This window comes from Peribacillus saganii, from assembly GCF_003429095.1.
Taxonomy (GTDB): Bacteria; Bacillota; Bacilli; order Bacillales; family DSM-1321; genus Peribacillus; species Peribacillus saganii.
Genome location: NZ_QVTE01000017.1, coordinates 57,672 through 139,607, shown reverse-complemented (window position 1 = coordinate 139,607; position 81,936 = coordinate 57,672). Strand labels below are relative to the sequence as shown.

General features: G+C 41.9%; 84 protein-coding genes (1 of these 84 cut by a window edge). 25 read left to right on the top strand and 59 right to left on the bottom strand.

The features are described from left to right. Positions 1-59: 59 nt before the first annotated feature. Positions 60-1,409 carry a glucose-6-phosphate isomerase gene (locus D0469_RS08325; protein WP_117326267.1) on the bottom strand — a complete coding sequence of 450 codons (1,350 nt, stop codon included), beginning with the start codon at positions 1,407-1,409 and terminating at the stop codon, positions 60-62. Between the two features lie 277 nt (positions 1,410-1,686). Continuing rightward, positions 1,687-2,850, bottom strand: coding sequence for an iron-containing alcohol dehydrogenase (locus D0469_RS08320; protein WP_117326265.1), 1,164 nt, complete (start codon positions 2,848-2,850; stop codon positions 1,687-1,689). 137 nt (positions 2,851-2,987) lie between these two features. On the opposite strand from D0469_RS08320, the gene D0469_RS08315 reads away from it, so the two are divergent. Then, a complete protein-coding gene (locus D0469_RS08315; protein WP_117326263.1) occupies positions 2,988-3,221 on the top strand; it encodes a DUF378 domain-containing protein in 234 nt (77 codons plus the stop codon). A gap of 65 nt (positions 3,222-3,286) precedes the next feature. Here D0469_RS08315 and D0469_RS08310 read toward each other — a convergent pair whose 3' ends face one another. Further along, entirely contained in the window at positions 3,287-4,489 is a 1,203-nt protein-coding gene (locus tag D0469_RS08310; RefSeq protein ID WP_117326261.1) for an ornithine--oxo-acid transaminase, read from the bottom strand. 311 nt (positions 4,490-4,800) lie between these two features. On the opposite strand from D0469_RS08310, the gene D0469_RS08305 reads away from it, so the two are divergent. After that, positions 4,801-6,201, top strand: a complete 1,401-nt coding sequence (locus D0469_RS08305; protein ID WP_117326259.1) for a sigma-54 interaction domain-containing protein — start codon at positions 4,801-4,803, stop codon at positions 6,199-6,201. 331 nt (positions 6,202-6,532) lie between these two features. Here the strand turns inward: D0469_RS08305 and yugI are convergent, their stop codons facing one another. The 3 genes from yugI to D0469_RS08290 form a co-directional block, all read right to left on the bottom strand. Then, on the bottom strand, positions 6,533-6,934 hold the full coding sequence (yugI, locus tag D0469_RS08300) for a S1 domain-containing post-transcriptional regulator GSP13 (protein ID WP_117326257.1): 402 nt from the start codon (positions 6,932-6,934) through the stop codon (positions 6,533-6,535). 188 nt (positions 6,935-7,122) lie between these two features. Then, positions 7,123-8,373, bottom strand: a complete 1,251-nt coding sequence (locus tag D0469_RS08295) for a hypothetical protein (protein ID WP_117326255.1) — start codon at positions 8,371-8,373, stop codon at positions 7,123-7,125. Then, a complete protein-coding gene (locus D0469_RS08290; protein ID WP_117326253.1) occupies positions 8,355-8,924 on the bottom strand; it encodes an RNA polymerase sigma factor in 570 nt (189 codons plus the stop codon). Before D0469_RS08290 ends, D0469_RS08295 begins: the two co-directional genes overlap by 19 nt. 501 nt (positions 8,925-9,425) lie before the next feature. Here D0469_RS08290 and D0469_RS08285 point away from each other — a divergent pair. Next, entirely contained in the window at positions 9,426-9,926 is a 501-nt protein-coding gene (locus tag D0469_RS08285) for a cupin domain-containing protein (protein ID WP_117326251.1), read from the top strand. A gap of 184 nt (positions 9,927-10,110) precedes the next feature. On the opposite strand, the gene D0469_RS08280 is transcribed toward D0469_RS08285, so the two are convergent. The 3 genes from D0469_RS08280 to D0469_RS08270 all read right to left on the bottom strand — a co-directional run bounded on the left by D0469_RS08280 (position 10,111) and on the right by D0469_RS08270 (position 13,576). Continuing rightward, positions 10,111-10,863: a L,D-transpeptidase family protein gene (locus D0469_RS08280; protein ID WP_117326249.1), complete on the bottom strand. Its 753-nt coding sequence runs from the start codon at positions 10,861-10,863 to the stop codon at positions 10,111-10,113. Positions 10,864-11,906: 1,043 nt separating this feature from the next. Continuing rightward, entirely contained in the window at positions 11,907-13,079 is a 1,173-nt protein-coding gene (locus tag D0469_RS08275; RefSeq protein ID WP_117326247.1) for an aminotransferase, read from the bottom strand. Continuing rightward, positions 13,076-13,576, bottom strand: coding sequence for an Lrp/AsnC family transcriptional regulator (locus tag D0469_RS08270; RefSeq protein WP_117326245.1), 501 nt, complete (start codon positions 13,574-13,576; stop codon positions 13,076-13,078). The genes D0469_RS08275 and D0469_RS08270 overlap by 4 nt, the downstream gene beginning before the upstream one ends. Before the next feature lie 486 nt (positions 13,577-14,062). Between D0469_RS08270 and D0469_RS08265 the strand changes: the two genes are divergently transcribed. Next, on the top strand, positions 14,063-14,899 hold the full coding sequence (locus D0469_RS08265; protein ID WP_117326243.1) for an alpha/beta fold hydrolase: 837 nt from the start codon (positions 14,063-14,065) through the stop codon (positions 14,897-14,899). A gap of 48 nt (positions 14,900-14,947) precedes the next feature. On the opposite strand, the gene D0469_RS08260 is transcribed toward D0469_RS08265, so the two are convergent. Further along, positions 14,948-15,208: a DUF1871 family protein gene (locus D0469_RS08260; protein ID WP_117326241.1), complete on the bottom strand. Its 261-nt coding sequence runs from the start codon at positions 15,206-15,208 to the stop codon at positions 14,948-14,950. Between the two features lie 88 nt (positions 15,209-15,296). On the opposite strand from D0469_RS08260, the gene D0469_RS08255 reads away from it, so the two are divergent. After that, positions 15,297-16,466, top strand: a complete 1,170-nt coding sequence (locus D0469_RS08255) for a MalY/PatB family protein (RefSeq protein ID WP_117326239.1) — start codon at positions 15,297-15,299, stop codon at positions 16,464-16,466. Between the two features lie 263 nt (positions 16,467-16,729). On the opposite strand, the gene D0469_RS08250 is transcribed toward D0469_RS08255, so the two are convergent. After that, positions 16,730-16,951 (bottom strand): hypothetical protein, encoded by a 222-nt coding sequence (locus D0469_RS08250; protein ID WP_117326237.1) that lies wholly within the window; start codon positions 16,949-16,951, stop codon positions 16,730-16,732. A gap of 152 nt (positions 16,952-17,103) precedes the next feature. Between D0469_RS08250 and D0469_RS08245 the strand changes: the two genes are divergently transcribed. After that, positions 17,104-17,490 (top strand): kinase-associated lipoprotein B, encoded by a 387-nt coding sequence (locus D0469_RS08245; protein WP_117326235.1) that lies wholly within the window; start codon positions 17,104-17,106, stop codon positions 17,488-17,490. A 268-nt stretch (positions 17,491-17,758) separates the two neighbouring features. Here the strand turns inward: D0469_RS08245 and kapD are convergent, their stop codons facing one another. Beyond that, positions 17,759-18,382, bottom strand: coding sequence for a 3'-5' exonuclease KapD (gene kapD, locus D0469_RS08240; RefSeq protein WP_117326233.1), 624 nt, complete (start codon positions 18,380-18,382; stop codon positions 17,759-17,761). A 218-nt stretch (positions 18,383-18,600) separates the two neighbouring features. On the opposite strand from kapD, the gene D0469_RS08235 reads away from it, so the two are divergent. Both D0469_RS08235 and D0469_RS08230 read left to right on the top strand, forming a co-directional pair. Next, positions 18,601-19,767 (top strand): MFS transporter, encoded by a 1,167-nt coding sequence (locus D0469_RS08235; protein ID WP_117326231.1) that lies wholly within the window; start codon positions 18,601-18,603, stop codon positions 19,765-19,767. An 84-nt stretch (positions 19,768-19,851) separates the two neighbouring features. Beyond that, on the top strand, positions 19,852-21,711 hold the full coding sequence (locus tag D0469_RS08230; RefSeq protein WP_117326229.1) for a transglycosylase domain-containing protein: 1,860 nt from the start codon (positions 19,852-19,854) through the stop codon (positions 21,709-21,711). Between the two features lie 405 nt (positions 21,712-22,116). On the opposite strand, the gene D0469_RS08225 is transcribed toward D0469_RS08230, so the two are convergent. The 5 genes from D0469_RS08225 to D0469_RS08205 form a co-directional block, all read right to left on the bottom strand. Then, complete coding sequence (locus D0469_RS08225) at positions 22,117-22,674, bottom strand: DUF5366 family protein (RefSeq protein WP_117326228.1); 558 nt, start codon at positions 22,672-22,674, stop codon at positions 22,117-22,119. Positions 22,675-23,115: 441 nt separating this feature from the next. Beyond that, on the bottom strand, positions 23,116-23,445 hold the full coding sequence (locus D0469_RS08220; protein ID WP_142919176.1) for a hypothetical protein: 330 nt from the start codon (positions 23,443-23,445) through the stop codon (positions 23,116-23,118). 65 nt (positions 23,446-23,510) lie between these two features. Further along, positions 23,511-23,816: a hypothetical protein gene (locus D0469_RS08215; protein WP_142919175.1), complete on the bottom strand. Its 306-nt coding sequence runs from the start codon at positions 23,814-23,816 to the stop codon at positions 23,511-23,513. A 417-nt stretch (positions 23,817-24,233) separates the two neighbouring features. Continuing rightward, a complete protein-coding gene (locus D0469_RS08210; RefSeq protein WP_117326224.1) occupies positions 24,234-24,575 on the bottom strand; it encodes a hypothetical protein in 342 nt (113 codons plus the stop codon). 116 nt (positions 24,576-24,691) lie between these two features. Continuing rightward, on the bottom strand, positions 24,692-24,940 hold the full coding sequence (locus D0469_RS08205) for a hypothetical protein (RefSeq protein ID WP_117326222.1): 249 nt from the start codon (positions 24,938-24,940) through the stop codon (positions 24,692-24,694). Positions 24,941-25,255: 315 nt separating this feature from the next. Here D0469_RS08205 and D0469_RS08200 point away from each other — a divergent pair, with 315 nt between their 5' ends. Genes D0469_RS08200 through mnhG form a run of 7 tightly spaced genes read left to right on the top strand, consistent with a single transcriptional unit; the run spans position 25,256 to position 31,000 of the window. After that, complete coding sequence (locus D0469_RS08200; protein WP_117326220.1) at positions 25,256-27,667, top strand: Na+/H+ antiporter subunit A; 2,412 nt, start codon at positions 25,256-25,258, stop codon at positions 27,665-27,667. Continuing rightward, positions 27,654-28,076 (top strand): Na(+)/H(+) antiporter subunit B, encoded by a 423-nt coding sequence (locus D0469_RS08195; protein WP_117326219.1) that lies wholly within the window; start codon positions 27,654-27,656, stop codon positions 28,074-28,076. Before D0469_RS08200 ends, D0469_RS08195 begins: the two co-directional genes overlap by 14 nt. Continuing rightward, a complete protein-coding gene (locus D0469_RS08190) occupies positions 28,076-28,417 on the top strand; it encodes a Na(+)/H(+) antiporter subunit C (RefSeq protein WP_117326217.1) in 342 nt (113 codons plus the stop codon). The genes D0469_RS08195 and D0469_RS08190 overlap by 1 nt, the downstream gene beginning before the upstream one ends. Further along, positions 28,410-29,897, top strand: coding sequence for a Na+/H+ antiporter subunit D (locus tag D0469_RS08185; protein ID WP_117326215.1), 1,488 nt, complete (start codon positions 28,410-28,412; stop codon positions 29,895-29,897). The genes D0469_RS08190 and D0469_RS08185 overlap by 8 nt, the downstream gene beginning before the upstream one ends. Further along, a complete protein-coding gene (locus tag D0469_RS08180) occupies positions 29,897-30,373 on the top strand; it encodes a Na+/H+ antiporter subunit E (protein ID WP_117326214.1) in 477 nt (158 codons plus the stop codon). Before D0469_RS08185 ends, D0469_RS08180 begins: the two co-directional genes overlap by 1 nt. After that, on the top strand, positions 30,373-30,657 hold the full coding sequence (locus D0469_RS08175) for a Na(+)/H(+) antiporter subunit F1 (RefSeq protein ID WP_117326212.1): 285 nt from the start codon (positions 30,373-30,375) through the stop codon (positions 30,655-30,657). The genes D0469_RS08180 and D0469_RS08175 overlap by 1 nt, the downstream gene beginning before the upstream one ends. Then, entirely contained in the window at positions 30,641-31,000 is a 360-nt protein-coding gene (gene mnhG / locus D0469_RS08170; protein WP_117326211.1) for a monovalent cation/H(+) antiporter subunit G, read from the top strand. Before D0469_RS08175 ends, mnhG begins: the two co-directional genes overlap by 17 nt. Positions 31,001-31,247: 247 nt before the next feature. On the opposite strand, the gene D0469_RS08165 is transcribed toward mnhG, so the two are convergent. From D0469_RS08165 to D0469_RS08145, 5 genes are all read right to left on the bottom strand, one after another. Next, complete coding sequence (locus D0469_RS08165) at positions 31,248-31,631, bottom strand: hotdog fold thioesterase (protein WP_117326209.1); 384 nt, start codon at positions 31,629-31,631, stop codon at positions 31,248-31,250. Positions 31,632-31,649: 18 nt separating this feature from the next. Beyond that, on the bottom strand, positions 31,650-32,294 hold the full coding sequence (locus D0469_RS08160; protein WP_117326207.1) for a DedA family protein: 645 nt from the start codon (positions 32,292-32,294) through the stop codon (positions 31,650-31,652). 668 nt (positions 32,295-32,962) lie between these two features. Then, positions 32,963-33,160 carry a hypothetical protein gene (locus tag D0469_RS08155; RefSeq protein ID WP_117326206.1) on the bottom strand — a complete coding sequence of 66 codons (198 nt, stop codon included), beginning with the start codon at positions 33,158-33,160 and terminating at the stop codon, positions 32,963-32,965. A 104-nt stretch (positions 33,161-33,264) separates the two neighbouring features. After that, positions 33,265-34,764 (bottom strand): leucyl aminopeptidase, encoded by a 1,500-nt coding sequence (locus tag D0469_RS08150; protein WP_117326204.1) that lies wholly within the window; start codon positions 34,762-34,764, stop codon positions 33,265-33,267. 55 nt (positions 34,765-34,819) lie between these two features. Continuing rightward, entirely contained in the window at positions 34,820-35,194 is a 375-nt protein-coding gene (locus D0469_RS08145) for a DUF309 domain-containing protein (protein ID WP_117326202.1), read from the bottom strand. Positions 35,195-35,517: 323 nt separating this feature from the next. Here D0469_RS08145 and D0469_RS08140 point away from each other — a divergent pair, with 323 nt between their 5' ends. Continuing rightward, complete coding sequence (locus D0469_RS08140; protein ID WP_117326200.1) at positions 35,518-36,003, top strand: divergent PAP2 family protein; 486 nt, start codon at positions 35,518-35,520, stop codon at positions 36,001-36,003. Between the two features lie 354 nt (positions 36,004-36,357). On the opposite strand, the gene D0469_RS08135 is transcribed toward D0469_RS08140, so the two are convergent. The 4 genes from D0469_RS08135 to D0469_RS08125 all read right to left on the bottom strand — a co-directional run bounded on the left by D0469_RS08135 (position 36,358) and on the right by D0469_RS08125 (position 39,594). Continuing rightward, complete coding sequence (locus D0469_RS08135) at positions 36,358-37,047, bottom strand: 3D domain-containing protein (protein ID WP_117326198.1); 690 nt, start codon at positions 37,045-37,047, stop codon at positions 36,358-36,360. Positions 37,048-37,528: 481 nt separating this feature from the next. Further along, the gene (locus D0469_RS08130) at positions 37,529-37,852 is read right to left on the bottom strand and encodes a YuiB family protein (RefSeq protein ID WP_117326196.1); all 324 of its coding nucleotides are present in this window, start codon (positions 37,850-37,852) and stop codon (positions 37,529-37,531) included. 131 nt (positions 37,853-37,983) lie between these two features. Then, the gene (locus D0469_RS21025) at positions 37,984-38,112 is read right to left on the bottom strand and encodes a YuiA family protein (protein ID WP_158553388.1); all 129 of its coding nucleotides are present in this window, start codon (positions 38,110-38,112) and stop codon (positions 37,984-37,986) included. Positions 38,113-38,376: 264 nt separating this feature from the next. Then, positions 38,377-39,594 carry an NAD(P)/FAD-dependent oxidoreductase gene (locus D0469_RS08125; RefSeq protein ID WP_117326194.1) on the bottom strand — a complete coding sequence of 406 codons (1,218 nt, stop codon included), beginning with the start codon at positions 39,592-39,594 and terminating at the stop codon, positions 38,377-38,379. Between the two features lie 489 nt (positions 39,595-40,083). Between D0469_RS08125 and D0469_RS08120 the strand changes: the two genes are divergently transcribed. Then, on the top strand, positions 40,084-41,082 hold the full coding sequence (locus D0469_RS08120) for an NAD(P)/FAD-dependent oxidoreductase (protein WP_117326192.1): 999 nt from the start codon (positions 40,084-40,086) through the stop codon (positions 41,080-41,082). 436 nt (positions 41,083-41,518) lie between these two features. Here D0469_RS08120 and D0469_RS08115 read toward each other — a convergent pair whose 3' ends face one another. After that, complete coding sequence (locus D0469_RS08115; protein ID WP_117326190.1) at positions 41,519-43,135, bottom strand: M20/M25/M40 family metallo-hydrolase; 1,617 nt, start codon at positions 43,133-43,135, stop codon at positions 41,519-41,521. Positions 43,136-43,440: 305 nt separating this feature from the next. After that, complete coding sequence (locus tag D0469_RS08110) at positions 43,441-43,803, bottom strand: HesB/IscA family protein (protein WP_117326188.1); 363 nt, start codon at positions 43,801-43,803, stop codon at positions 43,441-43,443. A 240-nt stretch (positions 43,804-44,043) separates the two neighbouring features. On the opposite strand from D0469_RS08110, the gene D0469_RS08105 reads away from it, so the two are divergent. After that, entirely contained in the window at positions 44,044-44,748 is a 705-nt protein-coding gene (locus D0469_RS08105; protein ID WP_117326186.1) for a DUF2225 domain-containing protein, read from the top strand. 538 nt (positions 44,749-45,286) lie between these two features. Here D0469_RS08105 and D0469_RS08100 read toward each other — a convergent pair. After that, a complete protein-coding gene (locus D0469_RS08100; RefSeq protein WP_117326184.1) occupies positions 45,287-45,523 on the bottom strand; it encodes a YuzB family protein in 237 nt (78 codons plus the stop codon). A gap of 286 nt (positions 45,524-45,809) precedes the next feature. Here D0469_RS08100 and D0469_RS08095 point away from each other — a divergent pair, with 286 nt between their 5' ends. Next, a complete protein-coding gene (locus D0469_RS08095) occupies positions 45,810-46,877 on the top strand; it encodes an NAD(P)/FAD-dependent oxidoreductase (RefSeq protein WP_117326182.1) in 1,068 nt (355 codons plus the stop codon). 249 nt (positions 46,878-47,126) lie between these two features. Here D0469_RS08095 and larC2 read toward each other — a convergent pair whose 3' ends face one another. From larC2 to D0469_RS08005, 18 genes are all read right to left on the bottom strand, one after another. After that, positions 47,127-48,320: a nickel pincer cofactor biosynthesis protein LarC2 gene (larC2, locus tag D0469_RS08090; protein WP_117326180.1), complete on the bottom strand. Its 1,194-nt coding sequence runs from the start codon at positions 48,318-48,320 to the stop codon at positions 47,127-47,129. 14 nt (positions 48,321-48,334) lie between these two features. Continuing rightward, entirely contained in the window at positions 48,335-49,135 is an 801-nt protein-coding gene (gene larC / locus D0469_RS08085) for a nickel pincer cofactor biosynthesis protein LarC (RefSeq protein WP_117326178.1), read from the bottom strand. A 1-nt stretch (position 49,136) separates the two neighbouring features. Then, positions 49,137-49,940: a nickel pincer cofactor biosynthesis protein LarB gene (gene larB, locus D0469_RS08080; RefSeq protein WP_117326176.1), complete on the bottom strand. Its 804-nt coding sequence runs from the start codon at positions 49,938-49,940 to the stop codon at positions 49,137-49,139. Further along, positions 49,937-50,761, bottom strand: coding sequence for an ATP-dependent sacrificial sulfur transferase LarE (larE, locus tag D0469_RS08075; protein WP_117326174.1), 825 nt, complete (start codon positions 50,759-50,761; stop codon positions 49,937-49,939). Before larE ends, larB begins: the two co-directional genes overlap by 4 nt. 100 nt (positions 50,762-50,861) lie before the next feature. Further along, positions 50,862-51,506 (bottom strand): YitT family protein, encoded by a 645-nt coding sequence (locus D0469_RS08070; protein ID WP_117326172.1) that lies wholly within the window; start codon positions 51,504-51,506, stop codon positions 50,862-50,864. A 76-nt stretch (positions 51,507-51,582) separates the two neighbouring features. After that, positions 51,583-52,554: a 2-hydroxyacid dehydrogenase gene (locus D0469_RS08065; RefSeq protein WP_117326171.1), complete on the bottom strand. Its 972-nt coding sequence runs from the start codon at positions 52,552-52,554 to the stop codon at positions 51,583-51,585. Positions 52,555-52,631: 77 nt separating this feature from the next. After that, positions 52,632-53,636, bottom strand: coding sequence for a 4-hydroxythreonine-4-phosphate dehydrogenase PdxA (pdxA, locus tag D0469_RS08060; RefSeq protein WP_117326169.1), 1,005 nt, complete (start codon positions 53,634-53,636; stop codon positions 52,632-52,634). Positions 53,637-53,660: 24 nt separating this feature from the next. Next, positions 53,661-54,866 carry a hydroxyacid-oxoacid transhydrogenase gene (locus tag D0469_RS08055; protein ID WP_117326167.1) on the bottom strand — a complete coding sequence of 402 codons (1,206 nt, stop codon included), beginning with the start codon at positions 54,864-54,866 and terminating at the stop codon, positions 53,661-53,663. Positions 54,867-54,887: 21 nt separating this feature from the next. Beyond that, a complete protein-coding gene (locus tag D0469_RS08050) occupies positions 54,888-56,330 on the bottom strand; it encodes an aldehyde dehydrogenase family protein (RefSeq protein ID WP_117326281.1) in 1,443 nt (480 codons plus the stop codon). A gap of 26 nt (positions 56,331-56,356) precedes the next feature. After that, positions 56,357-57,619, bottom strand: coding sequence for a nickel pincer cofactor-dependent isomerase, group 22 (locus D0469_RS08045; RefSeq protein ID WP_117326165.1), 1,263 nt, complete (start codon positions 57,617-57,619; stop codon positions 56,357-56,359). A 33-nt stretch (positions 57,620-57,652) separates the two neighbouring features. Next, positions 57,653-58,927, bottom strand: a complete 1,275-nt coding sequence (locus tag D0469_RS08040) for a TRAP transporter large permease (protein WP_117326163.1) — start codon at positions 58,925-58,927, stop codon at positions 57,653-57,655. A gap of 2 nt (positions 58,928-58,929) precedes the next feature. Then, positions 58,930-59,445, bottom strand: coding sequence for a TRAP transporter small permease (locus D0469_RS08035; protein WP_117326161.1), 516 nt, complete (start codon positions 59,443-59,445; stop codon positions 58,930-58,932). Between the two features lie 64 nt (positions 59,446-59,509). Continuing rightward, complete coding sequence (locus tag D0469_RS08030; protein ID WP_117326159.1) at positions 59,510-60,538, bottom strand: TRAP transporter substrate-binding protein; 1,029 nt, start codon at positions 60,536-60,538, stop codon at positions 59,510-59,512. Continuing rightward, entirely contained in the window at positions 60,538-61,854 is a 1,317-nt protein-coding gene (locus D0469_RS08025; protein ID WP_117326157.1) for a four-carbon acid sugar kinase family protein, read from the bottom strand. The genes D0469_RS08030 and D0469_RS08025 overlap by 1 nt, the downstream gene beginning before the upstream one ends. 178 nt (positions 61,855-62,032) lie before the next feature. Beyond that, on the bottom strand, positions 62,033-63,922 hold the full coding sequence (locus D0469_RS08020; RefSeq protein WP_233522985.1) for a PrpR N-terminal domain-containing protein: 1,890 nt from the start codon (positions 63,920-63,922) through the stop codon (positions 62,033-62,035). Between the two features lie 100 nt (positions 63,923-64,022). After that, complete coding sequence (locus D0469_RS08015; RefSeq protein ID WP_117326153.1) at positions 64,023-64,742, bottom strand: DUF6612 family protein; 720 nt, start codon at positions 64,740-64,742, stop codon at positions 64,023-64,025. After that, on the bottom strand, positions 64,726-65,865 hold the full coding sequence (locus D0469_RS08010; RefSeq protein WP_117326151.1) for a molybdopterin-dependent oxidoreductase: 1,140 nt from the start codon (positions 65,863-65,865) through the stop codon (positions 64,726-64,728). The genes D0469_RS08015 and D0469_RS08010 overlap by 17 nt, the downstream gene beginning before the upstream one ends. A gap of 275 nt (positions 65,866-66,140) precedes the next feature. Next, on the bottom strand, positions 66,141-66,467 hold the full coding sequence (locus D0469_RS08005; protein WP_117326149.1) for a YuzD family protein: 327 nt from the start codon (positions 66,465-66,467) through the stop codon (positions 66,141-66,143). A gap of 233 nt (positions 66,468-66,700) precedes the next feature. On the opposite strand from D0469_RS08005, the gene D0469_RS08000 reads away from it, so the two are divergent. Then, positions 66,701-66,937 carry a NifU family protein gene (locus D0469_RS08000; RefSeq protein WP_117326147.1) on the top strand — a complete coding sequence of 79 codons (237 nt, stop codon included), beginning with the start codon at positions 66,701-66,703 and terminating at the stop codon, positions 66,935-66,937. A gap of 90 nt (positions 66,938-67,027) precedes the next feature. On the opposite strand, the gene thrB is transcribed toward D0469_RS08000, so the two are convergent. The 5 genes from thrB to yutH form a co-directional block, all read right to left on the bottom strand. Further along, the gene (thrB, locus tag D0469_RS07995) at positions 67,028-67,984 is read right to left on the bottom strand and encodes a homoserine kinase (protein ID WP_117326146.1); all 957 of its coding nucleotides are present in this window, start codon (positions 67,982-67,984) and stop codon (positions 67,028-67,030) included. Next, positions 67,981-69,042 (bottom strand): threonine synthase, encoded by a 1,062-nt coding sequence (gene thrC, locus D0469_RS07990; protein ID WP_117326144.1) that lies wholly within the window; start codon positions 69,040-69,042, stop codon positions 67,981-67,983. The genes thrB and thrC overlap by 4 nt, the downstream gene beginning before the upstream one ends. Beyond that, positions 69,039-70,337: a homoserine dehydrogenase gene (locus tag D0469_RS07985; RefSeq protein WP_117326142.1), complete on the bottom strand. Its 1,299-nt coding sequence runs from the start codon at positions 70,335-70,337 to the stop codon at positions 69,039-69,041. Before D0469_RS07985 ends, thrC begins: the two co-directional genes overlap by 4 nt. 241 nt (positions 70,338-70,578) lie before the next feature. Then, positions 70,579-71,499, bottom strand: a complete 921-nt coding sequence (locus tag D0469_RS21560; RefSeq protein ID WP_233522984.1) for a L,D-transpeptidase family protein — start codon at positions 71,497-71,499, stop codon at positions 70,579-70,581. 77 nt (positions 71,500-71,576) lie between these two features. Further along, entirely contained in the window at positions 71,577-72,581 is a 1,005-nt protein-coding gene (gene yutH / locus D0469_RS07975) for a spore coat putative kinase YutH (protein WP_117326141.1), read from the bottom strand. Positions 72,582-72,766: 185 nt separating this feature from the next. Here yutH and D0469_RS07970 point away from each other — a divergent pair, with 185 nt between their 5' ends. After that, positions 72,767-73,267, top strand: coding sequence for a phosphatidylglycerophosphatase A family protein (locus D0469_RS07970; RefSeq protein ID WP_117326140.1), 501 nt, complete (start codon positions 72,767-72,769; stop codon positions 73,265-73,267). A gap of 70 nt (positions 73,268-73,337) precedes the next feature. On the opposite strand, the gene D0469_RS07965 is transcribed toward D0469_RS07970, so the two are convergent. From D0469_RS07965 to D0469_RS07945, 4 genes are all read right to left on the bottom strand, one after another. Further along, positions 73,338-74,135 (bottom strand): HAD family hydrolase, encoded by a 798-nt coding sequence (locus D0469_RS07965; RefSeq protein WP_117326139.1) that lies wholly within the window; start codon positions 74,133-74,135, stop codon positions 73,338-73,340. A 554-nt stretch (positions 74,136-74,689) separates the two neighbouring features. Next, positions 74,690-75,457 (bottom strand): TIGR01457 family HAD-type hydrolase, encoded by a 768-nt coding sequence (locus D0469_RS07955; RefSeq protein ID WP_117326136.1) that lies wholly within the window; start codon positions 75,455-75,457, stop codon positions 74,690-74,692. A gap of 89 nt (positions 75,458-75,546) precedes the next feature. After that, on the bottom strand, positions 75,547-75,984 hold the full coding sequence (locus D0469_RS07950; RefSeq protein WP_117326135.1) for a DUF86 domain-containing protein: 438 nt from the start codon (positions 75,982-75,984) through the stop codon (positions 75,547-75,549). 1 nt (position 75,985) lies between these two features. Continuing rightward, positions 75,986-77,311 carry an EAL domain-containing protein gene (locus tag D0469_RS07945; protein ID WP_117326133.1) on the bottom strand — a complete coding sequence of 442 codons (1,326 nt, stop codon included), beginning with the start codon at positions 77,309-77,311 and terminating at the stop codon, positions 75,986-75,988. A gap of 229 nt (positions 77,312-77,540) precedes the next feature. Here D0469_RS07945 and D0469_RS07940 point away from each other — a divergent pair, with 229 nt between their 5' ends. Both D0469_RS07940 and D0469_RS07935 read left to right on the top strand, forming a co-directional pair. Next, positions 77,541-77,807, top strand: coding sequence for a DUF3055 domain-containing protein (locus D0469_RS07940; protein WP_117326131.1), 267 nt, complete (start codon positions 77,541-77,543; stop codon positions 77,805-77,807). Between the two features lie 132 nt (positions 77,808-77,939). After that, the gene (locus D0469_RS07935) at positions 77,940-78,158 is read left to right on the top strand and encodes a hypothetical protein (protein ID WP_117326129.1); all 219 of its coding nucleotides are present in this window, start codon (positions 77,940-77,942) and stop codon (positions 78,156-78,158) included. Between the two features lie 44 nt (positions 78,159-78,202). On the opposite strand, the gene D0469_RS07930 is transcribed toward D0469_RS07935, so the two are convergent. Then, positions 78,203-78,478 (bottom strand): YutD family protein, encoded by a 276-nt coding sequence (locus D0469_RS07930; protein WP_117326277.1) that lies wholly within the window; start codon positions 78,476-78,478, stop codon positions 78,203-78,205. A gap of 143 nt (positions 78,479-78,621) precedes the next feature. Between D0469_RS07930 and D0469_RS07925 the strand changes: the two genes are divergently transcribed. Next, positions 78,622-79,302 (top strand): YhcN/YlaJ family sporulation lipoprotein, encoded by a 681-nt coding sequence (locus D0469_RS07925; protein WP_117326127.1) that lies wholly within the window; start codon positions 78,622-78,624, stop codon positions 79,300-79,302. 122 nt (positions 79,303-79,424) lie between these two features. Here the strand turns inward: D0469_RS07925 and lipA are convergent, their stop codons facing one another. Continuing rightward, positions 79,425-80,339 (bottom strand): lipoyl synthase, encoded by a 915-nt coding sequence (lipA, locus tag D0469_RS07920; RefSeq protein WP_117326125.1) that lies wholly within the window; start codon positions 80,337-80,339, stop codon positions 79,425-79,427. Positions 80,340-80,633: 294 nt separating this feature from the next. Here lipA and D0469_RS07915 point away from each other — a divergent pair, with 294 nt between their 5' ends. Next, complete coding sequence (locus tag D0469_RS07915; RefSeq protein WP_117326275.1) at positions 80,634-81,638, top strand: M23 family metallopeptidase; 1,005 nt, start codon at positions 80,634-80,636, stop codon at positions 81,636-81,638. A 167-nt stretch (positions 81,639-81,805) separates the two neighbouring features. Here D0469_RS07915 and D0469_RS07910 read toward each other — a convergent pair whose 3' ends face one another. Next, positions 81,806-81,936 carry the final stretch of an HD-GYP domain-containing protein gene (locus D0469_RS07910; protein ID WP_117326123.1) on the bottom strand. It continues 973 nt past the right edge of the window, so 131 of the gene's 1,104 nt are visible here — the last part of the coding sequence; its start codon lies off the right edge, out of view; it ends in the stop codon at positions 81,806-81,808.

Below are 81,936 nucleotides of genomic sequence, written 5' to 3'. Positions count from 1 at the left end.
AGGGTGACGACATATCGTCATCACCCCAACATTTGACGGAGAACCAAAAAATAACAATTTTATTTTAAACGTTTCTCTAGCTCGGCTTTCTTTTCCTCGAATCCGGGCTTGCCAAGCAATGCGAACATATTAACCTTATATGCTTCCACTCCTGGCTGATCGAATGGATTTACACCAAGGAGATAGCCGCTCATTGCACATGCTTTTTCAAAGAAATATACCAAGTAGCCGAAAGTGTAGGCATCCATAGCCGGTATGCTGACAATCAGGTTTGGAACTCCTCCGTCAGTATGGGCGAGCAGTGTTCCTTCAAATGCTTTGTTATTAACAAAACTGACGGTCTGGCCTGCCAAGTAGTTCAAGCCATCGAGGTCATTTGCTTCCTCTTCAATAATTAGATCATGGCGGGAATTTTCTACCTTGATAACTGTCTCAAACAGATCCCGGCGGCCTTCCTGAACGTACTGTCCAAGAGAGTGAAGGTCAGTTGAGAAGTTTGCGGATGAAGGATAAATTCCTTTCTGGTCCTTTCCTTCACTTTCGCCAAATAGCTGCTTCCACCATTCAGCAAAATACTGGAGGCCCGGCTCATAGTTGATCAGCATTTCAATCGTTTTGCCTTTATTGTATAGGACATTTCTTACAGCAGCGTATTGATAAGCCGCGTTTTCTTCAAGCTCTGAAGTTCCGAAATCTTCACGGGCTTGTGCTGCTCCCTGCATCATTTTTTCGATATCTGCCCCGCTAGCGGCAATTGGAAGTAATCCAACTGCAGTCAGAACGGAGTACCGGCCGCCGATATCATCAGGTATAACAAATGTTTCGAAACCTTCTTCGGCAGCAACGGTCTTTAGGGCACCTCTTGCTTTATCAGTAGTAGCATAGATCCTGCTCTTCGCTTCATCCCGTCCATATTTTTCTTCAAGAAGCTTTCTGAAGATACGGAATGCCAACGCTGGTTCGGTTGTGGTGCCAGACTTTGAAATAACATTAATCGAAAAGTCCTTGCCATCTAAAAGATCCATAAGATCTTTCATATAAGTCGGGCTAATATTGTTTCCGGCAAAAAGGATTTGCGGCGTGTTGCGCTTTTCTTTTGGCAGGGCATTATAAAAGCTGTGCTGCAGCATTTCAATCGCTGCGCGTGCGCCAAGATAGGAGCCTCCGATACCGATTACCAGAAGGACATCCGAATCACTTTTAATTTTTTCAGCCGCTTTCTGAATACGTGAAAACTCTTCCTTGTCATAATCTACAGGAAGATCAATCCAGCCCAGATAATCACTTCCGGCTCCTGTTTTTTCATGTAGTGAATGATGCGCAACCTTAACCGCATCCCTTAAGTATGTAATTTCATGTTCACCAAAAAAAGTTAATGCTTTTGAATAATCGAAACTTACATGTGTCATGTCTGTTCCTCCATCTATTAAAGATTACCCTTACACTTTAGCGAATGATCCAATGTTAATCAAGGCGGGACCCTTTATGTAAGCGTACCCAGCGATAAAAAAATTATTTAAACCAGGAACTGTTTACATTTTCCCGGTAAATAGTTGAAATAAACCGCGCAGAACTCGTTTCAGAGTATAGCTCCAAGAATGGGTGATACCCTCTATTATCGGTTAAAAAGCATTTATCTAGGTGAAACCGAGGTGCACACAGCACCCCTTTGAATCTTTTTATACATTACAGGGATGCACGCAGAATTGCCAAAACATCCTCGCGATTTAGCTTTTTGAAGTTACCGAATTCTCCATAAACCATAGCCTTGTCAGCCATTGTTTCAATTTTGGAATCATCAATGTCATACTCTGCGAGACGGCTCGGAGCTCCAAGGCTTCTCCAGAATTCACGAAGCCTGTCAATTCCTTCAAGAGCAGCCTCCTCATTGGTCTTGCCGGCAGGATTTACGTCAAAGACCCTTATAGCCATCTGTTTAAAGCGATCTACGTTTACAGGAAGCACATGCTTCATCCAGTTAGGAAAAAGAATTGCGAGTCCGCCGGCATGTGGAATGTCGTAAACGGCTGAAACAGAATGTTCAATATTATGGGTAGCCCAGTCACCGCGATAACCCATTTGCAGATAGCCATTAAGAGCAATTGTTCCTGAATAAAGAATCGTTTCGCGATGTTCATAGCTTTCAAGGTTCTCCAGCAGCTTAGGCGCTGTTTCAATCACTGTACGCAGCAGCGATTCACAAAACCTGTCCTGAAGCGGTGCATTAGTCGGCTGATGGAAATATTGTTCAAATACATGGGACATCATGTCGACAATTCCATAGATTGTTTGGTCCCTTGGTACCGTAAAGGTATTTTCCGGGTCAAGGATTGAGAACTGAGGGAAAGTCAGCGGGCTTCCCCAGCCGTATTTTTCTTGTGTTTCCCAGTTGGTTATAACTGAACCTGAGTTCATTTCAGACCCTGTTGCCGCCAGTGTAAGCACAGTCCCGAAAGGCAATGCGTTTTGAACTGATGCTTTTTTGATGACAATGTCCCATGGGTCTCCGTCATATTTAGAACCTGCAGCAATTGCTTTTGTACAGTCAATTACACTTCCGCCGCCCACCGCTAGAATAAAATCGATTCCTTGCTCCTTGCAGATTTCTACCCCTTTGCGTACAGTGGAAATTCGCGGATTCGGTTCAACGCCTGACAGCTCGAATACTTCGGCGTTTATTTCAGAAAGCTGGGAAAGGACACGGTCATACAGACCGTTCTTTTTGATGCTGCCTCCCCCGTATACAAGAAGAACCTTTTTGCCATAAGCGGGAATTTCCGTCTTCAGGTGTTCTAGCTGTCCTTTTCCAAAAATCAATTTAGTCGGGTTTTTATATGTAAAATTTTCCATATTGTATTACCTCCTTTTTTTCTATTATGCCTAATCAGGATTTCAAATACAAAACATCCGATTGAAAAGGGGAGTTTGAATATTTTCTTTAAATTAATCCATCTTAAGAAGTGAAACATAATAAAGGAGGATATATTATGAGTGGAATTCAGCGAATCGCACTTGTCCTCACCATTATTGGGGCAATTAACTGGGGATTAGTCGGCTTTTTTCAATTTGACCTGGTAGCTGCAATCTTTGGCGGCGCAGATACCGCAATGGCTCGTATCATTTATGCTTTAGTTGGAATTGCAGGCTTGATAAATCTGGGACTTCTTTTCGCACCGAGCGAAGAGAGATCCAGAGAGCCTGAAGCTTCTACAACACGCTAATAAAAAAAACTAGCTCTGCCGTTTTTTACAGGCAGAGCGTTTCTTTGCAGTTCATTTTACTAAAATCAGCTAAAAACCTTTTTAATTCTTTCAATTGCCCAATTAAGTTCTTCATTGTTAATCACAAGGGGAGGGGCAAAACGGATGACAGTTTCATGTGTCTCCTTGCACAGCAGTCCTTCTTCTTTTAATTTCTCACAATAATGACGGGCTGGTACATTCAGTTCAACACCAATAAACAAGCCGCGTCCGCGAACTTCCTTGATTGCAGGATTGTTAATTTTTTTTAGCCCATCCACAAAAAATTTCCCAAGCTCCAACGAACGATCTGCCAGCTTTTCATCTATCAACACATCAAGAGCAGCAACTGAAACGGCACACGCCATTGGGTTTCCGCCAAATGTTGATCCATGGGAGCCTGGATTGAAGACTCCTAGAATTTCCTCATCCGCAACAACGCAGGAAATCGGGAAAACACCCCCGCCCAATGCCTTACCGAGGATATACATGTCAGGTACTACTTCCTCCCACTCACACGCGAACATCTTGCCTGAGCGGGCTAATCCAGTCTGAATTTCATCTGCAATGAAAAGAACTTTGTTTTCTTTACATAAATCACTGGCCGCTTTCAGGAAACCTTCCTTAGGGATGACAATCCCGGCTTCACCTTGAATCGGTTCAATCAGGAACGCAGCTGTGTTAGGAGTGATAGCACTCTTCAGTGCTTCTAAATCACCATATGGTATTAACTTAACTCCTGGAAGCATTGGACCGAATCCGCGTTTATATTCCTCTTCGGAAGAGAGGGAAACAGCTGTCATTGTACGTCCATGGAAATTGCCGGTGCAGGCAATGATTTCTGCATGGTTTTCTGCTACACCCTTCACATCATATGCCCAGCGGCGTGCTGCTTTAACTGCAGTTTCGACTGCTTCTGCACCTGTATTCATTGGAAGTGCCATTTTCTTATTCGTTAACGTACAGATTTTTTCGTACCACGGACCGAGCTGGTCATTATGGAAGGCCCTTGAAGTCAAGGTTACGCGGTCAGCCTGGTCTTTTAAAGCCTGAATAATTTTCGGGTGGCGGTGCCCCTGATTTACCGCAGAGTAGGCACTCAGCATATCCATATATTTATTGCCTTCGGGATCCTTTACCCATACTCCCTCTGCTTCTGTAATTACAATTGGCAGTGGGTGATAATTATGGGCTCCAAATTTCTCCGTTTGTTCGATTAATTCAGTCGATTTAGTCTTAGAAATATTCATTGTTAGTGTCCTCCTTCAAACGTACTTATCTTATCTTAGGACTGTTTCTACGTTTGTTTTATAATATAACATGCAATATCTGTGCCAATTGAAAGGGCAATCGTTAAGTATTTTCTCATATATCTTAAAAAGCTCTAGTTTTAGCATAAACCGAGCATTTGTTACTAATGTAAAAACCTTTCCCCTTGATTGAGCGTGTTAAAGTGCAAAATTACTTTGCTTACAATACGCAAAAAAGCAAAATTTCCTTGCATAACTTTACTTTTCTTCTTTAACATGAATATTAACAAAGACGTTAAAGGGAGCCGAAAATGAAAAGCGATCAAAACAAAACGCGCATGCTGCAGATTTATCAAAGAATACTTAATGAAATTGATGTTGGGATACATGCAATTGACTCTGAAGGCAACACAATTATTTACAATAAGAAGATGATGGACATTGAAGGTATGGACATGGAGGATGTCCTTGATAAAAACATTCTTGAGGTTTTCTCCTTCTATAAAAAAGGTGAAAGTACACTTATTCAAGCTTTGCAAAAAGGCAAGGCAACAGAAAATGTGAAGCAATCTTATTTTAACAACAAAGGGCAGAAGATAACCGCGATCAATAAAACCATTCCCATAACCGATGGCCCGAACAGGATTGGCGCCATGGAAATTGCACGGGATGTGACGAGGCTGGAAAAAATCATCTCTGAAAACATTCTTCAGAAAGGCAATACCCGATATACCTTTAACAGTATCATCGGGGTAAGTCCGCATATCCAGGAAGTTATGGAAGCAGGAAAAAGGGCTACCCGCACCAATTCAACAGTTCTGATTACAGGTGAGACCGGAACCGGGAAAGAGTTGTTTGCGCAAAGCATTCACAATGGCAGCAGCCGCTCTGGCGCCCCCTTTATTTCGCAGAACTGCGCTGCACTTCCCGTTACGCTGATTGAAGGAATCCTGTTTGGGACAAAGAAAGGCGCTTTTACTGGATCTGTTGATCGGCCGGGCCTCTTTGAACAGGCCCAGGGCGGGACACTGCTATTGGACGAGATCAACGCCCTAAATCCATCCCTTCAGGCAAAGCTGCTCCGGGTTATACAGGAAAAGTCTGTTCGCCGCGTTGGCGGTACAAAGGACCTGGCTGTCGATGTAAGAATCATGGCGACCATTAACGAAGACCCGATAGATGCGATTGCAGGGGGGCGGCTGAGGAAGGACTTATATTACCGGCTGAGCGTTGTCTCACTATTCATTCCGCCGCTTCGGGACCGTCTGGAAGACCTGGCGGCGCTTTCACAGTTTTTTATCGAAAAATACAGCCAGCTATTTGGAATGGAAGTTAAATCCTTTGATGATGATGTGCTTGAATGTTTTCATTCTTATGATTGGCCAGGAAATGTTCGTGAGCTGGAACATCTCATCGAGGGTTCCATGAATCTGATTGAATATGAATCAAGGATTTCCTTCGAACATCTCCCATTGCACTTTCGAAAAAAAACTCAATTTAAGAGTTATTCAATGGAAACAGATGACATGCCTAAGAACAATTGCCCAGCAATCAAATCTCTGGTGGAGTACATGGCAAAGGCGGAAAGAGACTACATTGCAAAGGTCCTTAATCAGCATAACTATAACATTACCAGAACAGCAGAATCACTCGGCATGAGCAGGCAAAATCTGCAGTATCGAATAAAGAAATGGCAAATACACCGTCCTTAATTTGGGAAATCAAAGTCCAAAAAGTAAGAGTACATTGGGTCCGTTATAACGTGAACGGACGCAAAGTTTGTCGGCAAATCGATATATTTCTGAAGTTGAAGCAAAGTCGACGAAATAATTTGGAAATATGGCTGAGATATATCTCAAAACTCGATGATAAATGGCAGACTCTAGTTTAGAAGCAAACACCTTGATAATAAAGTACCGCTTAATTCATTAACTATTGACTTAAATTATCTTTAACCCTGAAGGTTACCCCAACGAAACAGGGGTAAAACCTAAAAAAGGGCAATAAAAAACCAGATACTTTTAGCATCTGGTTTTTGCATTTTTATTTTTTAATTAAATCGTCACGCTGTGATTGGTCGATCCATTCCTGAAGCTTATCTTTTAATGTGTTGAATCCTTCAGTTGATTCTGTTGTAGTTTTTACAGCAGCTTGGCGCTTCTTTGGAGCTTTTTTCGCTTGGCTTGCTGGGCGCTCAGGAGCTTCCTCTGTTGCACGGATTGATAATCCGATCTTGCCTTTTTCTTCATCAACAGATAGAACTTTAACGTTCACTTCATCGCCGACCTTTAAGTGCTCGTTAATATCCTTTACATATCCGTGGGTAATTTCAGAAATATGCACTAATCCTTGTGTAGATTCATCTAGAGCAACGAACGCTCCGTATGGCTGAATTCCTGTAATTTTACCGGTGGTTACTGTTCCAACTTCGTATTTTCCTGACATGGTAACACTCCTAATTTAAATAAATTTTTTCGTCTTTTTCACACAATAAAATATTATAGCATATTTTTGGTTTTTAATCAAAAACCCTTATACCTGTCCTCAATTTCTATAGAAGCCGTATACGAAAAAGAGGAGCCATCCATTTAAGATGTTTCCTCTTCATAATAAATTTAAACCTGTTGAACAGCTTATTTCTCGATGACAAAAGAAGGATATGGCAAGTTAGTGTAATCAAAATCATCCTCTGCTCTAAATCCTTTCTCCTCAAGTGCCTGATAATACTGCTCTAAAGCTGTCGCAGTTTCAGTTTCAGGATATTCCATTATGACAGCTTGCCAGGCATCTCTTACATCACTTTTAACTATTCCATCATCACCGAGTACTCTCGTATTGTCGATACCCTTTAAGAAAAATCCAAAGTATCTTCTGTAGTCCTGCTTTAATGCGTCTGTTAGCTTCCCCTCTCGCATGTCAATAATAATTTCTTCTGTTTGTGCCAAGTGTCTTCCAAGGTCTTGCCACGACGACAGCAGTGCGCCATCTTTTATTTCAGGCTGCGACTTCTTTATGTCCAGGTAATCCTTAATATAAGCACTCGCTCCCGTTGAAGCTTCCTTATAGATGCTTTCATAATCGATTTTTATATTTAACATACCTTCCCCGCTGTCCACAAAGTAATACCCGTTCTTCTTAAGACCTTCCAGATACATATTCAGCTCCTGATTTGAAGTTATCCCGCTGCCTTCATTTAACTTTTCAAGCATCTGAAAAAAATCCTGAGAAATATTTTCCCGATACACCAATTCAGATATCGGTACAAGCTTTTCCTGATACACTGGCAGGAATCGCTGCTGTTGCTCATTATATCGCTCAAACTTGCTTTCTTGTTCTTTTTCGGAACCAACTGAAGTTAATTCAGGCTTGAATTGTACCGGTGCGGTTAGGAGCAGGTCAATTTCTTCTTTTAGCGAGGCAAATTTCTGAAGTAATGGCTCTCCTGACAGATTTTCCTGCTTCGCTGTTCCAATCTCAGCCTGTACCCCAATGGCCAGCTCCGTTTCAGAAAAATTTGCAATTCCAGTTAGATTCTCTGTTTCTTGTTCCTTTTTCAAATAATATTCTTCTAATTCTTCAAAGCTTTGTATTTCATAGGCGGGTGCCGTTTTGGGCTGTTCTTCTTCCTGTTTCGGAGGGGTACCGCTTGGCTGCCTACTATTTTTTTCTTTGCTGCTCTCCATTAAAAACAGAGCAAGAATAACAGAAATAATCGCCACACCAATTAAACTTGCAGCGTATGCAACCAATGGGACGGGCCTATATCGCTTCTTTGAGCTTTTTCTGACTGCCGAAGTGATCGCTTCAGTATCTGATAATAAAGGCAGCTCATTATACGATTTTTTTAGACTTTCTAATTTCTGCTCTAGTATTTTGTCATCCATTTTTGCTCCCCCTCCTTTTCTCCATATTGCTGCAGACGTTTTTTCAATGCTTCCTTTGCCCGCAATATCCGCACTTTTACAGTGGACAGGTTAAGCCCCAAAATTTCAGCAATCTCTTCGTACTTTTTGTCATGGAAGTAGAATAGAATGATTGGAATCTTATATTTATCATCCAGCTGCTGGATGCATTCATGCAGACATTTTTCTTCCTCCCCTTTTAATGTGAACTGCTCTGAGTTAAGCACTTCTGAAGGACGTTCCTTTTGCAGGCGCAGGAGTTTTTTCAAATAGCTAGATTTTTTTCGAGAATAATCCTTTGAGGTGTTTAAGGTTATCTTATAAAGCCATGTCGAAAACTTCGCATGGGAAAATTGATGAATAAACCTGAAAACTTTAATAAATACTTCCTGGGTAATATCCTGTACCTCGTCCGCTGTATTTCCCATCTGATAGGCAAACCTTTCAACAGCAGGATAATACATTGCTATCAGATCACTTAAGGCCTGCTTATCCCCAGCCTGAGCTCTGCGGATCAGCTCTTCCTCATTCACTAGGCACCCCTCCATTTCAAACAGTTCCTAATTAACTTGCGTTTGCTTATTAAACGAAGCTCTCTTCATAATAGTTTCATATTATTCTTATTTCAGATCAAAAATAAGTGAGATGATATGAGTATAACGGTTCAGGAGGGCAGAAAACTTGGCCAATTTGGCAAAAAAACTGCCCTGAAAAAAGAAACATGAGACAGCAGGACCTTGCTATTAAAGTGCGCTGCGGAACAAAGTGTTGTCTTGTTAAATGGTTGGTTAAAACAACTTATAATGGGTGATAAGCCTTTTTTGAGCATTTAATAATTTCGATAACCTGTTGTATTTGGCTTTTTCTTTGTGGTGGACAGAAATGTGATCCTATCACTACAGGGTAATTAGATGGATTTTTAAATAAAACAAGCAGGAACAATAGACTACTATATCGAATTTATTCCTTTGTTGCTTAAAATTTCTTATTTCATCGGATTTTAAAGAATTCAAAGTTTAAAGGGAGATAGAATTATGACAGTCACTAGCGGCAAAATTAGCAAGGCGTTTCATCGTACTCCAAATGATACGAACACGTATCACTTCCTATCTGAAAAAGTAACGGTCTTAGTATCAGGAGAGGACACAAATGGAGAATATTCTGTAGCACATATCATTGAACCTCCAAAATTAGGACCACCACTTCACATTCATGAAAACGATGATGAAACTTTTTATATTCTAAAGGGTCAGTTTACCTTTTTTGTTGGTGATGATATTATCGAGGCAAAACCCGGAGATTATGTGTTTGCTCCTCGCGGCATTCCCCATAGATTCTTGTCGGGTTCAGAGCAATCAGAATTTATCGTTACTGCATCACCAGCAGGATTTGACCAATTTGTGAAACAACTTGGTACCTCAGTTCCAAAAGATGCACCTCTTCCTGAAGTGAAACCGCCTTCTTTAGAAGAACTTCAACATCTTGTAAAAGTTTCCGGGTATTTTAACATTACATATCCAGATTTAAAATTTTAAGCTATCTACATCAAATTTGCTAAAAAGCCTGTTATATAATGAGTGACAGGCTTTCCTTAGCCCTGTCAAACAATTCAATAAACAGCCTTTACCACTAACGAAGCCTTTTAAAGTTAAAAAAGCCGGCTGTATCAACTGCCGGTATACAAACCCAGCGCTTAACAGGCCAGCCTTTTTAATTATTTTACACCTGGTTGATCCAAACCATTTCCAGTGCTTTTTTCGTTGCAGCACCTACAATGCCATCCGCCTTGAGTTTATGAGCAGACTGGAATTTCTTAACAGCTAGGTCTGTTTTAGCTCCAAATACCCCGTCCACCGTTCCGACTGAGTATCCTAGAGCATTTAGCTTCCTCTGAAGTACTTTAACTTCTTCGCCTCTGCTGCCAATTTTCAACGCATAGGAGTTTACAAATTTGGCTTCAGGACCTATTGGTTTATAGCCATTTGCTGATGCAAGCGAATGGAAGGATTTCTTTGCAGAAGTAATAACTACCGGAGTGTTTATCTTTATTTTTGAAAACAGCCATTTTACTTCTTCATTATGCATTCGGATACAGCCTGAACTTACATATTTTCCAATCGAAGCAGGATTGCTGTTGCCATGAATCGCATAGGTTGTACCCCAGGTTCCTCGTGCATTCAAGCCCAGCCAGCGGGTACCAAGAGGGTTACGCGGATCTCCGCCTGGAATTTTTTCTTTATAATAAGGCCTGTTGACAATCTTGTTAACGACTTTAAACTTTCCTTCCGGCGTGTATGCAGCTTTTCTCCCTGTAGCCACCCTAAAAACCTTTACCATCCTGCTGTTTTCATAAAATGCTAATTGGTTGGTGGACTTGTTTATGATAATAAGTTGGTTTGCGGAGGCCATGACGGGTTGTGTACCGAACCAGAGAAAAGACAGCAGCACCAGACAAACGAGTATTTTCTTCATTGTTTTCCTTCCCTCTTGCTTACGCTTTTTTTGAATCCTTACATCGTATGCAAGAGGACTGGAAAAACATACCTATTTGCTGATGGAGAAAAATACTCAATTTTCCCCCTGCGGAAATTATCCTCTTCCAGAAATGAAAGCGGAAGTGCCTAAGAAAAGATAAACACCTGAGCGTGCTACGTCCTTTGGCAACGCTTCTGCCCCGCAACCCGACAAAAAGAACGTCGACTAGTACAGTTTGTAATTTACGGCTATTACAATTACAGCCTCTGTCATGTGCCAAAAGCGATGCCAGTTTACAACCACACAAAGCTACCGCTTTGTTCATGCAATGTATCCGCTGCCGAAGTGTTCCTACACCTGTGCATAGGGGCTTTAAGTCCTCCATAAAAAGTTGCTGGGTGCCGATGAATATAGACAAATCTTGTTCTAAGCAACAAATCCAAATTTATCGCTCTGCCATGTATAAAATGGCAGTATACCGTCCATCCTGTAGTTATAAGCTTTCTAGGCAAGCCATGATGGTTGCCTTCTTAAAACGGTAATTTGCCAATACATGGCTCATATCCGTTTTTGAGTATTCCCCCCTTTTTGGTGGACAAAAACAGTCGTTTTTGTCCATTTTTTTATTAGAACAGCAGGAGGGCCGCGGTCAGAGAAAGAACGGCTATGTTTGTGACTTCCTTTGGCAACACTGTTCTCACCTAACATCATAGGGCCTCTGTAAAGTATAAGAAGCAGTCCGACAGAGAGCACTGGCTGTCTCGGAAGCCATTGGTTTTACCTCAAGGCCGACTATAATTGCCAACTCCAGTGGTGACATCTGCACTATCGTGTCCTCACAAAGCTGCAGCTTTATTCGTTCGATGTATTGTCGCAGCAGCGTTCTTTGTCCTGAGCGTCGAGGCTTTATTTTTCTGCGGAATAAAGCAGCTAGATGCTGGAATTAGACATCTGTATTAGTGACAAATATTGTTATACATAATATTTTAAAAAAATCCTGGACCGTTTTGGATCCAGGATTTTAAGTAAGGGCTATTCGGTTACTCCACCTTATATTTCTCTATAAATCGGCCGATTCGCTTAACCGCTTCTTGAAGCTGATCCATTGAAGTGGCATATGAACAGCGGATATGGCCTTCCCCGCTATCGCCAAATACATTGCCGGGAACGACCGCAACTTTCTCTTCCATTAGCAATTTTTCGGCAAATTCCTCTGAGGACAGTCCCGTTAAGCGAATGGATGGAAACGCGTAAAAAGCTCCACCTGGGGTGTGGCAGTCGAGTCCAATTTCATTAAAGGATTTAACAATATAATTGCGCCTCCGCCTGTAGCTGCTCCTCATTTCTTCAACATCCGAACCTCCGTTTTTAAGTGCCTCCAACGCAGCATATTGGGCCATTGTGGAAGCACACATCATGGTATATTGATGAATTTTCAGCATAGCTGAAGCGATATCCGCAGGTGCACAAACGAAGCCAAGCCGCCAGCCAGTCATTGCAAACCCCTTGGAAAATCCATTTATGACAATCGTCCGTTCTCTCATCTCTTCGATCGCAGCCATGGAGGTATAGGATTCATCATATGCCAGCTCAGAATATATTTCATCTGAAATAACGAGCAAGTCGTGTTTTTTCACAATTTGGCTCAGCTTAATTAAATCCTCCTTGCCAAGCTGCGTTCCGGTCGGATTGTTCGGTGAACATAGCATTATTGCTTTGGTATTTGGTGTAATTGCTTCCTCAAGCTGCTGAGGCATAAGCTTGAACTCGTTTTCATTAGCAGTCTGGATTGTTTTAGCAATTCCGCCAGCCAGCATTACAAGCGGTGCATATGAAACGAAGCTGGGCTCAACAATCAGGACTTCCTCACCGGGACTCACAGTTGCCCTCAGTGCAATATCGATCGCCTGGCTTGCACCAACAGTAACGATGATTTCATCCGCAGGATTGTATGTAACCTCAAAGGATTTATGCATGTAATCGGCAATCTCCCTCCGGAGTTCAAGCAGTCCGGCGTTGGCGGTGTAAGAGGTATGCCCCTGTTCCAGCGAAAGGATTGCGGCTTCCCTCACAGACCAGGATGTTACAAAATCCGGCTCGCCAACCCCTAAAGAAATAACCCCTTCCATATTCGCGGCCAGATCAAAGAACCGGCGGATTCCCGAAGGTTTTAGTTCCGAAACCGTTTTTGAAATAAAACTTGTTTTGATCATGGTGACACCACAATTCGCTTATCTTCTTCCGTCTGGTCAAAAATTGTTCCGTCATGCTTATATTTTTTCAAAATAAAGTGGGTTGTGGTAGAAATAACAGAATCAAGGGTTGATAATTTTTCAGAAACAAATCGCGCCAGCTCATTCATGGAGCTTCCTTCAACAATAACGGACAAATCGTAGGCACCGGACATCAAATAAACGGATTTGACCTCTTTGAATTTATAAATTCTTTGGGCCACTTCATCAAAGCCCACTCCCCGTTTTGGTGTAACCTTAACATCAATCATTGCTGTTACTCCCTGATGCTCGTCAACCTTGGACCAATCAATAATAGTCGCATAACGGACAATGACCTTCATTTCCTGAAGCTTTTGCAGCGTTAATTCAATTTCCGATTCTGGCACATCAGCCATCTTTCCAAGATCACTAATATCTATCCTGCTATTGGTTTCAATAATACTTAGAATTTCTAGTTCTTTTTCATTCAAATGCATACCTAATGTATCCTCCTTGTTTGTATATAGATAAATGAAACCATTATTTTCCTTATTTTTGGACGAACCACAGTATAGGCCGCTGTCCCTTTCAAGTCTACCATAGCTTTTACGAGAATCGTGTACCAAGTTCTGTTCGCTTAATTGGCTATTAGCCACTATTGTTGAGGCAAATAGCGAGACGAGCTTCGTTTAAACAGCGGGTTAATTCCTGATATTCACGATTAATTCCGGCGGCTCAATTTGCCTAATTCCTGATTTTCGCGATTAAATCCCGCAGCTTTTCATTCAATTCCGGACAAATCGTATGTAACATTCATTACATTCTGTGCTTTATCAGACATCGGTTGCCCCAATTCACGGGATAAACTTTATCCATTATATCAAAATACTCTCTATTAAAAAAAGAATTTTCAGTGAATTAATTTTTCCATAATATCTCATGGGCATTTGGGGTAAAGTATCTTAAAAAAGGTGTGAAGGAATTTGACTGCTGTTATAACAGGCCAAAGGATAAAATTGGAAGGCAATGAGTTTTATTACGAAGCCTTTCACCACTCCAAGACGGCCCCTACGCTGATCTTGCTGCACGGGTTTCTATCGTCCACATTCAGCTACAGAAGATTAATCCCACATTTAAATGCCAGCTATAATATCGTTTCCATAGACCTTCCGCCATTTGGACAAAGCGGCAAAGAACAGCGGTTTATGTATTCGTACCAGAACCTTGCCAAAACAGTGATTTCATTGCTGGAGCGACTTGAAATAGGTCATTCTGTATTGGTCGGCCACTCGATGGGTGGACAAATCGCTTTAAATATGATCAAGCAGCGCCCTGAGCTTTTTGCAGCATGCATTTTATTGTGCAGTTCTGGATACGCACCCAAAGTGAATCAAGGAATTATTTTGTCGAGCTATATACCTTTTTTCCATTTATATGTAAAAAGGTGGCTTGCAAAAACAGGCATTGAAAAGAACCTGCAGAATGTTGTATACAATCATGATTTAATCGATCAGGAAATGGTCGATGGCTATTTACAGCCATTTTTAAAAGATGATATTTTTCGAGGCCTGGCGCGATTTATTAGGCATCATGAAGGCGATCTCCCTGAAGCGGACCTAAGAAAAATCCACACTCCATGCCTGTTAATCTGGGGTGAACAGGACAAAGTGGTTCCACTGCATATTGGAAAACGCTTGCAGAGAGACCTGCCAAACTCAAAACTTATCGTAATGAAAGACACAGGACATCTTGTTCCAGAAGAAAAGCCTGAAGAAGTGTTTGGATATATTAATCATTTTTTGGAAGAAACTTTCAAATAGCTTCCTCAAAAAACCACCCGGCTTTTGCCTGGTAACTTTTTAATTCAGCTAAAAGGAACAAGAAGCACGGTTTTTAATAGCGAGCAGCTCTGTCGCCATTTCAAGGCAAGACTTCATTTCTATTTCTTGCTCAAACGAAAATTCGTAAATTCTCTGGATTTCCTTCGCTAATACGTCCGGATCATTAAAGTCATGAACTGCCATGATCACATCAGCGATTTCTGTGTCATATTCATCATTTCCCCAGCCGAAGGGATCCCATTTTTTTAATGCTGCTTTCATCTCTCTATGAACATCTTGTATTTCCATCGAAAATCATCACCCTGTTATATATTTCACTCTACATGTTATCATATGCATAGTACGATAATGAATCAAGATTAGGAGGCATATTGCTTTGAGCGAAGACTTATTTGAAACCCTTATAGACAGAAATAACAGCGGTGCTGTCAAATGGGATAACCTGCTGCAAATATACGGGGACAAAGAATTGCTGCCAATGTGGGTGGCAGATATGGATTTCCCTTCACCTGCTGCAGTTCAGGAAGCGCTGATGAATCGGGTTAAACATCCGCTTTATGGCTATACTGGCACGGCACCCTCGGTATACACTGCCATTCAGGACTGGATTAAGTATCGGCATCAATGGGAAGTAAGGAAAAATTGGATTACCTTTAGTCCCGGTGTGGTCACTGCATTGAGTACCGTGATACAGGCATGCACAGAACCTGGGGATAAAATACTCCTTCAATCACCAGTCTATACACCATTTTTTGATCTTATCAAAAGTAATGAGCGGGTTGTCGTTAACAGCCAATTGACAATAGAAAACGGACGTTTTGAGATAGATTTTATAGACCTGGAAGCAAAGCTGAAGAATGGTGTGAAGTTATTCCTTCTTTGCAGCCCTCATAATCCGGGTGGAAGAGTATGGACAGAGGAAGAACTTACAAAAATCGGCGACCTTTGTGCAGCACATGGAGTAACGATCGTTTCAGATGAAATCCATGCTGACCTTTACATAGAACCCGCTAAGCATCGGCCGCTTGCAGCACTGGATCAACGGTACGCAAACATAACGATTACATGCATGGCACCGAGCAAAACTTTTAATATAGCAGGTCTTCAGGCTTCCATCTTGATTACGTCCAATACGGAATTGCAGGATAAAATCAGCCTTGTGAATCGGCGGAATGGATTCCATGGCTTGAACCTGATCGGCCTGACAGCAATGGAAGCTGCCTATAAGGATGGCGCTGAATGGCTTGAAAATCTCATGACATATATCAAGAAGAACGTTGAGATTGCAATTGACTTTATCAACAAAGAGATCCCGGGTGTTTCGCCAATGTATCCTAATGCCTCCTACCTTTTATGGCTCGATTGCAGACAGCTGGGGCTGACAGATGAGGAATTACGCACAAGGCTGATAAAGGAAGGCAGGCTTGCTCTTGAGCCTGGACCAAAGTACGGCCCAGGTGGTGAAGGCTTTGTACGAATGAATATAGGGTGCCCAAGAAGCATTCTTATGGATGGATTAGAAAGATTGAAGAAGGCCTTTGCTTAACTTTCGGATGTTATGAGGGCTTGTACAAAAGTATACGAATGATTCTTCACATTAAGGTTCGACTAATTCTTGACAGTCTTGCTTTTATACAGCGTTAAAGACCTTAATTCGGTTTGTGCTTTCGCTTAAATGCTCCCCATAATCCGTTTATATCCTAGACTCGGGGCTTTTCGGGTAAAGCTTCAAGCGCGGTAGAAACAAGAACTGTACTTGTTTAATTAAGTCATACCTCCTAATAAAAAAAACGGCGGGATTCCGCCGTTTTAGTTAATCGAATGCTGTTCATTCTCATTATTTTTTAAAATTTCTTCCTCAAGCTTTTTTGTTTTCAGTGCTTCCTTTTTAGAATAACGGATAATAAATATCGTAGTTAGGACAGCACCGACAAGGAAAATTAATGACGTAATAAAAGCAGGTAGATATTCAGATTTATCCTCAGGGAAATAGAGGAACAGTGCTACTACAAAGCTATTAATAAAGGTCATGCCTTACATCCTTTCTTCTCTGACAGAATCACTTCTGCTATTATAACAATTTTTTCTATTCCAATTCTACTTAGAATCTTTTCTTGGAAAATAACAACAAAAGGGAATAGTTGTTATCTAATTTAAACAAATACCGATAGGAGAGAATATTAATGAGCGATAGCATGCTTCAGATCGGAAATAAAGTAACAGCCATATACAAAACCGGAAAATATATTGGGGAGATTACCGATATCAAACCAAACGCAATTCTTGTCAGAGTGCTTGCAGTAGCCAAACATCCGATGCAGGGGGATTTGCATAACCCGAAGCAAGTTGATGTCGATTTCTTTCACCAAAGGCGTGCCCTCGCTTTCCGTGAGCAGGCAAATATCCCTGTAAATATGGTAAAGCCATACGATGGGGAAATCCCTGACTATAAGGAATCACTCAAGGAAGCTGTCGAAAAAATGAAGGAAAACTTGGACGACGGAGACAATGAATGGAAAGAAAAAAGCCTGGAACTGATCAGAGGATTGGAAGAGGATTATTTTAAGTAAATCCCTGGGAGGCGAAGAACGGCGTATCCATGTCGTGCTGCAACGCTGGCACCAGAGCCCCATCCTTACGCCTAAATTCGTGTGATGTATCGTTGCCACAGCGTGCCTTGTGTGTCGGGGCTTTTTTTCCCGGCGAAAAAAGATGTTTATTTTTACTTCGTAAAAAAGTTAATCGGCGCTGGAGCTGGATATAAACTTCACTACTTTTGCAATCCACAATTCTTTCTTATAAAAACAAAAGCCAAATCATATTAGGATGATTTGGCTTTTATAATGCTAGTTTGTTTAAAACCTGGGATAAATCAATCCGGTCACCAATGGTGGTCGACTGATGGTTTTTCATATATTTTTTATCCTGTTCTACCAACTTAAAAATATTATATGTGGTTAACGCGTCATCCAATGCCCGATGGTGCTTCCCTGTTCCTTCGCTGCCATATTCCTTAACAGCTTTCCAAAGACCTGTTTGGTTTTGGTCCCCGAAGAAACGTTTGTATTCCATCGAAAGATCAACTTTTTTACCGTTTAAAGGAAATTCCAGACCTGCCTGCTGACAATTTTGGCGCAGTACCTTCATATCCATATTTCCCCAAGTTACCACTATGCTTGACTGCAGCTTATCATATTCGCTAAGCCAGAATACCAATTCCTGAAAAGTAATCCCCTTTTCCACCTGCTCCTGTGTAATGTTCAGGAATTTTTTGCAGCGGTCAGTTAATACAGGAAATTTAACAGGAGCGACGAATGAAGAATATTGGTCATAGATACGGTCCCCAATGACTGATACCAATCCCACTTCGATAATTTCCGGATAGAAGCCTTCTGGTTTGGCTTTCCCCTCAGGCATTGTAAATTCAAAATCGATGAAAAGATATTGTTCTTCACCCTCCATTTGGATTCCTCCTTTCATACTTAGTTCTCTATAAAAATTTTCACTTAGAAACATAGCCGGCACTTGCTTTTTCACATTATAGCAGATTTTCTTCTTTCATTAATCGTTTTTTTAAATTTTCTGAAGGATTCATGTATACTAATATTTAGAGTTGCGAAATACTTACAAAGCAACCAAAAGAGGTGTTCACAATTCAGCAAAAAAGAAACTTAACTATTATGTGGATCAGCAACTTTTTAGTATCTGCCAGCGCTACCATGATACTTCCATATTTGTCACTTTACATTGATAGTATGGGATCCTACAGTGGAGATTTTGTGCAGCGATGGGCCGGTTATGTGTTTAGTGTTACCTTCGTGACCGCCTTCATTTTTTCTCCTATGTGGGGAAGATTTGGCGACAGGCACGGATACAAGCCGATTCTTATGATTACTGGATATGGGATCGCTTTATGCATTTTCCTGATGGGTTTTGCTGAATCCGTTTATACGCTTTTTTTCTTGAGAATGGCCATGGGAGCTGTAACCGGCTTTATTCCAACCTCGATGGCACTTATCGTATCCCAAACGCCTAAAGAAACGGCTGGCAAAACACTGGGAACTTTGCAAACCGGAACAGTGACAGGCGGTTTGTGCGGACCCTTGATTGGCGGTCTTCTGGCTGATACTTTTGGCTTCGAGTATACCTTTATCCTAACTGCCGGAGGTATTTCACTGGCTGCAACTGCAGTAGCATTCGGAGTTCATGAATCGAAAAAGGAAAATAAAAAGGAAAAGGAAAAAACTTACAACAGAAGGCAAGTGCTTAGCTATATTTTCAAGAATCCCGTTTTGATATCGGTCATGCTAATTTCAACTTGCATGCAGGCTGCGAATTTTAGTATTCAGCCATTGCTGGCTCTATACGTTGGACAGCTGACACATGGCAATACAATCGCATTCCTGGCCGGCCTTGTGTTCTCATCAGCTGGGTTTGGCAACCTTCTCTCAGCAAGACATTGGGGTAATCTAGGCGATCGAATCGGCTACGAGAAGGTAATCATGATGCTTTTAGTCTCAGCAGCTATTATCGTTATTCCGCAGTCATTCGTTACTGAACTTTGGCAGCTAATGCTGCTCCGCTTTATGCAAGGAATTGCTCTTGGCGGTCTGCTGCCTTGTATTACCGCTTATATCAGGCAGGCTGCCCCGGCTTCCATGCAGGGCGAAATTTTAGGCTATAATGTTAGCTTCCGCTTCCTTGGAAATGTTATAGGCCCAACAGCTGGAGGAATAGTCGCAAGCATTGCCGGAATTTCCTCAGTTTTTTTCCTGACAAGCTCTTTATTCCTTACAGGTTTTGCCTTATTATGGTGGAGTAAAATGAAAGAGACCCAAGCAGGTTAATTCATTTGCGGGGATTCCATTACGAAATCCAGGCCTTGCGATGCCCGCGAAACAAAATTTTAAATAGATTGGAAGATTGATTGTTTGCGCACACTTTTAGGTTTTATGATGATTCTCCTACTGGTTCCTTTGCTTTCCATGCTTGTCTTTTTTAGCTATAGCGAATGGGCCAATGCTCAAGGCTTCCACCAATTTTTGGATGACAAGATTGATCTTAAGGGAATAAAGCTGCCTGAATCCAGTTTTATTACAGCGGCTGACGGAACAATCATATCCGAGTTATCTGCTGACGAAAAGCGAATTTACCTGCCAGACGAGAAAATTCCTGACTTTCTTAAGGATATTTTCGTCACGATAGAAGACCGGCAATTTTATGAGCATGCCGGAATTGACGGCAGTGCCATCAGTAGGGCGCTGATTGCCAATTCCCAGAATAATTCAATTGAGCAGGGAGGAAGCACTATTACCCAGCAGCTGGCTCGTAATCTCTATCTGACACATGAAAAATCGTATAATCGAAAGCTATCTGAGGTACTCTTCTCCTATCAGCTCGAACGAAAGCTATCAAAAAAGAAAATTCTTGAGCTTTATGTGAATGCGATATTCTTTCAAAATGGCAGATACGGGATTGAATCGGCTGCACGCTATTACTTCGGTAAGGAAACGAAAGATCTGACCAAAGCAGAGCTTGCCTTTTTGGCTGCTATCCCGAACAATCCGGAGAAATATAATCCGCTGACCCATTTCCCCGACACTAAGCTTCGACAGGAACGAATTCTCAAGCAGCTGGAAGATGTCGGAAAATTATCGCATGATGAGTATAAGAGGCTGATTAAAGAACCTGTTGTTCTGCATGTTACCAAGGGTAAAGATAAATATCCAGACTATGTTACTTACGTTGAATCAGAGCTGGAAGAGCTAATTGCCCAATCGGAAGGACTGCAGAAGGACCTGTCCAGTCCAGGAACCGCAACACGGGAGCTCGCACAGCAAAAACTCACAGATAGGATTAAAGATTTGAACCAATCAGGAATTGTTGTCCAAACGGCCCTTGATACCCGATTGCAGGAAAAAGCAGAACAGACATTAGAACGCAGACTGAACTCGATTCCGGTGCAGGGTGCAATAGTGGTTTTACAGCATAATACGCACCAGCTTGTCTCTTTGATTGGGGGAAAAGATTATATAAAAAAATCTTTTAACAGAGCGTTTCAAAGTTACCGGCAGCCGGGCTCTTCAATAAAGCCACTTCTTGTCTATGGTCCGTATCTGGAAGCAATGAATGCAGATATAGACCGGAAAATCAGTGCCGCCTCCTTCTGTGAAAAGGATTATTGCCCAAAGAATTATTCTGGAGACAGTTATGGAATGGTTTCCATCCGGAAAGCTTTCGCCCAATCCTATAACACACCTGCAGTAAGGCTGCTTCAGCAAACAGGTATTGATGAAAGCTTCCAGAGGCTTGATCCATTTCATTTTAAGAAGGTAAATGAAAAAGACCATGTCCTTTCCGCTGCACTTGGCGGACTGACAGATGGGGTGAGCACGCTTGAACTGACAAATGCCTATTCATCGTTTCACAATGGCTCCTACCAGCCTGCGCGTGCCATCACCCAGATTCTTGATAAACAAGGCAATGTGCTATATAAGTGGAAGGATACACCTGTAAGAGTATGGTCAGAACCGACTGTCAGAAAAATGAGAATCCTGCTCCATGAAACGATGATAAGCGGAACGGCCAGGAAAGCGTATGTTTCCGGAGATTATATTGGAGGCAAAACAGGGACTACAAATGATGTAAAAGACCTTTGGTTCGTGGGTCTCACTGATGATTACACAGCCGGTGTCTGGATTGGCAAAGACCAGCCTGCAAGCATGTTAAACATTCAGCCTTCAGGCCCGCATCTTGAGATTTGGAAGGAAGTCATGAAGCAGGTGAAGTGAAGATACTTATAGGTATGTAAAAAACCAGCAGAAGCTCGAGTTGCTACTCAGCAGCTCTGCTTCGCCCTGCTGCACCGCAATTAGTCTACCCTGAGGGTGCGAACCTTGCCAAGAAATCGATATATTCCAAAAGTTGACGATAACAGATAAAAATTGATAGAAATAACATTGCCACTTTAAAAACCTTTCCCTTGGCAAGCAAGCTTAAAATAATTATTTTCAGTTAAAAAATTGCCTTGAAGGGCGAATATAACTGTTCTTTATTGCCCCTGCCGGAATATCACCCCTCATCTTTCCACTCCCGCCAAAGCCTGTATCGAAGGGAGCGAAACTGCACCACTTTTCACACCTCCTATAATCAAACAGAAACCCAGTTAAAATCTCCGAGTTCCATTCACAGACCTCTTAAACAGGCAGGCTGGCCATTATGCTGTTGTACAGCTTCAGGAAGGCGAACACAACTGTAAAAACTAATGCGGCCCAAATAAAGGTATGAAAAAAGATTAATCCAATCAATCGCACAGTTGACAGGCTTGACTGGATTTTATAGACAAAATAAATAAAGGCAGTTATCGTTGCTGCAATAAAGATTCCAATAATACCTGCTATAAACTTAATGCTCAAAAGTGAAAGTGCTCCGCCTATGAAATAAATGACTGATCCAAGCCGGATGCTTTTCAGTCCCTCTCCCTCAGATTCCTTCGAAAAGAAAAGCAGGGACAGCTCGAGCACAGTATCTGATATGAGTTTTAAAGCAGCAAACAGCATAAAGAAAAGGATAAATAATACGAGCAGCAGGGACAATTTGATGCCTGCATCCGGCACAAATTCAAGCATGCCGTTATAAACCCCTACACTTTTCAGAAGAACGACAGCCTTCAATTCTGTATAAATCGAAAAGGATAGGCTGAAGAGCATAATTGAAATCAAGGGGAAATAGCCAGTTAAGTATGTATTTTTCATAATTGTAATCCTCATCTTTCAAAATGGTACTCTCCCATTATGCTAAAGTTTCTTCTTTCCTACAACAAAATCCCCCTATTACCTTCCAACTATTTAACCCGTTTTTCCCAATCTTTTATTATCAATTGTTAAAAGGAAGAGCAGCCAAGAAATCATATACCGGCTTGGGATTACCTATTTTGATTGTTACGGTATTTCGAGGCTCTGTTTTCATTATTCTGCTGATGCAGATTCAGTCATTCGACGCGAAGTGAGATATTGCGGATACCTTGAAACTTTATCAAGAACCATCTGTACGAGTTAATATTTAAAAACATAATTTTATTCGTCACACCCACCCCGGCTGGCGAAGTGGAGAACAGAGCTTAGCAGTTTGCAATCTTTAACGAATCCATCTTTCATCTATTAAGACTATGTAAAAGGAAGGCAAATAACTGCCAATTATTTGGCTTCCCTTCTCGCTTGGCCGAATAATCTAACTTTGGATGATGGCTCTGATTTCTCCTCGCTCGATTTATCCTTCTTTGAATCGGATAAATCCTCCCATTTTTTAACAGCTGTCTCAAATTGCTGGTTAGATAGCTGGTTTGAAGCTAATAGTGCACAAAGCATAGCATAGGCTATAGGCCTTGTGTCCACCTCGACACTTACGTGGACATCCACATTGGAATTCCCGCTGTGGCCAATCGCTGAATTATTTTTTGCAATTTCCTGCGTTTCAGTATTGTTATTCGAAGCACTAGATGACATAGAACGAAAAAATTTATCCATAATCTCACTCTCTATCTTTCTATAATAAGGCGGAATAGGAGAACCCCATATTCCGCCAAGCATTTTTAGTCTTCGATGTCCTGGCTCTGATCCTGGTCCTGATCCTGCTCGGATTCAGAATCTGCTCTTGAACGAACCCTGGCAACGGAATCAGAATCTACATCAATATCCAGATTTATTTTAGAATTTCCGCTGTCAGCGATCTTAGCGATATTGGTATTGCGTGTAGAGTTTTTCACTTCATTGTCGCTATCAGCCTCACTGTCGCTCCTTACATCGTTGTCGATATCGAAGTCCACATCAGACCGGCTATCGGACTGTGAATCTGAACGGTCTCTGCCACGAGAAAACCAATCATTAATTCCCATCATAACCTCTCCCTTCTGCTTTGATATGAGTAGTATATTCATAATCGAAGGAGGAGAATGGACAAACACACAGGGCAAACGCGGAATTATGATTATATAGCATATTTTGAAAAGCAGAAGCGCCCTGACAAAAGGAACGTCGGCGCCAGCACGTCCTGTGCAAGTCCGGCAAGCATAAGACAAGCGCTGACAGAAGGCGCTTTTTGCCTTCCGAAGTGATTGGCTTATGACCTCGAGGCCGGCTAAGTTCGCCACGTCCTGTGGCGACGTCGGCACTAGCACGTCCTGTGCGTCGGGGCTTTATTTTACTCCGTAAAAAAAGTTGCTGGGCGCTGGAGCTAGACATAAATACTTTAATGTTATGTCTTGTCTAGTAAAAACAGCGGAGCTGGGTGGTTGTCCCATGCTCCGCTGTTATAATTAATCTTCAATATCCTGGTCTTGGTCTTGATCCTGTTCTTGGTCTGAATCAGATTCAGAGCGGGAACGGACTCTTGCCCGGGAATCAGAATCCACATCGATGTTAAGATCGATTTTTGAATTACCGCTGTCAGATAACCTCGCAACGTTGACGTTACGGGTAACGTTTTTTACTTCGTTTTCACTATCCACTTCACTGTCGCTTCTTGTATCGTTGTCTATTTCAAAATCCACATCGGAGCGGGAATCGCTCTCGGAGTCGCTTCTGGAAGACCCTCCATTGCCGCCATTATATCCATTTCCGTAGCCTTTTCCGCTATTTGGAAACCATATTTTACCCATTTATCTTTCTCCCTTCATTTGACTTACAAGCAGTATATTCAGGGATGAAAAAGGAGGATAGACAAACTGCCTGATGTAACAGCGGATTTTTCAGACGGGCATCCTTTTAGAAAACATCACATACTATGGTCCGTTTTACGGATTTGGATATACTCCCTTGATTTGAAGTTCCATTGCTTTGAAATATCAAGCTCGCCTTCTTGTACAGGAATAATAAACGGCTCTGAAAAGCTTGATCCAGGCAGGGAATCACTACGATAATTAAAGATAATATACTCCCTTTTGTTTCCCTCATTCATTATCCATGCGCCGGTAAAAAGTAATAAGAAAATGCTGCTGCAGGCGACGGCTTTCATCCTGACCATTTTGATCACCTTCCTTTTTCTAGTCTTTCTGTAATAGAAGGAAGTAATACTTTTAAAAAAATTTTTTAAAGTTTTGATGCCTTTCTTCCTATTTAATAATTTTCAGAAAATATAAATACTCTGATATACAACGAATGCAAGCAATCTTAAATTAAGATATAATTTTTATGTTAAGAATATGGTTAACATACCGTTATCGATACGGTTTCGTTTATTAACGGAGGTAATTGTCTGTTCCCTAGGTGAGGGCTCAGTTACTAATGCTAATCATTTTCAAAATATAGATTAGATAAAAAACGATGATGGGGGGATTTCATGTCATTATTGCACCTTGCTATTCTTTCGCCTTTTCTGCTTGCTATAGCAGTGCCAATTTTGTATAAGCATATCCGCAGCGTACACACCGGCTGGTTTGTACTCGGATTGCCAGTAATTCTATTTACATACTTTTTCCGTTTCCTGTCTGCTACCCAAAACGGGGAAACCGTGGCAGAAAGCTTTGCCTGGATTCCGTCTCTTAATGTAAGCTTCGATGTTTATGTCGACGGATTGGGCCTGCTTTTTGCTCTGCTGATTACTGGGATTGGATCCCTTGTCGTCTTATATTCCATTTTCTATTTACAGAAGGAAAAAGAACGGCTGGGCAGTTTTTACACCTTCCTGCTTTTGTTCATGGGAGCAATGCTGGGTGTCGTGTTATCTGATAATTTGATTGTCCTATACACATTTTGGGAGTTTACCAGCCTATCTTCCTTCCTGCTGATCGGCTACTGGCATCACCGCGAAAGGTCCCGGTACGGTGCCCAAAAATCCATGCTGATAACTGTTTTGGGCGGATTAGCCATGCTGGGAGGATTCGTGCTTCTCTATATCATGGGAGGAACCTTCAGTATTCGCGAGCTGATTGGACAAGCTGATAGCCTGTTTGAACATCCGTTGTTCACACCCGCACTACTGCTTGTGCTGCTTGGTGCCTTTACAAAGTCTGCACAATTCCCTTTTCATATCTGGCTGCCAGATGCGATGGAAGCTCCAACGCCGGTAAGTGCTTATCTGCATTCAGCAACAATGGTTAAAGCGGGGATTTACCTTGTCGCAAGAATGAGCCCTATATTCGCTGAATCCGGAGTATGGCTATGGCTGATCGCTTCATTTGGGATCGCAACGCTTTTTTGGGGATCATTCTCTGCGGTAAAACAAACCGATTTAAAAGGTATTCTGGCTTTCTCTACAGTCAGTCAGCTTGGTTTGATTATGTCGCTGCTGGGAGTAGGTGCCGCCGCTCTGCATTACGAATCAATCGGAGAAAATGTTTATATGGTTGCTACTGTAGCCGCTGTATTCCACTTAATTAATCATGCCACCTTCAAGGGAACCCTGTTTATGGTAGTGGGCATCATTGATCATGAAACCGGTACAAGGGATATCCGAAAGCTGGGCGGGCTGATGGCTTTTATGCCGATTACCTTCACCATCGCTGTCATTGGCGCATTTTCAATGGCAGGGCTTCCTCCGTTCAACGGATTTTTAAGTAAGGAAATGTTCTTTACAGGTATGGTGAATGTTCTGAATATGGACATTTTTAATCTTGATGCCTGGGGAATCCTTTTTCCTGTCCTTGCTTGGATTGGAAGCATTTTTACATTTGTTTACAGTATGATTGTTGTTTTTAAAGTTTTTGGCGGGAAGCATCAGCCTGATAAATTGGAAAGAACACCTCACGAAGCTCCGCTTGGTATGCTGATTTCACCGGTTATACTTGCTTCATTGGTTATTATTTTTGGTATCTTTCCGAACCTATTGTCCGGAACTCTTATTGAGCCCGCAGTAGCATCCATTATTCCCAGTTTGCTTGATGGGGAATTTCACGTCCACATCGGTTTTTGGCATGGATTTACACCTGAGCTTTTTATGACAATAGGTGTTATCGCAATTGGTATCCTGCTTTATTTAACGGTTCCAAGGTGGAAAAAAGTATATTATGCTTTGCCAGAAGCATGGTCATTAAATCGCTTATATGATAAAACCATTGAACTGGCTGAACGGGCTTCAATATGGGTCACCCGCTTGTTTATGACCGGCTTTATCCGCAGCTATCTCGTTTATATCTTCTTGTTCTTTATTATTTCGTTAGGCTTTACGCTGTATTGGCAAGATGCTTTTAAGCTCGATACTGATAATACAGCCCCGATTCGTATGTATGAATTGATCCTCGCTATTATCATAGCGATTGGCTCTGTTGCTATATTGTTCGTAAAGTCCCGTTTAACCTCAATCATTCTGCTCGGTGCTGTTGGCTATACCGTTTCATTGTTTTATGTTCTTTTCCGGGCACCGGACCTTGCCCTGACCCAGCTGATTATTGAAACTATTTCAGTTGCATTGTTTCTCCTCTGTTTCTACCACTTACCGAAGATTAACCTGAAAGAGGAGAGAATGACCTTTAAGCTGAATAATGCACTGATTTCGCTTGGCGTTGGAGTAATTATTGCTTTAATAGCATTGTCTGCCCACAGCAATAAACTTTTTGATTCTATTGCAAGCTTTTACCTCGAGAATTCCTATAAGGAAGCCGGCGGCAAAAATGTTGTGAATGTCATACTGGTCGACTTCCGCGGATTGGATACAATGTTTGAAATCACGGTGCTGGGCATCGCGGCAATCGGCATTTATTCGTTGATTAAGCTTCGCATGACAAGGGGGAGGGAAGCGGATGAAAACAAATGATTTAATCCTGCAAACCGTCACTAAGGTTTGCGCCTTCGTAATCATCCTGTTTTCCATATCGATATTTTTAGGAGGGCATTACTCACCAGGAGGCGGCTTTGTTGGCGGATTGATGACATCCTGTGCAATAGTACTGCTGCTCCTGGCCTATGATCTAAAAACCGTGGCGGCCCTGCTGCCAATTGATTATAAGATAATGATCGCTTGCGGGCTCCTGATCTCCGCCTCAACCGTTGCCGGGTCATGGCTATTCCATGCCCCTCTTATGACACATGCTTACAGCTATTTTAATTTGCCAATCCTGGGCAAAACATCATTGCATACGGCTGTACTATTTGATTTGGGAGTTTATCTGGTGGTTATTGGTGTCACGATGACCATTATTCAGACGATAGGGGAGAGTGAATAATGGAAATTTTAATGGCAATTGTCATTGGTATTTTATTTACCACTGCTACGTATCTTATGCTTTCAAAAAGTATTTTGCGGATCATCGTCGGAACTGGCTTATTAAGCCACGGTGCCCATCTTCTCATATTGACGATGGGCGGCTTAAAAAGAGGCGCCGTTCCGCTTCTCGGTGAGCATGCTGAAGCATATGTCGATCCGCTGCCCCAGGCTTTGATTTTAACAGCGATTGTCATCAGCTTTGGGGTTACGTCCCTTTTCCTCGTTCTTGCCTACAGAACATACCAAGAGCTGGGAACAGATAATATGGATCATTTGAGAGGAAACGAAGCTAATGAATAATATAGTGTTCCTGCCTGTTTTATTGCCTCTTTTAACAGGCGTTATCTTGATATTCTTTGCCAGAAAGACTGGGATCCAGAAAGGAATATCCTTCCTTTCATCTCTGTGCGGAATGGCTGTTGCGTTATATCTGGTACATTACATATCCAATAATGGTATTAAGGTCCTTGAAGTAGGGAGCTGGAAAGCACCTTTTGGTATTGTCATTGTTGCCGACATGCTGGCTTCCCTTTTAGTGCTTACCACAAGCCTCGTTGGGTTTGCCGTATTGCTGTACTCCTTCCGGGGTATCGGCAAGGAGCGGGAAAAATTCTATTACTATTCTATATTTCAATTTTTATTGGTTGGGGTAAATGGAGCTTTTCTGACAGGTGACATATTCAACTTATTTGTTTTTTTCGAAGTAATGCTGATGTCCTCTTATGTGCTATTGGTATTGGGGGGCACGAAAGGCCAGCTGAGGGAATCTTTAAAATATATATTGGTTAATGTTATTTCCTCAGCTTTTTTTGTCATTACGGTTGCCTATTTATATTCTGTTGTCGGCACACTGAACATGGCCGATATCGGAAGAAGGATTGGGGAAGCTGGCCAGCCAGGGATCATTACTGTTATTGCTGTAATGTTCCTTATCGTTTTCGGTCTAAAAGGAGCCATCTTTCCGCTGTTTTACTGGCTCCCAGGCTCCTATTTTGCCGCTCCGATTCCCGTTCTCGCCTTATTTGGAGCTTTGTTAACCAAAGTAGGCATATACTCAATCCTAAGGACCTATACACTTATGTTTCCTCATCAGCAAGGTTATACCCATGAGCTGCTGGGAATTCTGTCAATTCTAACAATTATCGTTGGAGTGATAGGAGCAATCGCATACTGGGATGTCAAAAAAATCATTATCTACAATATCGTAATTGCAGTAGGTGTTATAGCATTTGGAATTTCATTGATGAACCAGGATGGACTGGCAGGTTCTCTCTTTTATTTGATCCACGACATGATCATTAAAGCAGCGCTATTTCTTTTGGCTGGCATTATGATGAAGGTGACCGGAAGCAGCAGCCTGCGGGAGATGGGCGGACTAATCAGAACCAATCCTGGTCTTGGATGGACCTTCTTTCTGGCAGCGATTTCCCTTGCCGGTATTCCCCCGTTTAGCGGGTTCTCAGGAAAGCTGCTGATTTTGCAGGGAGCCGCTGAAAAAGGAGCCTTTATAGGAATGGCAGTTGTCCTGATTTCAAGTTTGCTTGTTTTATATTCAATCATGAGGATCTTCATATATGGATTTTGGGGAAATGTGACCAGTTATACTCCAGCATCTTCCGTTCCTGTAACAAAGTTATTAACACCTGCAGTTATATTGGTGGCGGTTTCGGTTTTGTATGGGATTGGTACCGAATTTGTGTATCCTTTTATTATTCAGGGAACAGAACCTCTTGTAGACCCGCAAATTTATATTGACGCCGTACTAAAGGAGGAGGGTTGATGGCTTTTCAAATATTGTTAAATGTTGTGCTCGCTTTTACCTGGATGTTCCTAAAAACCTCTTATACAAGTTCAACTTTCTTTGTAGGCTATCTCCTTGGCCTTTTAATCATCTTCGCGTTTAGGAATTGCTTTAGCGGCAGATTTTATTTAATCCGGGCATATGCAGTATTCAGGCTGTTTCTAATCTTTATCAAGGAACTGATTTTAGCTAATATTGCTGTTTTAAAAGTGGTATTAAAGCCAAAGTTAGATATGCGGCCAGGAATTTTCGCCATGCAGACCGTCCTCGAAAAGGATTGGGAAATAACAGTCCTTGCGAATTTAATCACTCTTACTCCCGGCACCTTGGTTGTCGATGTTTCAGACGACAATAAAACTCTCTATATCCATGCAGTGGATATAGAAGATGCTGAAGACGTGATCCAAGGTATCAAAAGCACTTTTGAAAATGCAATCCTGGAGGTAAGCCGCTAATGTTAGAAATAATCTTAAGAATAAGCCTCTTATGTATTTCACTAGCCATGCTCGGCCTGTTATATAGGGTGGTCAAAGGACCTTCGGCAGCGGACCGCGTTATCGCACTGGATGCCATGGGAATCAATTTGATTGCGATTGTTGCTCTAATTTCAATTCTTCTCGATACAAGCGCATTTCTTGAAGTAATATTGCTTGTCGGAATTTTGGCGTTCATCGGGACAGTAGCCTTTTCAAAGTTTCTAGAGAAGGGGGAAATAATAGAGCATGATCGAAATCGTTAAAATTATTGCAGGAGCCTTGATATTATTTGGTGCTTTTTTAAGTGTTGTAGCAACATTTGGGGTAATCAGGCTTCCAGATGTGTATACAAGGAATCATGCCGCCTCCAAAAGTGCCACACTTGGGGTAATGAGCATCCTGCTCGGAACATTTCTTTACTTCTGGATTGAACATGGCCATTTTAATTCCCGCGTCATCCTAGCAATTGTATTCATTTTTGCGACGTCTCCTGTGGCCGGACATTTGATAAGCAGGGCTGCATATAATAGCGGGGTTCCATTGTGGGAAAAAAGTGTGCAGGATGATTTAAAAGGTAAAAATCAAATCCGCCAAGCTGAAAAGTAAAATGGTGTGATTTCACTCTGCTGCTGGCCTCCTGGCCGGCAGTTTTGCTTTTACGATTAAAATAAAAAAAGTTAAAATGCTTTTTCATACACTGCAATTCACGCGGAATTGGTAAAAATAGTATAGTGAATGATAGATTTGAATGCATAGTTTCCAGAATTATTATTCAGTTTTGTAGAATTCACTATAGGAATAAGTATAAAAAACAGCCATCCATTATAACCGGATGACTGTTTTGCTTTTGTCCCTACTTAATCTGTATTACCGAAAGCGTACATCTGGAAACCGATATGAGTTTACCTTCTTCGTCTCTTATTTGTATATCCCATACCATTGTTTTCCTCCCGCGATGAAGCACCCGCGCTTCAGCAAACACATTCCCTTCTTTCTTTCCCCTAACATGATTGGCATTAATCTCGAGGCCAACGACTGCTTCCGTTGCTTTATCGACAAGTTCATACCCGCCAATGCTGGCTACTGTTTCAGCCAGGGCAACTGATGCACCTCCATGCAGCAGGCCAAAAGGCTGGCGTGTCCTTTGATCCACGGGCATTTTGGCGGTAACCCGGCCATTTTCAACCTCCAGGATTTCTATCCCAAGTGCTTCCAATAATGTATTAACCGTTTTCAATTCTTTTTCCCCCTTCTGTTAAGCTCGCTCTTTTTGCTTCAACGTATTCCTGCTTGTTTCTTTTCCGGTTTCCTTTCCCCGAGATCGGGCTATTTTATGCAGTTGGAAAAAGATATAAATAGCAGCAATCGCAAGCAGGACAAATAAAACTTCTTTCTCATAAAATAAGACTCTGTCAAATTCGTCCCCAAATTGATATCCAAGGTAAAAAGTAAGACTGAGCCACAACAAGGCACCTGTGTAGGAAAACAGGGCAAAGGATGATAATGAAAGCCTGCTGAATCCATAAATAAACGGCAGAAATAAACGGATTCCCGGGATAAAATAACTGATAGAAAGTGAGAACGCATGATATTTATTTATCAGGATATTGGATTGAAAAATAAGTCTCTTAAATTTATCTCTCCGGTTAAAATAACCCATCAAATATTTTCCAGTATATCTACCCAGGAAATACATAGAAGTTATCGCAAACAGTATACCTGCATAAGCAGTGGCAAATGCAAAAACCGGGTCAAGAACTCCTTGTTCAGCCGCAATTGCAACCGACATAACAATGACTTCATTTGGGAGAGGAAAAATAAAGATGCCGACCCACAGATAAAAAAATAGGCCAGGGTAGCCATACTCGCCTAGAATATGTAATATTGATTCCCACTCCATATATCCACCCCCTCTATCCGCCAAAAGCCATACCTGAATCTTAATAACTTATTTCCTATACCCTTTTACATAACTTTTAAAAAAAGATAAAGGAGATAACCATTTGGAATACCGTCCATACCCTTATCCAGGCAATAACATGGGCCGATTTCCAGACCAATATCCTTTAACCAGGGATACCACCATGTATATGGTTTCCCGCTCTATCGCCAATTTCCTCCTGTAAATACTGCTTTTTTAATAAAATCTGCTCAGTCGGCAGGTGCGTTACTGAATGATGCCCAAAAAATCACCCAAACCATTGCCCATTCCAGGGAATTTTCCGAAAAACTGATGAATGACGCCAAAGCATCAAAAACAAGCCAGGTTAATGATATGATCCGTTCACCTGGAGTCCGCAAAGCCTAAACTCCAATTTAATCCTGATCGAATTATATTAGATTTCACGGAAGAGAAACACAGCGAAATTAGCCATAACGGTTCTTCCTCAAATGGAGAAGCCCTTAATCTCCATCTTCCCAGTAACTTGAGTTATATTTTCCCAGCAATGAAAGTATCCTGATCTGTAAAGCCAGGCACATCCGCGTCGGGTGGTTGGTCCAGTATTTTCATAAAAATACCTCTGCTATTTTAAGCAGAGGTGTGTTTTGGCATGCAGCCGATAAAGATCAATAGTAGTAGCCGCCATATGAGTAAGGATAATACGGATAGTATGGAGCCGGATAGTATGGAGCCGGATAAAACGGCCTTGGGCCTAATACAGCTGTGGTGAGCAGCCCGCCAAGCAATCCTCCAACAAATGGACCGGCAAAGAAAAACGGATTTCGGCCATAACCGCCATAATATTGTCTGTGATAATTGTTCATTTGAATCCTCCTGTCGTTATATTTGCCTCCCTATTTTATATGCGGAAACACCAACAATCGTATGGGTAGGCAGCCTATCCCAAGACAGAAGGACAATCATTATTTTAATTTACTTGAAATCGTTCCACCAGCAGGGCTAGGGTACGTGTCATTACTCCCGTAGCGCCAGCTGGTCCTAATTCGGATGCTTTTTTTGTAACAGATGTTCCCGCTATGTCCAAATGAACCCAAGGCGTGTCTTCGGCAAATTCTCCAATGAATGCGCCTCCCATGATGGCATGGCCATCCCGGCCAGGTGAATTATTCAAATCAGCAACCGGGCTGTTTCTTACACGCTCTTTATCCTTTTCTGTAATTGGCAAGCGCCACATTGGTTCACCTGCTTCATATGAAGCTTCCAGAACCTGCTCGAATAGACCCTCATTATTGGTCATTGCCCCTGTCATTTCATTGCCCAATGCAACGATAACCCCGCCTGTCAGGGTAGCCACATCGACCAGATATTCCGCACCATGCTGCTTAGCGTATGTTACAGCGTCTGCCAGCACAAGCCGGCCTTCAGCATCCGTATTAAGCACTTCGATCGTCTTTCCGCTCATAGAAGTAATGACGTCATCCGGCTTAAATGCAGTTCCGCTTACCATATTGTCGGTAGACGGGATAACAGCCACTACATTCTGCTCCGGCCTTAATTCACCGATGATTTCCATTGCACCAAGAACAGCTGCTGCTCCGCCCATATCGGTTTTCATTCCGACCATCCCTTCTCTCGGCTTAAGGGAATAGCCTCCTGTATCATAGGTAACTCCTTTTCCGACAAGACCAATTACATCGGTCCACTCTTCCTTGCCCTGATATTTAAGGACAATCATTCTTGGCTCTTCATGGGATCCTTGGTTTACTGCCAGCAAAGCCCCCATTCCAAGCTTCAGCATGTCTTCCTTAACAAGAATTTCAGATTCAAAACCATAACGGTCTGCAAGTTCTGAGGCATAAGCGGCCATGTCAGCAGCCGTCAGCATATTACCAGGAAGATTGACCAGTGTACGTGCAGAGTTTGTGCCTCGGCCATACATATACCCAACCGTCAAGGAAGCATTGATTTCATGGCTTTCAGTATTGCTAACTACTGTAATAGCTTCTATTTGCTTTTCCGTTTCATTCGATTTTTGCTTGTATCCCTCAAATTTATAGGTTGCGAGCGCAAAAGCCTCGCCAAGTGCATGAGCAGCGTCATTAGCATCGACAGAATCATTAGTAAAGGAATCCAGTATAACCGTAACAGAATTAGCTTTTGCCTCTTGCAAGCTTTTAAATACTTTGCCAAACGCTTCTCTTAAAAATTCAAATGACAATCCCTTTTCTTTTCCAAGCCCTAAAAAAATAAGTCTCTTTGGCCCCATTAGGCCAAGTGTATGTATTTTTCCAACGATCTTTTTCTTTGAAGAAATCTCTCCATTCTTCAAAAGCTCGGTCAATTGCCCTCCGAGTTTCTCGTCAGCCTCTGCAGCAAACCCTTCCAGTCTGCCGCCCTTTTCAAATACACCGGATAGTACATACTCATGTTTGTCAGCAAAATTTAATTGATCTGCTACATTGAACAAAAAAATTCCTCCCTTTTCGATCCATGCTTAGATTATAACAGACTCACCATTCTTTTTAATTCTCGATATTTATATATAAACGAGGAAGCTTAGGAAGCGTTCCAACTTCAGAGAAAGGAACCTTATCGATAGGAGGGATAATAGCCTGAGCGTATTCAATATAAGCAAGCACCGGCTCCAGCTTCAATCCCCAATGAAAGGGGCTGTATGGGGTCAAATAGCGGTATGCGGCCTCCAGCATCGACCTTGCTCCCTTTACATTACCATATTCATAATGGTAAATCGCCACACTAAGCTGCAGCAGCCCTTTTAAAAATAAATTCCCCTTATCCGTCATCCACATTTCCTCAAGCAAATCGTGGCAGGTATAATAATCACCCTCGTTAAACGAAATAAAGAATGTATAATATTCCATAGGGTAACTTTCCATTTCCTCACATCCTTGCCTTTTATGTTTAACTACTGCTCATTTGGTTTAAAAACATAATAACAGACAATTCATAATCCAGTCCTTTTTAACTTTATGATAAAAACATTATCTAATAAGTGAGATTGAGACATAATGATTATATAAGAGGACTGTACAAGAGGAACCATATTTTTCAGCACGTTTTGTGACTTCATAGATCACCTTACATATCCCTTTGCCGATTCGCCACAGCTTGCCTTTACGGCGGGCAAAGCACCGTACCCGAAGCTGTGTATCCAGAAAATAGCCATAAATTAATACTTTACATGAAAGGTGGCCGATCCATGGAATTATGGTTTAATTTCCCTCTAGTTGCTTCATTAACAGCCATTTTCTTCGCCCAGTTTGTGAAAGTGCCGATTCAGTACATTGCCATTAGAAAATTGGATTGGTCATTGATCCACTCAACCGGAGGCATGCCCAGCTCCCATTCAGCTGCCGTAACAGCACTTGCCACCGGTGTAGCCTTGGAGTCCGGCGTCAACTCTACCGTTTTCGCAGTTGCAACCGTATTTGCAATCATAACGATGTTTGATGCAACAGGTGTCAGAAGACAGGCAGGAGAGCAAGCAGCTGTATTAAACAGGCTTGTGGCAGACTTCAATACTTTCGTCGCAGAAGCAAAAAAATGGCCCAAGAAGGAAGAAAAACAAAAGCAAAGGGAACTTAAGGAGCTGCTTGGCCACAAACCGGTTGAAGTATTCTTTGGAGGCCTTACTGGAATCGTTTTGACCCTTCTCCTTCATTTCCTTTTGTTCAGCGTTAAATAATGCAGGAGCGGAAGGAAAACTTTGTTCTTTAAAAACCAGATAACAGTATTAAGGCAAAAATTTTTGCTTTGCAGTCAGGAACGAAAAGCATTTCCTGAAAGCTTGTATATAGAGAAATAAACTGTAAAAAAATATTAATTTTCGAAAGTCATCTTTATTTAACAATGATCTTGATTGATTATTCTTTGTACTTTTGATAATTCTGAAAAAAAAGGAAAGCCCCGTACCAGTTGTGAGTACGGGGCTTTTTGTTCCAAGGGACACAACCTGGAACAGTTTCTTATATTTTTTGCATATGCTTAGATCATCAATTCTATGTATTATGTTATGTAAATTCTATGTATTACATTATATTTATTTTTTTAATTTTCCTTTAAACTGCTGGCGGAATACCTGTAATTCACTATCCTCATTTAACACAGTCAGATCATTTTCGGTCAATTTTCCTTTTCCCTTTTTAACTACGTAAACATCGATGGTTTTTTTGCCCCACTGATTAAAAACATCATCAACGGTCTCATAATAAAGGTCCAATTCATTGCCTTTAATGGCCCCGCCCTTATCCGCTACAACTCCATATCCATACCCTGGGATATAAAGGATTGTCCCAATCGGGAAAACATTTAAATCAGCTGCCACTGTCGAGAATAAGTCTCTTTTTACTCTTACTCCGGAATATGTAATGCCGTACGATGGATTACCTGGACTTTTACCGGTCGATTCAACCCCGGCCGTATAACCGGTAGCCACCACTTCTTTAGTGGGGTACTGTGTAAAATCTACCGCTTCTTCTATCGTCTTTGGCGAGGTTATCGGTTTAGAAAAAGATATTTCTGTTTTAGTTGGCATTGAGCTGTTCAGATACTTATAATCTAACCCAATCACCCTTGTATTCCGATCGGGACTGAAGTCTGAACGAAACTCACCCCAATTTAGCGCTGCCATTGCAGAAACCCCAGTCACATGACAGAGGGTGGATTGAACCGCAAAAACTAGTAATAGGGCAATTACGGCCCTTTGGCTTAAGTTTTTCAATTTACTCATATAAAATTTCTTCACTCCTCTCTGACATATTACTTTCCCAAAAAAAGAAAGAATATTCATAAAGAGTGAAAATATTTATTACAATAAGAAAAGTGAAAGCGCCCTATAAAACAAGGAACGTTGACTAAGTACTGGCACGTCCTCCTGGGCCAAACGTCGACGCTAGCACATCCTAACAGAGGAAGAACGGCTAAAATTGCCTCGTCCTCACAAAGCAAATGCTTTGTTTCGTGCGATGTATCGCTGCCAAAGCATTCATTCCTTGTCTTTGGCGACGCCGGCGCTGGCACGTCCTGTACGTCGGAGCTTTATTTTCCAGAAAAAAATTCGCTTTATTTTTAGCAGAATAAAAAGTTGCTGCTATCTAGACATCTGTACTTGTTAAAAGCAATCGTTATACTTTCTTAGAAAAAAAGCCATTAAAAAAACCCCATCATATTTTGCTTATGACAGAGTTTTTGGGAATTTTATTGGAATCCGGTTAAAACATTCTATACCCTTTGTTTCTGAGGGTTTTAATGACCACTCCTGCAAGAATCGCACCTGCTAATCCACTTGCTAAAATCGTAACATCAGCTGGAGCAAGGGAAGAAAGTCTGCCCCCAAGCTGACCGAATGTATCTGCCGGGCTTCTGAAATACTCGATTAATTTTTTATTATTAATAATGAAAACGGCAACTAATGGAAAAATAATAACCATAATCCATGAAGAACGAAACAGCATATTCAGCAAAAATCCAATGCCAAAGAATAAAACAAAAAATAAAACAACTGAAATAATTAAAACTGGTAAAGACATTTGCATTTTCTATAGCCCCTCCCTAGAAGCACTAATTCTAGTGTACTTAATCGGAAAAGACCCGTCAATCATCTATTTGCCAGTCTTTGAAATGAAAATCACATTATTTATTTACCTGGCTTTTGTTGTCCGTTCTATTATTTTTCTTCCAATTTGCCGCTTCCTCCACAGCATGAACAAGTCTCGGATCCTCCAAGCAATAACTGGAAATACCCTTTTCCTGAACAATATACACAATCGTACGTTTTAACCGTAATTTTTGACATCGTCGCCATCTCCTCGAGAATTAAAATTAATTAAATTTTCTGATAATATATCATGAAAATCCTAATTTTGAAAAAACCTATTTTATGCAAAAACAGCCATGAAAGCGGATACATTATTATATTTCTCCTTCTTTCTCTATCTTTTAAAGATATTCAGAAAATTTAAATATATCTCATTCTTTCATTGTACAAATGCGGCCAATATAAAAGGCTGTCCAGGATTAACCTGCGGACAGCCTTTCAAAGCACTATTTATTAAATACATTATAATAATTTAAATTTACCTTTTTTCAGAACTAATGAAGGGCCGCCAATCATAAGAAGCGCACGGTTATCAATCACTTTCTTCATGATGGATGCTTTTGTGCCTACTAGTTTCTTTCCGTAAACAACGCCAATTGCATCATCTTCGCCCAGTGAACATACAGTTCCTTTAATATCCGGCTTGAATGTTTCCAGGTGAGGATTATTACGGATAAGTGACACGAGATTCTTTGCAACTATCTCACCCTGCTGCATAGCAATTTGAGCTGTAGGAGGATAAGGACGGTTAATTTCTTCATTAATAACAAGGGAAGAGTCACCAATAACAAAGATATCATCATGGCCAGGAGCCCGTAAATCCGGCTGCACCTTCACACGTCCGCGCATTGCCTCAATACCTGACTTTTCAATAACAGCGTTACCTCGAACACCAGCAGCCCAAACAACAGTGCCAGCTTTGATTTCTTCTGTTTCATTTTCACCTTTTGCAACGATGATTCCGTCAGGTGTACATTCTTTGATCGCAGTACCGATTTTGAATTCAACACCTTTTTTCTCTAAGTGAGAAACGGCATAAGAAACCAATTCAGGGTCAAAGCCAGGTAATGCGGTTGGAGCAGCTTCAACACATATTAAGCGCACCTTTTGGAAGTCTACATCATATTCCTTGCAAAGCTCCGGAATACGGTTAGCCAATTCTCCAAGGAACTCAATTCCGGTAAAGCCAGCACCACCTACAACAATGGTTAATCTTTCGTCTTTCTTTTCCACTTCAGTCTGGTAGGTAGCAAACTGATATTCAATATGTCCACGGATTTGGCGTGCAGAATTAACATTCGAGATAGAGAATGCATATTCCTTAAGGCCTTGAATTCCAAATGTCTCAGACTCCCCGCCAAGAGCGATGACTAAATAATCATAAGAAATTTCGCCGTTTTCTAAAATAACCAGCTTTTCAGAGGTCTTAACTTCAACAACTGAATCCTGGATAAAGCCGACCTTATGACTATCAATAACCGAGCGAATATCATAGCGAACACGATCATGGTGTAAAGTTCCTGCTGATGCCTCATGTAGCCAAGTTGTTTCATAATGATAATCATTTTTATTAACAAGAACAATTTCAGCTTCATTTACGCCTATAGCTTTTTGTAAACGAGTAGCTGTCATTAGGCCGCCGTACCCTGCGCCCAGGATAACAATTTTCTTTGTTTTCAATGGTATCGGAACCACCTTTACAGTATTTTTCTCGCGATGCTAAGCTTATTTCTTATCATCTCACCGCATGTTAAAAAAATTATAAAATAAAAACAAAAGTTTGTGATGTAATTCACGAACTCATTCAAAAAAATGTACTGATTTTATCAAAGAAAAGTAACAATATGAGATCTAAATAAATAGTATTCCATATCCAATACTTTTTCAAGAGACAAATAGTAATTTTACACTGCACAAATGGAAAAATGGAAGGTTCATTTAGAGGATTTTTAGCCAAAATAAACAAGTATCATCCGAAAAATCAAACAGGAAGTTACCACCATGTCTTCCAATATAGTATTCAGGATTTTAATCAAGGAGAAAAGCATATTACTTGGAAAAGTTTTTCTATTCAAAAAATTCTTCTATCTTTCTCAAATTCATCTCCTTCCTAAATAATTTATGTTAAAATGTACTTTGGATTGAACTATCGATAGGGGGATTTATATAGTGAACGAGGATCAAAAATTGTATGATATTACGATAATTGGCGGTGGTCCCGCTGGACTATTTACAGCATTCTATGGTGGTATGAGACAAGCTTCGGTAAAGATCATTGAAAGCCTCCCGCAGCTAGGCGGGCAGCTTTCTGCACTTTACCCTGAAAAATATATCTACGATGTTGCCGGCTTTCCCAAGGTGCGTGCACAAGAGCTTGTTAATAATTTAAAGGAACAAATGGCTAAATTTGAGCCAGCTGTTGCACTGGAGCAGTCAGTTGAGAAGCTTGAAAAGCAGGAAGACGGCAATTTCAAACTTATTACGAATAAAGAAGTGCATTATTCTAAAACAGTTATCATTACTGCTGGAAATGGAGCTTTCCAGCCCCGACGCATAGAGCTTGAAGCGGGTGCAAAATATGAAGGCAAGAACCTTCATTATTTCATCGATGATTTAAATCAATTTGCCGGCCAAAAGGTTGTAGTTTTTGGCGGCGGCGATTCAGCCGTTGACTGGGCCCTAATGCTGGAACCAATCGCTGAAAAAGTGACAATCGTTCACCGCCGTGATAAATTCCGCGCACATGAACACAGCGTTGAAAATTTACAAAACAGTAAAGTTGAAATAAAGACTCCTTTTGTCCCTGCTGAATTCATCGGTGATGAAAACAAAATACATCAAGTTGTCATCAATGGTGCAAATAGTGATGACCAAGAAGTCATCGACGTAGATGCGGTCATTGTCAACTATGGTTTCGTTTCTTCACTGGGACCGATCAAGGAATGGGGACTCGAAATTCAGAAAAACTCAATCGTTGTGAACTCCAAAATGGAGACAAACGTTCCTGGCATCTATGCTGCAGGTGACATTTGCACCTATGACGGAAAAGTTAAGCTAATCGCGACCGGATTCGGTGAAGCACCTACAGCTGTTAACAATGCTAAAGCTTTCATGGATCCTAAGGCGAAGGCTCAGCCGCTTCACAGCTCTTCCCTTTTCTCTGAATAAGAAAAGTGCATGTATCCTCGAACGTGGGTCGCTGCCAAAGCGTTCCTTATCCAGAATATCGGGTGTAGACGGCGCAGCTAGATATCATAGAAAAGCGAAAGCGCCCTGACAGAGGAAGAACGGCGTTGCCACATCCTGTTAAAGGAACGCCGGCTAAGTTCTGGCAGGGTTAAAATTTAAGACCATTTCAACCTCCGTCCTGTGCCAAACGTCGACGCCAGCACATCCTCACAAAACTGTCGCTTTGTTTCGTGCGATGTATTGCTGACGTAGCATTCCTTGTCCTGTGCAAGACCGGCAAGAACATCGTGTGCGTCGGGGCTGGGCGCTGGAGCTAGATATCTGAACTCGTTAAAGCGTTAACTTTCTTAACTTTAAACAACTGGAAAAGTCCGTATCCCCTGTTGAACTTTTAGGGGATCGGACTTTTTATACCTTATTGATCCTGATGCATTAATAACAGATTTTTCAATATTTTTGGCAATTGATCAAAGGCAAATGGCAAATAAAGCCGTTCTGTTTTCTTATGGGCATCTTTTCCGATCGGACCCACGTTTAGGACCGGTGCAGTGAGGCATGCCATTTCCTGAAACGGAATCGAATACAGCTCTCGACCTCCAGGCAGATTAGTGTTATACATATCCATATCAGACAGCGGTGCCTGAAGCACAGCATAGCTTAAATCTGAAATGCCGTTAAAATAGTCTACAGGCAGCAGTTTATAGCCAAAATGTTTATTAGTGTATTCAATAAGGGACCTGCTAAGCTTCTGGATATCTTTATTGTCGCTTGTGTTCACGGCTGGATAATATGGCGGAGCGAAAAACAAGACGATCATCGGGGCAAGCTCTCGGCAAAACAAGGCCATTTGTTCGACTGCCTTGATAGATTGTTCTCGGTTATCGCCAGGTGTATTCATGGCGGCCGAATACTCTAATGCCGTAATTTGCTCACAAGTAGACTTTTCGCAAGCATATTGCTTTAATTCTTCATAAGAGAGCACCCGGATATGGTCAGGCTGGCGGTGCGAAATACTGTATGTACGGTACTTCTCCTGTATAAATGATGTGATTTTCTGTGCAGCACTGTCAGCAGCTTCGCGCATAGCCCCCAGCACATCGGCAGGATTCCTTTTCATTAATAATAAATTGTATAAACTGACGGAAAGGCTTGGGAGCTGGGCTGAGTATTCTTTTTTTAAGTCTCGCTGCAGCAATACTGTTGGCGGCGGGCTGACCTGGCCGTTTACAGTTTCGCACAGTTTTTCATTCCACTCGATTTCCTGTGAAACAACTGACGACATCCACGCAGCGTTAATGCCGGATAATGGTTCCCCAACGTGGCTTTCTCTTCCAAAGCAAAGCACGCCAGGCATAATTTTGCCGATTGATCCAGTATAGAAATAATGGTTTTCATCTCCTGGGACTTGTGTAAACATCGGCTCAGAATTTAAACATAATGTGAAGGTTAATTTATGGTCAGCAGCAATATCCAAAAGTTTCTGGACAGCTTCACGCATACCGGCTGAATTAACCTCTTCATCTGGAACGGTCAGTAACAAGAGGTTAATTTTCCACTTTTCTGCTGATGCTTTTTCCAAAAGCGAAAGGTGTTGGACAAGACCGCACTTCATATCCATAGTCCCACGCCCAAAAAGCCAATCGCCGCTTTCCAAATCCTTTCGCGCATCAGCAGGAAGCTCATCGAGCCTCTTAAAAAGAGCATTCGTCAGCTCAATTGGGCGAAAAGCCAGATGCTTGAGATCACCGTATTCCTCTACGTCTACTACATCAAAATGGCTGAGCATAATCACCGTTTTCTCTGCTTCATCATGTTTATATAACGCAGTTAAAAATGAACGGCCATCCATGGTGGGATGACGGCTGATATATGAGGGATTTTCCTGAAAATGACTTATTTGCTTTACGTAGTGTTCTATTCTAAGTGGAATATGCTTTTCGGCTTCAGATAAGGTAATGCTCCCAATCGATACAAGATCATTTAAAATATTCAGCATTTGTTCTGACGACTGCATTAACATATTCCCCTCCATGTTAACGACTCCTTCGCTCTAAAAATGTCTTTTGAAAAATGATTGAACTTTGGTAAAAATTTTATCATTTTTTCATAACAACAGGGGGCAATGAAGCAACGTTTTTCAGAAAAAGCCCAAACGGAGGAATTCCAGCCTGCTTTCTTTGCCGACCGTTTCGTTGCTGATCGCAGCGATTTCCTTTAAGTTTGCTATTGTTCCTTTTGCAATCCGAGTCATTTCATCCTTCCTTAATTGAGAATAATTACGCACAAAAAAAGTCCGGTTTTTTAAACCGGACTCAATGATTTTTTAGATTCAGGTAATTAACACTCTTCCGGTGTACCCGTTGCTGTTGCTGTACGGAAGGATGATCCGCAGCCGCAGGAAGCGATGGCATTTGGATTGTCAATGGTAAACCCTCCGCCCATCATGGACTGTTTATAATCAACAACAGTTCCATTTAAAATTGGGGCATCGTCTTTGCTTACTAAAATATTAATGCCATGCTGACTCAATATCGTATCTTTTTCATCGGAGTCCTGTTCAAAGCCCATTCCATATGAGAGGCCGCTGCAGCCCCCTCCCTTTACGGCTACCCGCAGGAAAGAACCCTCCTCATCATTATGCTTCATCATTTCTTTTATCTGAAAAGCTGCTGCTTCTGTAATAATTACGATTTCGCTCATAACTCATCCTCCTTTAAATAATATGAGGTCTTTACTTATAGTATATAACAAAAAAAGATCAAGGCTCAACTTTACCACACTGAAAATAGTGAATTGGGCTAACTGCATTTTATCAAAAAGTCGCATAACTTTTATAGTTTAGGTATTTTCTCACATTTAAATAGTTCTTTAGATAGAAAAAAGAGTTATAATTATTTTAAAATATCAACATAAAATACTAACTGCCAAGAGGGGGAGATGATGGATACCATTGAACCGTTATTTGACCGCAATATAGAATGCTTGTTTTGTAAAGGAAAATTTACTACTAAAAAGATTAGATCCCGATTTATTAAGGTTACTAGTTATGATTCAGATTTTTGTCCGTATTATGCTTCGGATGATCATAATGCATTATTATATAATATTTATGTGTGCCCGCATTGTGGCTTCTCTGCTTCTGACGATTTTGCAAAATATTTTCCTCCTGCAACAAAAGAAATGATTGCTGCAAAAGTCCACACAAATTGGGTACCTCAAGACTTCAGCGGTATCCGTTCAATTCAGGAGGCGATACAAACCTATAAGCTCGCCTCCTATTGTGCCGTTTTAAAAAAGGAAAAGCATATTGTCATCGCAGGCCTGTATTTAAGGATAGCCTGGCTGAACAGAAAATTGGAAAATGAGGATCAGGAAATAAGGTTCATGAAACTGGCCATCAATGAATACTTAGAATCCTTCTCGACGGATGATTTCAAAGGTACCCAGGTTTCTGAAGTCCGGCTCTTGTATTTAATTGGGGATTTATATAGAAGATGCGGGGAAACAGATAAATCCGTAAAATATTTCTCCATGGTAATTGAAAGGAAAAGTACATCTATAGAAACAAAAATCATTGATATGGCCAGAGAGCGCTGGCAGGAAATCAGGGACGAGAAAAAGCTTGGTGAATCAATGAGCAGATAAGACAAGCGAAAAGCGCCCTGGCTGGCTAAGAAAGAACGGCTAATGTCGCCACGTCCTGTGGCAACACCGTTCTGACCCACATCCTGAGGGCCTCCGACTAGCATAAGCCAACCGCTTCGGAAGGCACTTGATAGCAACACAGGGTTGTGACAGCTCTTGGTCACAACATTCGAGGGGCTTGATTTTCCTACGGAAGAAAGTTACTGGGCACTGGAGCCAAAGCATCTGTACTTGTTTAATAAAAAATGCTGTCTTATTTTAGAACAAAACCCTTGCCAATCACATTTGGCAAGGGTTTCCAAAAATCTTTCAGGACAAACATTCTTTAATTTCACGTCTGGAAATCTCCTGTCCGTGTTTTCTTAAGCAGCAGGCTCCTTTGCCGGAATTAATTTATCTGTTTTCCGATTAATGTAGCGGAAAACAGATAAATTAAGCAAAAATGCTAAGTAATTAGCCAAAAGTAAATAGGCAGTGTCTAGCCCTCATTACTGGATATTTTATTAAAAATATAGCACTATATTATATAAACTCATAATTAAAATAATGGGTTCTCTTCTAAGTGCTTGTAGATATTGGCAACCAGCTCTTCTGCTGTTTCCCCTGTAACCACTTCCCCATTCACAAGGGCAAACATGCTTCTTGCGCATTTTCCACAATAACTAAGACAACCATATTCAACTATATCCAGATTGGGATCTTGTTCTAGTTTCTGCATGGCTTCATATGAGCCGCTGGCAAGGTTGCTAACACAAAACTCAATAATATCCATCATTGCTTTTCACCTCACTAGTACTAACAGAATATCCTACAGTTTTTACAAGTTAGAGTCAACGATTCAAGTTTAAGTACTAGAGAATATTGTTGTGATTTCGACACAATTTCGTTATACTTTTTTATGGAATTCATTTATTTTTCTACATTTTTTGCATTTTTGGCCCATTTAAGTGCATTTGAAAACGATTAAGGCTATGATTCCGTTTTCAATATGTCACACTTTATCTCTTGAGATTAGTGAACTTATTAACAAACATCGCTTCTTCACAAAGGGGAAATCAAAGATGAAAAACTTGCTCATTCTTGGCGGCGGCTATGGTGGTATGAGGATGCTCCATAAACTTCTTCCAAATCAGCTTCCTGATGATGTTACCATTACGCTTGTCGATCGTAATCCATATCATTGTTTAAAAACAGAGTATTATGCACTGGCTGCAGGTACTATTTCCGATCAGCATATTCGCGTTGCTTTTCCTGAAGATCCAAGGATTAAAAACGTTTATGGCGAGGTTACTGGAATCGACCTTGAAAACAAAGCAGTCCTTATCCAAGGCAAAGAACCGGTTTCTTATGATGACCTTGTCATCGGCCTTGGCTGCGAGGACAAATACCACAATGTACCTGGCGCTGATAAATTCACATACAGCATTCAAACTATCGATAAATCACGCCGCACCTATCAAGCGCTGGGTAACCTGGGGGCAGAGGCAACCGTGGCTATTGTGGGAGCAGGGCTTAGCGGGGTAGAACTTGCCAGTGAACTAATTGAGAGCCGGCCGGACCTCAAAATCAAGCTATTTGATCGGGGCGACCATATCCTTTCAGCTTTCCCGACTCGTTTGAGTGTCTATGTAGAAGAGTGGTTTGTATCACACGGAGTGGAAATTGTCAGCAACTCCAACATTACTGCTGTAGAAGAGAATATATTGTACAACCACGGCACAGCAATTAACTGTGATGTTATTGTTTGGACGGCAGGCATTCAGCCCAGTATCATTGTAAGGGAAATGGATGTAGAAAAGGATACTCAGGGACGCGTCGTCCTTACTCCACAGCACCATTTGCCTAACGACAATAGTGTTTTCGTAGTTGGAGATTGCGCAAGCCTTCCTCATGCACCAAGCGCGCAGCTAGCTGAGGGGCAAGCGGAACAAATCGTTCAGGTGCTCTTAAAAAAATGGGCTAATGATCCGCTGCCTGAAAGCTTCCCGGCTATTAAACTAAAGGGTATCCTCGGATCCCTTGGCAAAAAGCATGGGTTCGGCCTGGTTGCGGACCGCGCGATAACCGGCAGAGTCGCGAGGCTATTAAAATCAGGGATTTTATGGATGTATAAGCATCATAATGGATGATATATTCTAACGTATTGAACTAGACAAATAAATGTTGGTCAAGTCCGGTTGTTAATATCTATTACTAGTAAGCAACCTAAAAATAGGACGGGTTTTTCCCGTCCTTTTTATTGTACTTAGTGATTACTTCAAAAAACTGGTTGACCTTATAATCACAACTCACCTGTAGAACAAGATCCTTTATTTTTTATTCAGTATCGTCCAAATCTAACAGCCAGCCCGTTAGTGTCATACGCGATGACTTTCTCTTCAACGTTTATGTATTCCTGAAAAAACATTCATATAAACCTCATAAAAAGGAACATGATGCTCCTTGGCTGCCTTCTGTACATCTTCATACTCGGGAATTTGCCTCAACACTTTTCCATCCTTGATGGCCTGCTTTAGTCGGATCGGTCCGAATTTCGAATCAACATGGACTATTTTACGCTCTAATATCCGCCTTGTCCAAAGGCTTTTTCGTACTCCAAGAGTAGTTGTTTCTGTTAAGATCACTTCCTCACATCTTTCAACATTCTCCAGTAAAGTGAGAACTGATATAAGCGTACCTGGCCGATTTTTCTTCATATATACCGGTGTATAATAAACGTCAAGCACCCCTATTTCTAAAAGCTCCTGCATAAGGTATCCAAGGGCTTCGCCAGTCATATCATCCACCTGGAACTCCAGGATGAAAATGGATTCTTCCCTAGCACTGCTATTACACTTTTTAGATTCAATATTCCGGAACTGTTCAACAATGGAGGCTCGAAATGTAACTTCCTGATCTTCTGCTGCTCCATATCCAATTCTTTTCATTTTCATTTGATTTAGCCCGCTGAAGCTTTTTGCAAGACAGGCCAGCAAGCTGGCACCAACAACAGTAGTTATGGGCTGAGTCATATTTACTTCAGTAATTGGAATTCCTCTTAACAGTTCATATACTGCTGGCTCAGGAAAAAAGGATAATCCGGTATCCTTTTGCACAATTCCTTTCCCAATCAAAATAGGTGATGCTAGGATCTGATGTATCCCAATACTTTCTATTGCAAGACAGATTCCCAAAATTTTTGCTGTCCAGGTTTTCCATTTACCATTCGGGAAAGTAATGTCTTCAATATGAATTCCCTGATTCGTGCAATAAGCTGATACTAGGGCATGAAAAATGAAATGGGTTCTCTCTTTAACACGCTCGGGCAGCTTACTTTTCATAATCATAGATAAAATTTCAGTAGCCTTTGTTTCGCCTTCCTCATTCGCAACTGTATGAGAACGGAGGAGCACTTGTTTTGCATCTATTCCGTGTTTCTTCACACGTTCAACCTCGAAAACAAAGCTACCAAACGGCAGCTTTTGTAAAAAACGGTTTACATATGACTGGTCAGCTCCTAAATCAAACAGTGCCCCTACTAGCCTGTCTTCAGAAATACCATATGACCCATCCAAATAGAGAAACTTTTCCATAGTGCTCCCCTCCTCTATTTAGCTTCTCCTACTACCACCCTAAGGACGTTCGGCTTCCCAGGGATATCGCGAGTGCCTGCCCCATACCCCACTGCTGTTACGGTCATAGAAGGAAGCGGCCCAAATGACTCTGCTTGGCTGGCAATGATTCCTGCCCCTGTAGGAGTGGTCAGCTCATATTTTAAAGAGCTCTGAGCAATCGGTACATTTACGAGCATGTCCAAGGTCGCAGGAGCCGGTACGGGGTAAACCCCATGTGCGCAGTGAATATGTCCGGAACCGAGCGGAACTGGCGAGGAAACAATTTTATCAATCTCCAGCTCCTCCAGGGCTATTGCTGCAGCTACAATATCCACAATTGAATCGATTGCCCCTACCTCATGAAAATGAACGCTTTCCAGTGGAATATTATGTATTTTCGCTTCAGAAGCAGCTATGGGCGCAAATATTTCCTTACTGCGTTCTTTTACTTTTTCGTCAAGCGCAGATTCTTCGATCATCCTGAGAATATCTGAATAATGGCTGTGAGCGTGATGGGAATGTGAAACTTCAGACCCGTGGTGATGATGATGGTGATTGTGATCGTGATGGTCGTGATCATGGTCTACTTCTTCTTGATCATCAAGAGTAACGTCAAACTTTGTCGCACTAATCCCCTGTTTCACAACCCTGCTCCAATTCAATGCATATCCGCTGACAGGAATCTTCTTTAATTCCTGCTCAATATGTTCAGGCGAAGCACCTGCATCGATGAGTGCACCGACCATCATGTCCCCGCTTATCCCCGAAAAGCAGTCTAGATATAATAAACGCATGTTAGTCCCTCTTTTCCAGTAATGCTTTTTTAACAGCTCGATCTATTGTATGGGTAAGTGTGGCTGCATAATATCCAGCGCCAAAACCGTTATCGATGTTCACTACTGATACTCCGCTCGCGCAGGAACTGAGCATCGAAAGCAATGCCGCAATTCCATTCATGCTTGCACCATACCCTACACTTGTGGGTACAGCAACGACAGGCTTGGATACAAGTCCGCCCATTACACTCGCCAGTGCTCCTTCCATTCCCGCAACCACGATAATGGCGTTTGCTTGTTCAATCTGTTCAACTTTATCAAGCAGACGGTGAATACCGGCCACTCCAATATCGTACATTTTCTGAACACGATTGCCCATAATCTCAGCTGTAATCGCCGCTTCTTCTGCAACCGGAAAATCGGAAGTTCCTGCGCAAACCACTGCAATGAAACCATCTTTCCATTCTTCTTTATAATCCCGGGTAACCCAGTGAAACGTCCGTGCATCCTTATGGTAATGAAATGTCTCATCGGAATACTTCGTTTCTAAATGTTCCAGGAGGTACGCTGCCTTTTGTTTGTCCACACGGGTTGCTAATACTTTTTTATGATGGTGCATTAATCTCTCGAAAATTCCAAGCAGATGTTCGGCAGTTTTGCCCTCTCCAAAGATTACCTCAGGAAAACCGGTTCGCTTTTCCCGGTGTGTATCCAATGTTGCATATCCAAGAGAATCATAGGTTTGCAGCTTTTGGCGTGCATCTTCAACAGTAAGCGTTCCATTTTGCACCTGAATCAGCCAATCAGTTAGTTGATCTTTCATTTCACTGCACCTGCTTTTAATACTTCATTCATACTTCCTGAACGATAGCCTTTCAAATCCATGGTAACATAGGAAAATCCATAAGATTTAAAGGCTTTGTCGATTTCCTCGTGATGTTCAAGTACTCTTGTCATATCCTCAGGAATAACTTCGATTCTAGCGATCTTATCATGGTGGCGGACACGAACCTGGTAAAGCCCAAGCCCGAGAAGGAAAGTTTCCGCAAGGTCTAGCTGATCAATCTTCTCCTGCGTAATCTCCGTACCATAAGGAATTCGTGAGGACAGGCAGGCAAAAGACGGTTTATTCCATGTAGGCAAGCCCATTTCCTTTGATAAGATACGAATCTCTTCCTTGAAAAACCCAGCTTCCTGCAGAGGGCTTCGAACTCCTAAATCCCTAGCAGCTTTCATCCCTGGACGATACTCTCCAAGATCATCCATGTTGGATCCATCCACAATCGTGTAGATTTGTCCGTACTCATCCATCAGCTCCTGCAAATGGCTGTACAATCCATTTTTACAGTGAAAACACCGGCTCGGATCATTCTTGACAAAATCCGCATTCGTCAACTCGCTTACACTGGTTTGAACATGCTTCACACCAATCTGTTTTGCAAGGCTGACAGCCAAATTGAATTCACGGGTTGGAAAAGTTTCTGATGCAGCGGTTACGGCAAAAACCTTATCTCCCAGTACTTCTTTTGCTTTCGCTAATAAAAAGGTACTGTCCACCCCTCCAGAAAAGGCAACTAAAACCTGCCCCATACTCTCAAGAATTTCTTTTAAATGCAGATTTTTCTGCTCTAGTGTTTTTTCCATATGAGACATTCCCTCCTAGTTGCATCGTTATAAAAAAGCGTTTTCATATTTTCGTTTTGAATTCATCATAATACACTTTAGAAAGAAACGGCAAGATTATTCATGCCGATAAGTCTTTTGAGCTAATAATCTTCTCTTTCTTTCTGGTAACAAGGAATACACCGACGGCACTAAAAAAAGTCAGCACCAGTGAAAATATTGTTTCTATTACACCTATCAAAAAAAGAGATAAAGGGTATATGGATGAATCAATAAAAAATATAGCTTTTGTTAGTGATATACCATACCGTTCATGCAGCATTTTTCCGAGCATGGACCCCCCGCCCAGGCTTGCATTCATACGAGCAAGGATCCCAAGCGTAACTCCCATCCATAAACCCCCAACAACGCTGCCAATCCAAATATTTTCGATTCCAAACTGAAGCAGCGGTTCCTGAAGAAGTCCGATTAACAGGGAAACAACTGCCATGGAAACAGCAGACTTATAGAATAGATCTCTATAAAACAAAAACGCTGTAATGAACAGCGGTACGTTTAGAAGAAAAATGCCTAAGCCAATATTGAAATCAAACAAATAATAGCCAATCTGGCTCAGGCCTGTCATACCGCCATTCATTATGGTATTCGGGACTGCAAACATGATATTTCCGACTGCAAACAGCAAAATCGTTAGAAAGATGAAAAGTGGCTGCTTTATTTTTTTCAATTTCACTCTTGCTCGGCTGCTTGGTTTTTTTTCACCCACTCTATCAGCTCTCTTTCCCGATCATGGTTCATCTTCTCTGACAATTCAGGTATCGACTCATAGAATCTCTTCCATCCTAATTTTCGTTAATCTTTACTTGAAAAGGCAATTCTTTTCCCATTATTCCAGCAACAAGATTTTGGGCAGCTGTTACAGCCATTTTTGTGCGGGTAGCAATACTTGCACTTCCAATATGCGGAAGTACTGTTACATTCGGCAAGGTTAAAAGAGGATGTTCCGCGGAAACAGGTTCTTCTTCAAACACATCCAGTCCGGCAGCCCAAATCTCTTCATTTTTAAGGGCTTCATATAACGCCCTTTCATCTACATTTGTGCCGCGTGATGCATTGATGAACACTGAACTTGGCTTCATCAGCTTTAACTCTTCTTTCCCGATGATATGGCGTGTCTGGGTATTTCCTGGTGCCAGCAGGACAACAAAGTCTGATTTCGATAACAGTTCTTCTAAAGTACTATAAGCGGCATTCAAGCTCTCTTCTATTTCACGGCGGCGGCTTCGATTATGGTATAAAATATTCATGTTAAATCCTGATGCACGGCGCGCAACTCCCTCGCCGATCCGGCCCATTCCAATAATGCCAATTGTAGCCCCAAAAATGTCCTGACCGGTTAACAGCATCGGCCCCCAGCTCTTCCAGCGCCCTTGCCTTACATAATCAGACCCTTCTACTACTCTGCGGGCGGTGGCCATCAGTAAAGCAAATGTTAAATCGGCTGTTGTTTCTGTTAAAATGCCTGGTGTATGGCCAACTGCAATTCCTCTCTTAGCTGCTTCACGTACATCAATATTGTCATACCCGACTGCCATTGTACTTACTACTTTCAAATTTGGTGCATGATCGAAAAGTTCTTTATCAATCCGGTCTCCTACGTTTGTAAATACTCCGGCTGCCTCTTTAATCTCTTCCAGCAGCACTTCATGGGGAATGGGTTCCTCTTCCCTATCCCAAAGAAAAACTTCTCCGTTCTCCTTTAATAATTCAAGGGCTTGTTTTGGTATCCTTCTCGTCACAACAATTTTACTCATACTACCCCTCCTAAAGAAAATACTTTACCTCTCCTAAAGAAAGGGAAACAGCATATGCTGTTCCCTTTGGATTTATTTTATATTTGGCGTTTAGGCGCTAGGTCTATGGCCTGGCGGATGGCTTCCTTCAGGCTGAGCTCGTCAGCGATCCCTTGTCCTGCGATGTCAAATGCGGTGCCATGATCTACGCTTGTTCGGATGATTGGCAGGCCAACCGTTATGTTTACACCAGCTTCAAGGCCTAGTACTTTTACAGGTCCATGTCCCTGGTCATGATACATGGCTACGACAATATCAAAATCTCCGCGCACAGTCCGGAAAAACAGCGTATCTGCAGGAAGCGGCCCAACTACATTAATTCCTTCAGATTGTGCCTGCTTCACGGCAGGAATGATTTTCTCCTCTTCTTCACCGTTCCCGAATAAACCATTTTCTCCGGCGTGAGGATTAATTCCACATACTGCAATTCGCGGTTCTTCATATCCAGCTTTTTTCAGCGTGTCATGCGCTAATTGAATAACCTTTTGTACCCTGGCAGGGTTGATTCTTTTTACTGCATCAATAATGCCGACATGTGTAGTCACATGGATAACCTTCAAGTTTGGAGCCGATAGCATCATAGAATAATCTTCTGTATTTGTAAGTTCAGCGAGAATTTCCGTATGGCCAGGGAAGAGATGCCCTCCTTTATGGAGAGCCTCCTTATTTAACGGTGCCGTACAGATTGCATCAATTTTACCTTCATTCGCTAATTGTATCGCTCTTTCCAGATAACGGAATGCTGCATTTCCTGCCTCTGCCGAAATTTGTCCAAACGGTAAATCTTCCGGAAGCAAATTCAAGTCAACAACTTCTACAGTCCCATACTGAAATACAGCTTCATCTGGTGAAGAAATCTTCTTGATCTGCGCATCATTTCCGACAATTTTACCGGCTCTTTCAAGCAGCTTTGAATCTCCAATCACAAAAGGAGCGCAAGATTTAAAAATCTTCTCATCGTTTAGAGCCTTCATGATGATTTCAGGGCCTACGCCGGCACCGTCCCCCATAGTAATCCCGATAATCGGCTTGTTTGTTTGCATCGCTGTCACACTTCCCTTCGTCTCTTAAAAAGCTGAACGCAGAAGCTCCTCAAATCCTTTTTGAGTAGGTACTCTTGGATTATTGCGAACCAATCTGGCAATCTCTAACGCTTTTTCTGCAATGGACGGAATATCATCTTCTTTAATGCCGATTTGTGATAAATGAGCAGGCAATCCGATTTCTGCCAGCAGTTCGAGCACAGCATCGGAAGCAGCCAATGCTTTTTCCTTTGCGCTAAGTCCATCGACCTGCACTCCGAATGCTTCTGCAATTTTTCCCATTTTTTCCATTTCAACCGCACTATTGAATTTCATCACATACGGCAGCAGCAATCCTGTTACTTCTCCATGAGGAGATTTAACTAGCCCTCCAATCGGATAAGCAAGTGCATGAGCTGCCGCTGTTCCAGCATTCGAAAACGCCATTCCTGCAAGAAGGCTTCCAATAAGCATATTTCCTCTAGCTTCCACATTGCTTCCCTGCTGTACAGCAAGAGGCAAGTTTTCCGCGATGAGCTTAATTGCTTCAAGGGCAAGTGCATCACTAATTGGAAGTGCACCCTGGAACAAGATATTTCCTTCCGCTTGAATATATTGGAAATTTTTAGCTGTGTATGCTTCCACAGCATGGGATAACGCATCAATTCCGGAACAAGCTGTAACGTATGCCGGAAGCCCTATAGTAAGCTCTGGATCAAGCAGAGCTACCTCCGGACGCAAATAATTATCAGAGATTCCTGCTTTAATGTTGTTTTCCGTATCCGTTAACACAGCAACAGACGTTACCTCTGAGCCAGTACCTGCTGTCGTTGGAATCGCGATTAGTGGCGCAATTGGGCCAGGAATTTGATTTTCACCGCCATAGTAATCAAGAGGGTGTCCGCCATACTTTATTAGAAGAGCAGCAATTTTCGCCATATCAATGCTGCTTCCGCCTCCAAGACCGATAATTGCATCTGTTTCCATTTGTGATTTCGCAAACTCGTAGCACTCAATGGCACTGGATACCGGGGGTTCAGGAACTACCTTGTCGTACGTAACGACATTATAATCTGCATTTCTCAAGAGAGAAATGACCCGATCTGCAATTCCCGCATTCACAATACCAGGATCCGTAACAAGCAGAACATTTTTCGCCTTAAGGCTCTTTAGAATGCTATCAAGCTGTTCGATTGCACCTTTTCCATATACAATTCGTTTTGTTGAAAAAAACTCCCAGCTATTTCTCACAGTTTCTCTCCTCCACTCTTTCTATAAGTTTATTACAATTATTTTTTCATCTGTCATTTCCTGGATTGCATAGCGAGGACCCTCTTTGCCAATTCCGCTGTCCTTTACTCCGCCATATGGCATAACGTCTGCACGGTATGTAGACACATCGTTAATAATCACTCCGCCAAAATGAAGCTCATGTGCTGCGCGCATCGCTAATTGAATATTTGAGGTGAATAAGCCCGCCTGCAAGCCAAAGCGGCTGTCATTTGCCTGATCAAACGCATCTTGAATCTCTGAATATGGAATGATATTAATCACCGGAGCAAATACTTCCTGGCAAACTACCTTCATTTCAGGTTTTACGTCTGATAGAATGGCAGGCTCGAGGATGCTGCCGGTTCTTTTTCCGCCAAAAACTACTCTGGCGCCATGCTCTTCTGCTTCCTTAATCCATTCTTCTGCCCGCTTAGCTTCTTTTTCAGTAATCATCGGCCCAATATCAGTTTCAGGATCTTCTGGATTTCCTACTTTTAGGGACTGGGCAGCCTTGACAGCTTTCTCAAGGAACGACTCATATACATCTTCATGTACATAAACACGCTGGACGGAAATACAAGCTTGGCCGGCATTTGAATACCCGCGTGTTACACATAATTCTGCAGCTTTATCAAGGTCCGGTGCATCATGATGGACTATGTTTGGTGAATTGTTCCCTAACTCCAAGGTTACAGGACGAATTCCTGTTGTACTTTTGATATGGCGGCCTACGCCTGGACTTCCGGTAAATGTGAAATGGGCGATGCGATCTTCTTCCAACAAGTATTGTCCTGTTTCCTGGCCGAATCCGTTAACCACATTAAGGAATCCAGCAGGCAAGCCTGCTTCGATAAAAATTTCAGCAAGCACACATGCAATAACCGGTGTTAATTCAGCCGGTTTTAAAACAACTGTGTTTCCTGCGGCAATAGCAGGACCAAGTTTGTGAACTGTTAGATTAAATGGGAAGTTAAACGGCGTTATAGCTGCTACAACTCCAACAGGGACACGTACAGTAAATGCAAGTTTGTTTTCATTGCCCGGCTGTCCCAGCGGAACGCCTGATCCGGCGATTCGCTTGGCTTCTTCTGCAGAAGCTATAAGCGTCTGTATTCCACGGTCGATTTCACCTCGTGCATCCTTTAACACTTTTCCCACTTCACGAACGAGAATAAGAGCCAGTTCTTCTTTTCGTTCTTTTACAATTTCAGCGGTCCTCATTAAAATCTCATATCTTTCATTTGGACTTAGCTTTTTTGTTCGAAATGTTTCTTCAGCATTTGTGACCGCTTGTTCAACCTCTTCCCGGGTTGCTTTTCCAATGATCGCGAATTCTTCCCCGGTGAATTTATTGGCAACAGAAAAGCTTTCTTTTGATGCATGCCACTCACCGTTTATAAATTGGCCGTATGTAAGTATATTTTTATCAATATTTCCAGTCATCGCTTTTGTTCCCTCCTGAATGATATTTAGTGATTCCATTGTGGAAAATAACCTTTTTCATCAAATTCCATCTCCTGTGGCTCACCTATAATTTCGATATGATCTAAACCAGATAACTCAGGCAGCAAAGCCTCGGACACATATATATACTCAAGATGCAGCGTATTAGGAATGCGCATAAACCTGGTTTTTTCCGGCTCAACGCCCCAGTTCCCTCTCATCGCGGCCCTAATGGCTTCACGATCATTCTCAAGCACAATCGGAATCATGGCCCGATGAAGGAATGTACTCGTAATTACATTCTCATTCATTGTCTGATGATCAATTTGATCGAACAGACGGCGGGTTGTTAGATCGGCCAGCCCAATACCAAGGGCATTTCCATGCGATTCCTCACTGACGTTGCTGGCTACAATATATTTAATACGCGGTGATACCGGCTCCTGCACACCGAGAATCCGGATTCTGCCAATGATATTCGTGTCCATTCCCGTACCGCTGTAATTTTTTCCGATTTCATCTACTACCAGTACATCAATATCCTCTAATGGAAGCTTAGGCATGAGCGCAGCCGATTCTGCAAGAAGCTCTTTTTCCCGCTCCGGGATGGAGGCTGTCGGAATGGCCTCCAATATGGCTGTCTGTTCAAAGGCATTCTCGATAATCGCGACACCGCACAGGATCTTCGCTTTCTCAAACAGTACCTTTGCAACCTCTGGCATAATGTCCCGAATCCCCCTTACACCATGAGTGTGAATGAGGAGTGCCTGCTTGTGCTTGCCAAGACCGATAGCGGCCATTTTCATTAGTCCGCTTTCAATCCCGATCGGTGATTTGAAATCGGTATGAACTTTGACTCGTCCCATTAGAAGAATGCTGTCTGCCTCATAGGCATTTTTATCAATATGAACCGGCATTCCTCCTGGTGTTTCCCCTACCTGTACTACATCCATTGAAGAAAGTATGGGAGCTCCGCAGAAATCTTCTGTAATGCCAAGGCTATTCAGCACTTCAACCTGCCCCTCGGCCGTTGCTCCCCCGTGGCTGCCCATCGTTGGTACAATAAATGGTTCTGCCCCCAGTTTTTTCAGCTCATTTACGGAAGCCCGAATAATGGCGGCAATGTTTGCGATTCCGCGGCTGCCTGCTGTGATGGCAATTCTCATTCCCGGCTTCACTTGTCTTGCAAGCTCCAGCCGGGAAAACTGATTAGCAATCTCTGTATCAATGTCTTCAACAAGCGGGCCGTTAAAGCGCTGCTTTATCTTTACAATGCGAGGAAATTCCATTTTGACTGTTCCTCCTTTATTTTTAGCTCACTACTATTTTAAAAGTGATGGAAGCCATGTGGAAAGAGCTGGAATATAGGTAATGATTAAGATGTTCATTACCAGTACAATAAAGAATGGGATGAGTGCCTTGGTTAACCGTTCCAGTTTTATATTGGCTACCTGGGCCGCTACAAACAAGTTAACCCCAACCGGCGGTGTTACCATTCCCATTGCAAGGTTTACGATGACAATCATACCAAAGTGTACAGGGTCAATTCCAAGCGCAACTGCTACTGGTGTCAATAGAGGCGCTAATATTATAATGGCAGCTGATGTTTCAAAGAACATCCCTACAAATAGCAGCAAAATGTTTACTAGAATTAAAAATACATATGGGCTATCTGAGAAGGCAGTGAAGAAGGCAGCAACCTTCTGCGGCACTTGATCCCTTGTTAAAATCCAGCCAAACATCCCCGCATTCGCAATAATTATCATAATGATGGAAGTTGTAATGGCAGACTTTGAGAAAATTTCAACAAGGTCCTTCCATGTTACTTCACGATAAACGAAAACACCGACGATAAAGGAATAGAAAACTGCAACCACCGCTGCTTCTGTTGGCGTGAAAATCCCGCCATAAATTCCGCCAAGAATGATAACTGGCATCAATAGAGCCAAGATAGCATCTTTAAAATATTTTATTCTCATTTCCCATGTAATCCCTGTCTCTCCCTGGTATCCCTTTCTTTTTGCAAGGAACCAAACAAGGAGGATTAAAGAACCGCCAATCCAAAGTCCAGGTAAAAATCCAGCAATAAATAGGTCGGTCATGGAGACTCCAGCCGAAATCCCAAATATAATCATTGGAATAGACGGCGGGATAATAACTCCAAGCTCACCGGAAACAGCAGTTGTCGCTCCGGCAAATCCCACATCATAGCCTTTCTTAACCATTGCCGGGATAAGAATCGAACCAATGGCAGCTGTAGTAGCTGCACTAGAACCGGAAATAGCTGAAAAAAACATTGCTGTTACAACTGTAACTACCGCAAGCCCGCCAGTCATTCCTCCAACAAGGGAGTTTGCAAAGTTAACAAGCCTGCGTGAAATACCGCCTGTTTCCATGAGGGAGCCAGCCAGAATAAAGAATGGGATTGCCATTAACGGAAATAAATCAAGGGCAGCGAACATCCTCTGAATTAATACGATCAGCGGCATATTTCCATCACTTACAAGTGAAATACTTGAAGCAAGGCCGAGTGATAAGGCAACCGGGACACTTAAAAATAATAAAATAAGTAACGATATAAACATTGTTAATGCCATAGTTATTCACTCCCCTTAAAGAATTCCCGGTTCAGATCCCCTTTTAAGGTCTCAATGAGAACGGCAATCGAATTCATCAGCATCAATATTCCTCCCACTGGAAGGGCGGCATATGGAATAGCCATCGATATTTTCGCACCTGGGGAAAGCTGTGCAGAAACATGGCTAAGCATTTCAAAACCATAAACGGTCAATATTACATAAAACACCATTGAAATAACGATTGTAATCCCTCTAAGTACACGCTGGGCATTAGGACTCAGTCTCTCAGCTATAGCTTCCATCCCAATTAAGGCACTATATCTAACCGCTAATGCGGCGCCAAGCAGAACTAGCCATACCATTGAATAACGGGCTATTTCTTCCGTCCATCTTGGCAATGTTAGGTCTATGTAACGAGCGGAAAATCGGATTATTACCTGAAAAATAATGAGTCCTGACATTAACATCAATAAGGCGGCCAATAAATAGCGAATAAAAAAGTTTACTTTATCAGCAAATCTTACATACAATCCCATGCAATCTCACCTCTTAGTATAAACATCAGCGGATAGGTCGGTTGCCTATCCGCTGAAGCAGCTATTATTTTGTGTTACGAATGCTTTCGATCAGTTCTTTTCCGAAAACAGATTCGTATTTTTCATAAACTGGCTTAACTGCTTCCTTGAATGGTCCTAAATCAGGGTTTTCAATTATTTTCATCCCTTTTTCTTTCAGTTCACCAAGATATTGCTTCTCCATGTCTTGGACAACCTGGCGCTCATAATTTCCAGCCTCTACCGCTGCCTCTTCAAGAGCCTTTTGCTGCTCCGGTGTTAATGAATCAAATTTGCTTGGAGACATTAAGACAAGGGAAGGATTATAGAAATGGCGTGTCATGGTTAAATGATCCTGGACTTCATAGAAACGGGAAGTCATGATAACAGGCACCGGGTTTTCCTCTGCATCAATTACGCCCTGCTGCAAAGCTGTAAAAAGCTCTGTGAATGACATTGGTGTCGGCTGTGCCCCCATTGCACTGAACGAATCCATGTGGATGTCATTCTCCATCGTACGGATTTTGATTCCCTTTAAATCTTCTGGTTTTTCGACAGCCTGTTTACCGGTTGTAACGTTGCGGAAACCATTTTCCCACCAGGCAAGAGTTTTCACACTCATTGTTTCTTCCACTTTTTTACGTAAATCATTACCAATCTCGCCATCTAGCACTTTATGTGCATGATCTTCATTTTCGAATAAGAACGGAAGGTCAACAACCGTTACTTCGGGTGCAAAACCGCTCATCGGTCCAGTGGAAGTAAGCACCATATCAACACTGCCTACATTCAAGCCTTCAATCATGTCACGTTCTCCGCCAAGTGATCCATTTGGGAAAACTTCCAGCTCAATCGTTCCATTTGATTTTTCTTTGATTAGTTCTTGAAATTTTTTCATTCCTTCTTGGTAGTGGGATGTATCAGCTAGCGTATGCCCCACCTTTAGAGTTATTTTCTCTCCAGTGCTGCCGGAACCGCTCTTTTCATCCGCTCCCGTTTTAGTGCTTCCGCCACCTCCGCAAGCTGACAATAGAACCATTGAAGATAGTGCAACAATACTTAGAACCTTTTTCATTAAATTGACCCCCTTATTAATCTATTAATTTTATTCATTGCATTTACTAAAGAATCTGCATCGCCGAAACCACCGGCTTTTGTAACCAACGGCAGCCCATTTAGCCTGCCTCCAACGATTTCAGAAAGAGGAATGCCTTCTTCCACTTCATCTATTATTCGCAGAGCGGTTACTCCTAAATGCTTACAGGTACTATAGGCGATATCACCTCCAGTAAGGATAAGTCCTGCGAAATCCTGGCTTGATATAACAGCCGCACTAACCTTTCCAAGACATTCAGCAATGGTGTTACCTATCTCCATGCTGCCTTTTCCAGTTTTTTCTTGGAAACTATGTAAATCTTCTATCACTTGACTAGATACATCTGTTGTAAGCACTGGAGAATGTCCATTCGCTGCAATTTCGACGATAGCGCCCAATAATTGGGCCATCTCCTGCTCTCGGCGGGAATCATCTAAGAGAAACAGCGGATTCGCTACAATGAGCCGGCAGTCACTTTGTTCTGTCAGAGCACTGATTTGCCTTCTGGTGGCAGCGCTTACACTTCCTGCAATGATAAACACCGAAGGATTTCCTTCTGGTCCAGCAGGTAAACGTCTGCTTTGCTCTTGCTCAACTGGCTGTTCCATTGAATCAGATAGACTTTCTGCCATACCTGCCGACCCTACCCAAAGCACTTTCAAACCACTTTCCTTAACAGCTGCTGTAACCGATTTCAAATCTTCTTGCAAAAAACTATCAAACACTACAATTTCTGCGTTGCGATTCAAACATTTCCGCATTTCATTTACTATTTGCCTTTTTCTTATCATTCTAATATCAATGTGCCCGATCACTCTTCTGCTTTGAGAGGCAAGAAGTGTCGGAAGATGCGACTCGCCAACTGGACATTTAGGATCCCTAGCAGTCTCTGTATCTTCCAGCAAACATTCATGCACGATATGATAGCCGCCTGCTGTTACTCTGCCGTTCTTTGGATAGGCAGGAAGGACGACTGCTGCATCAAAAATCCCAGTGTCAAGGAGCGCATCGATTTCAGCCCCAATATTCCCCCGCATGGTTGAGTCAATTTTTTTGTAAACAACAGGGAAGTCTGAAATGGCGAGCGTTTCAGCTACCGCTTTCATTTTTTGAAAAGCTTTTTCTGCATCCATAGCTCTTGTTTCTGCATTAAAAACTATTACATCTGCTTCATGCCTATAGATATTCTCCTGCAGCTCTATGAGCGAGAGAGTATGAAAACCTTGCTTTGCAAATTGAACCCCGGTATCATTTGCTCCTGTTAAATCGTCTGCAATAATTAGAACCTTGTTCAAATTCTCTTCACCTCACATCCTCCGCGTTGAGTAATTACAATTTTGTGAACTTTTATAATTTTAGAATACATTATATTGTTGCAAAATTCAATAGATTTTATTTTAATATTGTTTCTTTTTACAACAGTTTCAAAACACTTGAAATTATGTTGTAAAAAGGAACAAAAAAATAACAGGGTTACCCTGTTACATTATCCTCTCTTATTTTTCTCCAAAGAGTTGATCGATTGATGCCTAACCGCTTAGCAGCATGTGACTGGTTGTAATCTTCCTCCTCCAGCACACGGGCGATGATTTCTTTTTCCAGCTCCTCAAGTGTTTTATTCTCTATATCAATGACATTTCCCTTAAGTCCGATAGGTGTTTGCTCCTCAAATAAATCATTAAGTATATCCATAATTTCTGCAAGTTCAATAAAAGGTCCTGTACTGGTGGAAATACAAATTCTTTCGATCATATTTTTTAACTGCTGTACATTTCCGGGCCAATCCGCAGCTTTCAACCGTTCCATAACATCAGGGCGAAGGCCCACGATTTGCTTTCCATACTTTGCATTAAACGAAGCAATAAACCAGCGCACTAATTCCGGGATATCTTCCTTTCGTTCCCTCAGAGCGGGAATGGTGAGTGTTGCTCCGTTAATCATATGAAACAAATCCTCTCTAAAACCGCCTGCTGTGATTTCTTCTTTTAAATCGCAAGAATGAGCAGAAATGAGACGAACATTCACAGGGATAGATTGATCCCCCTGCACATGGGTTATTTTGCTTTCCTGGAGTACATTAATGAGTTTCGCTTGAACAGATAGCGGCATTTTTCCGACGGCATCAATAAAAAGGGTGCCATTATGCGCTGCCTCAAATGCTCCGGCTTTCTCATCTCCCCCGGTTGTACCAAACAATTCTGCTTCCAATTGTTCTGCCGTATATGCTTCGCAATTTATAAAAACAAATGGAAAATCTTTCCTGACGCTCTCATTGTGAATGGCCTGCCCCAGGCTTTGTTTACCGCTTCCAGGCTCTCCGTAAATTAGTACAGGGGAATCATTCCTGCTAAACTTGGAACCGAGTTCAAATTGTTCTTTTAACGTTTCATTAATTGCTACCAGCTGGTTAAAATGCATTCTGGCTTGCATAGGTTTCGCGAAGAACTTTTGACGAATGCGGCTTTCCATTCTTTGTACTTCGCCTATCTCCTCCAAAAAAGCTAGCCCGCCTACAATTTCTCCATTTTCTTCTAAAATAAACTTCCTAAGAACAAAGTCTTCGCCGTGCAGCTTACAGATTGTCTCAAAAGATGCCTGCTTTCTACTGAACAAAACGTCAAATTGCAGAAGCTGATGAATTTTCGCGGCCTGTTGCCCAATAATTTGTTCTTCTTTGATTCCTAAAAACTTTTCTGCTTTCTCATTTATGAGTTGTACTTCCTCCTGGGCGTTCACAGCGATTACTCCTTCATGGAAGCTTCTGCTTACAGTTTCAAAAAATCGGCGCCCTTTCCTTTCCTTTTGTGTATAAAAAGCCACTTGTTCGGCCTCTTCGATCGATTCTATAACCGATTCTCTGCCCGATGTAATAAGAATCGCATTCAAACCAAATCCGCTAGCTACCGAGGTTGTAATAACATCACCGATGATCACTTGAACTTCGTCTTCGACAGCTTTTCTAATTCCCTGTTTTATCTCCTCTTCGCGATCAATCGAGTAAAAAGAAAGATCCATCTCTAACAGGGTTCCAATGGCGTCAGCACCCTGGATCGTATTAAAATAGCTCATCAGCCCCATTTTCCCGGGATATCCCTTAACTAGCGTTAATGTACGTAGAATATCATAGCCAGATATTTTCACCTCAATGACCGGAATATTGCAATGCTTCCGTATCAGTCTTGCGGTAGCACCCCGGCTGATTATAATATCAAAGCCCTCTTGCTCCATCTCTTTCGCTATTGAAAGCCCTCGATATAAATCACCCACTTCAATATGGATGTCCTTCTTCAAGTCATTGTTCACTTCTTCAAACAAATCCCTTAACCCCGGGTATGGAGCAATCACCAATATCCTTGCCATCATTTTCTCCCCATCTTTTTTCAAGTTGTTGCATTTTACTACACTAATTGTACCTATAGATGATTAAATATTCAACAAATTGTAATGATAGGGTATAATGAACCTATTTCAAGGTTGTGGCCTGATACGCTTGTTCGGGCAGGAGAATGGTTGGTGCATGATTTATACTTGAAAATGTAACAGAATATGTAACTTGGTCGTATCTTCTCAAAATACTGGGTTTATAATCTATTACCAGTTTCATACGTTCAATCTTCACGGGTTCTTTAGATACCCATGCTTCTAGCTGAGCAGATAACATGTCGTTAAATTGAAACCCATGAACCTCATCACGAAAAGGACGAAGCTTCACTATAAAATGGTATCCATCATTAGGAATCTCCAATTTTTTTATTTTATCTGAGTGTTTTAACATTCGAAGCCAGAAAACCATTGGATCCTTCATCCCTTCCAATTCACCAGTCATCGGATGGGTGTAATCCGCTTTATTCCAGGCATTACTATTTACTGTATGAACGTAAATAACATCAGGCTGAAAATAGATCTCAAACAAAAAATCCTCTGTATCTGTTAACCTCGCACGCGATTTTACATGGGCAAGATAGGGATCCTGATGAGATGTAGATTTTATATGAACTTCTTCCTCATTATTCAGCCGTAAGGTTTGAACCATTTGATAGGATTGCCAGGAATTCACTTGGTTCATTGCTTTCTGCAAGGTCATTACTTGTTCATTAGACCTGCTAGTAAAAAGTGAATAAGCGGATATAAAAAAAATGGCCCATACTGCGATTATTGTACAAAATTTAATCCAGGTAGCCATTTAAGTCGTATCCCTCTTTTTCTTCCCAATATCCTAATCCTCTATCTTTTACTATCTCAATTCGATTGAGCCACTTTATTGATTTATACCCATACATATTCGGATGAAGCAGACGAAGGGGTGCCCCCTGGTCATCAATTAATGGTCTTCCATCCAGTTCATATGCCAGGATAACATTTTGTTCCAACAATTGGCTTAATTCAAATGTCTCTGTGTAAACCAGGTCCGCTGAATACATTTTCACATACACCCCTCCACTTCTTGCTTTCACACGCTCCATAACATCCTTGAATAGAATTCCTTTCCATTTCACGTCAAGTACACTCCAGCCTGTTACACAATGAAAATCACTGGAAAATGTGCTGGCCTTCCATGTCAGCAGTTCATCAAATGAGAAGGATGACGGGTTGTCAACGAGGCCATCCACCGTTAACCGCCACGTTTCTCTCTGAAAGACAGGATTTTCACTCCGTATAGAATAAATTCGAAAGTACCCCTTTGTTTTTACTGTCTCTAGTGCATTTGTAAAGTTTTCAGACAGAGGCTGATACCATCGCAGTAAGCCGCCTGCTGCAAATGAAACAACGGCTCCGCCAAAAAGTAAAAGCACGTCACGTCGCGAGATAACGATTCCCCGGTTCCGTTGTTCCTTATCCTGGGTTTTCCGTTTATCCCTTCTATCAATCTTATTATCCCGACGCAAATACCATAGTAAAATGTGAACAGCTACCCATGGAATGATAGCCAAGCTGAGTACATCATGTATTAGTAAAGCAGCCTGCCTAATGCTAACGTATTCTGTACTGTTAACCCATAAGTAAATTCCGCTTGTAATCCAGCCCAAACCAAAAAGCAGCTGCAAGGAAAGATGAAAGGTTTTCTGCCATCTCCGTTGAAGTCTGTCATAGCGGATAATAAAAGGCATTACAAGACAAAGAAATATAGTATAGACTATCCCTAAAGCAGAATGAAACTCCCTGAACTCCGCCCTAAATTCCCCCAGAAACGTGCGGAGGTCGGGGTTGTAAAGAAAAAGTCCACTTATAAGTAAAAAAAGAATAAGGAAGCCATGCACAAAATGAATCCAATAGAAAACCTGTTTATTTCTAACCCTTCTTCCCACTAATTCTCACCCTTTGTTTTTATCACTGCTTATTAAAAAAGCGTTCCCTTTGCGCTGAGAATAGCTTTAGTCTATTATAACGCTTATCGATTCATATCGATTCAAAATATTTGATAAATTTCGAAAGTTTCTTTATCAGGATAAGAGTACTGGGAATCCTTATGACAAAGGACACTATATTATTCAGCCAAACCAAAAGGTAATTGTGCCCGTTTATAACAAAAAGAAAAAGAGCTGCCGAAGCAACTCCCAGTAAAACATTGTATTGTATCGCCTTACTCGCTCTTATACCCGAACTTCTTCATTTCACTGACAATGGTTTTTAATTTTGGATTTCCTTCCCCAACGATTTCTCCGCCAATAGCAACCACCGGATAAAACATTTCCTCCTCAATAACCCGGCGGGAGAATTCCTGTTTTTCTCTATCTGCTGGCGGATCGAATATATCAATATATACAATTTTGAAAAGCTGGTCTGGGAACTTTCGTTTTAACGCTGCCTCGAGCCATTCATATGTTTCCTTTGAAGAGGGCAGATTTACGCAGCTTGCGCAAATTTGTTCAGCCCCATATACCTGGATTTCCACTTCTGTTTTTCCCATAAAGACACCCCTTTGTTCTCTCGTTCCATTTTACCTTATTTTATGGCTAGCGGTAAAAAGAATATGAGGTAACAAGAGTGAAAGATACACGAATTCTGAAGTCCTTGAAAGGGATCAGAGAATTATCGCATAACAGCTCTGAGCTATCCCGCTGCGAATTTTCTGTAAGGATTTCGGATGGATTTTTTTTCAGTTTTTGATTATAATTGAAGATAGGAAAGGAGTCGATTGCAATGGCTGACCTAGAAATGCAGGAACAAGTTCAAGAAGTATTGGATAAGCTTCGCCCATTTCTTCTTCGTGACGGCGGGGATTGTGAACTGGTAGACGTAGAGGATGGCATCGTGAAACTGCGTTTGCTTGGAGCTTGCGGAAGCTGCCCAAGTTCTACAATTACGTTAAAAGCCGGTATTGAACGCGCTCTTCTTGAGGAAGTTCCAGGCGTTGTGGAAGTTGAACAAGTATTTTAATACCCTCATAAAATAAGCGATTCTGGCTGGCCAGAATCGCTTTTTGCATAAAAATTTCCTTTACAAAAGATCTTTTGTAAATCCCCGCATTTATTCAGCCAATCCCCTGGCGTTGACTGTTCTTTCTTCTCCATGACCATCCTTATGGCGTGTGACCACGCTGCCCTGATAGTCAATATCCACAATCTTTACAGCAAACTGAGGGAACGCAGACGAAAGTTGCTCACAGACTTGAACAGCGGATTCACTTTCAGTAAAACAAACGACAGTAGGTCCAGCTCCACTGATGGCCACTCCAAAGGCACCTGATTGTTCTGCAGCCTTTTCAATTTCAGGAAAGTGGGGAATCAGTGCTGTCCGATATGGCTGATGGAAACGATCTTCTTTCATCATCTTCCCGGCAAGCTGCCAGTTTTTTGACAGTAGTGCAGCAACCAGCATATTGGAAACAGCACTTGCTCTGACTGCCTCACCAAAAGTCACATCTGCCGGCAAAACATCCCGGGACTTCTCGGTTAACAGTTCGTAGTCCGGGATTACCGCAATAACCTTAACTTCCTCGAGCATGAAGGAAAGAATATCGGTATGTTCTTCAGTGTGCTTTCCTACCACTAACCCACCCAGAACTGAAGCACCCGCATTATCTGGATGCCCTTCTATTAGGGAAGCGTGGTGAGCCTTCTCCTGAATTGTCAATCCCAATCCACAGGCTGCATCAGCAAGCTCTATCCCCGCAACGATAGCAGAAGCACTGCTGCCAAGCCCTCTCGCAAGAGGAATATCACTGGAAACGTATAAAACATGCGGCTCTAATTGTTTGCCGTAATAGGCAGCTGTCTTTTGCGCTACTTTTACAATATAGTTTTGTTCATCACTCGGGAATTGCTTAAGCTCATCCGTAAGCGCAATAACTTCCCATTGTTGTGAGCGTTCGGCATCCAGGTGCAAATAAAGACCCAGTGCCAAACCCACAGAATCAAAACCTGGGCCCAGATTCGCAGTACTGGCCGGTACCCTTATGGAAAACATGTTACCTTCTGTACTCATACCGTAATCGCGTCCTGAAGGTGTTTAATGATAACTTCCTCATCCATCGGCAGAAGAACCGGTTTAATTTCACTATGATCCACTGCAACATTTGGATCCTTTAGGCCATTGCCTGTAAGCACAGCAACCACACGGCTGCCTTTTGAAATTTCCCCGCTCTCCAGCTGTTTGATGATTCCTGCAATGGAAGCACAGGATGCCGGTTCTGCAAAGACCCCTTCCTTACGGGCCAGCAGTTTATAGGCAGCGAGAATTTCCTCGTCACTCACTTCATCTATTTTTCCATTTGATTCTTTAGCGGCATTGACTGCAAATTGCCAGCTAGCAGGGTTGCCGATCCGGATGGCCGTTGCAATTGTTTCAGGGTTTTCAAACACCTTATCATGGACAATTGCAGCTGCACCTTCGGCCTCAAAACCTCTCATTTCCGGCAGGCCAGTTCCCTTAGCTTCATGGTATTCCTTGAACCCCTTCCAGTAAGCAGTGATATTCCCGGCGTTGCCTACTGGCAGTGCAAGAACATCAGGCGCGGACCCTAATGCATCACAAATTTCAAAAGCGGCAGTCTTTTGGCCTTCGATGCGGTAAGGGTTAACAGAGTTTACAAGTGCAATAGGCGAATTTTCGCTAATATTGCGGACAATTTTAAGCGCTTGATCAAAGTTGCCGTCGATTGATACGATTTCCGCTCCATACATGACAGCCTGAGCCATTTTTCCCATTGCAATCTTTCCATTTGGAATAATAACGATGCAGCGCAAACCGGCTCTTGCAGCATATGCAGCCGCAGCAGCAGACGTGTTTCCTGTTGATGCACAGATAATCGCCTTGGCTCCTTCTTCTGCCGCCTTCGCTACAGCCATCACCATGCCTCTGTCTTTAAATGAACCAGTCGGGTTTGCACCCTCATATTTTACATAAAGTTCGATACCCCATTCTTCCGAAAGACGTTCACACTTTACAAGAGGAGTGTTTCCTTCTAAAAGTGTAAGCTTTGGTGTTTGTTCATTTATCGGCAGATATTGTTCATATTCGTTTAGCAGACCTTTCCAGCTCATATTACTCCCTCTCCTTCAACCCTGTATGTGCTCTTTATTTCTTTAACCATTTCATAGTCATTTAGCTTTTGCAGTATATCTTCATAGTCCTGCAGTGAGGTCCTGTGTGTAACCAGGACGATTTCAGCCAGTTCATTTTGTTTAAGCGGCATCTGGAGGATTTTCTCAAAGCTGGCACCATGCTCTGAGAATATAGAAGTAATGGCGGCAAATACCCCTACCTCATCCTTTACATGCAAGCGGACAAAATATTTTGAAAATATCTCACCTGGCTGCTTAAGGGATTTCTCAAATTGCGGGGACACAGCACTTCTGCCATTAACACCCAATCTCATGTTCTTCATTACCCCGACCAAATCGGACACAACCGCTGTTGCGGTAGGAAGGCTTCCTGCTCCGGGACCGTAAAACATTGTTTCACCAACAGCTTCACCATATACATACACCGCATTATATTCATCATTCACAGATGCAAGTGGATGGGATTCAGGAAGCAGGGTCGGCTGGACACTGACTTCTACTTTATTTTCAAGTCTGGAAGCAATGCCGATCAGCTTCATTGTATATCCCAGCTTTTTGCTATAGCTCAAATCCTCTTCAGAAATCTCGGTGATTCCCTTTACTTTCACATCATCCAGATCAATATTCATCGAAAATCCAAGTGTAGCAAGAATCGCCATCTTTCTCGCAGCATCCCAGCCGCCCACATCAGAAGTTGGGTCAGCTTCAGCATAACCTAATTCCTGAGCTTCCTTCAGAACATCCTCATAACGGCTTCCCTGTTTGCTCATTTTCGTTAATATATAATTTGTTGTTCCATTAACAATTCCCATCATCTTTGTAATCCTGTCAGAAGCAAGTCCGTCTACCAGGCCTCTTAAAATTGGGATACCTCCGGCAACGCTAGCTTCATAGAATAGGTCACAGCCATTTTCCGTAGCAACGGATAATAACTCCGATCCATAAACAGCCATTAAATCCTTATTAGCAGTTACGATATGCTTCCGGTTTTGCAGAGCCTTTAGAAGGTAGTTCTTTGTTTCCTCCACGCCACCCATAACTTCAATGACTATATCAATTTCCGGGCTTTCCAGAATGTCATCCGGATTTGTTGTCAGCAGTTCACGTTCAATATGTACTGTACGTTCTTTGTTTTCATCTTTAACTAATATTTTTTTTATCATAACAGGACAGCCGATTTGGTGCATTAGTTTATCCTGATGGTTTTCAATGATTTGTACTACACCAGACCCGACTGTTCCGAGTCCAAGTAAACCGATAGATATTGCCTTCACATGGATTCCCCCTATGCAATGTTTATATAGAAAAGACAAGTGTTTTTATATAGTAGACATTATACGTGGTTCAACATATTATTTCAATAGTGCAACAGTAAACAAGTTTTCGTGAAAGCGCTTAATGTCCTGTTATATGCGGGTAAAATATTTTTTGGAATTTTTCAAAATCCCTGTCTAAGATAAAACCCTGTCAAGAAGATGACAGGGCAATACATTCATTATATAGCATAAACGCAATTTACTGAATAGTTTTAAGCTGCGAATACGTGCCCATAACAATAGCAGGCTGCTGTTTCGGATCAAACCATTTCAGCAGAGTTATCAGGTTTGTTTCACTGAGGGCTACACAGCCTGCCGTTTTGCTTGCTGGGCCCTTCCATGTATGGAGGAATATCGCACTTCCCTTATTCTTAATAATGGGATTTCTATTATATTCTATTACCATACCATATTTATAAAGCGGCTGGTTCATCCTTTCAAAGGATCGCCATTTTCGTTTCGGATCGCCACTGTAAGTAACCCACTTATTATAGTCAGGTGAAGCAGGATCATCTACCCAATAATCATACTTCCCTGCACGCTTATAATACATTTTTACACCTGGAGGCTTAACACCTGTGCCAAAAACGGTACCAAGTTTATAGATACCTGCCGGAGTTGCTCCATCCCCCTCCCGTTTAGCGGAGGAAAATCCATTATAGCCTAACACTGCATCCATCTGATTTAAGGACCGGCGCCACTCACCGTATAACTTTACATATGTATTCACTTTAGCTGTTGTCCCTGATGCGGTTTTTCCGATAGCAGTCATGACTTGGCCTGTCTTTGGGCGATTTTTGAATTTGGCAAAAACCATTGCTTCATTTGCAGAGTAAATCTCCCTTGCTGTTTTCATTTCAGTGTAGGCTACACTGTTAGAACGGCATACCTTATACCATGAACCAATCCGCTCCATAACATTTAGTATGGTTTTGTCCGGAATAATAGCTACTGCGCTGGCACCTGTAGAGGGTTTGTCCTTTAAGGAAACAGGCTGTTTAACGGCTATTTGAAAACTGGTCCGGCTGCAGCTTTCTTGTTTTCCAGATGCAACGGCTTTTGCACGGAACATATCAAATAGAAAAAGGAGAATAATTCCCCCAATAAGGAGTTTCTTCATACAGCCACCTCATTATGAAAGGAGTTGTTTTTATGTATCATAACACAAGGGGAAAATTGAACAAAATGGAAATAGTCCTATAACCAATCTATCGATGGAATTTGAAGCTTTTTGGCAGGTACTTCAGCTGTCTCATAAAAGCGGCGCAAGAATTCTTGATAATGCCCTGATTGGTCAACAAAAGCCTGAAGTTTTTCCTCAAGCAATTTTCTTCTGGCTTCTATTGGATTCAGCAGCAGTTCTTCAATCACTTCATAATAATGAATAGGAAACAGCAGGCGCGCATACAACAGCCTGAACGAAAAAGGCGATAAACTTTGTACGCTCTGGTATTCCTGCAAAAACTTTCTGATACCTGGCTGGAAAGTATGAGGATTGTCAAAGAAATGTTGGCGGATCCATTCGGAAATATCCCTGCAGCCATGATCAAATACCCAATCAAACGGATTTTTGATGCAATAGCTTCCGCTCCATGTATGGTCAGAAAATCTATCATAACAAACTGTCCCTGCATCCTGCGCAGAGGGATCATCATCTATTTCAGTATCAACTAAATACTGGATAGCATTTTCACCAAGTGCCATATAGTATGGGAACGTGTCAACAAACAGCTCTTCAAATTCATTACCTGGATGGGATTGGGCCTTTTCCTGCCATACTTTTTCCAGCTGGTCGATTCTTTGTTCCCAAAACTCGTTCCATTTCCCGATGCGGCTGCATTCTTTGATTGGATGTGAAAGTGACCTTGCACGGTTGTGAAACTTAGCAAGTTTCCTGCCCAGCTTATGATTCCGGGGCTCAGCCAGAAAATTGTTCTCCAATAATATAAACGTTTTGTCGTCTGCTTCAGATATATATGTTTGATGGGCCGCCAGCACAAACCTCGATACATACCTATCCCCCTGCTGGAGCAGATGATGTGACATTCGCTGCCGTTCAAGCAGTTCTTCCGGCTTTACTCCATCTGTATATACAATTGTAAACAGGCTGTTCCCTAATTGGAACATCTGATTCTTTCCAGAAATCAGTCCGCTTTCAACGCTAATTCCATAATTTTTTAGTAAAGCCTCCTGCAGCTGCATATAAGACCCTCCTTTTAACTCGCCTGAGTCCCTTTATGAAGTAACAAATACCGGGAGCTCTATACACTATATGAAAAAAAAAGAATTTTAACCGTAACTTTAAATGATTATTCTGATTCAGATGAAAAGGCATTTTCTTTATTTCACATTCATAAACATTAGAAAAGCCTAGTGAAAAAGGTGATATGATGGGTGACAAGAAGGTAAGCTTATCCGAAAAGACAGCAAGAAGATGGCTTATTGAACGAGGAATTACTATTCAAGATATTGCTGATTTGGTTATGTACCTGCAAAAGCGCTATCACAGTAATTTACTAATGGAAGATTGCATTCACAATGTGGAACGGGTCCTTTCTAAACGAGAAGTGCAAAATGCAATCCTTACCGGAATTCAGCTCGATATGCTTGCGGAAAAGAAAATGCTTGAGGAACCACTTCAATCAATCATTGAAGCGGATGAAGGTCTTTATGGAGTGGATGAAATTCTGGCATTCTCGATCGTTAACGTATATGGATCGATCGGTTTTACAAATTACGGTTATATCGATAAGCAAAAGCCGGGGATATTAAAGGCTTTAAATGATAAAAGCTCGGGCATGTGCCATACGTTTTTGGATGATATTGTCGGTGCCATAGCAGCTGCCGCATCAAGCAGGCTGGCACATCGCGCGGAAAATACAGAATGATAATTGTTGGTATGAGGAAGGCTTGCCCCGTGTTAACGGGGGCTTTTTCATTTTTGGTTAAGATTTGGATTTAAATTCCGGGTTGAACATTCCCTGTTTGGCCATTTGCAAGAAAGCCTGAATTATTTGTATAGCAGCTTTCGAAAGAATTCTCCCGAATAAACCGCGGGAGGTCAGTCAGTTTTTTTATGGTTTTAACACGGCCAAGCTGTTGTACATTCGCATCCAGATTATTGTTATAGCTCCATTCAATATCAGAAGGAATATGAACAGTATTTATCCCTAATTCCAGCGCCGGAGAAATATCCGTTTTTAATGAGTTTCCGATCATCCATGTCGATTCCCGGCTGCACTCTACTGTTTCCAATACTTTCCTTAGCGCATCCGCATTTTTGTGATTAGCAATAAAAACCCGATCTTCAAAGTATGTTTCCAGTTCCAGCTGAATGATTTTTCTGCTTTGGTTGGCCTCGTCTCCACCTGTGAACAGGTAAAGACGGTGTCCATCTTCCTTTAGCTCATTTAACACTTCGTACATATATGGAAAGGCTTGCACCTCTATTTGAAATACCTGGAGGCCAATTATACGGACACTTTCCATTTCACTGTCTTTTTCTTCTCTGCCTTCTGAATCACAATAATATTTATATGTGTTAACAAGGGATTCAGGAAAACGGGAGGAATTTAAACCATATTTTTCAATACTCTTGATATCAATTTCCAGCTGCTTTTCTTTAATCTGTTCCTTCGATACGTTAGGGAACCATTCATGCATCTGATCCGCGAATTTGTTGGTTGCGTCCCTGAAATACTTATTGCATTCAATAAGTGTATCATCTAAGTCGAATATTAATGTTTGTGGGTTCATGTTTAAACTCCTTTAAGCAGTGATGTCGTTATTATATGTAGAAAAGAAGTTTCCCCTTTTGGTGAAGACAAAATAATGCCTGAGTATATTTTGGTAAATAAGCTTGTCAGCTTGCTGATTGGTGAGGAACAAAAGCGCAAGCACCCTGTTCAGAGGAAGAACGGCTAAAGTCGCCACTTCCTGTGGCAACGCTGTTCTGACCCACATCGTGACTAAAGGAACGTCGGCTAATGACTGGCACGTCCTGCGCCAAACGCCGACGCCAGCACATCCTGTGCAAGTCCGGCAAGCATAAGATAAGTGCTGGTAGAAGGCGCTTTTGCCTTCAGAAGCGATTGGCTTATGACCAAGGTTGCGATGGCACTTGATCGCAACACAGGGTTGTGACGGCCTCTGCTCCCAACATTCGAAGGGCTTTTCCTGCGGAAAAAAAGAAGCTGGGTGCTGGCGCTAGAGATAGAAACAGTTACTTTCGTTATCCACAATTCTTACCTTTACTTCACCTCCCTCCCCAAAAGTAAAACCCCGTCGTTTGACAGGGTTCTTTTTGCCGCCTATTCAAAACGCCATTGGTCAAGGCTGTCCAATGTGTAAGTAGGCTGCTCCTTATAATTTTTTAAGTGTTCCTTAGTCGTAACTCCCGTATGCACCAGCAAAGTGTCCATGCCGGCACGTATGCCTGCAAGGATATCAGTATCAAAGTAATCGCCAACCATCAGCGTATCCTCTTTCCGCGTGCCAAGCACTTTCAATGCTTGTTCCATAATCACTGCTTCAGGTTTGCCGATAAAAATCGGCTGAACTTGTGTTGAAACCGCAACGACGGAGGTTAATGAACCGTTCCCTGGCACAAGTCCTCTTTCAGTGGGCAAGGCAATATCTCCATTGGTTGAGATAAAGACCGCGCCGTTCCTGACCGCTAGACATGCCTTGGTCAGCTTCTCATAATTAATGCTCCGGTCAATCCCCATTACGACAAAATCAGGGTTTTCCTCTTCAAACGTAAATCCCTTTTCCTCCAGTGCTGTTCGGATGCCCTCTTCGCCAATAACGTATACAGAAGCATCGCTTTTGCGCTCAGCGATGAAGTTTGCTGTGGCCTGGCTCGTGGTGAATACGTGGCTTTCTTCCGCAGCAATATCAAATCCCCGCAGTTTTTCGGCTACCTGGGCCGGTGTTCGGGAAGAGTTGTTCGTAACAAACAAATAAGGAATGCCACGCTCCCCCAGCTCTTTGACAAAGTCACCAGCTTCTTCAATCTTTTCGGTGCCTTTGTATATAGTGCCATCCAGATCGATTAAATAACCTTTGTATTGCTTCACTGCTATCACTCCTACTTTGTAAAAACTGCACATAAAGCTATTATGCATACTTCTATAGCAGATATCCAGGATTTAAACCACACTTATAGTCAGTTTTTAAAAGCAGATACCGGACCTAGTTCATTCACTAAATAAGTTCTCACTGCTTCTGGAAACAACTCAAAAGCGCGGGTATTATCCTTAAACGTTTGAAAAACAGAAGAATGATCTATGCTTATATAATCCTGGACAAGAGCCTTTCTGAGCGGCAGCACCCGCTTTAACTGTTGCTCCACTTCCTCCGTAATAACTTTCTCATCAAGCAGGATATCAATAATATCCTCATAGCTGCCCGGATCGCGCATGATAAAACCATCTATCATAGCATTGCCCACATCCAGAACCGCCTCAATCGATGTCTGTACTATCCTTTCAAGGGATAGAAGCTCCATTTCACTTTCCCATTGAGACTGTTTCTGAAAAGTGCGGATTTGCCGCTCCATATATTGTAAAGTAAGTTCTAATTGATCTCGGTCAACAAAATACATATTAAGATGTCCTTTCCATATGCCATGAATTCCGGATTTTTTCTATCTTTGCCGGTTTGGCATAATAATAGCCTTGGGCAAAATCAACCTTATTCCTTGATAATACCATAGCTTCCTTTTCACTCTCAATGCCTTCGGCCACAACACTGGCCCCGGCTTCATTGGCGATAAGAAGCAAGCCCTTTAGCATAGACTCCTTTACAGAATTGCTGTCAATATTTTGAATCACTGATCGGTCTATTTTAATGATGTCAGGCATGATTTCACTAATCGTATGAAGGCTGGCATAACCGGCTCCGGTATCATCTATAGCTATTCGGAACCCCATCTTGCGCAGCTTTTTTATATTCATTTGAAGATATTCAATATCTTCAAATGAATCCCGTTCTGTAAGCTCAATAACAATTTGACTCGGAGAGACATCCTTGTATAAATCAAGAATGATCTTTAAATCATCCAGAAATCTCTTGCTTCCGACAGTTATCGGTGTCAAATTAATAAAGACATTCTGCGCCGAGCCGTTTAAACTGATTTGTTCCAGCGTTTTATGGAGTACAATTATTTCAAGGTCATATAGCATATTAGTCTGCCTTGCCACCGAAAACAGCGATAGAGGGTTTTCCAGCTCAGTACCTGCAGGTCCTCGTGTCAGGACTTCATAAGCCTTTATTTCCCTTGTCGCTACGTCGAAAATGGGCTGAGCTAACAGGCGGATACTTTTGCCCGATACGATTTTATTCATAGAATACAGCATTTGATTGAATCCGGAATGAACCCTTTTTTCCGCCATGGCCACTGCTTGATGGTGGGCCTTATTTAAAGCGTCTTCTATTGAGTAATGTTTTTTTTCTATGAACATATATCCTGGCCGCACATCAAGGGCTGCGCCGGAAAACAAAGCTTTCATGTGTTTAGCCGTATCTTCAGCAACTTTGGATGTGAGTCCATCCAGGTCAGCAGGAAACTGTTTTTTCGGATTCACTTTAAGCAGCAAAGTTAGCCCGTCACTGTAATAATCATGGATGATTAAAATGTCTTCCTTAGGCACAATTCTTTTAATTACTTCCATAAATACAGATTTTAAATTTATTATATACTTGTTATAGCTATTTTTCCCCAAATTCTCTGCAAGTTCTCTGAGATTATTGAGATTGTAGGCGATGACAGCCACTTCATAGCCTTCATTTAATGCTTTGTTCACTATGGTTACCATCGGGTTTCTGATAATGAATTGCGGCGGATAAAACCGGATTTTGGAATCCGGGTAAAAGAACCTGAGCCATTTGTCCAAGAATCCATGTTTATTATTATTATTATTATGAGCCATAGGTTCCAATCCTTCCTGGCACTCGTTATAGGTATATTTTATCACAGTAATGTCGAATTCTGCTGTAATTTCCATAATTTATCTGTAAATATCTATAATTGTTTTTGTAAATATTTTTTCTCTTGAATAAGATAATTTAAAAAATGAGGAACAAGTTCTCAAAAGCTGTATTAATTGGTATTATGATATTTATACACACAGCGATTATGCGGGGAAAGGAGACGGAGAAATGGAAGAACGCTTTTTCTTATATAACGATTTAATCGATACAAAAACACGTTTTGTCAGTTTTATGGGGGAAAATGCAAGGTTGGATCTGGCTATAACCATAACGGACCGCTTTTACGGAAAAAAATTGGTACTGGACTTACAAAGTAACCGTTTTGCCATCATTGGCCAGGATGATTTAGAGGAAGAGGGTTATCTTGAGCACGTATTTCAGCTGAGTGAGGAAAATGCTGCTGAGCTGCGTTCCTTTTTATGGGAGATAGTGTAGCATACATTGAGGACCAGGCCTCCTTTTGATTAGAATACCATTTTCTCCTGAAGGAAGACTAGGTATAGGGTCTTATTTAGATCCCGTTTAAAGGTTTTTCGGAACTGGAGATCGATCAATGGGAGGCCGCTTATGGATAAAAACGAGGAATATTGCGATTTTACAAACGTCCAAAGCCATCGGAATATGCTGGCAATTGAAGAGTTGCCGGAAGGCCCGTACGGTTCTCCGTTTGGAAAAGACGAGCCTGTTCAAAATAAGTCCTCGGAGTGGCGCAAAGGACAACGTTATTACAGTGCATTCAGAAATGATTTTCCAAGTCCCTTGGAGCATGGAAAAGTAGACAAATAAAGAGGTGCTTGAACCCAATCATCACTTGGGTTTAAGCACCTTAGTTATTTCTTGATTTTCTTTACAACAAAATAAGGACAACCAAAGTTGCAATATTCATAAAGGTATTCCGTCAGGGTGCTAATTTTTGTATCAAATGTAGCTTTTTGACTCTGGTCATCAAAAAATCCGCGAAGCCGAAGCTGACCATAGCCCCAGTCCCCGACAATATAATCATACTTGGTTAAAATTTCACTATATCTAGCACGGAAAGCTTCTTCATTAAAACCATCCCTGCGTTCTTCTATTACCTCATACAAAATATTATTGATGCTGATCATCCGTTTCACCTCACATTGCATGCTCATGCTCCCGGGATAAATAAACTAATGCCCGCTCCTTAAATTATAACTGATTCCCCATCAATTTCTAGGCGAATTTTACAGAAACTTGCCCATCCTACTAAAGAGGGGGTTTTTTTAAAATGAAGAACACTTTTCTTACTCTTGGGTTATGCTCTATTTTTGCTTTATCTGCATGCAATTATAACACTGAGGGAAACGGAGACAGTAATTCATTTAATGATACGGCCAGCCCTTCAAGAGTGAATACTCCAACTAGGGTTTACGATGAAGATTATCGGGACCGGAATAAAAACAAAGATGATTTTGGATATACCCGATCTGATAACGCCAACATTGACGGAAGAAACCTTGGCAGCGCAGATGCACCGAGCATAGATAGAGAGCAGCTTTCAGATATTATTACACGGTTAAGCCTGCAGCTGCCAAACATTAAAGATGTTGCGGCACTTGTTACCGATGGCGAAGTTTTAGTTGTTTATGAAACAGATTCCAAACACCGATCTGAGACTGCTGACCAAGTTAAAAGAACAGCCATTTCAGTTGTCCCTCGGTATTATCACGTGTACGTTAGTGACAACAAAGCATTAATACGGGATATCGAAAACTTTGCAACACTTGATTCGAATAGCAGAGGGATCGATGGCAGCATTGATGCTACCATACGCGAGATGCTTAAATCCCCTCAGGGCCGAAAACTTAGTGACGGCGAGAATGCCAACGGTGAAATGGAAAATGAAACAAACGGTAATGCAGGTGATGATGATAACATAAGCCCACATGTTAAACAGGTGAAACATTAAAGGTCGTTTTTCTGGCACTATTAAGTACCATGGAAAAAAATGGCCGCTGCCAAGCTAAAAAAGAGAAAGACCGTAATTGGTTCTTTCTCTTTGTTTTACATAGGCAAATCAGATACTTCATACTATGCTTCCAGAGCCTGTTCTCCTTCTCGGTGCAGCTGCTTTGCCGCGGAGCTAACTTGTTCATCCGCGTGATAGGATGAACGTACAAGAGGACCGGCTTCACAATGACTGAACCCTTTTTGCATGGCAATTTCCTTAAGCTCAGCAAACTCGTCTGGACTATAATACTTTTCCACTTTCAAATGCTTTTTGGATGGCTGTAAATACTGCCCAATTGTCATGATATCTACATTATGGGCACGCAGGTCATCCATCGTCTGGATTATTTCTTCCTTCGTTTCTCCCAGTCCAACCATTAAACTTGATTTAGTTGGAATATCTGGCTGCATTTCTTTTGCTCTTTGAAGGAACTCAAGTGAGCGATTATACTTCGCTCGGGCACGGACACGATCAGATAAGCGGCTGACAGTTTCAATATTATGGTTGAGAATATCTGGCTTGCTGTCCATCAGTGTTTTCAGGTTGTCGTATACACCACCCATATCAGAAGGTAAAACTTCAATTGTTGTAAATGGATTTTTCCTTCTAATAGCCCTGACTGTCTCCGCAAATACAGCAGCTCCGCCATCCTTTAGATCATCACGGGCAACAGCTGTTATAACAGCGTGCTTTAAATTCATTAATGCAACAGAATCAGCAACCCGTTCCGGTTCAGCTAAATCCAGCTCTGTCGGCAGCCCTGTCTTAACCGCGCAGAAACGGCAAGCCCTAGTACAAACATCACCAAGGATCATAAAAGTAGCAGTTCGTCTTACTGCCCAGCACTCATGGATGTTTGGGCATTTTGCTTCTTCACAAACTGTATGTAATTTTTTTTCACGCATCATTTTTTTGAGGCCCGTATAGTTTTCATTAGTATTTAATTTAATCTTCAACCATTCTGGTTTGCGAAGATGATCTTCTCTTGTGCTCATGAAGATGTCAACTCCATTTCATTGTAGTATAAAAATTGACGTTTTATTAAGTGCTGTTTTTGGCACAAGCCTGCGCGCTTTGGAAAGGACATCCCATACAAAGCAAAGAGGCCGCCGCAGCTACTTGACATTTTTGGTTTCCGTGGTTGCTCACGTTTTTCACTTCCTTGTCACTTTATCATATAGGATCGGATGGAGACAAGTTTGTGGCTTCATTACCATAATTTTGAGCATATGAAATTACAATTTGGGTTACAAACTAACATTATGCTGAAATTGGAAAGGAGAATGGATATGCGCTATAAACGGGCCCTCATTGCTGTCATTCTTATGATGACTTTTAGCCCGCTTAATATAAACGAAGCAACTGCCGCAAAAACCCCTGATGATATCGTTTTGAAGGAACGAATGGGACTTTATCAAAGGATGGAAGCCTCTCTTTACGTTCCATGGTATTACCTTGCAGCAGTTGACCAATTTGAACATACCGTCAGGAACACACGAAGGAATGTGGAGCCGGCAAAAGGCGCAATAGGTATCAATATCCCTTCTGAAAAATGGGCCGGTGCCATCAACCCGGATAAGGAAGATGAAAATCCATTGACCATCCGTTACTTTGGCGGAATGGGACAGGACGGAAACGCTGATGGCAAAGCATCACCAAAAGATGATGAAGATGTGTTATATAGCTTTACAAATTTCCTTTTGAAATTCGGAACTGATGAAGATCATATAAGAATGGCTTTATGGGATTATTATAAAAGGGATAAAACAGTAGGTCTCATAATGGGCAATGCCAAATTATACAAGCATTTTGGACGGTTGGATTTACATGAAAAAGCTTTCCCTGTGCCAGTCAGGACGCACTATAGCTATAGGAGCACATGGGGAGTTGCACGCGGATGGGGTGGCAGGCGTTCTCACGAAGGAACAGACGTATTCGCTGATTACGGGCTGCCTGTAAGGTCAACATGTTACGGCATCGTCGAAATGAAAGGATGGAACCGATTTGGAGGCTGGCGTGTCGGGATAAGAGATATCAACAATACTTATCACTATTTCGCTCATCTCAGCGGTTTTGCAAAAGGACTTCAAACAGGGCAGATTGTCGAACCTGGAATGCTGATTGGCGGAGTCGGCAGCACTGGATATGGGCCACCCGGTACTTCCGGGAAATTCCCGCCGCACTTACATTATGGCCTTTACAAGGATAACGGTGTTACTGAGTGGAGCTTTGATCCATATCCTCACCTAAAGCTTTGGGAAAGGAAAGACCTCGCTAAGAAAAAAAGGCGGTAACAGATGTTGCGGCAAGCGGGAATGATTCCATTCCCGGCCTTCCCTTAATTGCTGTGTACAGGACCTTGTCTGATGGATTGCAGCCTTAGACAAGGTTTTTTGTAGTTTGTTAAAATAACTTGCTCGACAATAATTTATCTGCCGTGCAAATTACTATCATTACTTTCTTATCCTGTGATGGCGGCAACTGAAATAGCTGTATCACAACTCACGATTAACAGGTCGAAACGATCCTTTAAATTAACCTCATAAGGCTCAACAGCCTGGGCGTTTTCCTCGAGAATTTCAATAACCGGAC

What these genes read in the sequence shown, in the direction of transcription:
- D0469_RS08105 (WP_117326186.1), top strand. Translation starts at nt 44,044, where the DNA reads ATGGATACCATTGAACCGTTATTTGACCGCAATATAGAATGCTTGTTT.
- yugI (WP_117326257.1), bottom strand. Translation starts at nt 6,934, where the DNA reads ATGTCAGGAAAATACGAAGTTGGAACAGTAACCACCGGTAAAATTACA.
- D0469_RS08045 (WP_117326165.1), bottom strand. Translation starts at nt 57,619, where the DNA reads ATGGAATTTCCTCGCATTGTAAAGATAAAGCAGCGCTTTAACGGCCCG.
- lipA (WP_117326125.1), bottom strand. Translation starts at nt 80,339, where the DNA reads ATGAGCACAAGAGAAGATCATCTTCGCAAACCAGAATGGTTGAAGATT.
- thrB (WP_117326146.1), bottom strand. Translation starts at nt 67,984, where the DNA reads ATGAGTACAGAAGGTAACATGTTTTCCATAAGGGTACCGGCCAGTACT.
- D0469_RS08130 (WP_117326196.1), bottom strand. Translation starts at nt 37,852, where the DNA reads ATGCAAATGTCTTTACCAGTTTTAATTATTTCAGTTGTTTTATTTTTT.
- yutH (WP_117326141.1), bottom strand. Translation starts at nt 72,581, where the DNA reads ATGCAGCTGCAGGAGGCTTTACTAAAAAATTATGGAATTAGCGTTGAA.
- D0469_RS08050 (WP_117326281.1), bottom strand. Translation starts at nt 56,330, where the DNA reads ATGACTGGAAATATTGATAAAAATATACTTACATACGGCCAATTTATA.
- D0469_RS08000 (WP_117326147.1), top strand. Translation starts at nt 66,701, where the DNA reads ATGGCTGACCTAGAAATGCAGGAACAAGTTCAAGAAGTATTGGATAAG.
- D0469_RS07970 (WP_117326140.1), top strand. Translation starts at nt 72,767, where the DNA reads ATGATGGGTGACAAGAAGGTAAGCTTATCCGAAAAGACAGCAAGAAGA.
- D0469_RS08210 (WP_117326224.1), bottom strand. Translation starts at nt 24,575, where the DNA reads ATGGGTAAAATATGGTTTCCAAATAGCGGAAAAGGCTACGGAAATGGA.
- D0469_RS08220 (WP_142919176.1), bottom strand. Translation starts at nt 23,445, where the DNA reads ATGGATAAATTTTTTCGTTCTATGTCATCTAGTGCTTCGAATAACAAT.
- D0469_RS08285 (WP_117326251.1), top strand. Translation starts at nt 9,426, where the DNA reads ATGACAGTCACTAGCGGCAAAATTAGCAAGGCGTTTCATCGTACTCCA.
- D0469_RS08250 (WP_117326237.1), bottom strand. Translation starts at nt 16,951, where the DNA reads ATGACCTTTATTAATAGCTTTGTAGTAGCACTGTTCCTCTATTTCCCT.
- D0469_RS08030 (WP_117326159.1), bottom strand. Translation starts at nt 60,538, where the DNA reads ATGAAAAAGGTTCTAAGTATTGTTGCACTATCTTCAATGGTTCTATTG.
- D0469_RS08325 (WP_117326267.1), bottom strand. Translation starts at nt 1,409, where the DNA reads ATGACACATGTAAGTTTCGATTATTCAAAAGCATTAACTTTTTTTGGT.
- D0469_RS08260 (WP_117326241.1), bottom strand. Translation starts at nt 15,208, where the DNA reads ATGGAAATACAAGATGTTCATAGAGAGATGAAAGCAGCATTAAAAAAA.
- D0469_RS08180 (WP_117326214.1), top strand. Translation starts at nt 29,897, where the DNA reads ATGGCTTTTCAAATATTGTTAAATGTTGTGCTCGCTTTTACCTGGATG.
- D0469_RS21025 (WP_158553388.1), bottom strand. Translation starts at nt 38,112, where the DNA reads ATGTCAAAAATTACGGTTAAAACGTACGATTGTGTATATTGTTCAGGA.
- D0469_RS08280 (WP_117326249.1), bottom strand. Translation starts at nt 10,863, where the DNA reads ATGAAGAAAATACTCGTTTGTCTGGTGCTGCTGTCTTTTCTCTGGTTC.
- D0469_RS08245 (WP_117326235.1), top strand. Translation starts at nt 17,104, where the DNA reads ATGAGCGATAGCATGCTTCAGATCGGAAATAAAGTAACAGCCATATAC.
- D0469_RS07915 (WP_117326275.1), top strand. Translation starts at nt 80,634, where the DNA reads ATGCGCTATAAACGGGCCCTCATTGCTGTCATTCTTATGATGACTTTT.
- D0469_RS08305 (WP_117326259.1), top strand. Translation starts at nt 4,801, where the DNA reads ATGAAAAGCGATCAAAACAAAACGCGCATGCTGCAGATTTATCAAAGA.
- D0469_RS21560 (WP_233522984.1), bottom strand. Translation starts at nt 71,499, where the DNA reads ATGAAGAAACTCCTTATTGGGGGAATTATTCTCCTTTTTCTATTTGAT.
- D0469_RS08005 (WP_117326149.1), bottom strand. Translation starts at nt 66,467, where the DNA reads ATGGGAAAAACAGAAGTGGAAATCCAGGTATATGGGGCTGAACAAATT.
- D0469_RS08215 (WP_142919175.1), bottom strand. Translation starts at nt 23,816, where the DNA reads ATGATGGGAATTAATGATTGGTTTTCTCGTGGCAGAGACCGTTCAGAT.
- D0469_RS08205 (WP_117326222.1), bottom strand. Translation starts at nt 24,940, where the DNA reads ATGGTCAGGATGAAAGCCGTCGCCTGCAGCAGCATTTTCTTATTACTT.
- mnhG (WP_117326211.1), top strand. Translation starts at nt 30,641, where the DNA reads ATGATCGAAATCGTTAAAATTATTGCAGGAGCCTTGATATTATTTGGT.
- pdxA (WP_117326169.1), bottom strand. Translation starts at nt 53,636, where the DNA reads ATGCAAACAAACAAGCCGATTATCGGGATTACTATGGGGGACGGTGCC.
- D0469_RS07950 (WP_117326135.1), bottom strand. Translation starts at nt 75,984, where the DNA reads ATGTATTTTGTTGACCGAGATCAATTAGAACTTACTTTACAATATATG.
- D0469_RS07935 (WP_117326129.1), top strand. Translation starts at nt 77,940, where the DNA reads ATGGATAAAAACGAGGAATATTGCGATTTTACAAACGTCCAAAGCCAT.
- D0469_RS07930 (WP_117326277.1), bottom strand. Translation starts at nt 78,478, where the DNA reads ATGATCAGCATCAATAATATTTTGTATGAGGTAATAGAAGAACGCAGG.
- D0469_RS08195 (WP_117326219.1), top strand. Translation starts at nt 27,654, where the DNA reads ATGAAAACAAATGATTTAATCCTGCAAACCGTCACTAAGGTTTGCGCC.
- D0469_RS08175 (WP_117326212.1), top strand. Translation starts at nt 30,373, where the DNA reads ATGTTAGAAATAATCTTAAGAATAAGCCTCTTATGTATTTCACTAGCC.
- D0469_RS08020 (WP_233522985.1), bottom strand. Translation starts at nt 63,922, where the DNA reads ATGATGGCAAGGATATTGGTGATTGCTCCATACCCGGGGTTAAGGGAT.
- D0469_RS08100 (WP_117326184.1), bottom strand. Translation starts at nt 45,523, where the DNA reads ATGATGGATATTATTGAGTTTTGTGTTAGCAACCTTGCCAGCGGCTCA.
- D0469_RS08145 (WP_117326202.1), bottom strand. Translation starts at nt 35,194, where the DNA reads ATGGAAAGTTACCCTATGGAATATTATACATTCTTTATTTCGTTTAAC.
- larC (WP_117326178.1), bottom strand. Translation starts at nt 49,135, where the DNA reads ATGCGTTTATTATATCTAGACTGCTTTTCGGGGATAAGCGGGGACATG.
- D0469_RS08035 (WP_117326161.1), bottom strand. Translation starts at nt 59,445, where the DNA reads ATGGGATTGTATGTAAGATTTGCTGATAAAGTAAACTTTTTTATTCGC.
- D0469_RS08135 (WP_117326198.1), bottom strand. Translation starts at nt 37,047, where the DNA reads ATGAGTAAATTGAAAAACTTAAGCCAAAGGGCCGTAATTGCCCTATTA.
- D0469_RS08190 (WP_117326217.1), top strand. Translation starts at nt 28,076, where the DNA reads ATGGAAATTTTAATGGCAATTGTCATTGGTATTTTATTTACCACTGCT.
- larE (WP_117326174.1), bottom strand. Translation starts at nt 50,761, where the DNA reads ATGGAAAAAACACTAGAGCAGAAAAATCTGCATTTAAAAGAAATTCTT.
- D0469_RS08140 (WP_117326200.1), top strand. Translation starts at nt 35,518, where the DNA reads ATGGAATTATGGTTTAATTTCCCTCTAGTTGCTTCATTAACAGCCATT.
- D0469_RS08295 (WP_117326255.1), bottom strand. Translation starts at nt 8,373, where the DNA reads ATGGATGACAAAATACTAGAGCAGAAATTAGAAAGTCTAAAAAAATCG.
- D0469_RS08115 (WP_117326190.1), bottom strand. Translation starts at nt 43,135, where the DNA reads ATGGAGGGGAATATGTTAATGCAGTCGTCAGAACAAATGCTGAATATT.
- D0469_RS08110 (WP_117326188.1), bottom strand. Translation starts at nt 43,803, where the DNA reads ATGAGCGAAATCGTAATTATTACAGAAGCAGCAGCTTTTCAGATAAAA.
- D0469_RS08040 (WP_117326163.1), bottom strand. Translation starts at nt 58,927, where the DNA reads ATGGCATTAACAATGTTTATATCGTTACTTATTTTATTATTTTTAAGT.
- D0469_RS07965 (WP_117326139.1), bottom strand. Translation starts at nt 74,135, where the DNA reads ATGAACCCACAAACATTAATATTCGACTTAGATGATACACTTATTGAA.
- D0469_RS07945 (WP_117326133.1), bottom strand. Translation starts at nt 77,311, where the DNA reads ATGGCTCATAATAATAATAATAATAAACATGGATTCTTGGACAAATGG.
- D0469_RS08160 (WP_117326207.1), bottom strand. Translation starts at nt 32,294, where the DNA reads ATGGAGTGGGAATCAATATTACATATTCTAGGCGAGTATGGCTACCCT.
- larC2 (WP_117326180.1), bottom strand. Translation starts at nt 48,320, where the DNA reads ATGGAAAAGTTTCTCTATTTGGATGGGTCATATGGTATTTCTGAAGAC.
- D0469_RS08185 (WP_117326215.1), top strand. Translation starts at nt 28,410, where the DNA reads ATGAATAATATAGTGTTCCTGCCTGTTTTATTGCCTCTTTTAACAGGC.
- D0469_RS08315 (WP_117326263.1), top strand. Translation starts at nt 2,988, where the DNA reads ATGAGTGGAATTCAGCGAATCGCACTTGTCCTCACCATTATTGGGGCA.
- D0469_RS08200 (WP_117326220.1), top strand. Translation starts at nt 25,256, where the DNA reads ATGTCATTATTGCACCTTGCTATTCTTTCGCCTTTTCTGCTTGCTATA.
- D0469_RS08065 (WP_117326171.1), bottom strand. Translation starts at nt 52,554, where the DNA reads ATGAGTAAAATTGTTGTGACGAGAAGGATACCAAAACAAGCCCTTGAA.
- D0469_RS08270 (WP_117326245.1), bottom strand. Translation starts at nt 13,576, where the DNA reads ATGCATTTGAATGAAAAAGAACTAGAAATTCTAAGTATTATTGAAACC.
- D0469_RS08095 (WP_117326182.1), top strand. Translation starts at nt 45,810, where the DNA reads ATGAAAAACTTGCTCATTCTTGGCGGCGGCTATGGTGGTATGAGGATG.
- D0469_RS08320 (WP_117326265.1), bottom strand. Translation starts at nt 2,850, where the DNA reads ATGGAAAATTTTACATATAAAAACCCGACTAAATTGATTTTTGGAAAA.
- D0469_RS08155 (WP_117326206.1), bottom strand. Translation starts at nt 33,160, where the DNA reads ATGAACAATTATCACAGACAATATTATGGCGGTTATGGCCGAAATCCG.
- D0469_RS08225 (WP_117326228.1), bottom strand. Translation starts at nt 22,674, where the DNA reads ATGAAAAATACATACTTAACTGGCTATTTCCCCTTGATTTCAATTATG.
- D0469_RS08275 (WP_117326247.1), bottom strand. Translation starts at nt 13,079, where the DNA reads ATGATCAAAACAAGTTTTATTTCAAAAACGGTTTCGGAACTAAAACCT.
- D0469_RS08310 (WP_117326261.1), bottom strand. Translation starts at nt 4,489, where the DNA reads ATGAATATTTCTAAGACTAAATCGACTGAATTAATCGAACAAACGGAG.
- D0469_RS08015 (WP_117326153.1), bottom strand. Translation starts at nt 64,742, where the DNA reads ATGGCTACCTGGATTAAATTTTGTACAATAATCGCAGTATGGGCCATT.
- D0469_RS07940 (WP_117326131.1), top strand. Translation starts at nt 77,541, where the DNA reads ATGGAAGAACGCTTTTTCTTATATAACGATTTAATCGATACAAAAACA.
- D0469_RS07925 (WP_117326127.1), top strand. Translation starts at nt 78,622, where the DNA reads ATGAAGAACACTTTTCTTACTCTTGGGTTATGCTCTATTTTTGCTTTA.
- kapD (WP_117326233.1), bottom strand. Translation starts at nt 18,382, where the DNA reads ATGGAGGGTGAAGAACAATATCTTTTCATCGATTTTGAATTTACAATG.
- larB (WP_117326176.1), bottom strand. Translation starts at nt 49,940, where the DNA reads ATGAAAGATCAACTAACTGATTGGCTGATTCAGGTGCAAAATGGAACG.
- D0469_RS08235 (WP_117326231.1), top strand. Translation starts at nt 18,601, where the DNA reads ATGTGGATCAGCAACTTTTTAGTATCTGCCAGCGCTACCATGATACTT.
- thrC (WP_117326144.1), bottom strand. Translation starts at nt 69,042, where the DNA reads ATGAGCTGGAAAGGTCTGCTAAACGAATATGAACAATATCTGCCGATA.